This is a genomic window from Hymenobacter sp. APR13 (genome assembly GCF_000737515.1).
GTDB lineage: Bacteria > Bacteroidota > Bacteroidia > Cytophagales > Hymenobacteraceae > Hymenobacter.
The window spans coordinates 4,230,254-4,344,886 of the sequence record NZ_CP006587.1; the positions used below are offsets into that span (position 1 = coordinate 4,230,254).

General features: G+C 61.5%; 101 protein-coding genes, 1 tRNA gene and 3 pseudogenes (2 of these 105 only partly in view). 38 read left to right on the forward strand and 67 right to left on the reverse strand.

Going from position 1 to position 114,633, the window contains the following annotated elements:
- The 3 genes from gyrA to N008_RS17700 form a co-directional block, all read left to right on the forward strand.
- Nucleotides 1-2,195: the 3' portion of a DNA gyrase subunit A gene (gyrA, locus tag N008_RS17690; RefSeq protein ID WP_044017689.1), read on the forward strand. Its footprint begins 367 nt before the window's first position; 2,195 of the gene's 2,562 nt are visible here — the last part of the coding sequence; its start codon lies beyond the left edge, outside the window; it ends in the stop codon at nt 2,193-2,195.
- A 155-nt stretch (nt 2,196-2,350) separates the two neighbouring features.
- A complete protein-coding gene (locus tag N008_RS17695) occupies nt 2,351-3,493 on the forward strand; it encodes a tetratricopeptide repeat protein (RefSeq protein WP_044019045.1) in 1,143 nt (380 codons plus the stop codon).
- 1,162 nt (nt 3,494-4,655) lie between these two features.
- Complete coding sequence (locus N008_RS17700; RefSeq protein ID WP_156109384.1) at nt 4,656-5,762, forward strand: hypothetical protein; 1,107 nt, start codon at nt 4,656-4,658, stop codon at nt 5,760-5,762.
- A 170-nt stretch (nt 5,763-5,932) separates the two neighbouring features.
- On the opposite strand, the gene hisIE is transcribed toward N008_RS17700, so the two are convergent.
- The 10 genes from hisIE to hisG form a co-directional block, all read right to left on the reverse strand.
- Nucleotides 5,933-6,571 (reverse strand): bifunctional phosphoribosyl-AMP cyclohydrolase/phosphoribosyl-ATP diphosphatase HisIE, encoded by a 639-nt coding sequence (gene hisIE / locus N008_RS17705; protein WP_044017691.1) that lies wholly within the window; start codon nt 6,569-6,571, stop codon nt 5,933-5,935.
- Nucleotides 6,572-6,696: 125 nt separating this feature from the next.
- Entirely contained in the window at nt 6,697-7,455 is a 759-nt protein-coding gene (gene hisF / locus N008_RS17710) for an imidazole glycerol phosphate synthase subunit HisF (RefSeq protein WP_044017692.1), read from the reverse strand.
- A 15-nt stretch (nt 7,456-7,470) separates the two neighbouring features.
- A complete protein-coding gene (locus N008_RS23305; protein WP_156109385.1) occupies nt 7,471-7,911 on the reverse strand; it encodes a hypothetical protein in 441 nt (146 codons plus the stop codon).
- Between the two features lie 14 nt (nt 7,912-7,925).
- Entirely contained in the window at nt 7,926-8,642 is a 717-nt protein-coding gene (hisA, locus tag N008_RS17715) for a 1-(5-phosphoribosyl)-5-[(5-phosphoribosylamino)methylideneamino]imidazole-4-carboxamide isomerase (protein WP_044017693.1), read from the reverse strand.
- 118 nt (nt 8,643-8,760) lie between these two features.
- Nucleotides 8,761-9,351 (reverse strand): imidazole glycerol phosphate synthase subunit HisH, encoded by a 591-nt coding sequence (gene hisH / locus N008_RS17720; RefSeq protein WP_044017694.1) that lies wholly within the window; start codon nt 9,349-9,351, stop codon nt 8,761-8,763.
- A 222-nt stretch (nt 9,352-9,573) separates the two neighbouring features.
- On the reverse strand, nt 9,574-10,686 hold the full coding sequence (gene hisB / locus N008_RS17725) for a bifunctional histidinol-phosphatase/imidazoleglycerol-phosphate dehydratase HisB (RefSeq protein ID WP_044017695.1): 1,113 nt from the start codon (nt 10,684-10,686) through the stop codon (nt 9,574-9,576).
- Between the two features lie 75 nt (nt 10,687-10,761).
- Nucleotides 10,762-11,034: a hypothetical protein gene (locus N008_RS17730; RefSeq protein WP_044017697.1), complete on the reverse strand. Its 273-nt coding sequence runs from the start codon at nt 11,032-11,034 to the stop codon at nt 10,762-10,764.
- Nucleotides 11,035-11,108: 74 nt separating this feature from the next.
- On the reverse strand, nt 11,109-12,161 hold the full coding sequence (gene hisC, locus N008_RS17735; protein WP_044017698.1) for a histidinol-phosphate transaminase: 1,053 nt from the start codon (nt 12,159-12,161) through the stop codon (nt 11,109-11,111).
- Nucleotides 12,162-12,331: 170 nt separating this feature from the next.
- On the reverse strand, nt 12,332-13,633 hold the full coding sequence (hisD, locus tag N008_RS17740; RefSeq protein WP_044017699.1) for a histidinol dehydrogenase: 1,302 nt from the start codon (nt 13,631-13,633) through the stop codon (nt 12,332-12,334).
- An 89-nt stretch (nt 13,634-13,722) separates the two neighbouring features.
- Nucleotides 13,723-14,574: an ATP phosphoribosyltransferase gene (gene hisG / locus N008_RS17745; protein ID WP_044017700.1), complete on the reverse strand. Its 852-nt coding sequence runs from the start codon at nt 14,572-14,574 to the stop codon at nt 13,723-13,725.
- A 516-nt stretch (nt 14,575-15,090) separates the two neighbouring features.
- Between hisG and N008_RS17750 the strand changes: the two genes are divergently transcribed.
- The 5 genes from N008_RS17750 to N008_RS23645 all read left to right on the forward strand — a co-directional run bounded on the left by N008_RS17750 (nt 15,091) and on the right by N008_RS23645 (nt 19,795).
- Complete coding sequence (locus tag N008_RS17750) at nt 15,091-16,008, forward strand: DUF2911 domain-containing protein (RefSeq protein WP_081910871.1); 918 nt, start codon at nt 15,091-15,093, stop codon at nt 16,006-16,008.
- Between the two features lie 218 nt (nt 16,009-16,226).
- Complete coding sequence (locus N008_RS17755) at nt 16,227-16,790, forward strand: Crp/Fnr family transcriptional regulator (RefSeq protein ID WP_044017701.1); 564 nt, start codon at nt 16,227-16,229, stop codon at nt 16,788-16,790.
- Nucleotides 16,791-16,993: 203 nt separating this feature from the next.
- Nucleotides 16,994-17,749: a sterol desaturase family protein gene (locus N008_RS17760; protein ID WP_052381902.1), complete on the forward strand. Its 756-nt coding sequence runs from the start codon at nt 16,994-16,996 to the stop codon at nt 17,747-17,749.
- A 31-nt stretch (nt 17,750-17,780) separates the two neighbouring features.
- Nucleotides 17,781-18,692, forward strand: a complete 912-nt coding sequence (locus N008_RS17765) for a helix-turn-helix domain-containing protein (protein WP_231569738.1) — start codon at nt 17,781-17,783, stop codon at nt 18,690-18,692.
- Nucleotides 18,693-18,742: 50 nt separating this feature from the next.
- Nucleotides 18,743-19,795, forward strand: a complete 1,053-nt coding sequence (locus tag N008_RS23645) for a cupin domain-containing protein (protein WP_197062893.1) — start codon at nt 18,743-18,745, stop codon at nt 19,793-19,795.
- A 100-nt stretch (nt 19,796-19,895) separates the two neighbouring features.
- On the opposite strand, the gene N008_RS17780 is transcribed toward N008_RS23645, so the two are convergent.
- The 6 genes from N008_RS17780 to mnmA form a co-directional block, all read right to left on the reverse strand.
- Nucleotides 19,896-22,463 carry a carboxypeptidase-like regulatory domain-containing protein gene (locus tag N008_RS17780; protein WP_081910872.1) on the reverse strand — a complete coding sequence of 856 codons (2,568 nt, stop codon included), beginning with the start codon at nt 22,461-22,463 and terminating at the stop codon, nt 19,896-19,898.
- Nucleotide 22,464: 1 nt separating this feature from the next.
- Entirely contained in the window at nt 22,465-23,169 is a 705-nt protein-coding gene (gene rpe, locus N008_RS17785; protein WP_231569739.1) for a ribulose-phosphate 3-epimerase, read from the reverse strand.
- Nucleotides 23,170-23,396: 227 nt separating this feature from the next.
- Complete coding sequence (locus N008_RS17790; RefSeq protein ID WP_156109386.1) at nt 23,397-23,708, reverse strand: hypothetical protein; 312 nt, start codon at nt 23,706-23,708, stop codon at nt 23,397-23,399.
- A gap of 124 nt (nt 23,709-23,832) precedes the next feature.
- Nucleotides 23,833-25,554, reverse strand: coding sequence for a S8 family peptidase (locus tag N008_RS17795; protein WP_081910873.1), 1,722 nt, complete (start codon nt 25,552-25,554; stop codon nt 23,833-23,835).
- Nucleotides 25,555-25,715: 161 nt separating this feature from the next.
- Nucleotides 25,716-26,483 (reverse strand): hypothetical protein, encoded by a 768-nt coding sequence (locus N008_RS21900; RefSeq protein WP_156109387.1) that lies wholly within the window; start codon nt 26,481-26,483, stop codon nt 25,716-25,718.
- An 18-nt stretch (nt 26,484-26,501) separates the two neighbouring features.
- Nucleotides 26,502-27,674 carry a tRNA 2-thiouridine(34) synthase MnmA gene (mnmA, locus tag N008_RS17805; protein ID WP_071884564.1) on the reverse strand — a complete coding sequence of 391 codons (1,173 nt, stop codon included), beginning with the start codon at nt 27,672-27,674 and terminating at the stop codon, nt 26,502-26,504.
- A 194-nt stretch (nt 27,675-27,868) separates the two neighbouring features.
- On the opposite strand from mnmA, the gene N008_RS17810 reads away from it, so the two are divergent.
- A complete protein-coding gene (locus tag N008_RS17810; protein ID WP_044017705.1) occupies nt 27,869-28,498 on the forward strand; it encodes a hypothetical protein in 630 nt (209 codons plus the stop codon).
- Nucleotides 28,499-28,528: 30 nt separating this feature from the next.
- Here N008_RS17810 and N008_RS17815 read toward each other — a convergent pair whose 3' ends face one another.
- The 9 genes from N008_RS17815 to N008_RS17855 form a co-directional block, all read right to left on the reverse strand.
- Complete coding sequence (locus tag N008_RS17815; RefSeq protein WP_044017706.1) at nt 28,529-29,368, reverse strand: maleylpyruvate isomerase N-terminal domain-containing protein; 840 nt, start codon at nt 29,366-29,368, stop codon at nt 28,529-28,531.
- Between the two features lie 55 nt (nt 29,369-29,423).
- Nucleotides 29,424-30,086, reverse strand: coding sequence for a tRNA (guanosine(46)-N7)-methyltransferase TrmB (gene trmB, locus N008_RS17820; protein WP_044017707.1), 663 nt, complete (start codon nt 30,084-30,086; stop codon nt 29,424-29,426).
- A gap of 112 nt (nt 30,087-30,198) precedes the next feature.
- Complete coding sequence (locus tag N008_RS17825) at nt 30,199-31,500, reverse strand: bifunctional folylpolyglutamate synthase/dihydrofolate synthase (protein WP_044017708.1); 1,302 nt, start codon at nt 31,498-31,500, stop codon at nt 30,199-30,201.
- Between the two features lie 172 nt (nt 31,501-31,672).
- Complete coding sequence (locus N008_RS17830) at nt 31,673-32,557, reverse strand: hypothetical protein (RefSeq protein WP_044017709.1); 885 nt, start codon at nt 32,555-32,557, stop codon at nt 31,673-31,675.
- 102 nt (nt 32,558-32,659) lie between these two features.
- Nucleotides 32,660-33,070: an ExbD/TolR family protein gene (locus N008_RS17835; protein WP_044017710.1), complete on the reverse strand. Its 411-nt coding sequence runs from the start codon at nt 33,068-33,070 to the stop codon at nt 32,660-32,662.
- A 92-nt stretch (nt 33,071-33,162) separates the two neighbouring features.
- Nucleotides 33,163-33,894, reverse strand: coding sequence for a MotA/TolQ/ExbB proton channel family protein (locus N008_RS17840; protein ID WP_081910874.1), 732 nt, complete (start codon nt 33,892-33,894; stop codon nt 33,163-33,165).
- Nucleotide 33,895: 1 nt separating this feature from the next.
- Nucleotides 33,896-35,131 (reverse strand): SPOR domain-containing protein, encoded by a 1,236-nt coding sequence (locus tag N008_RS17845; RefSeq protein ID WP_044017711.1) that lies wholly within the window; start codon nt 35,129-35,131, stop codon nt 33,896-33,898.
- Between the two features lie 91 nt (nt 35,132-35,222).
- Complete coding sequence (locus N008_RS17850) at nt 35,223-36,920, reverse strand: TonB-dependent receptor (protein ID WP_156109388.1); 1,698 nt, start codon at nt 36,918-36,920, stop codon at nt 35,223-35,225.
- A 101-nt stretch (nt 36,921-37,021) separates the two neighbouring features.
- Nucleotides 37,022-40,234, reverse strand: a complete 3,213-nt coding sequence (locus tag N008_RS17855) for a tetratricopeptide repeat protein (protein WP_052381705.1) — start codon at nt 40,232-40,234, stop codon at nt 37,022-37,024.
- A gap of 181 nt (nt 40,235-40,415) precedes the next feature.
- Here N008_RS17855 and N008_RS17860 point away from each other — a divergent pair, with 181 nt between their 5' ends.
- Nucleotides 40,416-41,204, forward strand: a complete 789-nt coding sequence (locus N008_RS17860) for a hypothetical protein (protein WP_156109389.1) — start codon at nt 40,416-40,418, stop codon at nt 41,202-41,204.
- Here the strand turns inward: N008_RS17860 and N008_RS17865 are convergent, their stop codons facing one another.
- The 5 genes from N008_RS17865 to holA form a co-directional block, all read right to left on the reverse strand.
- Entirely contained in the window at nt 41,205-41,465 is a 261-nt protein-coding gene (locus N008_RS17865; protein WP_044017714.1) for a hypothetical protein, read from the reverse strand.
- A 220-nt stretch (nt 41,466-41,685) separates the two neighbouring features.
- Nucleotides 41,686-42,147, reverse strand: coding sequence for an RES family NAD+ phosphorylase (locus N008_RS17870; protein WP_044017715.1), 462 nt, complete (start codon nt 42,145-42,147; stop codon nt 41,686-41,688).
- Between the two features lie 14 nt (nt 42,148-42,161).
- A complete protein-coding gene (locus N008_RS17875) occupies nt 42,162-42,623 on the reverse strand; it encodes an antitoxin Xre/MbcA/ParS toxin-binding domain-containing protein (protein WP_231569740.1) in 462 nt (153 codons plus the stop codon).
- 404 nt (nt 42,624-43,027) lie between these two features.
- Nucleotides 43,028-43,648 (reverse strand): FMN-dependent NADH-azoreductase, encoded by a 621-nt coding sequence (locus tag N008_RS17880; RefSeq protein WP_044017716.1) that lies wholly within the window; start codon nt 43,646-43,648, stop codon nt 43,028-43,030.
- A gap of 660 nt (nt 43,649-44,308) precedes the next feature.
- Complete coding sequence (gene holA, locus N008_RS17885) at nt 44,309-45,406, reverse strand: DNA polymerase III subunit delta (RefSeq protein WP_231569741.1); 1,098 nt, start codon at nt 45,404-45,406, stop codon at nt 44,309-44,311.
- Between the two features lie 201 nt (nt 45,407-45,607).
- On the opposite strand from holA, the gene tyrS reads away from it, so the two are divergent.
- Nucleotides 45,608-46,906, forward strand: a complete 1,299-nt coding sequence (tyrS, locus tag N008_RS17890; RefSeq protein WP_044017718.1) for a tyrosine--tRNA ligase — start codon at nt 45,608-45,610, stop codon at nt 46,904-46,906.
- A 215-nt stretch (nt 46,907-47,121) separates the two neighbouring features.
- On the opposite strand, the pseudogene N008_RS24180 reads toward tyrS, so the two are convergent.
- Nucleotides 47,122-47,292, reverse strand: a pseudogene (locus N008_RS24180) (histone H1); the annotation flags it as partial.
- A gap of 240 nt (nt 47,293-47,532) precedes the next feature.
- Nucleotides 47,533-48,783, reverse strand: a complete 1,251-nt coding sequence (locus tag N008_RS17900; RefSeq protein ID WP_044017719.1) for an aminotransferase class I/II-fold pyridoxal phosphate-dependent enzyme — start codon at nt 48,781-48,783, stop codon at nt 47,533-47,535.
- A 349-nt stretch (nt 48,784-49,132) separates the two neighbouring features.
- Between N008_RS17900 and accC the strand changes: the two genes are divergently transcribed.
- Nucleotides 49,133-50,644, forward strand: a complete 1,512-nt coding sequence (accC, locus tag N008_RS17905) for an acetyl-CoA carboxylase biotin carboxylase subunit (RefSeq protein ID WP_044017720.1) — start codon at nt 49,133-49,135, stop codon at nt 50,642-50,644.
- A 106-nt stretch (nt 50,645-50,750) separates the two neighbouring features.
- Here the strand turns inward: accC and N008_RS17910 are convergent, their stop codons facing one another.
- The gene (locus N008_RS17910) at nt 50,751-51,605 is read right to left on the reverse strand and encodes a universal stress protein (RefSeq protein WP_044017721.1); all 855 of its coding nucleotides are present in this window, start codon (nt 51,603-51,605) and stop codon (nt 50,751-50,753) included.
- Between the two features lie 163 nt (nt 51,606-51,768).
- Here N008_RS17910 and N008_RS17915 point away from each other — a divergent pair, with 163 nt between their 5' ends.
- From N008_RS17915 to N008_RS17930, 4 genes are all read left to right on the forward strand, one after another.
- Complete coding sequence (locus N008_RS17915; RefSeq protein ID WP_052381707.1) at nt 51,769-52,794, forward strand: 2-hydroxyacid dehydrogenase; 1,026 nt, start codon at nt 51,769-51,771, stop codon at nt 52,792-52,794.
- Nucleotides 52,795-53,133: 339 nt separating this feature from the next.
- A complete protein-coding gene (locus tag N008_RS17920) occupies nt 53,134-53,997 on the forward strand; it encodes a universal stress protein (RefSeq protein ID WP_044017722.1) in 864 nt (287 codons plus the stop codon).
- 80 nt (nt 53,998-54,077) lie between these two features.
- Complete coding sequence (locus N008_RS17925) at nt 54,078-54,929, forward strand: universal stress protein (RefSeq protein ID WP_044017723.1); 852 nt, start codon at nt 54,078-54,080, stop codon at nt 54,927-54,929.
- Nucleotides 54,930-55,087: 158 nt separating this feature from the next.
- Entirely contained in the window at nt 55,088-57,634 is a 2,547-nt protein-coding gene (locus N008_RS17930; RefSeq protein WP_081910875.1) for a cation-translocating P-type ATPase, read from the forward strand.
- Between the two features lie 96 nt (nt 57,635-57,730).
- Here N008_RS17930 and N008_RS17935 read toward each other — a convergent pair whose 3' ends face one another.
- Complete coding sequence (locus N008_RS17935; protein ID WP_071884566.1) at nt 57,731-58,066, reverse strand: hypothetical protein; 336 nt, start codon at nt 58,064-58,066, stop codon at nt 57,731-57,733.
- A gap of 144 nt (nt 58,067-58,210) precedes the next feature.
- Between N008_RS17935 and N008_RS17940 the strand changes: the two genes are divergently transcribed.
- Together N008_RS17940 and N008_RS17945 are read left to right on the forward strand one after the other, a co-directional pair.
- Nucleotides 58,211-59,827 carry a PAS domain-containing sensor histidine kinase gene (locus tag N008_RS17940; RefSeq protein ID WP_044017724.1) on the forward strand — a complete coding sequence of 539 codons (1,617 nt, stop codon included), beginning with the start codon at nt 58,211-58,213 and terminating at the stop codon, nt 59,825-59,827.
- Nucleotides 59,805-60,860, forward strand: coding sequence for a response regulator (locus N008_RS17945; RefSeq protein WP_044017725.1), 1,056 nt, complete (start codon nt 59,805-59,807; stop codon nt 60,858-60,860). The genes N008_RS17940 and N008_RS17945 overlap by 23 nt, the downstream gene beginning before the upstream one ends.
- 21 nt (nt 60,861-60,881) lie before the next feature.
- On the opposite strand, the gene N008_RS17950 is transcribed toward N008_RS17945, so the two are convergent.
- Nucleotides 60,882-61,271, reverse strand: coding sequence for a group III truncated hemoglobin (locus tag N008_RS17950; RefSeq protein WP_044017726.1), 390 nt, complete (start codon nt 61,269-61,271; stop codon nt 60,882-60,884).
- 339 nt (nt 61,272-61,610) lie between these two features.
- Between N008_RS17950 and N008_RS17955 the strand changes: the two genes are divergently transcribed.
- Nucleotides 61,611-62,540 (forward strand): universal stress protein, encoded by a 930-nt coding sequence (locus N008_RS17955; protein WP_044017727.1) that lies wholly within the window; start codon nt 61,611-61,613, stop codon nt 62,538-62,540.
- Nucleotides 62,541-62,637: 97 nt separating this feature from the next.
- Here the strand turns inward: N008_RS17955 and bshB1 are convergent, their stop codons facing one another.
- The 8 genes from bshB1 to N008_RS17995 form a co-directional block, all read right to left on the reverse strand.
- Nucleotides 62,638-63,357 (reverse strand): bacillithiol biosynthesis deacetylase BshB1, encoded by a 720-nt coding sequence (gene bshB1 / locus N008_RS17960; protein ID WP_044017728.1) that lies wholly within the window; start codon nt 63,355-63,357, stop codon nt 62,638-62,640.
- A gap of 96 nt (nt 63,358-63,453) precedes the next feature.
- Entirely contained in the window at nt 63,454-64,590 is a 1,137-nt protein-coding gene (locus N008_RS17965; RefSeq protein ID WP_231569742.1) for a peptidoglycan DD-metalloendopeptidase family protein, read from the reverse strand.
- Nucleotides 64,591-64,730: 140 nt separating this feature from the next.
- Complete coding sequence (gene trxB, locus N008_RS17970) at nt 64,731-65,678, reverse strand: thioredoxin-disulfide reductase (protein ID WP_044019062.1); 948 nt, start codon at nt 65,676-65,678, stop codon at nt 64,731-64,733.
- Nucleotides 65,679-65,920: 242 nt separating this feature from the next.
- Nucleotides 65,921-66,784 carry an RNA polymerase sigma factor RpoD/SigA gene (locus tag N008_RS17975; RefSeq protein WP_022823752.1) on the reverse strand — a complete coding sequence of 288 codons (864 nt, stop codon included), beginning with the start codon at nt 66,782-66,784 and terminating at the stop codon, nt 65,921-65,923.
- A 133-nt stretch (nt 66,785-66,917) separates the two neighbouring features.
- The gene (gene pnp, locus N008_RS17980; protein ID WP_044017729.1) at nt 66,918-69,077 is read right to left on the reverse strand and encodes a polyribonucleotide nucleotidyltransferase; all 2,160 of its coding nucleotides are present in this window, start codon (nt 69,075-69,077) and stop codon (nt 66,918-66,920) included.
- Nucleotides 69,078-69,273: 196 nt separating this feature from the next.
- A complete protein-coding gene (rpsO, locus tag N008_RS17985; RefSeq protein WP_022823754.1) occupies nt 69,274-69,549 on the reverse strand; it encodes a 30S ribosomal protein S15 in 276 nt (91 codons plus the stop codon).
- 162 nt (nt 69,550-69,711) lie between these two features.
- Nucleotides 69,712-71,145: an LptF/LptG family permease gene (locus N008_RS17990; RefSeq protein WP_044017730.1), complete on the reverse strand. Its 1,434-nt coding sequence runs from the start codon at nt 71,143-71,145 to the stop codon at nt 69,712-69,714.
- A gap of 114 nt (nt 71,146-71,259) precedes the next feature.
- Nucleotides 71,260-71,673: an START-like domain-containing protein gene (locus N008_RS17995; protein ID WP_044017731.1), complete on the reverse strand. Its 414-nt coding sequence runs from the start codon at nt 71,671-71,673 to the stop codon at nt 71,260-71,262.
- Nucleotides 71,674-71,810: 137 nt separating this feature from the next.
- Here N008_RS17995 and N008_RS18000 point away from each other — a divergent pair.
- Nucleotides 71,811-71,884 (forward strand) — tRNA-Met (locus tag N008_RS18000).
- 434 nt (nt 71,885-72,318) lie between these two features.
- Here the strand turns inward: N008_RS18000 and N008_RS18005 are convergent.
- Nucleotides 72,319-72,696 carry a hypothetical protein gene (locus tag N008_RS18005; protein ID WP_044017732.1) on the reverse strand — a complete coding sequence of 126 codons (378 nt, stop codon included), beginning with the start codon at nt 72,694-72,696 and terminating at the stop codon, nt 72,319-72,321.
- Nucleotides 72,697-72,950: 254 nt separating this feature from the next.
- Here N008_RS18005 and N008_RS18010 point away from each other — a divergent pair, with 254 nt between their 5' ends.
- The 3 genes and pseudogenes from N008_RS18010 to N008_RS18025 all read left to right on the forward strand — a co-directional run bounded on the left by N008_RS18010 (nt 72,951) and on the right by N008_RS18025 (nt 75,243).
- On the forward strand, nt 72,951-73,379 hold the full coding sequence (locus tag N008_RS18010; RefSeq protein ID WP_156109390.1) for a hypothetical protein: 429 nt from the start codon (nt 72,951-72,953) through the stop codon (nt 73,377-73,379).
- A gap of 49 nt (nt 73,380-73,428) precedes the next feature.
- A pseudogene (locus tag N008_RS23310) lies at nt 73,429-74,536 on the forward strand (IS3 family transposase).
- 278 nt (nt 74,537-74,814) lie between these two features.
- Nucleotides 74,815-75,243, forward strand: a complete 429-nt coding sequence (locus N008_RS18025) for a hypothetical protein (RefSeq protein ID WP_044017735.1) — start codon at nt 74,815-74,817, stop codon at nt 75,241-75,243.
- Nucleotides 75,244-75,393: 150 nt separating this feature from the next.
- Here N008_RS18025 and rplT read toward each other — a convergent pair whose 3' ends face one another.
- The 8 genes and pseudogenes from rplT to N008_RS18065 all read right to left on the reverse strand — a co-directional run bounded on the left by rplT (nt 75,394) and on the right by N008_RS18065 (nt 86,479).
- Nucleotides 75,394-75,738 carry a 50S ribosomal protein L20 gene (rplT, locus tag N008_RS18030; RefSeq protein ID WP_044017736.1) on the reverse strand — a complete coding sequence of 115 codons (345 nt, stop codon included), beginning with the start codon at nt 75,736-75,738 and terminating at the stop codon, nt 75,394-75,396.
- A gap of 144 nt (nt 75,739-75,882) precedes the next feature.
- Nucleotides 75,883-76,077, reverse strand: a complete 195-nt coding sequence (rpmI, locus tag N008_RS18035; protein WP_044017737.1) for a 50S ribosomal protein L35 — start codon at nt 76,075-76,077, stop codon at nt 75,883-75,885.
- A 186-nt stretch (nt 76,078-76,263) separates the two neighbouring features.
- Nucleotides 76,264-76,821: pseudogene (gene infC / locus N008_RS18040) on the reverse strand (translation initiation factor IF-3); the annotation flags it as partial.
- Between the two features lie 266 nt (nt 76,822-77,087).
- Nucleotides 77,088-79,034 (reverse strand): threonine--tRNA ligase, encoded by a 1,947-nt coding sequence (thrS, locus tag N008_RS18045; protein WP_044017739.1) that lies wholly within the window; start codon nt 79,032-79,034, stop codon nt 77,088-77,090.
- 162 nt (nt 79,035-79,196) lie between these two features.
- Entirely contained in the window at nt 79,197-80,348 is a 1,152-nt protein-coding gene (locus N008_RS18050) for a tetratricopeptide repeat protein (protein WP_156109391.1), read from the reverse strand.
- 50 nt (nt 80,349-80,398) lie between these two features.
- Nucleotides 80,399-81,271, reverse strand: a complete 873-nt coding sequence (locus N008_RS18055) for a hypothetical protein (protein ID WP_156109392.1) — start codon at nt 81,269-81,271, stop codon at nt 80,399-80,401.
- Between the two features lie 217 nt (nt 81,272-81,488).
- Complete coding sequence (locus N008_RS18060) at nt 81,489-84,452, reverse strand: DNA gyrase/topoisomerase IV subunit A (protein WP_081910878.1); 2,964 nt, start codon at nt 84,450-84,452, stop codon at nt 81,489-81,491.
- Nucleotides 84,453-84,562: 110 nt separating this feature from the next.
- Nucleotides 84,563-86,479 (reverse strand): DNA topoisomerase IV subunit B, encoded by a 1,917-nt coding sequence (locus N008_RS18065; RefSeq protein WP_044017742.1) that lies wholly within the window; start codon nt 86,477-86,479, stop codon nt 84,563-84,565.
- Nucleotides 86,480-86,670: 191 nt separating this feature from the next.
- Between N008_RS18065 and N008_RS18070 the strand changes: the two genes are divergently transcribed.
- Complete coding sequence (locus N008_RS18070) at nt 86,671-87,852, forward strand: AI-2E family transporter (RefSeq protein ID WP_081910879.1); 1,182 nt, start codon at nt 86,671-86,673, stop codon at nt 87,850-87,852.
- 45 nt (nt 87,853-87,897) lie between these two features.
- Here the strand turns inward: N008_RS18070 and N008_RS18075 are convergent, their stop codons facing one another.
- Both N008_RS18075 and N008_RS18080 read right to left on the reverse strand, forming a co-directional pair.
- Entirely contained in the window at nt 87,898-88,878 is a 981-nt protein-coding gene (locus tag N008_RS18075; RefSeq protein ID WP_052381709.1) for a GNAT family N-acetyltransferase, read from the reverse strand.
- The gene (locus tag N008_RS18080; protein ID WP_052381710.1) at nt 88,875-89,324 is read right to left on the reverse strand and encodes a sugar 3,4-ketoisomerase; all 450 of its coding nucleotides are present in this window, start codon (nt 89,322-89,324) and stop codon (nt 88,875-88,877) included. Before N008_RS18080 ends, N008_RS18075 begins: the two co-directional genes overlap by 4 nt.
- A gap of 233 nt (nt 89,325-89,557) precedes the next feature.
- On the opposite strand from N008_RS18080, the gene N008_RS18085 reads away from it, so the two are divergent.
- The 3 genes from N008_RS18085 (at nt 89,558) to N008_RS18095 (ending at nt 92,524) form a co-directional block, all read left to right on the forward strand.
- Entirely contained in the window at nt 89,558-90,028 is a 471-nt protein-coding gene (locus N008_RS18085) for a PA2169 family four-helix-bundle protein (protein WP_052381711.1), read from the forward strand.
- 166 nt (nt 90,029-90,194) lie between these two features.
- A complete protein-coding gene (locus N008_RS18090) occupies nt 90,195-91,760 on the forward strand; it encodes an exonuclease domain-containing protein (RefSeq protein WP_044017743.1) in 1,566 nt (521 codons plus the stop codon).
- Between the two features lie 326 nt (nt 91,761-92,086).
- Nucleotides 92,087-92,524 (forward strand): hypothetical protein, encoded by a 438-nt coding sequence (locus N008_RS18095; protein WP_044017744.1) that lies wholly within the window; start codon nt 92,087-92,089, stop codon nt 92,522-92,524.
- Here N008_RS18095 and N008_RS18100 read toward each other — a convergent pair.
- Both N008_RS18100 and N008_RS18105 read right to left on the reverse strand, forming a co-directional pair.
- Nucleotides 92,521-92,958 (reverse strand): hypothetical protein, encoded by a 438-nt coding sequence (locus N008_RS18100; protein ID WP_156109393.1) that lies wholly within the window; start codon nt 92,956-92,958, stop codon nt 92,521-92,523. The two genes, N008_RS18095 and N008_RS18100, sit on opposite strands and share 4 nt — an antisense overlap.
- A gap of 87 nt (nt 92,959-93,045) precedes the next feature.
- Nucleotides 93,046-94,647 carry a hypothetical protein gene (locus tag N008_RS18105; protein ID WP_044017746.1) on the reverse strand — a complete coding sequence of 534 codons (1,602 nt, stop codon included), beginning with the start codon at nt 94,645-94,647 and terminating at the stop codon, nt 93,046-93,048.
- 173 nt (nt 94,648-94,820) lie between these two features.
- Between N008_RS18105 and N008_RS18110 the strand changes: the two genes are divergently transcribed.
- On the forward strand, nt 94,821-96,410 hold the full coding sequence (locus tag N008_RS18110; protein ID WP_156109394.1) for a hypothetical protein: 1,590 nt from the start codon (nt 94,821-94,823) through the stop codon (nt 96,408-96,410).
- A gap of 85 nt (nt 96,411-96,495) precedes the next feature.
- Here the strand turns inward: N008_RS18110 and N008_RS18115 are convergent, their stop codons facing one another.
- On the reverse strand, nt 96,496-97,611 hold the full coding sequence (locus tag N008_RS18115; protein WP_044017747.1) for a DNA topoisomerase IB: 1,116 nt from the start codon (nt 97,609-97,611) through the stop codon (nt 96,496-96,498).
- Between the two features lie 319 nt (nt 97,612-97,930).
- Here N008_RS18115 and N008_RS18120 point away from each other — a divergent pair, with 319 nt between their 5' ends.
- Both N008_RS18120 and N008_RS18125 read left to right on the forward strand, forming a co-directional pair.
- Nucleotides 97,931-98,704, forward strand: coding sequence for a M48 family metalloprotease (locus N008_RS18120; protein WP_231569743.1), 774 nt, complete (start codon nt 97,931-97,933; stop codon nt 98,702-98,704).
- A 126-nt stretch (nt 98,705-98,830) separates the two neighbouring features.
- On the forward strand, nt 98,831-100,009 hold the full coding sequence (locus N008_RS18125) for an App1 family protein (RefSeq protein ID WP_044017749.1): 1,179 nt from the start codon (nt 98,831-98,833) through the stop codon (nt 100,007-100,009).
- Between the two features lie 184 nt (nt 100,010-100,193).
- On the opposite strand, the gene N008_RS18130 is transcribed toward N008_RS18125, so the two are convergent.
- Both N008_RS18130 and mtgA read right to left on the reverse strand, forming a co-directional pair.
- Nucleotides 100,194-100,652 (reverse strand): YybH family protein, encoded by a 459-nt coding sequence (locus N008_RS18130; RefSeq protein WP_044017750.1) that lies wholly within the window; start codon nt 100,650-100,652, stop codon nt 100,194-100,196.
- A gap of 80 nt (nt 100,653-100,732) precedes the next feature.
- Entirely contained in the window at nt 100,733-101,476 is a 744-nt protein-coding gene (gene mtgA / locus N008_RS18135) for a monofunctional biosynthetic peptidoglycan transglycosylase (RefSeq protein ID WP_052381713.1), read from the reverse strand.
- Between the two features lie 140 nt (nt 101,477-101,616).
- On the opposite strand from mtgA, the gene N008_RS18140 reads away from it, so the two are divergent.
- Nucleotides 101,617-102,252 (forward strand): LON peptidase substrate-binding domain-containing protein, encoded by a 636-nt coding sequence (locus tag N008_RS18140; protein WP_044017751.1) that lies wholly within the window; start codon nt 101,617-101,619, stop codon nt 102,250-102,252.
- Between the two features lie 84 nt (nt 102,253-102,336).
- The gene (locus N008_RS18145) at nt 102,337-103,581 is read left to right on the forward strand and encodes a metallophosphoesterase (protein ID WP_231569744.1); all 1,245 of its coding nucleotides are present in this window, start codon (nt 102,337-102,339) and stop codon (nt 103,579-103,581) included.
- On the opposite strand, the gene N008_RS18150 is transcribed toward N008_RS18145, so the two are convergent.
- Both N008_RS18150 and N008_RS18155 read right to left on the reverse strand, forming a co-directional pair.
- Nucleotides 103,576-104,487, reverse strand: coding sequence for a diacylglycerol/lipid kinase family protein (locus N008_RS18150; RefSeq protein WP_044017752.1), 912 nt, complete (start codon nt 104,485-104,487; stop codon nt 103,576-103,578). The two genes, N008_RS18145 and N008_RS18150, sit on opposite strands and share 6 nt — an antisense overlap.
- 113 nt (nt 104,488-104,600) lie before the next feature.
- Nucleotides 104,601-105,410 (reverse strand): M48 family metallopeptidase, encoded by an 810-nt coding sequence (locus tag N008_RS18155; RefSeq protein WP_044017753.1) that lies wholly within the window; start codon nt 105,408-105,410, stop codon nt 104,601-104,603.
- Between the two features lie 191 nt (nt 105,411-105,601).
- Here N008_RS18155 and N008_RS18160 point away from each other — a divergent pair, with 191 nt between their 5' ends.
- Nucleotides 105,602-105,796 (forward strand): hypothetical protein, encoded by a 195-nt coding sequence (locus tag N008_RS18160; protein ID WP_044017754.1) that lies wholly within the window; start codon nt 105,602-105,604, stop codon nt 105,794-105,796.
- Between the two features lie 81 nt (nt 105,797-105,877).
- Here the strand turns inward: N008_RS18160 and N008_RS18165 are convergent, their stop codons facing one another.
- Nucleotides 105,878-106,666 (reverse strand): murein L,D-transpeptidase catalytic domain family protein, encoded by a 789-nt coding sequence (locus tag N008_RS18165; protein WP_052381715.1) that lies wholly within the window; start codon nt 106,664-106,666, stop codon nt 105,878-105,880.
- Between the two features lie 142 nt (nt 106,667-106,808).
- Here N008_RS18165 and N008_RS21905 point away from each other — a divergent pair, with 142 nt between their 5' ends.
- Nucleotides 106,809-107,201 carry a hypothetical protein gene (locus N008_RS21905; protein ID WP_052381716.1) on the forward strand — a complete coding sequence of 131 codons (393 nt, stop codon included), beginning with the start codon at nt 106,809-106,811 and terminating at the stop codon, nt 107,199-107,201.
- A 150-nt stretch (nt 107,202-107,351) separates the two neighbouring features.
- Here the strand turns inward: N008_RS21905 and N008_RS18175 are convergent, their stop codons facing one another.
- Both N008_RS18175 and N008_RS18180 read right to left on the reverse strand, forming a co-directional pair.
- Nucleotides 107,352-107,798 carry a hypothetical protein gene (locus tag N008_RS18175; RefSeq protein ID WP_044017755.1) on the reverse strand — a complete coding sequence of 149 codons (447 nt, stop codon included), beginning with the start codon at nt 107,796-107,798 and terminating at the stop codon, nt 107,352-107,354.
- A gap of 233 nt (nt 107,799-108,031) precedes the next feature.
- Entirely contained in the window at nt 108,032-108,436 is a 405-nt protein-coding gene (locus N008_RS18180) for a hypothetical protein (protein WP_044017756.1), read from the reverse strand.
- Between the two features lie 358 nt (nt 108,437-108,794).
- On the opposite strand from N008_RS18180, the gene N008_RS18185 reads away from it, so the two are divergent.
- Nucleotides 108,795-110,417 (forward strand): ABC-F family ATP-binding cassette domain-containing protein, encoded by a 1,623-nt coding sequence (locus N008_RS18185; protein ID WP_044017757.1) that lies wholly within the window; start codon nt 108,795-108,797, stop codon nt 110,415-110,417.
- A 17-nt stretch (nt 110,418-110,434) separates the two neighbouring features.
- The gene (locus N008_RS18190; protein WP_044017758.1) at nt 110,435-111,268 is read left to right on the forward strand and encodes a hypothetical protein; all 834 of its coding nucleotides are present in this window, start codon (nt 110,435-110,437) and stop codon (nt 111,266-111,268) included.
- Nucleotides 111,269-111,381: 113 nt separating this feature from the next.
- Here the strand turns inward: N008_RS18190 and N008_RS23315 are convergent, their stop codons facing one another.
- Complete coding sequence (locus tag N008_RS23315) at nt 111,382-111,552, reverse strand: lmo0937 family membrane protein (RefSeq protein ID WP_156109395.1); 171 nt, start codon at nt 111,550-111,552, stop codon at nt 111,382-111,384.
- A gap of 355 nt (nt 111,553-111,907) precedes the next feature.
- On the opposite strand from N008_RS23315, the gene N008_RS18195 reads away from it, so the two are divergent.
- Together N008_RS18195 and msrA are read left to right on the forward strand one after the other, a co-directional pair.
- Entirely contained in the window at nt 111,908-112,798 is an 891-nt protein-coding gene (locus N008_RS18195; protein WP_044017759.1) for a 3-hydroxyacyl-CoA dehydrogenase family protein, read from the forward strand.
- A gap of 239 nt (nt 112,799-113,037) precedes the next feature.
- Entirely contained in the window at nt 113,038-113,580 is a 543-nt protein-coding gene (gene msrA, locus N008_RS18200; RefSeq protein ID WP_044017760.1) for a peptide-methionine (S)-S-oxide reductase MsrA, read from the forward strand.
- Nucleotides 113,581-113,673: 93 nt separating this feature from the next.
- On the opposite strand, the gene N008_RS18205 is transcribed toward msrA, so the two are convergent.
- Both N008_RS18205 and N008_RS18210 read right to left on the reverse strand, forming a co-directional pair.
- Nucleotides 113,674-114,465: a hypothetical protein gene (locus N008_RS18205; RefSeq protein WP_044017761.1), complete on the reverse strand. Its 792-nt coding sequence runs from the start codon at nt 114,463-114,465 to the stop codon at nt 113,674-113,676.
- A 139-nt stretch (nt 114,466-114,604) separates the two neighbouring features.
- On the reverse strand, nt 114,605-114,633 hold the 3' portion of the coding sequence (locus tag N008_RS18210; RefSeq protein WP_044017762.1) for a 2,3,4,5-tetrahydropyridine-2,6-dicarboxylate N-succinyltransferase. Its footprint extends 796 nt past the window's final position; 29 of the gene's 825 nt are visible here — the last part of the coding sequence; its start codon lies off the right edge, out of view; the stop codon is at nt 114,605-114,607.

Genomic DNA, 114,633 nt, shown 5'->3' on the forward strand with positions numbered 1-114,633 from the left:
AGGCCCGCCTCAAGCGCCTCGCCGACGAGCTGCTGGGCGACCTGGACAAGGAAACTGTTGACTTCCAGCCCAACTTCGACGACTCGCTGGAAGAGCCGAGCGTGATGCCGGCCAAGTTTCCGAACCTGCTGGTGAATGGCACTACCGGCATTGCCGTGGGTATGGCCACCAACATGGCCCCGCACAACCTCACCGAAGTGGTGAGTGGCATCATTGCCTACCTCGACAACACGGATATCACCGTGGCCGAGCTCATGGAGCACGTACTGGCGCCCGACTTCCCGACCGGTGGCACCATCTACGGCTACGAAGGCGTGAAGCAGGCCTTTGAAACCGGCCGTGGCCGCATTGTGGTGCGGGCCAAGGCGCACTTCGAAACCCTGCCCAGCGGCAAGGAGCAGATCATCATCACCGAAATTCCCTACATGGTGAACAAGGCGTCGATGATCGAGAAGACGGCGGCCCTCATCAACGAGAAGAAGATCGAAGGCATCGCCGACCTGCGCGACGAGTCCGACCGCGACGGGATGCGCATTGTCTACGATCTGAAGCGCGACGCCATGCCCAACGTGGTGCTCAACCAACTCTACCGCTACACGCAGCTGCAGTCGTCGTTCGGCGTCAACAACGTGTGCCTGGTGAAAGGGCGCCCGATGACGCTCAACCTCAAGGAGCTGATCCACTACTTCGTGGAGCACCGCGCCGACGTGGTGGTGCGCCGCACGCGCTACGAGCTGGCCGAAGCCCAGAAGCGCGCCCACATCTTGGAAGGTCTACTCATCGCCCTCGACCACCTCGACGAGGTGATTGCCCTGATCCGGGGCTCCCGCGACGGCGAAGTGGCCCGCGGCCAGCTGATTGAGCGCTTCTCGCTGAGCGAGGTGCAGGCCCGCGCCATCCTCGATATGCGCCTGCAGCGCCTCACCGGCCTGGAGCGCGACAAGATTGTGCAGGAGTACGACGAGCTGATGAAGCTGGTCGATTACCTGAAGTCGGTGCTGGCCTCCGAGGAGCTGCAGCGCCAGATTATCAAGGACGAGCTGATCGATATTCGGGAGCGGTACGGCGACAAGCGCCGCACGGCCATCGAGTACGCCGGCGGCGATTTCTCGATGGAAGACATGATTGCCGACGAGAGCATGGTGATTACCATCTCCAACGACGGCTACATCAAGCGCACCCCGCTGGCCGAGTACCGGGCGCAGGGCCGCGGTGGGATAGGTGCCCGGGGCGCCGGCTCCAAGCAGGACGACTTCACCGAGCACCTATTCGTAGCCACCACCCACGAGTACCTGCTGTTCTTCACGGAGCTGGGCCGGGTGTTCTGGCTGAAGGTGTACGAAGTGCCGGAAGGCGGCAAAGGCGCCAAAGGCCGCCCTATCCAGAACCTGATTGAGATTCCACGCGAAGACTCAGTACGCTCCGTGCTGAACGTGCGCGGCCTCCGCGACCCGGACTACCTGGAAAACACTTACCTGATGTTCTGCACCGAGCAGGGCACGGTGAAGAAGACTCCCCTGGAAGCCTATTCTCGTCCGCGGACGGCCGGTATCAACGCCATTACCATCAACGAGGGCGACCGGCTGCTCGACGTGCGCCTGACCAACGGCAACTCCGAAATTGTGGTGGCGCTGCGTTCCGGTCGCGCTGTTCGTTTCCCCGAAGGCAAAGTGCGCTCCATGGGCCGCACGGCTGCCGGTGTTCGTGGCATCACGCTGGCTTCGGATACCGACCGGGTAGTAGGCATGGTCTGCGTTTCGGACCCCACGCAGGAGCTGCTGGTGGTGTCGGAAAACGGCTACGGCAAACGCTCGGAGCTGGAAGAGTACCGCATCACCAACCGCGGTGGTAAAGGGGTGCAGGCCATGAAAATCACCGAGAAAACCGGTGCGCTGGTCGCCATCAAGGACGTCAACGACACCGATGACCTGATGATTATCAACAAATCGGGGCTCACCATCCGCCTGCGGGTGGCTGATCTGCGCATCATCGGCCGGGCCACCCAGGGCGTCCGGCTGCTGAAAATCAACGAGGGTGATGAAATTTCTTCGGTGGCGAAAGTCGCGGCCGAGGAAGAAAAAGAAGCTGAGCTGGATGCACTTACCGGTGAAGGCCTGACGTCGGCGGTAGAAGTAGCCGATGTGACGGCCGAGCCGGAAGCTGCCGACGATGCAGATTCGGTGCCGACCGAATAGCTTTGCGCAAGAGGAGGGAAGAGGCTGGTTTCACGACCAGCCTCTTGCTTTCCAACCCGGCACGGGGCAGCACTGAACTTCGGGCGCTGTTTCCCCGTTTCCCCTGAAATTTTCTTTCCTTTTTCCTTTTGACCATTCTTCAGAAAAACCTCCCTATGAAGAAGATCCTTCTGACGCTTGTCGCTGCGGCGGCACTGACTTCCGCTTCGGCTCAGACTTCGGCCGTTACCAACGCCATTCTGAACCAGCGCCAGGGCCTGCTCGACAAAGCCCGCACCGATATCGACAAAGCAGTTCTCAACGAGAAGACCTCCACCAAAGCCAAAACCTGGTACACGCGGGGTGAAATCTACGAAGCTATGGCGGCCAGCCCCATCTACGGGAAGTCGCTGGGTGCCGGTGAAGGTACGCGCACGGCATTTGAGTCGTACAAGAAAACCATCGAGCTTGAAGGTAAAGACGGTGAGTACGGTAAGCAGGCCACCGCTAAACTCGATAACCTGTATGGCATGGCGCTGAACGCCGGCGTGGAAAGCTACAATGGCAAAGACTACGACGGAGCCATCAAGTCGTACCAGATGGCCCAGCAGATCCGTCCGCAGGATACCACGGCGTATTTGTACTCTGCCTATGCGGCGGAAGCCAAGAATGATTTTGCCACCGCAAAGTCTACGTATGGCCAGCTGATTGCCATGAACTACAAGTCGCCGCAGATGTACGGCCGCATGTTGCAGATTGCCCGTCAGGAAAAGAACGAAGCTGAGGCAGCTAAAGTGATTCAGCAGGCGCTGCAGGCGTATCCCAACAACAAGGGCTTCATGCTGGAAGACCTGAACGCCGATCTGAGCGCCGGCCGTGGCAAGGAAGCGCTGGCCAAAATCGACAAAGCCATTGCGGCCGACCCGAAGAACGCCAACCTGTACGCTGTTAAAGGTTCTTTGCTGGACCAGGCCAAGCAGCCCGAAGAAGCCCTGAAAGCGTATCGCCAAGCCGTAGAAGCAGAGCCAACCAACTTCGACGCCAACTTTAACTTAGGCGTATACAACTATAACAAGGCGGCTGACCTGTACACCAAAGCCAGCAAGATGGATCTTGCCACGTACAATAAGAGTGGTAAGAAGTTTGAAGCTGATGGCAAGAAGTATTTCGCTGAAGCGCTGCCTTACTTCGAAAAAGCGCTGGCTGCTCAGCCGGAAGATCGGGCTACCATTTCGTCTCTGGGCAAGGTATATACCAAGCTCGGCCGCAACGCCGATGCCGAGCGTATGAACGCCAAGCTTGACGCGCTGAAGAAATAGCTTCACCTGCAGCAGTAGGGAAGCCCCCGAAATCATCCCGGCATGCAGTCGGGATGATTTTTGAAAATATTACTTAACATAATATAAATTATAAGACAATTAGATTTAGTTCTTTCGATGCCGGTTTATAGCGGCCTTTGATTGTCATGTCCTTAGTAGGTAGAATAACGGCGGGCTTAGCACGCATGATGATTACGGGCAAGACAACATGAACCTGATTGTTTGTGTACTGCGGAAGCTGTTAGTAATGTAGAGACACAGCCGAAGCCTTTCTTCCATATAAGTGGCCTCGCCGTTGTCACCACCTATTGTGGCTCTAATCGTTCACGGATCTAGTGGCCCAGCATCTGCTGAGTCTCTGGAGTATCCGTCCACAAGCCTCAGCGTACGCCTGTCGCCACATTAGAACTCAGTTACTGGAGAGTTACAACGTTGGCATCCAGCGGTAATTAGCTGCAGTTGAGCCCGCGGCTGCGGCCGTGTCATAGCGGACGATAAAAATGAAACTGTCAGAGCGAAGATGATTCACGATGTGATATGCTCTTAGCTGTGCCCGCCCTGCACGCTGGTCAGCGCGGCAATTACGACTGGCTGTAACTGTTGGCCTGGACTTAGCGAGTTCCTTAGTCGGACTGCGTGTTGCCGATTATGTGTGTGGCACCCAACGATATGTCGCCGAATTGCTCCTGGCTCCAGTTGCTGTAGAAGCTAAGTAGCATTTGAGGATTCGTTGGGTAAGCTTGGTATCCCTTATAGTGAACATGGTTCATTGATAAAGAAAATGAGCCTCTACCCTACCCAGGTGATTTTTTCTAGGACTTCTCTCCTATTCAGTGTGTGTAAACTATCCTGTTTGTTCAGGCATTTGCTCGACCATGTCGTGCTTAGGCATATTAGCACTTATCTAGGCCTCAGTTCAGCGATAGGCGAAATTGTCACGGGTTAGGAACGAACTCTATGAGTGCTCTATTAAGGATCGATATGAAGTCCTAATGCAGGATCTCGCAAGGCCCCGCCCCGCCTTGCATTAGTGTAGTATATAAATTATAGGGATATGGACCATTGTTTATATTAAGGAAATATTCAGATTGAGGGAAATCATAAGGTGTAAAAACCATAAAGTAAATAAAAGTACAAATAAGCATTACTTTTATTGACCTTTATGTGCTTTTTACTACTTGTATCTCACTTTTATGCCTTATATTTACGTACTGTTTCACCACTTCAACTCACCTGTTATATGCCAAAAACTATAGACTATCCTAGAACTTCCTATGCTGGTGCCTGGGAAGTAGCAGAAGTAGTTGATGATACAGGTGGCAAGTGTTCTATCGAAGCTTGCGCCCGTAAGCTCAATCGTAAGGTTAGTGGCTCCTTTAAAGCTATCTTGGGTTCAGCGGTAAAGTTTGGTCTGCTTACCAGCAAACGGGAGCTACTCACCACCACAAATCTGTTTCGCCGCATCAAGCATGCGTACGATAAGCAGGAGGAATTACTTTACCACCGCGAAGCTTTCCTGCATCCGCCGCTGTTCTCCCAGATAAGCCGCAAATTCAGAAACAAAGAGCTCCCCGTGCAGATGTTTGACATCATGCTGATCCGGGAGTTTGGAGTAGAAGAGATTAATGCGCAGAATGTAGCCAAGGCATTCGTAGATGGCGCCCGCATGGCCGGGATTCTGGATGAGCGCAACGTAATGGCCGACATCGACCAGCTGGCTGCACAACAGGGCCCGCGCCGCGAGCTTGCCAGTGGCGAGATGCCGCTGAATCTGTTCAAGGCTTCAGACGCTCCCGGCGCATCTTCCTCCTCCCCTGCCATAGCATATTCTCAGGACTTCCGTTTAGACCCTGCAGAGCGCTACGCTACAGACAGCACATTCCCTGAGACGGGTCTTGTACCGTCTGCGCCCTCTGAGTCGCTTACAGACGCTGCAATGGACTCGGATCCGGTGTCGGCCCTGTTTGGTTTAAACCGGACAACTCCCGCTCCGGCCACACAGTATTCCGCGGAAGCAGCGGTTGTACCTCCTGTTATACTTCCGGCCGCTTCCACCCCGCCTGAGCCCCTATCCGCGCCGACGCCCCGGCCGGCCCCGCCGGCTTCTCCCCGAGTATCCGAACCGACGGTGGCCCCGCCCACTGAGGGCTACCTGATTCACATTGCCGGGCCGGGCCTGGACACCCAACTGAGCATTCAGGACGTTGACGACCTGGAGATTGTCCGGATCCTACTGGAAAAAATCAGGAAGAATCTGGCTAACAGGTAGATAACCTCCATTAATCAAAAAAGCCCCTTACCGACTTGTAGTTGGTAAGGGGCTTTTTTGATTTAAAGGGTTTGGCTAACCCAAGTTGCGAACGATGCGGCGGCCGTTTGGAAGGGGGGCAGGTGCGGAGAGAACCGCCAAACCGGAGTTACTTCCGCAACTTTCGTCGCCTACTCCCGGCGCACCCCGCCGGAAATGGTAGTGTGGCGCTGCTTGAGCACGTCTACCACGTCTTCCATGGAAAGTCCGGAGGCCGTCAGCAGTACCAACAAATGGTAAAGCAGGTCGGCGGCCTCGCCTTTCAGGCCCTCCACGTTTCCGCCCACGGCGTCGATGACGGTTTCCACGGCCTCCTCTCCCACTTTCTGGGCGATTTTGGGCATGCCCTTGCGGAACAGGGAAGCGGTGTACGACTTGGGGTCTTCGTCGGGGTGCTGGTGGCGGCGCTGCACCAGGCGCTCCAGCTCTGCCACGAAGCTCACGGCCGGAGCCGGGTAGCGCGTCTGCTGGGGCTGCTCGAAGCAGCTGGTGGTGCCCCGGTGACAGGTGGGGCCGTCGGGGCGGGCCAGGATGAGCAGGGCGTCCTGGTCGCAGTCCTCGTGCTCACTCACCACGGTGAGGTAGTTGCCGGAGGTTTCGCCCTTAGTCCAGAGGCGCTGCTTGGAGCGGGAGAAGAACGTCACGCGGCCCGTCTGGCGGGTCACACGCTGCGCTTCCTCGTTCTGGTAGCCCAGCATCAGCACCTGCCCCGTGTGGGCATCCTGCACAATCACCGGAATCAGCCCATCGGGCATTTTGGCAAAATTCATATTCTAAGTGATGAGGTGATGAGGTGATGAGGTAAGGCGTCAGAATTCCGACATTGATGTAGAAGTAAAACAGATTGACGAGCTACCTCATCACTGTTCACCCCCATCACCTCATCACTCAAAAATTACAGCCGCACGGCAATGCCGTCCTGGCGCAGGTGTTCTTTCAGCTCGCGGATGCCGATTTCGCCGAAGTGGAAGATGCTGGCGGCGAGGCCGGCGTCGGCGTGGGCCTGCTGGAACACGTTGGTGAAGTCCTGCTTGGAGCCCGCGCCGCCGCTGGCAATGACCGGGATGGTCACGGCCCGGCTCACGGCCCCGGTGATGTCCAGCGCGAAGCCGTCCTTGGTGCCGTCGTTGCTCATGGAGGTCAGCAGGATTTCGCCCGCGCCCCGCTCGGCAGCTTCCCGGCACCACTGCACTGCGTCGCGGCCGGTGTTGTGGGTGCCGGCCCGGGTGTAGATCTGCCAGCCATCGGCGTCGTTATAGCGGGCATCGGCGGCAACCACGATGCACTGGGAGCCGAAGCGGGCCGCCAACTCGTCAATCAGCTCGGGGCGCGCCAACGCGGCCGAGTTGATGCTTACTTTATCGGCCCCGTTCATCAGCAGTGCCTCCACATCGGACACGGTGCCGATGCCGCCGCCCACGGTGAACGGAATGTCCAGCTCCCGGGCCACGTCGCGCACCAGGGTCACCAGCGTGGCGCGCTTCTGGTTGGTGGCGGTGATATCGAGGAACACCAGCTCGTCGGCGCCTTCGCGGGCATAGCGGGCGGCCAGGGCCACCGGGTCGCCGGCGTCGCGCAGGCCCTCGAAGCGCACCCCTTTCACGGTGCGCCCGTCCTTCACGTCGAGGCAGGGTATGATTCGTTTGGTTAGCATGGTTGATTGACTGGATTAGTCTTCTGTCTGATTTGAACTGGGCCAGTTGATAACCGGCTTTTCACGTGGGTTCCAACCGCTGAGTAGAGCCCCTAGCCTATTCAGCTCTGCTGGCATCGTCAGTATATAAAACTTACAATCACAGCTATAAGGTGCTTCTAAATGATTCTTGATATCCACTAGAATTGCGGATGCACCATTTGGCTGATAGCAAAAGACTTCCAGCAGCATATAATACGACCATTCGGAGGAGTTTTCTCCTATTTGTAGCCTGACACTGCTTTTGCCAGTCAGCGGAAAATTCTTGAGTTGCTCTCCAAAATCTTCGAACTGGTCATCGTATCCATAGAAGTCGAGGGCAGCTGCTGAATCACCATTAGACAAGGCAATTTCATAATGCAAAAAACCGTCACCATCATCCAGACTTTGCCTTTTTATCTTAAGAAGCTGCTTCATAACAGTATTACTGCTTACAGCCAGGGCTGTAGCTGCTGCAGCGTGATAGTGCCTTCGTAGATGGCTTTGCCGATGATGGCCCCGTGCATGCCCACGGCGGCCAGGGCCTCCACGTCGGCAATGGTGGTCACGCCGCCGCTGGCAATGAGGCGGGCGGCAGGCAGCTGCTCGCGCAACTCCGTGTACGTAGCCAGCGACGGGCCCTGGAGCTTGCCGTCCTTGCTCACGTCGGTGCAGATAAAGGTGGTGGCGCCGCTGGCCAGGTAGCCCTCCACGAACTCGCGCAGGGTCCGCTCGCTCTGCTCGGCCCAGGCGTTGATGGAAATGTGGTTGTCGCGGTAGTCGGCCCCGATGATGATACGGTCGGCCCCGAAGGCATGGAGCCAGCCATTCACGGTTTCGGGCTCGCGCACGGCAATGCTGCCGGCGGTAATCTGCTGGGCTCCGGCGTCGAAGGCCTGGCGCACGGCTTCCTCACTCTGCAGCCCGCCCCCGAAGTCGATGTGCAGGCTGGTGTGGCGGGCAATGCGCTCCAGTACGGGCAGGTTCACGGGGCGCTTGGCACGGGCTCCGTCGAGGTCCACCAGGTGCAGGCGCTTCACGCCGGCGGCCTCGAAGCGTTGGGCCACGGCCAGCGGGTCGGCGTCGTAGGTGGTCTGCTGGGCAAAGTCGCCCTCCGTCAGGCGCACGCACTGGCCGCCTATGAGGTCAATAGCGGGAATAATTTCCATGTTGGGGTCTAAGAACAGTCACCTGTCATCCTGAGCGGAGCGAAAGATCTTTTCACGCGTGAACGATTAGTTCTGGTGTGATAGGGTCCTTCGCTCCGCTCAGGATGACAGACAGGGATTACAGCTTGAGAAAGTTTTCCAGGATGCGGGTGCCGACGGGGCCGCTCTTTTCGGTGTGGAACTGCACGGCGTAGAAGTTCTCGTGCTGCACGGCGGCGCTGAACGGCGCGGGGTACGCGGCCTCGGCAATGGTATACCCGCCTACCGGGGCGTAGTAGCTGTGCACGAAGTACACGTAGTCCTCGGCACTGAGGCCTTCGAACAGCGGGCCGCGCAACGCCTGCAGGTTGTTCCAGCCCATGTGTGGCACTTTATACTCCGCGGTGGCCGGGAACCGAACCACGTCGAACGGGAGAATCCCGAGCAGTTCGGTACCGCCGCCCTCCTGGGTGTGGCGGCCCAGCAACTGCATGCCCAGGCAGATGCCCAGGAACGGCTGCGTGAGCGTGGGCAGCAGTTCGTGCAACCCTTGGGCCCGCAGCTCCCGCATGGCGGAGGCAGCCTCGCCCTCACCCGGGAACAGCACCTTATCGGCGCGGCGAATCACGTCGTGATCGGCCGTGAGCGTGGCCTGCACGCCCAGCCGTTCCAGCGCAAACAGCACCGACTGCACGTTGCCGCCTTTGTAATCTACTATGGCTATTTCCATTTGAACATATAGAGTGAAGGATGTCGTTTACTCTTTTGTTTAAACAAATGTTTAAAGAGTTTTTTACTTATAAACCGTCATCCTGCCTGGAACCGAGAGCCTTGTTACAGTAGCACGAATCGGTGCAAGATGTAAGGCTCTTCGCTTCAGTCAGGATGACGATTATGCATGCAAATCACGCGCACTCAACTATTTATCCATTTTTTTAAACAAATGGATAAACTACAAAATGCCTTTCGTGCTGGGAATTTCCATGCGGCCGGCGTCGCGCACCAGAGCCATTTTGATGGACTTGGCTACGGCCTTGAAAATGGCTTCGATCTTGTGGTGCTCGTTCTGGCCCTCGGATTTGATGTTGAGGTTGCAGCGGGCGGCATCGGAGAAGCTCTTGAAGAAATGGTAAAACATTTCGCAGGGCATATCCCCTACTTTCTCACGCTTAAACTCGGCATCCCACACAATCCAGGGGCGGCCCGAGAAGTCGATGGCGGCCTGAGCCAACACGTCGTCCATGGGCAGCAGGAAGCCGTAGCGGGCCAGGCCGCGCTTATCGCCGAGAGCCTGGGTGAAGGCCTCGCCCAAGGCAATGGCCGTATCCTCGATGGTGTGGTGCTCGTCGATGTGCAGGTCGCCCTGCACCGTGATTTTCATATCCACGCCCGAATGCTTGCTGAGCTGGTCGAGCATGTGGTCGAAGAAGCCCAGACCGGTATGCATCTCGGGGCGGCCGTTGCCGTCGAGGTTCAGCTCGATACTGATTTTAGTTTCGTTGGTGTCGCGTTGTACCACGGCGGTGCGGGCGGGCAGCCGCAGGAACTGGTATATTTTCTCCCAACTCATGGTGGTCAGCGCGGCGCGGTCGTCGCCCTCCCCTTCCGGCTTCAGCAGGATGGACTGGCAGCCCAGGTTCTGGGCCAGCTCCACGTCGGTTAGCCGGTCGCCGATGACGAAGGAATTTTTGAGGTCGTAGCCGCTGCCCTCGCCCAAGTACTGGGTGAGCATGCCGGTGCCGGGCTTGCGGGTGGGCAGGTTCTCGTGGGGAAAGCTCCGGTCGATGTGCTCCCGCACGAACTCCACTCCTTCCGAGCGCAGTACGTCGAGCATCATATTGTGCGCTGGCCAGAAGGTATCCTCCGGGTAGCTAGCGGTGCCGAGGCCGTCCTGGTTGCTCACCAGCACCAGCTCGTAATCCAGCTCGCGGGCAATGCGCGAGAGGCCGGTGATGGCACCGGGTACAAACTGAAATTTTTCCCGCGTCAGCGCGTCCACCTGGAAATCCGTCGGCGGCTCGATGAGGATGGTCCCGTCGCGGTCAATGAAGAGTACTTTTTTCATGTTTGATTTAGATTCGTGTCATGCTGAGCGAAATCGAGGCGTCTCTACCATATTCACTCCATACTCAGAGGATGGTCAGGTAATCGGAAGCGTGTTGATCAATTCCTCAACCTTCACTTGGTCACGCCCAGCTTCTGTTATGACGAATTTGAGCCTCGGGTCATCAACCTGCCTAATGAAACCATGAGCTTCAAAAGTCTGTAGAGCTTCCCGAACATCAGTCCGTGGGCAGCCCACACACTTGCAGGCTTCACTGATTGCAATGGCGGGGTTCTCAATGACTTCCTTTCCGTTGTCAGAAAAGAACATCAACTGCTTGTATAGGGCGATGAGAACTTCTGACTTCATGTCAAACGGTTCAAAAAAACAGCAGAGGTGCCTGAACTTTGCTTCGGACTAACAGGCTTTACTCCTTATATATACTACCCCGCAAACTCCCGCAGGGCTTGGAGCAGCAGCTCGTTCTCGGCGGGGGTGCCTACGGTGAGGCGGAGAGTGCCGGCGCAGCCGGGCTGAGTAGTGCGGTTGCGCACGATGATGCCCCGGGCTACCAGGAAATCGTACACGGCCGTGGCGTCGGGGTGAAAACGGACCAGCAGGAAGTTGGCATCCGAGGGGAACACCTCCGCCACGATGGGCAGCGCGGGCAGGCGCTCGGCCAGCCAGTCGCGGCCTACCAGCAGCTGCTGGCGTAACGCTTCGAACCGGTCGGCGTCGCACAGGGCTTGCAGGGCGAAACGCTGCGTGGCTTCCGACACGTTGTAGGGCGGCTTGATTTTGTTGAGGTAGCCGATGATTTCCGGCGAGGCGAAGGCCATGCCCAGGCGCAGACCGGCCAGACCCCAGGCCTTCGAGAAGGTTTGCAGCACCACCAGGTTGGGGAATTCGGCCAGGCGGGTAGTCCAGCTGGGGGCAGCGGCGAAATCGGCGTAAGCCTCATCTACCACTACCAGCCCGCGGAAACCTCGCAGGATTTCCTCGATGGCTTCGGCATGGAGCAGGTTGCCGGTGGGGTTGTTGGGCGAGCAAAGCCACACGATTTTGGCGTCGGAAGCCAGGACACCGGCCACGATTTCGGGCGAGAGCTGGAAGTCGGGCGTCAGCTGCAGGCGCTCCACGCGCACGTCGTTCAGGTTAGCGGCCACCTCGTACATGCCGTAGGTGGGCGGCAGGATCAGTAGACTGTCGTGGCCGGGCACGCAGGTGAGGCGCACCAGCAGGTCGATGGCTTCATCGGAGCCGTTGCCGAGGAAAATCTGCTCGGGACGTACGGCTTTGAGCTGGGCCAGCTCGGCCTTTACGGCGCGCTGCAGCGGGTCGGGGTAGCGGTTGAACTGGTCGGGACCGGCGCTGCCGAGGCTGTTCTCATTGGCGTCGAGCATGACCTGGGCCTCGCCCTGGAATTCGTCGCGGGCCGACGAGTAGGGCTTCATATCCCGAAGGTTGGGGCGTACGAGGCTATCGAGGTTGAACATGAATCACGGATTTAAACGGATTATTCGTATTTCACGGATTTTGTAGAACGGCCGGCGGCGGTTCAGTAGCCCAGGGTTTAAACCCTAGGCTATTGAGCGGTTGTCGTTTTGATACCAGCAAACGAGATTCCTCGCGGGGCTCGGAATGACGTTCTACTGTTATCCTATATTTATTCCTCCCCGCCGGCCAGGGCCTCCAGGCGGAGGGTCACGGCGCGGGCGTGGGCGCGGAGGCCTTCGGCTTCGGCCATGGTTTCTACCACGGGGCCCACATTCAGCAGGCCTTCGGGGGTGAGGCGCTGGAAGGTGATTTTCTTCAGGAACGAATCCAGCGACACGCCGCTGTAGTTGCGGGCGTAGCCGTTGGTGGGCAGCGTATGGTTGGTGCCCGAGGCGTAGTCGCCCACGGCTTCCGGGGTAAGGTGGCCCAGGAACACGGAGCCGGCGTTGGTCACGCCTTCGGCCAGCTGTTCCGGATTTTTCACGGCCAGAATCAGGTGCTCGGGGGCGTACTGGTTCGAGAAGTACAGCATTTCCTCCGGCGTGCGCAGCAGAATGGCGCGGCTTTCGGTGAGGGCCTGAGCGGCTACTTCGGCCCGGGGCAACTCACGCAGCTGGCGTTCCACCTCGGCTTTGGTCTGCTCCAGCATCGACAGCGAGTCCGACAACAGAATCACCTGCGAGTCGGGGCCGTGCTCGGCCTGGCTGAGCAGGTCGGCGGCCACGAAGGCCGGCGTGGCAGATTCGTCGGCAATAACCAGCACTTCTGAAGGACCGGCCGGCATGTCGATGGCCACGCCGTAGCGGGTGGCCAGCTGCTTGGCGGCCGTCACGTAGCGGTTGCCGGGGCCGAAAATCTTATCCACGGCCGGCACCGAGTCGGTACCACCGCTCAGCGCGGCCACGGCCTGGGCCCCGCCGGCTTTCACGATGGTGCTGATGCCCAGCAGCTGGGCTGTAAACAGGATGATGGGGTTTACCGAGCCGTCCTTTTGCGGCGGGGTGCACAGCACGATTTCAGGGCAGCCGGCCAGCTTGGCCGGTACGCCCAGCATCAGCAAGGTGCTGAACAGCGGAGCCGAGCCGCCCGGAATGTAGAGGCCCACGCGCTGCACGGGCACCGCCCGCCGCCAGCACGTAACACCCGGCATGGTTTCTACGCGCTCCTCCTGCGGGATTTGTGCTTTATGAAACCGCAAAATATTGGCGTGCGCCTGCCGGATGGCCGTTTGCAGTTCGGCCGGGACCTGGGCCGCGGCAGCCGCCAGCTCCTCGGGGCCCACGCGCAGGCCGCCCGAGAGGTCGGCCCCGTCGAACTGCCGGGCGTAATCGAGCAGGGCCACGTCGCCGCGCTGGCGCACGTCCTCGAAAATCTGCTGCACGCGCTGCTCCACGTCCTGAGCCTGCTGCTGGGCCGCCCGCTGCTGCAGCGCCGCCCACTCCGGCTGGGATGGATATTGGAAGATGTTCATCTGGAATAGTGCTTGGTGCTTAGTTGTTAGTGCTTGGTATGTTCTAAAGGCTGCTTACTAAGCACCAAGCACTAACAACTAAGCACTAATCAGGAAATCATTTTCTCAATCGGCAGCACCAGGATGCCTTCGGCGCCGACGGCTTTGAGCTGGCTGGTGATGTGCCAGAAGTCGTCCTCGTTTACCACCGACTGCACCGACACCCAGCCTTCCTCGGCCAGCGGGGTCACGGTGGGCGACTTGATACCGGGCAGCAGCTGCTTCACTGCATCCAGGGCCGCCACGGGGGCGTTGAGGATGATGTACTTGTTGCGGCGGGCGCGGCGCACGGCCTGCATCCGGAACTGCAACTGCTCCAGTAGCTCCTTTTTCTCGGCGCTCAGGCTCTGGTTGGCAATGAGCACGGCTTCGGAACGGAATACGGTTTCTACCTCGCGCAGGCCGTTGCCCAGCAGCGTGGAGCCGCTGCTCACAATATCACAGATGGCTTCGGCCAGCCCGATGCTGGGGGCAATTTCCACCGAGCCGCTGATGGTGTGCAGGTTAGCCTTCACGCCGCGCTCCGTGAGGTAGTCGCCCAGGATACGCGGGTACGAGGTGGCAATGTTCACGCCCTGCAAATCCTCAATGGAGTCGTAGGTGGCAGCGCGGGGTACGGCCAAGCTCAGGCGGCACTTGCTGAAGCCTAGGCCTTCCACTTCCAGGTTAGGGAAACCGGCTTCCACCAGCACGTTCTGGCCCACAATGCCCAGGTCGGCCACGCCGTCCTGCACGTAGCCGGGAATATCGTCGTCGCGCAGGTAGAGGATTTCGAGGGGGAAGTTGGTGGCTTCGGTTTTGAGCTTGCTGGAAGCCGCAAGGAAGCTGATGCCGCACTCCCGAATCAGGTTCTGGGAGTCTTCGCTTAAGCGGCCCGATTTCTGGATGGCCAGACGGAGCATATGTCTTTCAATTAGTAATTAAGAATTAGCAAGTAAGAATTGACCGGGGTGGCCAAGGCTTAACTGTAATTCGGGAAGAGTGACTGGGGGAAGCTGCGGAAGGGCTGGCAGGCGGCAATAGGGTGCCGGGGCCACCACTTCCGGGGGCCGGGGAACCTGAGGCGGTTCGCCCAACGGGACAATATGCGTGTATCATTCCTCTAAAAAGAGGAATGGTGGCCGTGCAGATGATGATGCGCCGCGCGCAGCCCAACCAGGGCGCCGCTCGTAGCGGACGCGGCCCCGGGGCTGATGGTGCAGAAGAAAAGCGCGGCAGATGCAGGCATAGAAGCAGAGTTGCGGGGCAAAAGTACACGGGAATCGGTCAGAACGAAATTAAATCCGGCAAAAATTCTGTAGAACCCGGACCTTTGCCCTCCCGTTTGCCTTAAACTGATTATTGGCATCATTGTTTCTGCTGCTCCTACATCAGCCTGATTCCCGGCCCGCTTCCCTCCTGCCATCTGTTGCTATCCTATGCGTCGTTCCTTCGTTCAACTTGTTGTTCCCGGTATCTGCGGCCTGCTGCTGAGTGTGGGGGCTGTTTCCGGCGCCCTGGCCCAGACCGGCCCCGCCCCGGCTATGCCGCCGGCTTCGCTGCTGCCGCTACCGCAGGCCAGCCCCCATGTGCTGCTCTCACACACCGTCGGCCTGTCGGAAGTGAATCTGGACTACCACGCCCCCAGCGTCCGTAACCGCGTTATCTGGGAAGGCCTGGTGCCCTACGGCCAGATCTGGCGGGCGGGCGCCAACGAAAACACGGTCATCACCTTCGCCGATACCGTGCGGGTGAACGGCAAAACCCTGCCGGCCGGCAAGTACTCGTTCTACGTCTTCCCCCGCTCCGACCAAGACTGGGACATGGTGTTCAACCGCGTGACCACGCACTGGGGCGCCGAGGGCTACGACCAAAAGGACGACGTGCTGCGCGTGCCGGTGGTGCCAGAAGTATCGGCCTTCCACGAAACGCTGCTTTACTGGTTTTCCGACGTGAAGCCCGGCTCGGCCCACCTCAACCTGAGCTGGGAAAAGAAAACCGTCAGCCTCTACATTGACACCAACGTGCAGGCCAAGGTGGTGGCCGGCATCGAAAAGGCCGTGGCCCAGCGCCCCGGCGACTGGCAGCTGCTGGCCCAGGCCGCCGACTATCTGGTGCAAAACAACCTGCAGGCCGAGCGGGCCCTGTATTTCATCAATGAGTCCATCCGGCTGCGCGACGTGTACACCAACAACTGGATCAAGGCGCGCCTGCTGGCTTCCAAGCTCGATTACGACACGGCCATCGTCTACGGCCGCAAGGCCATCAAGATGGGCGACAAAGACGATGTAGCCTTCAAATCCCAACTCCCCACCATGCGCACCGCCCTCATTGAGTGGCAGGGCAAAGCGTATTAGGTGATGAGGTGATGAGGTGATGAGGTGATGAGGTGATGAGGTGATGAGGTGATGAGGTGATGAGGTGACAGGTGACAGGTGACAGGTGACAGGTGACAGGTGAATTTAGAAGAAAGCAGGCCGCGAGCCTGCTTTCTTCGTTTCTTGGCGGCCTGAACCTACTGTAGTTTCAGCACTTTCATTCTTAGCATTCCATTCACGTCTTCACCAGGCTGCACATGGGCCCTTTTCTGCAGGTGTGCCAGACCATCTGTCCACTTTCCGACGGCCTGCAACTGGCCCTGACGCAGCTGGTACGGCGCGAGGAGCTGCCGCGGCGGCATCAGCTGCTGCAGCCGGGCCAGGTGGCGGGGCGGCTGTATTTTGTGGAACGCGGTGTGGTGCGCGGCTACTCGCTGCACGAGGGCAAGGACGTATCGGCGTGGTTTATGCGCGACGGCGACTTTGTGGTGTCCATCCTGAGCTTCTTTTCGCGGCAACCGTCGCACGAGTACGTAGAGCTGCTCACCGACTGCGTGCTGTGGTCGTTGTCGTGGGAACAGCTGCAGCAACTGTACCGGCAGTTTCCGGAGTTCAACTTTGTGGGGCGCGTGCTGACGGAGCGCTATTATGTACTCAGCGAACAGCGGGCCTTGCGCCTGCGGATGCTGCCCGCTGCCGAGCGCTATCAGCTGCTGCTGCGCGACTTCCCGGCAATCTTCCAGCACGTGCCACTCAAGCACATTGCCTCCCACCTCGGCCTCACCCCCGAAACCCTCAGCCGCCTGCGCGCCCGGGCGTAGGGCGTGGTTCGTTGTGTGTAGTTCGTGATTCGTGTATTAGCTAGGAAGCACGCACAACGAACTTGATATAGATCAAGAGAAAGCACTGCCAGCCCGGGCAACTTTGAGCATGTTTTCACCAAGCTCAGACTTTTATGTGTAGTACGATGCTGCTGTCCGTTAGCGACAGTTCTTCCCTCCTGCCTCAGCTGGATTTTCCGCCCATGCTCGGCTCTATTCTGCTGGCGTTTGCCGGCTGCTTCTTGCTGGAACGCCTGATTCCGGGCTGGCCGCTGCCCCGGATTTCGTCGTGGCCGCTACGCGTGCTGGCCATCAACGCGGCCCAACTGGGCGTGGTGCTGCTGGCGGGCGTGAGCTGGGAAAAGTGGCTGTCGGAATACTCGGTGTTTCACCTCTCGCGGCACGTGGGGCCGGTGGCGGGCGGCGTGCTGGCCTATGTGGTGGCCACATTCGTGTTCTACTGGTGGCACCGCTGGCGGCATACCGTCGATTTCCTGTGGCGGCACTTTCACCAGATCCATCACAGCCCCCGGCGCATCGAGGTAATTACCTCCTTCTACAAGCACCCGCTGGAAATGACAGTCAACTCCATTCTGGGCGGTTTGCTGGTATTCACGCTGCTGGGCCTGAGCCCGGCCGCCGGGGCCGTGTACACGCTTTGCACCGCGCTGGGCGAGTTCTTCTACCACACCAACGTGCGCACGCCCCAGTGGATCGGCTACGTGTTTCAGCGGCCCGAAATGCACCGCATCCACCACGAATACCAGAAGCATAGCCACAACTACGGCGACCTGCCGCTCTGGGACTGGCTGTTCGGCACCTACCACAACCCGCGCGAGTTCCAGGCCACCTGCGGCTTCGACGCCGACAAAGAAGAACGCCTGCTGCCCATGCTGCTCTTCCGCGACGTGCACGAGGAGCCCACCCAGGTACCCGCACCCGGCACGCCGGCCACATAAGCATGTGACAGCCGCGCAACGCACCGGAGGTTTGCGTATCTTCTGCCTGTTCCCCACGCTTACGTTCCGGCCTGCCTCCGCCATGATGACGCCCGTGTTCGACTACCGACTGCCCAGCCCCGGCCTGCGCGACTACGTGCGGCAGCTGCAGATAGTAGGCTGCCACTTTCCGGCGGAGATGACGCAACTGCCGGTGAAAGCCTACTGGCCACGGGCCGAAAACTGCCTGAGCTTTTTCCCGCGCGACCCGGAGCAGGTGGCACAGGGCCTCAGCGGACCGTTGCAGACCAGCCCCGCGTGCCGGCTGGCCGGGCAGCCCACGCTCCTGACCAGCCGACACGTGGGGCGCGACTTCCTGGTGTTGCAGGTGGTGTTTCAGCCCGGGGCCCTGCACCGCCTCACGGGCCTGCCGCTGGCCGAGCTCAACGACACCTTGCTGGACGCCGAAACTGTGTTTGCCGGCGAAATCCGGCAGGTGAGCGAACAGCTGCGCAACACCCGCCACTATCCCGACATGATTCCGGTAGTAGAAGCGTTTCTGGCCCGGCTGATCCGCCGGGCCCGGCCCGATTACCGGCCGGCGTTTCATAAGGCCACCGAGTACCTGCTGTGCCACCCCGGCCAGACCTCCCTCGACTGGCTGGCCGGGCAGGCCTGCATGAGCGGACGGCAGTTTCACCGGCAGTTTGTGGAGCGGCAGGGCATCAGCCCCAAGCTGTTTGCGCGCATAGCCCGCTTCGGCCAGGCCATGCGTCTGAAAAACGCCCAGCCGCTGACGGATTGGCTGAGCGTTGCCCTGGCCGTGGGCTACCACGACTACCAGCACCTGGCCCGCGACTTCCGCCAGTTCACGGGCCTTTCGCCCAACGCCTTTCTGTTGCACGAGGGCCAGGCACCGGAGCGCGTGTTTGGGCAGGCAGAAACGTCCGATTCTTACCACTAACTCCCTGGCCTGCGCCTCTACCTTTCGCATACTCACCAACCCTCAGAGCTATGCAACGGCGCGATTTTCTGGTTTCGGCCCTCCCCTCTTTGTGTGCCTTTCCCCTGCTGGGCGAGGCCTGGCCGGTGGCGGCCCAAACTGCTCCGTCCCCGGCCGGCCTGGTGGTGCGGGCGGGCCAGAGCCGCTTCGGCGTCCCGACTCCCTTCCACGGCATCAATCCCAACGACCTCAAGCTTTCCGCCCGCGACACTGGCGGCGCCCTGGCGTTCTTCGACTACACGGGGCTTGAACCAGCCGGCCCGTCGCTGCACCGCCACCTGGCGCAGGATGAAATATTCTACGTGGTGGAGGGCGAGTACCTGTTTCAGCTGGGCGAGCGGAAGCTGCTGCTGCAAGCCGGCGACACGGTGTTTTTGCCGCGCCAGCTGCCGCACACCTGGGTGCAACGCTCCGCCCGGGGCCAGCTGCTGTACTGGCTGCTGCCCGCGGGCCGGCTGGAAGAGTTTTTTGTGTACATGAGCCGACAGAAGGCGCCCCTTTCCCCGGACGCGCTGGCCCGCGTCAATGCCGAGCATGGCCTGCAGAACGTGGGGCCGGGCTTGTCGCCGACCGAACACTATGAGCTGAGCGCGGAGTTTGCGGCCGGCTTCGTGGTGCGGGCCGGCACCGCGCGGCCACCCCACGGCCAGACGCAGCTGGGACCCAGCACCAACAGTCTTAAGGTGGCCGCCCAGGATACCGGCGGCGCGTTCAGCTTGTTTGAGTACCGCGGGGCGGAGCGCGGCGGCCCGCCCCTGCACGTGCACCCCCGCCAAGACGAAACCTTCTACGTGCTGAGCGGCACCTACCGGTTCCGGGTCGGCGAGGCCGAGCACACGCTGTCAGCCGGCGACTTTATCTTCCTGCCCCGCAACGTGCCGCATACCTTCGCCCAGCTCTCCGACACGGGACGGCTACTCTACGGCTTTCAGCCTGCCGGCCGCATGGAAGACTTTTTCCGGGCCGCGGCCGCCTTCCAAGTCCCACCTACACCTGGCCAGGCCGCTGCCCTCTTTGCCCGCCACGACATGCGCGTGGTAGGGCCGCCGCTGGCGTTTCGTTAGCCGACCCACTGCTGCCATAAGGCAAAAACAGACGGGCCCGGCAGCTAGCAGCTACCGGGCCCGGGGCCTGAAAATTCTATCCTGACGCGGAGCGCGCGGCTTAGAAGCGGGCAATGACGCGCAGGTTCACGAGACGCTGCGAGAGGTAGTTGGGCACGGCGTAGGTGCGGCCGTTCAGGTCCTGCACGTAGCTGTAGCCGGCCACGTTGTTGCGGGCCAGCACGTTCAGCACTTCCAGGCCCAGCCACAGGCTTTCCAGGCGGCCCAGGCGCCGGTCGGGCTCGGTGTTCAGGGTCAGCACCTTGGAAAAGCCCAGATCCACGCGCCAGTAGGCCCGGGTGAGCTTGGTGGTGCCGCGTTCCTGCTCGTTGTTGGGCGGGCTGAACGGCAGGCCGGTGCCAAACACCGAATTCACATAGCCCCGCACCGACGGGTTGTTGGGCAGATGGTCCTGGAAGAAGATGCCGAAGTTGAGGCGCTGATCCTGGGGGCGGCGGATGTAGCCCTTGGCTTCCCGGCCCACTAAGCTGTCGGCCCCGACACTGTTGGGCTCAAACAGATTGAGCGAGTCGCCCTGCAGGTTTTCGCGGGTGGTGAGCACGCCCAGCGTAAACCACGATTCGGCCCCGTTCACGAACTCGCCGCCCACCCGGAAGTCGGCGCCGGCGGCGTAGGCCGTGGCCAGGTTTTTGGCGAAGTAGCGCAGGCGCACGTTGTCGACGTCGTAGGGCACCACGTCGGTCATGTACTTGAAATAGGCCTCGCCCGTGAACCGGAACGGCCGGCCGTACTGCTGAAACCGGATTTCATTGCCCACGATGAAGTGCATGGAGCGCTGGGCCCGCAGCTCGGGGTTGAGGCGCGCTTCCACCACCAGCGGGCTGCCCGGCGTGGGGCGGCTGCCCTGCTGGTCGCGCAGCTCGCGGTAAAACGGCGGCTGGTAGTACACCCCGGCCGCTACCTTATAGGAGTGGTTGGGCCGGCTGCGCGGAATAAACGAGTACTGCACCCGCGGGCTCACCACCAGCTGCTGGTTGACGGACCACCAATGCGCCCGCACGCCGTACGTAAGCGTACGCAGCGAATCCAGCTCGATGGTGTGCTGAGCGTAGCCCTGGGTGCGGGTGCTTTGCAGGTCGAGGTCGGCTACCAGGCGCGTGCGGCGCGCATCGGGCACGAAGTCGGCCGAGTCGGCGAAGCTGTACTCGTTGAGCACGTCCTCGATTCGCTCGCGGCCGGTTTTCACCCCGAAGCGCACGGTGTTGCGGCTGCCGGGCGTCCAGCGGGCGCGGGCTTCGGCCGTGGCAATGGCCGCCTGCAGCGTGTTGCGCGAGTGGTCGAAGCGCTTGCCCACGGCCCGCTGGCGCACGGCCTGCCCGAAATCGCGCGAGGTCGGGTCGCGGTTGATGTCGGCCAGACTGTAGCTGGCTTCCACGTCGCGGTATTCCAGCTCGCGCGAGTACACCAGCCCGCCCAGCACCTCGCCCTGCAGGCGCGGTGAGAAGTTGTGCTTCAAGCTCAGGCCGCCCTGGGCCATGTCGTACTGCATCCGCTCCCGGCCCTGATATACGATAAACAAGCGCGTGGCCTGGTTGGTGGCGGTGCTGAACGTAGCCTGCCCGGACTCGGGCGTGAAGCGGTAGTCGTTGTGGGCGAAGGTGGCCAGCACGCCCAGCGAGGTGCGGTCTTCGTTGCCCTTGGGCCCCAGGTTGGCGTTGAGGTAGGCCTGCCCGTCGTAGAACGTGGGATTGTAGCCGCCCTGCGCCTGGTTCAGCGAGCTGAGCACGTAGGTGGCATTCTTGTAGCGGATGCCGGCCAGGTAGCTCAGGCGCTTGCCCGGCGAGGTAGCCTCCACGTGCAGGGCCCCGCCCACCAGGCTGCCAGTGGCCGAAGCCGCGAATTTGGTGGGCTGCTTGTAGTCGATGCTCAGCACCGAGGCCAGCTTGTCGCCGTACTTGGGCTGCCAGCCGCCGGTCGAGAATTCCACCTTGTTCACCAGGTCCGGATTCACGAAGCTCAGGCCTTCCTGCTGCGCCGTGGTCACCAGAAACGGCCGGTAAATCTCAATGCCGTTGACGTAGACCAGGTTTTCGTCGTAGTTGCCGCCCCGCACCGAGTACGTGCTCGTCAGCTCGTTGGTGGACTGCACGCCGGGCAGGGTTTTGAGGATGGCGTTGAAGTCGCCGAACGGCGAGGGCAGCACCTTGGCCGTGCGCGGGTCGAGCCGGATCATGCTCACCTGCTCGCGGGTGTCGGCCTCGTCGGTGCGGGCGCGCACGGTCACGTTGCCCAGCGTGCGGGAATCTGTCTGCAGCGTCAGGCTTAGCTCGGCGCGGTCTTCGCTCAGCACCACGGGCAGGCGCTGGGCGCGGTAGCGCAGGCTGCGCGCCACCAGCACCGCCGGCCGGCCCGTGCGCGGCACCTGCAGCGAGAAGCGGCCTTTCGAGTCCGTCACGGTGCCGCCGGGCTGGCCTTCCACGCCCACGCCCACCTGCTCCAGCGGCTGGCCGGCGGCGTCGCGCACGGTGCCGCTGAGCGTGATGCGCTCCGTGGTCTGGGCCCATACGGCCGAGGCCGGCAGCAGTGCCAGCGGCGCCGGGCTCAGCAGCAGCAGCGCCACGCGCAAAGCCCGCGGCAGACCGGGCAAGCCAGAGGAACGGTGCGGCATACTAGCGGCGGGCTTCTTCGGCACCGACCGTAGCGGCCAGCTGGGCGCGCAGCTCGGCCAGGGTGGCCACCGGATCGGGGGCGTTGAACACAAACGAGCCGGCCACCAGCACGTCGGCGCCGGCTTCCACCAGGGCCGAAGCGTTTTCGCTGGTTACGCCGCCATCAATCTCAATCAGCGCCGACGAGCCGCAGTCCACCAGCAGCTCTTTCAGGGCGGCTACTTTTCGCAGCGTGTTCGGGATGAAGGCCTGCCCGCCAAAGCCGGGGTTCACCGACATAATGCACACCAAATCCAGGTCGGCGGCCACGTCTTCGAGCACGCCCACGGGCGTGTGCGGGTTCAGGGCCACGCCGGCATTGCAGCCCAGCTGCTTGATCTGCTGGATAACGCGGTGCAGGTGCGTGCAGGCCTCGTAGTGTACCGTGAGGTTGTGGGCGCCGGCGTCGCGGAAGGCGCTCAGGTAGTGCTGGGGCTCCTCAATCATCAAATGCACGTCGAGCGGCTGCTTGGCGTGGCGGTGGATGGCCTGCAGCACCGGAATGCCAAAGGAGATGTTGGGCACGAAGCGGCCGTCCATCACGTCGCAGTGCAGCCAGTCGGCGGCGCTGCCGGCGAGGCGCTCAGTTTCGGCCTGGAGGTTGCCGAAGTCGGCAGCAAGCAAAGAAGGAGCCAGCAACGGCATCGGGCGGCGGTTTTGAGTCATACCGCGAAGGTAGAAAGAGTAAGGAGTAACTGAGTAGTGGAGTAGCTGAGTATACAATAAAAGTTAGCCGCTGGCATGCCAGGCATTTCAGGCTGCTCACCCAAACGACCAACTGCCCCCATCTGGTATTCTGCCGCCGGCCGGCCTCCACAAAAAAAAAGCGCCGGACGTTGCCGCCGGCGCCTCTCCTATTTGCAGAGCATTGAAGTACTCAGTTTCTGCTCTACTTAGTTACCCTTCTCGTAGGCGCGCCAGTCAAGCTTGCCTTCTTCGTTTTTGCGCAGAAAATACGTCTGGTCGTCTTCCTGGCGCTTGCCGAACGTGACGTCGGCGCGGCAGTCCAGGCAGCGGAGCGAGGTGTATTTGAACTTATCCTGGGCCACGCGGGCGGTCAGGTCGAGGTTGTCGGAGCCGCAGATGCCGCACTTGGCCACATCCGGAAAGCTGAGCCGCTCATACTCGGTTACGACTTCGTGCAGATTGGCTCCCTGCACGGTGAAGTGGAACTGGCGACGCCCCAGACGCTTCGAAATCATCATTTGCAACATGGTATTGCGGCTTGTGGGAGGTTTTCCCCTGAAAAAAAGAAAGGAATCCGGTTCGTCCGAATTCCTTTCCAAGGTACTAAAATTATTCGCTTACGCTACTAACCTGGCTGGCTTTTTATTGCTTCACAAACCGCACCGTGCGCCGGGTAGTGCTGCCCGCCGTCACGTCGCAGGTGTAGATGCCGCGGGCCAGCGGGCCGGGCTGCAGCCGCAGCACGGCAGCCGTGGTAGCCGGCAGCTGCTGCTCGGCTACCAGCGCGCCCCGGGCGTCGTAGAAGCGCACGTGCAGCGGCTTGCCGCGCAGCGCCTCACTCACTTCCAGGTTCAGCTCCTGCCCCTGCACCGGGTTGGGGTAGAGCACCAGCTGCCCCCCCACGGCCCGGGGCTGGCCGGCCGACAGCGGCGTGCCGGGGTTGGCCAGCGCGTAAGCGGCCACCCCGTTGGGTAGGCCGTAGCCGAGCAGGTTGTTGGGCGCGGCGGCCTGCGAGGCCGAGCGCTGCAGGAAGCTGATTACTTCCTGGGCCGTGAGCCGGGGGTTGGCCTGCCAGAAACAGGCCACCAGTCCGGCCAGCACCGGGCAGGCATACGACGTGCCGCTGCCCCGCGTGGGCTGGCCGGCCGTGTTCACAATGGCGGTCTGCGAGCCCATGGCGGCCAGATTGGGCTTGATGCGGCCATCGGCGCTGGGCCCGATGGAGCTGAAGCCCACCCGCCGGCCAAACGAGTCGACGGCGGCCACGGCCAGGATGGAGTCGGCGTCGGCGGGAGCCAGAATACGCTGCCAGGCGCTGTTGCCCTCGTTGCCGGCCGAGTTCACCACCACCATGCCGGCGCGGGCGGCCAGCGTGGCGGCACGGGTGCTGATGGCGGTGCGCCCGTTCAGGTCGGCGTAGGTGTAGTTGCCGTAGGGCGTGTCGAAGGTGCTATAGCCGAGCGAGGAGCTGATAACGTCCACCCCGGCCGAGTCGGCGCGCTCGGCGGCCAGCAGCCAGTTCACTTCCTCAATGGGGTTTTCGCCGATGATGTTCTCGGTGATGTAGAGCCGGAACGTGGCCTTGGGCGCAGTGCCCACGAAAGCACCCGTCTGGCTAGCGGCCATGGTGGACAGGCAGTGCGTGCCGTGGCTGTCGCGCCCGTACACGGCCGCGTTGCGCTCCACAAAGTTGTAGACGTCGGCCAGGCGGTTTTCCGTGCGCATGGCGGCAAACGGCGCGGTCTGGTTGACGCCCGGAAAACCGGAGTCGAACACGGCAATCTGCATACCCTCGCCCCGGAAGCCGGCGTTGTGCAGCGAAACGGCCCCGATCATCTGAGCCTGCTTGTAGGCAATGCCATACACAGGGTTGGCCTGGGTGCGGTCCAGAGTGGGGTCAGCAGCATCCTCGAAGCTGCGGGGCCGCACTGGGGCCGGGCCAGCGACGGCCGTGCGAGTAAGGGTGGTGGCGCTACGCACAAACGGCAACGCCTGCAGGTTGCGTAGCGTGGCCGAGTCGCAGGAAACCACGGCGGCGTTGAACCAGCGCGAGGTGTACCACACGGTGGCGCCCGGCACGGCCTTCAGCTGGGTTACGTAGGCGGGCGTTACGGGTAGGTCGCGGGGCTGCACGGCAATGTTCTGGCGGGTGCGCCGCTGCACCGCCCGCGCCGACAGGTAGGCCTGCGGCTGGATCACGGTGAAGGGTGTGCCGGCTTTGTCGCGGAAATACACCAGATGCTTGCGCACGGTGTTGGCCTGGCCGGAAGCCGGTATGGCCTGGGCCTGAGTGGCAGTGGGCAGCGCGGCACCGGCGGCCGCCAGGACTAAACCCGCCAGCAAGGCGGAATACGAGTGTTGCATGGAAAACTCAGCTGGTAGACGTGCCGGAAGATACGAATTTGGCTTCGTACTCCGACAACGCCAGCTCCTGCCAACCGGGCCTACAACAGAACAGCCGCCGCCCGTAATAACGGGGCGGCGGCTGCACAGTCAGCATCCAATACGAAGGGCAACCGGCCCGGCTAGCGGCCAGACTCTATCAGCACTTCCGTGCGGGTGGAACCGGTGAAGGGCCGCGTGGGGTCGGGCACGCAGTTGCCGGGCGGGCAGTAGATGAAGCGGCGGCGGCTCCGGTACACCGGCCCTACTCCAGCAGCATACACCTGACGGTTGCGGAAGTAGTAGAAAGCGTTGATGTACTCGCCCCCGTCTTCGGCATCGGTTTCGCGCAGCCCGGTCGTAACCGTCTTAGGATAGGTGGTGGCCTGGCCGGCGGCGCTGGTAGTCGTGAACGGGGCTTCCACCTGCTTGTAGTGGAAATCGGCCTTGTCGACCGGGTTCTGCTCGTTGAAGGCGTTGCCGTTCCAATAGTAGCCGGTGCGCACCGGATACACCAGCTCCACGGTGCGGCGGTTGTTGCGGGTCACCAGCACGTTGGTGGCCGAGGGGCTCACGACTAGCACGCTGTCGTCGCGCCAGGCGTCGGTGGGCGAGTTACGGCGGGCGCGCACCACGCGGTAGGCCGTACGGCCGCTGGCGTCGGTGAACTTCTCCTCCACCCGCTCCCGGAACTGAAACCGGGGCTGTGGCTGGCGCACGTAGTTGTTCCAGAGCGTGTCCGAAACCTCATAAATCCGGAACTGGCCGACTTCCGGCTGGTAGTAGCTGGTGTCGGTGGGCTCCAGGGTTTCGGTTTCGTTCTGGCAGCCGGCCACGGCCAGCGTCAGCAGGGCCGGCACAAGCCAGCGGCGGGCCCGCAGCCCGGAAATAACAACGGATTTCGCGCTCATAAACATAGGTTGTGCGGCCTAACAGGCGGCCGCGGCTTCCGAAGATACGGGAGTTTCGCCGATGGTGTGGCGCTCAATCCAGCCGCCGCCAATCACGTCGTCGCCGTCGTAGAACACGGCAGCCTGGCCGGGCGTCACGGCGTGCACGGGCTCCTCGAAGTAGACGTGAATTTTGTCGCCGATCTGCTCCAGGAACGCGGCCGCGCCGCCGTTGTGGTTGTAGCGCACTTTGGTGCGGCTCGGCACCAGCCCGCGGCCTTCCAGCGAAGCAAACTTGCCCATGTTCAGCTTGCCCACCGTGGTGCGCGTGCTGGCCAGGTCATCGAAATTGCCCAGCACCACCTCGTTGGTATCGGGCCGGATTTCGGTGACGTAGGCCGGGTAGCCCAGCGCCACGCCCAGCCCTTTGCGCTGCCCGATGGTGTAGAACGGGTAGCCTTCGTGGGTGCCGAGCACGGTGCCGTCGCGCAGCACAAACTTGCCGCCCGCCACGCGCTCCTCCAGGCCCGGCACGCGGCGGCGCAGGAAGCCCCGGTAGTCGTTGTCGGGAATGAAGCAGATTTCGTAGCTCTCGGGCTTGTTCACCAGCTCGGTGAAGCCGCGGCGGCGCGCCTCGTCGTAGATTTCGGTTTTGCGCATCTTGCCCAGCGGAAACAGCGTGCGGGCCAGGCTTTCCTGGCTGACGCCCCACAGCGCGTAGCTCTGGTCTTTGTTTTCGTCGAGGCCTTTGCTGATAACGTAGCGGCCGTCTTCGTGGCGCACCTGGGCGTAGTGGCCGGTGGCAATGAACTCGCAGCCGAGCTGGTCGGCGCGGCGCAGCAGGGCATCCCACTTGATGTGGGTGTTGCAGAGCACGCAGGGGTTGGGCGTGCGGCCGGCCAGGTATTCCTCGGTGAAGTTGGAAATCACGAAGTCGCCGAACTCATCCCGGATATCGATGATGTAGTGCGGAAAGCCGAGGTCCACGGCAATCTGGCGGGCGTCGTTGATGCTGTCGAGGGAGCAGCAGCCGGTTTCCTTTTTGGAGCCGCCGGCCGAGGCGTAGTCCCAGGTTTTCATGGTCATCCCCACCACTTCGTAGCCCTGCTCGTGCAGAAGCACAGCCGCTACCGAGGAATCAATGCCGCCGCTCATGGCGACGAGGACGCGGCCGCGCGGAGCAGCAGGCGTCGAGGGTGCAAATTGCGTCATAGAAAGAGGCGCCCGCGGGGTCAAGGCCCGTGGCCGCAGTGGCAAAGATAACAACCGCGGCGGGCTCGTGGTTTCTTCCCGGCCGAAACCCGCCCGCAGAAACGCGCCGGGCCGGCCGGAATCTGTACTTTCGCGCTCCGTTCGTTGCGGCCAGCCGCTTTTAAGCCGCTGGCCCGTCTAATTCTGTTTTTGCTATGGCCTTGCTTACGTCCGTGCTGGTGCGCGGTATCAACAACCTCTCCGATGCCCGCTACTGCGCCGGCATGGGCGCCGACCGCCTTTCCTTCCTGCTCGACCCGGCCCTGCCCGGCTACCTCACGCCCGAGGCCGTGCAGGAAATCAGCGGCTGGGTGGCCGGCGTGGAGCTGGTCGGCGAGTTCGAGAAGCTGCCTGCTGAAGACATCAACGAGCTGGGCCAGCGCTGCAACCTGCACGGGCTGCTGCTGCACCGGCGCCGCACGCCCGCCGACGTAGCCCAGCTGCTACTGCCGGCCCAGAAGCTAGTTTCCTGGATTCCGGATATGCTGCCCGAAGACGTGGACACCCGTTTCCGCGACCAGCAACACCATCTGGCCGGCTTCGTGCTGGCTACGCCGCCTGCCCAGCCGCTTTCGGCCACCCAGCTGACCCACCTCATCCAGCAGGCCCGTATGTTCCCGCTGTGGCTGGGGGCCGGCTTTGCGGCCAGCACCGGCGGCTCCGTGCGGAAACTGGTGGAAACGGTGCGCCCCGCCGGCATCGTGCTGGAAGGCGGCGACGAAATCAAGCCCGGCCTGCGCGACTTCACCGAGCTGGAAGCCGTGTTCGAGGAGCTGGAGGCGTAGGCCTACCAGCGTCGGGCCGCGAGCGGGCCGTCAGGCCATCACGGTTATCAGACCAAGCAGCGGGTCGGCCAGCGCCCTGTCGCCTTCCACTTGCATGTGCTGCACTGCCAGCTCGCGCGGCAGGCTTTTCGTGAACAGTCGCCACGCCACGCTTCCGTCCAGTATAATTTGGGTAGCTACCGGCCCGGTATATCCGGTGCCCAGCTCCCAGCTGGTTGCGGCCCGCCGCAGATACCAGCTGCCGCCCCCCGCGCCCGTAATGGCCAGCGCCACCACCGCGCCCGCCGGGGCCGACACCTTACGGTAGTGGTGCGGCAACGCCCGCAGGCAGGTACTCAGAAACGGCTGATACAGCTCGGGCGCGAAAAGCGCCGCCTCCTGCCCTACCGCCTGCCGGATCTGCTGCTGGTGGTGCCACTTTTCGGTGTATTCGCGGGCTACGTGAAACCAGTTGAGGGACGTTTCTTCGCCGGCCCAGGCCACTGGGAAGGCGGCAACCTCAAAAGGCGGCAACGAACTGATATAGGCACTGTAGGCCGGCCCGCTCAGCTCCAGCAGCCACGTGAGGATGGCTGGGCTGAGACGCTGGCCTGCAGCTACCCACTCGTTGTTGAGGCCGTTGAGGTACTTCACCACGTCGGCGTAGGCCGGGCTGGCGGGCCCGGCGCCCCCAAAATGCCCGTCGCGCAGCATGGACAAGGTCCGCAGGTTTCCGTCGAGCAGGTGCAGGGCCACGTCGCGCACCCGCCATTGCGGGGCCAGCGTGGGTTGCTCCCAGTCGGCCGGGGCCAGAGCCCGCAGCAACGCAATCAGGTGCGCATCCACCACCGGGAACAGGTGCGCAGTATCCAGAACGGGCAGTGATTGCATACTTTCGACTATGGCGCGGAGCGTTCTATGCTGCCGGAAGGCTGTTTGTGGGAACCTAACTCAGCTGAAACTGCACGTATTTGATGGGCACGCCCTGGGCGCGGTACTTGCTCTCGAAGTTCGTGACGATGTCCTCGGCATGCGGGAGCAGCTCGGGCGTGGCGTAGAGGTCTTTGGTCTGGGCCAGAATCTGGACGCCGGACCGCTCGGCCAGCACTTCCAGGGTGTAGTCGAACAGGGCTTCGTTGTCGGTTTTGAGGTGCACGAGGCCGCCGGGCTGTAGAATCTGCCGGTACAGGTCGAGGAAGCGCGGCGAGGTCAGGCGGCGCTTGATGTCCCGGTCGCGCGGGCGCGGATCGGGGAAGGTTATCCAGATTTCGGCCAGCTCGGCGGGCGCGAAATGCTGCAGCAGATCGTGGGCCCGGGTGCGCACGAAGCCGACGTTGCGCAAACCCTGCTCCTCGGCCCGCTTGCTGCCGCGCCAGATTCTTTCGCCCTTGATGTCGAGGCCCAGAAAGCTGCGCTCCGGGTAGCGGGCGGCCAGGCCCACCGTGTATTCGCCCTTGCCGCAGCCCACTTCCAGCGTAATGGGGTGCGGCGTGCCGAAGAAGTCTTCGTGCCAGCGGCCGCGCAGCTGCTCGTAATTGGCTTTGCCGGGTTCTACAATGTCGGGCCGTTCGGCGTTTTCGGCGAAGCGTTGGAGTTTGATACGGGGCACTGGGTCGTTTTTTGTTGTTCGTCGTTCGTTTTTCGAAGCAAATGGGCCGGCAGTTTTTCATTGTTCAATGCGTCGCCGAAAAACAAACGACGAACAACAAAAAACAACCTCCCTAAAAGTCCACTTCGGCAACCACAAAGGTACTGCCCCCGATGAACACCACATCATCGGGGCCGGCGGCGGCGCGGGCGGCCTGCACGGCTACCGGCACCGGGCCGTAGACGTGGCCCTGCAGGCCTACGGCCGCGGCGCGCTCGGCCAGCTCCGCGGCCGGCATGGCTCGCGGAATGGTGGCCTGGCAGAAATAGTAGGTGGCGTGCTGAGGCAGCAGACTCAGCATCTTGCTTACGTCTTTGTCATTCACCACGCCCAGCACAAAGTGCAGCCGCTGCATCGGCAGGCGCGCCAGCTGCCCCACGATGAAGCGGATGCCCGCCTCGTTGTGGCCCGTGTCGCAGATAACCAGCGGCTGGCGGCCCAGAATGGTCCAGCGGCCCAGAAACCCGGTGAGGCGGCGCACCTCGCGCAGTCCTTCGCGCACGGCGGCCTCCGGAATCGTGAGGCCCTGGCGGCGCAGCTCGTCTACCACGGCCAGCACGCCGGGCAGGTTCAGGCGCTGGTAGTCGCCCACCAAGCCCAGCTCCAGCTCGGAGAGCAGCAGCTGGCCGTCGGGTTGGGTGATGGTGAGGAGCTGGGTGTCGTCGGCGGGGGCCGTGGGCGCGGCCAGTTCGGCCAGGTAGTGCTGGTCGGCGAAGCGCAGCGGGGCCTGTTCGGCCGCTGCTTTCTGCTCGAACACGGCCTGCACCTCGGGCTGGGTCTGGCTGATGATGGCCGGCACGCCGGGCTTGATGATGCCAGCCTTCTCGCCCGCAATCAGCGGCAGCGTGTTGCCGAGCAGGTTCTGGTGGTCGTAGCTGATGTTGGTGATGAGCGAAACGAGCGGCGTGATGATGTTGGTGGAATCCAGGCGGCCGCCCAGCCCCACTTCCACCACGGCCACGTCTACCTGCTCCTCGGCGAAGTAGGCGAAGGCCAGCGCCACGCACATCTCAAAAAACGAGGGCTGCAGCTCGGCAAACAGCGGCTGCCAGCGCGCCACCCACGCCACCAGATACTCCGGCGTCAGGTCCTGCCCGTTGATTTTGATGCGCTCCGTAAATTCCTTGAGGTGCGGTGAGGTGTAGAGGCCCACCTTGTAGCCGGCTGCCTGCAGCACCGCCGCCAGCAGGTTGGAGCTGCTGCCCTTGCCGTTGGTGCCCGCCACGTGCACGCAGCGCAGCTGCCGCTCGGGGTTGCCCATGGCCGCCGCCAGCGCCTCGGTCCGCTCCAGACCCGGCTTGTAGCCCGCCTCGCCCACCCGCTGAAACATGGGCAGCTGGCTATACAGGTAGTCAAGGGTTTCGGCGTAGGTCATGGAGGCAGGAAAGCAGTAGCGCGAACTTTGTAGTTCACGTCCCCGCGCCGTTGCAGTCATCCGAACGGCGCGAAGGCGCGAACTACAAAGTTCGCGCTACTGCCCTCAAAACAAAGCCGCCGGCCGGATTTCTCCAGCCGGCGGCCCGGTATGGTTTTAAGCGTTTGAAAGTCTAGCGGACTGTGAAGCGGAACGTGTAGAAGCCGGTGCCGCCGCCGTTGGCGGAGTTGGTGCGGCGGAACTCGGCGTTTTCCAGCGCGTCGCGGCAGGCCCGCTCCTGCGCCGCCGACACGTTGCCGGACACTTTGGTCACGGCTTCCACTTCGCCGTCGGCACTCACTTTAATCTTGAAGCGCACGAAGCCCGAGTTGTTGTCGATAGCCGGAGCCGTGGGCCGGTTCACGAAGGCCCAGCCGCTCATTTCGAGGCCACCGGAGCCGGGGCTGCTGCCGCTGCCGCCGCTACCAGGCTGCCCGTAGAGGGCCTTGGCATCCAGTGAGCCGTTCGGGTCGCCCTGGTCGCCGACGGAGCCGGGCCGGTCGCCGTTGTTGTTGCCGGTGGGCGCGTTGCTGCTGCCGTTTACGCCGTTGCCGCCACCGTTGGCGCTGCCTTTGGGCGTGTAGAGCGTGCGCGGGCGCTCCACGGGCCGGGGCGCTTCCTTCACCTCCTCACGCGGAGCCGGCGACGGTTTTTCCACGGGCGGAGCGGTTACGGGGCTTTCCTCGGCCTCACTCGTGACGGTGCGGGCCTCGGCGGCCTGCTGCGGTACGGGCGGCGCCGTCTGAGGCTGGGGCGGCGTGGGCTGCGGGTCGGGGTTGGAAGCGGGCGGGCGGCTGTCCTCGCGGTTGCGCGAGTCGTTGGCGGTGGCCAGGCTCTGGATGTCGCCGGAGCCGGCCTCGTCCACGCCGTAGTTCAGCTCCACGCCGTCGCCGCCCAGCGCGTCGAGGGGCGGGTCAGGACCTTTGAACACGGTGAAGAAGAACACGGCAGCCAGGGCCGCGTGCAGCAGCACGGTGCCAACCAAGGCTTCCTTCCGATGTTCTTCGCGGTATTCCATGGTCGTTATTCGCTGTTTGATTTTCGTTTTTCGGCTGCTTGTTCACTGAGGGTTTCAGCTGCGCTAACCAGCGACGAAAACCGAACAACGAAAATCGAAAAACTATTTCCCGGCGGCCTGCTGGGCCTGGGTGGCCATCACCATTTTAATCTTGAGGCGGTTGCCGATTTCCAGGATGTCGACCAGCTTCTGCACGTTCAGGGAGGCATCTACGCGCAGCACGGCAGTGGGGCTGTCGAGGCCCTGCACGCGGCGCTGCAGCTCTCCTTCCAGCTGGGCGGCGCTGGTGGGCTGCCGGTCTATGAAGTAGCCGCCGGCCGCGTCCACGGAAATCGTAATGGGCTGCTTCATCATCTGCTTGCTGCTTTTGGCATTGGGCAGCATCAGCTTGATGATGTTGGGGTTCACCATCGTCGACACAATCAGGAAGAACAGCATCAAAAAGAACATGATGTCGTTCATCGAGCTGGTTTCGACGTGCGAGGAAAGCTTACGGCGGCGGCTGAGGTTCATAGAGTAACTGAGTAGCGGAGTAACTGAGTGGATGTGCAGACAACTGAGCTGAAGGAAAACCTACTCAGTTACTCCGCTACTCAGCTGCTCCCTTAGTTGTCCTGCAGGATGTCCATGAACTCGATGGCCGAGTTTTCCATGCGGAACACCAGGCGCTCAACCATGATGCTGAGCCAGTGGTAGCCGATGTGGGCAATGATACCCACAATCAAGCCGGTAGCCGAGGTCACCATCTTGGTGTAAAGACCGCCCGAAATCTGGGCAATGCCAAAGTCACCGGTGGCGCTGATGGCGTAGAAAATCTTGATAACCCCGATGATGGTACCCACGAAGCCCAGCATGGGCGCAATGCCGGCAATGATGCCCAGGATGCTGATGTTCTTTTCGAGGCGCGCGATTTCCACCTTGCCCACATTTTCCACGCTGGTTTCGATGTCTTTCAGCGGCAGCCCGATGCGGCGGATGCCCTTTTCAATCATGCGGGCCAGCGGCGTGGCCGTTTGGGCGCACAGCATTTTGGCCCCCTGCAGGTCGCCTTTCACCATCAGGTTGCGGATGCCGGGCATGAACGACTCCGGCACGGCCGCGGCTTTGCGGATGGTGATGTAGCGCTCAATGATGATGTAGAGCGACACAAACGAGAGCAGAAACAGCGGAATCATGATGCCCCCGCCCTTCACAATCAAATCCACCAGCGAGAGGTCGGCGGCGGCGGCGTTGGCCACCGCGTTGGCGGCCGTGGCGGTGGAGTCGGCGGTGGCCGCGCCGGCGGCGGGCGCGCTGCCGACTTGCATCTGAAGCAGCAGGGAAAGCAATACGGTCATGCTAGTAATTGAGTACCCAGAGAGAGGAACCCATCCGCTTGCGCAGGATGGTGGCCTGCCGGTCGGCCGAGGTGCGGTCGGCGTAATCGGCAACGGAGAGCTTGAACTGCCGGCTGCCGGCCTGCGGCAGAATCACGCGGGCCGGATGGCCCAACCGAATCAGGGCCTGACGGCCTTTCTCGGCATTGGCGAGGCTGGTGTAGGAACCGGCCACCACGTAGTAACGGTTGGTGCGGCTGTTAATTGTCGCGGTGCTGGCTACCGGGGTTGCATTACCGGCCCGGGCTTTTTCCCAGCCCGGCGCTTTCACGGCAGCTTTGGCCGATTTGGCGGCCGGCCCCTGCACATCCTTGCTCACGGGCTTCACGGCTACGGCCTTGGCGGCAGCGGCCGGCGCGGCTTTCACAGCCGGCGCGGCTACCGGCGCTTTCCGCACCACGGCCGCCACCGGGGCAGCGGCGGGCTTGGTGGCTACGGCGGGCGTAGCTACGGCTACTTCAGCGGCCGGGGTAGCGGCAGCGGGCGCCGGAGCCACGTAGTTATCGGCGGGCGTGAGGGCCGCCTGCTGGCGGCTGATGGCCGGCGCAGCTACTACTGGCTGGATTTGCGGCGTGTTAGCGCTTACTTCCCGGAAAGCCGGCAGGCGCAAACTCTGGGGCAGATAGCCCTGCTGATCGGCGAACATATAGCTGGCCGAGAACATCAGGCCTACTACCACGGCGGTGAGGGCATTGTAGACCAGCCGCGAGGCGCGGCGGCGCACGGTGGCCAGCTGCGGCACGGCCGGCTGCCGCTCGCGCGAGTTCAGCGCATCGGTAGCGCGCACCGGGCGCGACACCAGCTCCGGCAGCCCAAAGCTAGCCGACAGCAGGTTGTCGGTGCCGGTGTATTCAAACTCCAGGCCGCGGCCGGCGGAGCGGCGGAACGTGCCGATACCGCTCAGCTCGGCGCGCTGGGTGGTGTCCAGCTCTTCCTGCATACGGGCCACAGCCTCGCGCACCAGCTGCCGGGCCTGTGCCGTGCTCAGGTTCAGGCGCGCGCTCAGCGCATCCACCAGCAGCCCGTCGTTGCGGGTCAGCGACTGGTTGAAGGCTACGCGCTTGGCCGGCGGGGCCAGCGTGTGCCGCACCGGATGAATACGGGCAGGCGCGTAGTCGGCAATCAGGCCGCCAAAATCGGGGATGATGACGCAGTCATGGTCCCGGAGCAGGGTGCGGATATGGTCGGAGAGCGGCATATATTTTTAGTGCGTAGTGCCTGGTGCTTGGTGCTTAGTAACTGGTCGTTGCACGACCTATGCACTAAGCACCAGGCACCAAGCACTAATTTTAGAAGTCGTAGGTGACACCGGCCAATACGTTGATTCCCTTCACTGGGTAGTTGAGGAACCGCTCATATTGACGGTTAAGCAGGTTATTGCCTTGAGCAAAGATGCTTAGATTTTCCATAATGCGGTAATCGGCGCGCAGATTCAGGTCGATGACGGAGTCGGTGGGGCGCACGAATTCGCGGGGCTGCAGGGCGTTGGCGCCGTAGCGGTAGCCCGAGCCGAAGCTGGAGCTGTAGGTATACAGCTCGGCACCCAGCAGCAGTTTTTCATACACGTTATGCGAGGCAAACAGCACCGACTGGAAGGCCGGCCGGTGGAAGGCCTCGGCCAGTGTCTTCACGTTGTAGCCGTTGTAGTCGGCCTTGAGGCCGATGCGGGTTTTCTCGGCCGCATTGTAGATGATTTCGCCGTGGATGTTGAGCAGCTGGGTGGCCTTCTTGTCGTAGACTAGGTCGAACTTGGTGGAGTCGCGGCGGGAGTTGTTGTAGAAGTACAGGTTCCGGTCGTTGCTGAGCGTCACCTTGGCATTCACCTCCAGCGCCCGGGCCGGCGCGGCCTGGAAGCCGAAATACAGCGTGGGGCCGCGGTGAGTGTCGGCTACGCGCTGGTTGGGGGCCAGCCAGGGGTTTTCGGTGGTCAGGTCGTACATGCTCACGCGCTGCAACCCGCCGCCCAAACCGGCAAACACCACAAATTTGTCTTCCGTGACGGTATAGCCCACCCGCACGGCCGGGTACACCTTGAACTGCGACACGTCGCGGATGGTGTCGCCGGTGTAGCCCAGGGTGGCGCCCACGGTCAGAGCCAGGCGGTTCAGGGTGAGGTTGTAGGCGGGCGTCACCTGCACGAAGGGCCGGCGGTAGCTCAGCGAATCCTTGAAGGAGATGAACGACAGGTCGCCGTTGACGGTCACGCGGCTGGTTTCCGTGAGAGCGTAGCTAGAGCGCAGCTCGGCGTAGATGTTGTTCTCCTTGGCCTCAAACCGGTCGTTCCAGTGCCGGAAGCCCAGGGCCACGTCGTATTGGAAGGTGGCGTCGGTGGCGCGGTTGCGGGCGTACACCTTGGCATCGGCCCGGAAGAAGGTTTGCTTGAGGCTGTCGGCCACGGGCAGTACCGGTCGGTCGCGGTTGTAGCCGTAGAAGTTGTACCGCTCCCGCCCGATGTCCACCTTGGCGCCCAGCGCGGTGCTGCCGCTGTAGGTTTCACCGTGCACGCCCAGGCTGGTGCGGCTCTGGCCGGAGTTCTGCTTGTCAATCGGGCCGCGGCTCGACGACAGGTGGTTCAGATCGAGCCCGTAGGAGGCCGAGTTGCTGCGCGTGTTGTGCAGGTGGGCGCGCCCCAGGAAGGTGCCGTAGTTGCCGATGCCGGCCTTGAGGTAGTTGCCGGTTTGCGGGGTCAGCTCCTCCTGCCGGATGGTGAGCACCCGCACCGACGGGTTCAGCAGGTCCGACGGCAGCTTGTAGTCGGGGTAGGTGTACGGCACCTGAGCCGCGGTTTTGGCGGGCGGCGCGATGGTGATTTTCTCGAAGTTGCGGGTGGCTTCGGGCAGCTGGTTGACCCGCTCTTTTACGATTTCGATTTCGGCCTCCTCAATCTTGCCGCGGGGGTTGGGGCGCGTAGTCTGGGCCTGGGCCACGGCGGGCACGGCGGCCAGCAGGCCGGCCAGCGCCAGCATTTTCGACGGATGAAGCGTCATAGGTTCGGGAGTGGATTCAGTGCAGGCTCAGGTTGAGATACACTGCAGCAAGCAATTAATATTCAGACAACTATTTCAGGCAATGCAAGCAGGCTCGGCACCTATTCCTCCTCGCCTACCGGCCCATCGGTGCGGTTGCTGATGGTGTCGGTGGGCTGGGTGGTGCTGGGCAGCAGGGAGCTGCGGCCGGCGGTTTTGCCCTTGGGCGTGGCCGGGGCTTTGCTGGTGCCGGGCTTGGTGGTGGCCGGCTTGGTCGGAGCGGGTTTGGTGCCACCGGCCGGGCTGTCGGAAGGCAGCGCGGCGAGGCGTTTCTTGGCCCCGTCAATCACCTCAGCCACCGGAAATTTGTTGTCGATGATGGAATTGAGCGTGGCGCGGGCCTGGAAGTTTTCGCCCTGCGCGGCGTAGATGTCGGAGATGAGCAGGAAGCCCCGGCCCTGCCACAGCTCGTAGTTGGAGGTGTTGGTTTTGTAGGCGGCGTCGAGGGCTTCGGGGTACTTCTTCTGCTGATACAGGGCATCGGCTACCAGGTACTGAGCCTCGGCGCCGTTCTCGTCGGCGGCAGCGGCCGTGGCGGCCGTGTTCAGCTCCGTAATGGCCTGGTCGAAGTTGCCGGCTTTGAGGCTGGCCTTGCCCAGGTAGAGCAGCGCGGCGTTGGTGGCGGTGGGCGAAGCAGCCTGCGTCTGCAGCTCCTGGGCCACGCGGCGCGTGTTTTCCAGGTCGCCGCTTTCGTAGTAGCTGCGCATCAGGCCCAGCCCGGCGTTGGCAATTTCGCGCTTGTTCTGCGAAGAGGTGCGCAGCCGCGTGTAGTAGCTGATGGCCTCGGGGTAGTTCTTGTTCTCGAACTCCAGCTCGGCCACCCGGCCCACGGCGCGGTTCACAAACTCCGACTTGCCTTCCTGCACCACGGCCTTCAGCTTGGGCAGTGCCTCGGCCTTCTTGCCGGTGCGCAGCAGCGCGTCGGCCAAGAAGTAGCGGCCGTCGGCGGCCAGGGCGTTGTCGGGGTACTGCTTCAGGTACGACTCCAGGCGCGGAATGGCCTGGGCATACTTCTCGGCCAAATACAGCGACTTGGCGGCCTCAAACTCCACGCTTTCGGTGGCTTTGCTGTCGGGGTTCTGCTGCTTGAACTGGGCCAGATATTGGTCGAACTCCTCGGTCTTGCCCTGCGCCGACAAACTTTCCTGCAGCGAGTAGATGGCGCTGCTGGCGGCCTTGGTGCGCGGATACTGGCTCAGCACTTGCTTGAAGTCGGCGGCGGCCTTGTCGTGCTGCTCCAGGTTGGCGTAGGCCACGCCGCGCTTGTGCAGCGCCTGTGGAATGAGGGCCGAGTTGGGGCGGTTGGTAATCAGGCGCGAGAAGCCATCCACGGCCTGCTGAAACGAGCCGGCCTCGAAATCCAGCTGGGCCTGCTGGTACACGGCGTCGTCGGCGTAGCGCGAGGTGGGCGAGGTGCGCAGCAGCGTGCCGAGCGTGCTGGCAGCTTCGTCGCGGCGGCCCAGCAAACCCAGCACCACGCTTTTCTGGTAGTAGGCGTAGTCCTTGTCGGCGGCGTTGGCCGCAATGACTTTATTGTAAAGCTCCAGCGCCTGGGTGTAGTTTTTGGCTACATAATAGGTGTCGGCCAGGCGCAGGCTCACGTCGTAGTAGTTAGGGTCGGCGGGCTTGGCCACCGGATCCTGCAGCCAAGCCTGGAACTGCGGCCGGGCCCGGTCGTACTGCTGGGTGTTGTAATAAGCGTAGCCGAGGCCGTAGCGGGCCTTCTGCTCGAACACCTTCTCGTCGGGCGTGACGCCGCCGGAGCGGGCGGTGCGGGCCGCCGCGGTGTAGGCCGTAATGGCAGGCTGGTACTGCTGGCCCACGCTGTAGATTTCGCCTTTCAGCACCTGGGCAGCGGCGCGCAGCGCGTCGTCCTGCGGGTATTTCAGGCTTTTGTCGAGCAGCGGCAGAGCCTCGGTGTAGCGGGCGTTGTTGTAGAGCGTAGCGGCCTGCAGGTAGGATACGCGCTGGTAAGTGGCGTCGAGCTTGGCGCTCCGGTCGTCAAGGTTGTCGAGGTAGTTGAGGGCCTGGGCGTAGTCCGAGGAGTTCAGGAAACTCTCGCTCAGGATGTCGTCGGCAGCTTCGCGGTTTTTGGAGCGCGGGTACTTTTTGCCGAAGTCCTTGAGGGCCGCAATCACCTCCGGCGTGTTGCCCAGCTCGTAGTTGATCTGCGCGTACTTGAGGGTGGCGTTTTCGGTGATGTTCCGGTCAAAGCTGGCTTTGCGGGCTGCGTCAAACGAGTTCAGAGCCAGCTGCTTCTGGCTGGTTTGCAGGTAGCTCAGCCCCAGGTGATAGGCCGCATTCTGCCCCAGCGAGTCGCGGCGGGCGGCCACACCCTTAAACGAGCCGATAGCGCCTTTGAAGTCGCCCTGCTTGTAGTTGGCGTACCCGATTTTGTACTGCACCTCGGGCTCGATCTTCTTGCGGCCGGCGGCGTACTTGTCGAAGTACTCGGCGGCCTGCTTGAAGTCCTGCTTCTGATAGTAGGCGTCGCCCACCAGCAGCTGAATCTCGTCGGCTGACTGCGGCGGCGGCGTCTGGGCCAGGGCCTTGGTGCCGTAGTCGATGAGGCCGTCGAAGTTGCCTTCCTTGTAGTAGATCTGGCTCATCACGGCCGGCACCACGGGGCGGTAGGCGTCGTTCTGCTCGGCCACGGCCAAATCCTGGCGGGCCCCGGCGTAGTCGCCGGCGCGGTAGGCCAGGTAGCCGGCGTAGTAGGAGCTGGCGTAGCGGTACTCGTGGGTGCCCTGCTTGTTGCGGTCGAACTGCAGCTTGGCCTTGTCGAACTCCTTCTGGGCGAAGTAGCTGTAGCCCAGCTTGAACTCCGACTCGGCGCGCTGCTCAGTGCTCAGGTTGTCGGCGCCCACGCGCTGCAGGTAGTCGATGGCCTTAACGTAGTCCTTCTTATCGAAGTAGAACTTGCCCAACTCGAAAAACGCCACGGCGGCCTTGGGGTGAGCCGGGTTCTGGCGCGCAAAGGCCAGAATCCGGTCCTCGGCGTCGGGGTGGAACAGGTAGAGGCCGGCCACGGCGTAGTAGTACTCGGCGTCGATGGTGCGGCCCTCGGCCAGCTCGCCGGTGCGGCGCTGGGTCAGCTCTGTGTAGCGCTGGAACGCCTGCTGGGCGGCGCCATACTTGCCACGGTCGAACAGCTCCAGGCCTTCCTGGAAGTGGCGCTCGTCGGAGGCGAACACCTGGGTTTGCTGGGCTTGGGCGGCCAGCGGCGCCGCGGCGCTGAGGGAAGCGGCCAGCGCAATCCGGGGAAATATCTTCATTGCTCGGCGTTACGGGAAGCGGCCCCACCAGGGCCGGAGTTGGCCAAAAGTAGCGAAAAACGCGCTTGGGTTGCGGCAGAATCGCCTTTTAGCTAGTGGTAACGAGGGATTAGGTGGGTTTGGTGTAGGTGAAAGGCGGCTGTTACCTTCGGAGCACTGTTTTCCCGCCAGCCTCTCCCCTATGCGCCGCCCCTGTTTGCTGCTCCCGTTCCTGCTGCTGGCCGGCTGCTCGGCCCGCGGCGATTCTGCGGGCAGCTACCCGCAAAACCCGACCATTTCCGATGCCCAAGGCCATCCGCGGGATTCTACCACGTTCTATTTCCCGGCGGATTCCTCCCGTACCCCAATCGACTCAGCAGACCCTACCCCGCCTCACTCCCTGCGATTTGCCTCGCGCAACCTGTACGCCTTCCAGGCCCCGGTTCTGGCGAATTATTACAGAGGCACCGACACCTATCGGTTTCTGTGGCTGCGGGCTTTCCACCGCCCCGTTCTGCTGACCCTGGCCCGGCAGGCAAATGGCCTAACGCTTCGCACGCAGTTTCTGAATAAACCGGCCGGCCTACCCAGGATGGTAGACATCCTGTACATACCACCGGATGCCTCGGCGGCGCAAGCCAGGAAATTGAAAGCGCAGTTTCGCCAGCGGCAGGCAGCCCCCGCCCTGCAGCGGGAATTGGCCGAAGCCAACCGGCCACCCACGCCGGTTGGTGCCGAAGAAACCACCCGCTCACTCAGCCAAGAGCAGTGGCAGCGCTTCGAGCAGCTCCTGCTGAAAAGTGAGTTTCGCCAGTTGACTTCCCGCGAAGACCTCAGCGTCATGGACGGTGCCGACTGGCTGCTGGAAGCCCACCTGGCCGACGGCTACCACTTGGTTTTCCGCCATAGCCCCGACGAGCAGGATGGCTTCCGCAAAGCCTGCGAGTATCTACTGGACCTCAGTTCGGCCCGCGGCGAGGAGCGGTATTAGCTACTGCCGCTCCAGCGTCACCTCGTCGCGGGTGAAGTCGATGGCGCGGCGGTCTACCGGGCCGCGGCACTCCAGCACGCGGGGCGGCAGCAGCTTGCCCTTGGGCCCGGTCTGGACCTGGGCCTCGCCCACAATATCGAGCACGGCCACGGTTTCGCCGTTCAGGCGCAGTGCCCACTTGCCCGGCTGCACCGGCCCCTCCAAGTGGCCGATCAGAAAGGTTTCTTTGGAGGATACGGGGATGATGTCGAGGACTTGCATTGTGTTTGAATACGGAATGAACGGACGGAAAAGCACGTCATGCAGAGGCGCAGCCGAAGCATCTCGCGTGCTGACGTTGGAGTACTGTGGCAAGGATTTCCAGTTGGCGCACCGATACGCAGTAGCGCGAACTTTGTAGTTCGCGCCTTCGCGCCGCTGAAACGAAATCATCCGAATGGCGCGGGGGCGCGAACTACAAAGTTCGCGCTACTACTTCCACTCAGCCCACATCCTGCGCCTTGATGCGCGAGTCGAACCGGAATTCCTCCCGGGCCACGATGCGGATGCGCTTGAAATCGGGGTGGCGGCTGTGCAGGATGTAGTTGAATTCCTGGGGTACGATGGACGAGGGCACGCGCAGCACGGCCGAGCTGCGGCGGCGGTACCAGGCGTCGCCGAGGGGCTGGCACACGGCGTAGCGACTGGCTTTTTCCCAGTCGGCGGGCAGCTGGGCGGGGCTGATTTCCTCAATGAGCACGTCGTCGGGCACCTCAATCACCAGCACCCGAAACTGGTCGGTGAGGCCTTCGCCGCTGCGGTGCACCACGTTTTCGAGGCAGGCCAGCGCCCGGGTGGCGGCCGTGTAAATCACGAACTGGTCCTTGAAATTCCAGCGGGCCCGGTAGCCGGAGGCAAACAGGTCGTCGGCGTACTTGGCCAGGCAGATGCGGTATACCAGCATGCAGATTTTCCCGGTTACGACAAGTCGCCGTAGGCGATGCGCGTGAGCTCCTCGGCTACCAGGTCGATGCCGCCGCTGGTTTCCAGCAGCCGCAGCGGAATCTCGCCATCGAGGCCGTGAGCAGGCTTGTCGAGCCAGCGCAGGTAGGCGGCCGCGTTGCCGAACACCTCCAGCCCCAAGTTGTAGAGGCTGATTATTTTGAGCGTTTTCTCGCTGCTGGCCGCGCTCAGGTTCTTCTTTTCCTGGGAGTAGGTGCGCAGGGTTTTGGTGGATAGCTCGTAAATGGCCTCCAGCTCCTGGGCCTGCAGCTGGTAGGCCTCGGCCACCTCAAACACCGTGGCCGCGGGCACCCCTTTGCGGGCTTCCATCACCAGGGCGTAGGCATCCTGCCCGGCCCGGCCCCAGGCGGCCCATTTTTTGCGCAAAGCCGCCGGCATGGGGGCCGTAATCTTGAGTTGATGAGCAGGTGTGGCCATGGGAAAGTTCCGGTTAGCGAGTCGAACTTAAAGAAATTTTTCTGATTAACGAGGAAAAATTTCCTTTGGTTCTCCGGGGCCGTTAGTGCGGGCGCCTTGGGCTTATCAGCGGGTATCGTAGGTCGCTACATAGACCGGGGCTTCGAACCTGGGACACCCACGCCTCTCAACCAGCCCCACGTCAAGCAGAAAAGCCCGCCCGATTTCCCCAATGGGAAGCCGGACGGGCTTTTCTGGTAATGAGAGAACCGGCTATGGATCTTCACTAGCGGGTTAAGCTGGAAGCAGCCGAGGTAGAGACGCAATATGTTGCGTCTCGTCGTTGAACGACTTGAAGCGTGAATTTTTAACAACATCAGCAACGACGAGACGCAAGATATTGCGTCTCTACGCCGTTCTGCTGGCTACGCGGTAAGTTCGGCCGACTCTGGGACGGTCACGCTGTTCAGGGCTTTTTCCAGGGCCGTGTCCTGCACGCCGGGGATGGCCACGCCTTCCACGCGCGCTACCGTAACGTCGGTCATGCCGAGGAAGCCGAGGACGGCCTGCAGGTACGGAGCCACAAAGTCGAAGCCGGCAGCCGGGCCTTCCGAGTAGATGCCGCCGCTGGACATGGCCACGTACACTCTCTTGCCGGTTACCAGGCCCTGGGGCGCGTTATCGACGTACTTGAACGTGATGCCGGCGCGGGCAATGTGGTCAATCCAAGCTTTGAGCGTGGACGGGATACCGAAGTTGTAGAGCGGTGCGCCGATAACAATGATGTCGGCTGCCTGCAGTTCGGTAATGGCGTCGTCGGAGTGGCGGGCGGCTTCTTGCTGCTCGGGCGTGCGGTTGGCGGGCGGCGTGAAGAAGGACTGCAGCTTGGCTTCTTCCAACTGCGGGAATGGATGCGTGGCCAGGTCGCGGGTGGTTACGGTGCTGCCGGGATGTGCGGCCTGCAGCTTTTCGATGATGCCGTTGGCCAGTTTGATGCTGAAGGAAGCGCCGCCGCGGGGACTGGAAATGACGTTCAGAATGTTCATGCTAGTGTAGTAGAAAGAGGTAAGAGTCTCCCCGCTGCACCACGAAATCGTGCCGGCCCCGCCCCGTAGGTAGGAGGCTGCGGCCAGTCAGGCAGTGTGCGAGTAAGACAATCAATGTTTATACATAAAATGTACATACATTGTTTCACGCAATCCTTCTTTTTGTTCCGCCGAGTTTTTCCGACCACCGGCCCCTACAACAACTCCCCACCGGCGCCTCGCAGCCTACTTGCTCACTACCACCGCCACCCGCAATACAGCCCCACTACCAGCAACAGCCCGAAGCAGCCGAGCCGGCGCGCCTTCTCGCGCAGGGCCCGCCGGCGGCCATAAGCGGCGGCAGCGGCCACCGGCAGAAAATAGCCCCGCCACGCGCCTTCCGGCTCCGACAGTATTCATACCTCCCGGCACGTCGGGCACGCAAAACACACCACCAATTCTGCTTATGGAGCCTCCTCAGCAGGCAGCATCAGCAACTTGCGGAGCAGGCGCTGCTCAAACGCCTCATAATCCCACCACTAGGGAAGCCATATATCCCGACCTGGAAGCAGTCAGGGTGCATAGTGCTTGTGTAGCGTGAAGCCTCTGCTTAGCGCATGGCAGAACGACACGCCATGAAAATCAACAACGATACGCGCAGCAAAAGCTGCGCGCTATTGGCTACTGCCCCACCACCGCGTGCAGCGGCACCGGATGGATGATGAGCCAGATCAGTTCCCGCAGGATTTCACCGTCGGTCATCGAGCCGCTGTCAATGCCTTTGCTCTGAGCGTCGGCGCGGCGAATGAGGTGCACGATGTCACGGGTGCGGTGGAAGTCGAACACCTTCAGGCCGGTCTGATAGTCTTTGCGCTGGATGGGGAAGCGCAGGCCCATTTTCAGCCAGTCGGTTTCCGAGGGGTTGGGGTTCTGGTGCAGGGCCAGCAGCCGGGAGAAGTAGTTGAACAGCAGCGTCAGGTTCGGGATGAGCGGATTGTTCTTGGGGTTGGCCTCGAAGTAGAGCAGGATGCGGTTGGCCTTGAGCACGTCGCGGCGAACCAGGGCACTCTGCAGCTCGAAGATGTTGTACTCCTTGCTAATGCCCACCATGCGCTGCACCAAATCCTCGTCGATGCTGTGGCCCGGCAGCAGATTGATGAGCATCTTGTCCACCTCGTTGGTGAGGCGGCCCAGTTCCCCGCCGATGTACTCGGCCAGCATTACGGTGGCCTGGGGCGTAATCTGCTGGTTTTTCGAGCGCACGTAGTTGCTCAGCCACGGCGCCACCTGGTTGTCGTAGAGCTTTTTGCTGGTCATGAGCACGGTGCCGGCGGGGGCGGGCTCCTTTTTGTCGCCGGCGAGCAGCTTGCCCAGCTTCTTGCGCGCATCCAGGGTTTTGTGCTTGTAGCAGAACACCAGCACGGTGCTTTGCAGCGGATTGCGCAGATACGCCTCCAGAAACGGCCACGACTTCTCGGCCTCCAGGTCGGCCACGGTTTGGGCTTCTTTCACAATGACCACCGAGCGTTCGGCCATCATGGGGAAGCGCTTGGCCTGGCCCAGGATGCCGGCCACGTCGGTGTCCTTGCCGTACATCACCACCTGGTTGAAGCCCTTCTCGTGCTCGGGCAGCACATGCTTTTCCAGCAGATCGGCAATCAGGTCGATATAGTACGGCTCCTCCCCCTGCAGAAAGTACACGGGCGCAAACTGCCGCTGCTGGAGCTGCTTCAGGATTTCGTCGGGCGAGAGAGTCAACGTGTAATTAGTAATGAGCAATTAGTAATTAAGAATTGGGGGCAGGCGCACTGATGGGCACCTTCCCAATTCTTCCTACCCAAAGGTACGGGCTGCCTCTTACCTTTGCCGAACAGCTTTGGAAGAATTGGGCAGCTGGTACCGGCTGAGGAAAGCACGTTTGCCTCTCTGGATTTCGCCGGCTCAATTCTTAATTCCTAATTCTTACTTACTACTTACACTTTGAACCTCATAGACGAACTGCGCTGGCGGGGCATGTTTCATGACATGATGCCCGGCACCGAGGAGCACCTGCTGAAGAACGCGCCCATCACTGGCTACATAGGCTTCGACCCCACCGCGCCTTCCCTGCACATCGGCAACTTGGCCACCATTATGCTGCTGGTGCACCTGCAGCGCGCCGGCCACCGGCCCCTGGCCCTCGTAGGCGGCGCTACCGGCATGATTGGCGACCCGTCGGGCAAATCGGCGGAGCGCAACCTGCTCGACGAGGAGGTCCTGCGCCGCAACCAGGCCGGTATTCAGGCCCAGTTGGAGAAGTTCCTGGTGTTCGACGACTCGCCCACCGGCGCGCGGGTGGTGAACAACTACGACTGGTTCAAGGACTTCAACTTCCTGCAGTTCCTGCGCGAAGTGGGCAAGCACCTTACCGTGAACTACATGATGGCCAAGGACTCGGTGAAGCGCCGCATCGGCGGCAACGAGGAATCCGGGGCCGACGGCATCAGCTACACCGAGTTCAGCTACCAGCTGCTGCAGGGCTACGACTTCTTCCACCTCTACAAAGAGCTGGGCACCACCTTGCAGATGGGCGCCAGTGACCAGTGGGGCAACATCACCACCGGCACCGAGCTGATCCGGCGCATGTCGGGCGGCGAGGGCAAGGCCTACGCCCTCACCGGCCAGCTCATCACCAAAGCCGACGGCACCAAGTACGGCAAGAGCGAAACCGGCACCGTGTGGCTCGATGGCGCCATGACGAGCCCGTACCAGTTCTACCAGTTCTTCCTCAACGCCGCCGACGCCGACGTGCCCCGCCTCATCCGCGTGTTCACACTGTTGAGCCAGCCGGAAATCGAAGCGCTGGAAGCCGAGCACGCCCAGGCCCCGCACCTGCGCACCCTGCAGAAGGCCCTGGCCCAGGACGTGACCATCCGCGTGCACGGCCAGGCCGCCTATGAGGCAGCCGTAGCGGCCTCGCAGGTGCTGTTTGGCGGCGGTGAGCTCAGCAGCCTCGACGAGGCCACCCTGCTCGACGTGTTTGCCGGCGTGCCCCACGTGGAGGTGCCCCGCGCCAGCCTCTCGGAGCACAACGTCATCAGCCTGCTGAGCGAGGCCACCAACGCCGTCATCTTCCCCTCCAAAGGCGAGGCCAAGAAGATGATTCAGGCCGGCGGCGTGAGCCTCAACCGGGCCAAAGCCACGCTGGAGCAGCAGGCCGCCGAGCTACCGCTGCTGCACGACAAGTACGTGGTGGCCCAGAAGGGCAAGAAGAACTACTACCTCATCAAGGTAGTATAAGCCCCGATGGCTGCAAGCCATAAAAAATGGCCTCACCGGATAGGTGAGGCCTTTTCTTTTGCATAATCCGGGCGAACAGCATCCGACTAATCCGTCGAATCTGTGTTCATCCGTGATTACTTCTTCTTGGCAGCCGGAGCAGCTTTCTTGGCTGCAGCGGGAGCAGCCTTCTTGGCGGCCGGAGCAGCTTTAGCAGCACCAGCAGCTGGAGCAGCGCTGTTTTTGGCGTTCTGAACCTCCGTGCGGATGCTCTGGGCCATGTTCTTCAGTTCCTGCATGCCTTTGCGCACGCGGGTGCCAGCGGCCGAGTTGTTCTTGTCGTAGAACTTCTCGAAGTCGCTTTCCAGGCCCATAACGAGGTCCTTGAGTTGGCTGAAATTGCTCATGTGTGAGGGGTTGTGTGGAGTGGAAAAAATAGTTTGACCGGGCCTAATATACAGGGATTTCAAATACAAGCAAGTGGCCCACTTTTTTTCTTAAACGCGTTTCACGGCTCCCAGGGCCACTTTTTCTGAAAAAAAGTTGATTCCAGGTTTTTCCCACAACCACCTCACCCACGGAATAATACTAAATACAAAAGCCAGCCCGCTCGTAGGGACTGGCTTTTGTATTTAGCGAAGCCGAACCTAGTTCTGCAGGCCGGCAGGTACTTCGGCTTTGGAATAAAGCCCTTTCGACAGCTTTTCCTGCACCACTTCAAACGCCTTGATGGTCGTATCCACGTCCTCAAGGGTATGGACCGCGGTGGGGATAATGCGCAGCATGATGACGCCCTTCGGCACTACCGGATACACCACAATAGAGCAGAAAATGCCGTGATTCTCACGTAGATCGAAGGTTACCTGGGTGGCGTCGGGAATCTGGCCCTCCAGCAGCACCGGTGTTACGGGCGAGGTGGTGGTGCCGATATTGAAGCCTTTTTCGCGCAGGCCGCTCTGCAGGGCCCGCACAATGGTCCAGAGGTTTTCCTTCAGCTCGGGGCGGGTGCGCAGCAACTCCAAACGCTTCAAAGCGCCCACTACAAGCGGCATGGGCAGGCTTTTGGCGAAAATCTGGCTGCGCATGTTGTAGCGCAAATATTCAATTACGTTCTCGGGGCCGGCTACGAAGGCACCAATGCTGGCCATGCTCTTCGCAAACGTCGAAAAATAAAGATCGATGCCGTCCTGTACGCCCTGTTCTTCGCCCGTTCCGGCGCCGGTGGTGCCCATCGTGCCGAAGCCGTGCGCATCATCCACAAACAGCCGGAACTGGAATTTCTCCTTCAGCGCAATCACGCCGCGCAGGTCGCCCTGGTTGCCCGACATGCCGAATACGCCCTCGGTAATCACGAGGATGCCGCCGCCGGTTTCGTCGGTGAGGCGCTTGGCGCGCTCCAGCTGCTTCTCCAGGCTACCCATGTCGTTGTGGGTATACACGAAACGCTTGCCGGCGTGCAGGCGTACCCCGTCGATGATGCAGGCGTGCGACTCGGCGTCGTACACAATCACGTCGTGGCGGTTCACCATGGCGTCGATGATGGACACCACGCCCTGGTAGCCGAAGTTGAGCAGCATGCAGTCGGGCTTCATCACGAATTCGGCCAGCTCATTTTCCAGCTGCTCGTGCAGGTTGGAGTTGCCGGACATCATGCGGGCGCCCATGGGCAGGGCCATGCCGAACTCGGCAGCGGCGTCGGCGTCAGCCTTGCGCACCTCGGGGTGGTTGGCCAGGCCCAGGTAGTTGTTCAGGCTCCAGGTGAGCACCTCCTTGCCGCGGAAAATCATGCGGGGCTTGATTTCGCCTTCCAGCTTAGGGAACGTGAAATAGCCGTGCGCGTAGTGCGAGTGGCTGCCCAGCGGGCCGCGGTTGGCGGCAATCTTCTCAAATAGATCCACGAGGGGACGGGTTAATGTGAAAGGAAACGAGCGGCTGTCCGCGAAGGGCTAACCGCCGGGGAATGTACAAAGTTATGGCAATCCGCAAAGGTAGCCCTCAGCAGGCAGGCTTCCAACCATCCACGAATTGGGTTGCGCGGTTTTACGGTCCGGCCGGAATGGCGTTTCTTTGGGTGTCTGAACGCCTGTTACAGCCAACAAGAACGTCATGCTGAGCCTGTCGAAGCATCTCTACCGCTTCGTTGTGATAGTACTTGATTACCCTCGGTAGAGATGCTTCGACAAGCTCAGCATGACGTTCTGTTTACATAATCCGACTCCACTCCCACCCGCCCCCACTCTCACCTCCATGAAAAAAATAACCAAGCTGCTCGTCGCCAACCGGGGCGAAATTGCCCTGCGCGTGTTGCGCTCGGCCAAGGAAATAGGCCTGCAAACCGTGGCCATCTACTCCGAGGCCGACCGAAACGCCCTGCACGTCCGCTACGCCGACGAGGCCGTGTGCGTGGGCCCGCCCGCCAGCAAAGACAGCTACCTGCGCGGCGACAAAATCCTGGAAATCTGCCGCCAGCTGGGCGTCGATGCCATTCACCCCGGCTACGGCTTCCTTTCAGAAAACGCCGAGTTTGCCCGCATGGTCACGGAGGCCGGACTGATTTTCGTGGGTCCTTCGCCCGAGGCCATGAACGTGATGGGCGACAAGCTTTCGGCCAAGCAGGCCGTGAAAGCCTATAACATTCCGCTGGTACCCGGCACCGACGAAGCCATTTCGGACGTGGAAGAGGCCAAACGCATTGCCGCTACGGTGGGTTTCCCCATCCTGATCAAGGCCTCGGCCGGCGGCGGCGGCAAGGGCATGCGCATCGTGAATTCGGCCGAAGATTTTGAGGAGCAGATGCAGCTGGCCATCAACGAGGCCACCTCGGCCTTCGGCGACGGCTCGGTGTTCATTGAGAAGTTCGTGACCGGCCCGCGCCACATCGAAATTCAGGTCCTGGGCGATGAGCACGGCAACATTGTGCACCTGTTTGAGCGGGAGTGCTCGATTCAGCGCCGTCACCAGAAGGTGATTGAGGAAGCACCTTCCTCGGTGCTCACGCCCGAGCTGCGCGCCGAAATGGGCCGCTGCGCCGTGGACGTAGCCCGGGCCTGCAACTACACCGGGGCCGGCACCGTGGAGTTTCTGCTGGATGATCAGCACAACTTCTACTTCCTGGAGATGAACACCCGCCTGCAGGTGGAGCACCCCGTCACGGAGCAAATCACCGGCCTCGACCTGGTGAAGGAGCAGATCAAAGTGGCCCAGGGCCTGCCCCTGGCCTTTAGCCAAGACGACCTGACCATCACCGGCCACGCCCTGGAGCTGCGCGTGTACGCCGAGGATCCGCAGAACAACTTCCTGCCCGACATCGGGACGCTGACCACCTACGTGCGCCCCCAGGGCCCCGGCGTGCGCGTCGACGACGGCTTCGAGCAGGGCATGGACATTCCGATTTACTACGACCCGATGATTGCCAAGCTCGTCACCTTCGGGGCCACCCGCGAGGAGGCCATTGCCCGGATGCTGCGCGCCATCGAGGAGTACCAGATTACGGGCATCGAAACCACGCTGGGCTTCGGCCGCTACGTGCTGCAGCACCCGGCCTTCGTGAGCGGCAACTTCGACACCAACTTCATCCGCGACCATTTCCCGGCCGACGCCCTGAAGCCCGCCGCCCCCGATGAAGCCACCGCCAAGCTCGCCGCCGTCCTCACCGCCATGCTCCTGACGGACAAGCAACCCGGTGCCGCCGCCGCTTCGGCTGACGCGCCAGTTGCTACCGGCTCGGCTTGGAAGCGCAACCGGCTGGGGGTGCGGTAGAGAAAGTAGGTTACTGTAAAGCAAAACGCCCGACCACTTGGCCGGGCGTTTTGCTTTGTATAAACTTATTAGAGGGCTATTACAGCTCCGTATTTCGGCGCCCATCCTATGCCGCAGGCAGCACCAGCACCGGCAGGCGGCTGTGCAACAGCACCTGGGCCGTTACGCTTCGGTGGAAGAGCTGCCCGAAGAAGCTGCGGTGCCGGGCAATTAGCACCACCAAATCATAGTCGGCAGGGTTGGCGGCGTGCAGGATGGCGGCGGCGGGAGGCGCGTGCCCGACCGTGCGGGTCTGCACCGGCGGCAAGTCGATGGTGAGGCCGGTGCGCAGCACCGAGTCCAGGGCCTGGGCTTCGGTGGCGGCCGACGAAGTGCTATCGGGGGCGACGTGCAGCACCGTGAGCTGGGCCTGCAGGGCCGTGAGCAGGTGGCGGGCGGCCCCGGCATAGTCACCGAGCGTGAACTGCTCCCCATCAACGGCCAGCAGCACCCGCCGGGGTGAGGCGGTGGTTTGCTGGCTGTGGGGCACCACCAGCATGGGGTACGGGGCCGTGCGCAGGATGTCGAGGGCGGTGGTTTGCACCAGCTCATCGGGCGTGCCGGACTGGTCGGGGCGGCCCAGGATGATGAGGGCCGGATGGTGGCGGCTGACGGCATCGGCCACGGCAAACGCCACGCGGCCGTGCGCCACTTCGGCCACCACGGGCACGGCCAGGTTGCCGGCTAGGCTGGTAAGGGCCAGGTTGATGGCTTCCTGGCTCAGGTTGGACAGCTCGCCGGTGAACATTTCGGGGTCGAGGACGGAGTCGCGGCGTACGTGTAGCAGCACCAGGCGCGCCCCCAGCGGGCCAGCCAGATTGGTGGCGTAGTCGAGGGCGCGGTTGGCGGCCTGGAAGAAGTCGGTGAGAATCAGCAGCGAAGTAGCCATGAGCAGGGGGCGTAGCGGGAAGAGAAAGTACATGGCAAAGCACCGGCACCGCCGCCGCCCGTCCTATGCCAAAGCTTAGCGGCGGGCATGACGTTCGTCATGAGAACCGGCCGGACCGGGCCGTAACCTTGTGCTGCAGCCTGCCCGGCCTGCCGGTTTTCGGTGGGTGGCCGGGTTGCGTTTCACATTGCCTACTATGCGCGCCACCCTATTCAGTGTTCAATCGTTTGAGCGCAGCTTTCTGCAGCACGCCAACACCCGCCATCACCAGCTGCAGCTGCTGGACACGCGCCTATGCGCCGACACCGCCCACTTGGCCCAGGGCGCGGCGGCCATCAGCGTGTTCAGCCCCGATGACGTGTCGGGGCCGGTGCTGGAGCAGCTAGGTGGCTACGGCGTGCGCTATGTGGCCGTGCGCGCCGCCGGCTTCGACAACGTAGACCTGGTAGCGGCCCGGCAGCTGGGCATCCGGGTGGCCAACGTGCCCGACTATTCGCCCCACGCCATTGCCGAGCACGCCGTGACGCTGATGCTGACGCTGTGCCGCCACCTGCGCCAGGCCGACCAGCAGCTGCGGGCCAACGACTTCCGGCTCGACCAGCTGATTGGGTTTGAGCTGCACGGCAAGACGGTCGGGATTCTGGGCGTGGGGCGCATTGGGGCCGTGGTGGCGCGCATTCTGCACGGCTTTGGCTGCCGGCTGCTGGGCACCGACGTGCAGCCCAACCCTGAGCTGACCGAGCGCTACGGCCTGGAATACGTGCCACTCAACCAGCTCTGCTCCCAATCGGACATCATCAGCGTGCACACGCCGCTCACGCCTCAAACCCGCCACCTGATCAATGAACGGCTACTCAAAAGCATGAAGCCCGGCGTGATGCTCATCAACACAGGCCGCGGGGGCGTGCTGGACACGGCCGCCGCGCTGCAGGCCCTCAAATCGGGCCAGCTGGGCTTTCTGGGGCTGGACGTGTACGAAGCCGAGAAGGGCCTGTTTTTTACGGACCACACCCGCGACCTGCTGCTTGACGACACGTTTGCCCGCCTGCTGACCTTCAAAAACGTGCTCATCACCGGCCACCAGGCATACCTGACCCGCGAGGCCCTCACCAACATTGCCGAGGCCACCGTGGCCAGCCTCACGGCCTGGGACCAAGGCGAAACCCCGGCGCACGAGCTTCAGCCGCTGGTGCGGGCCCTGGCCGCCGGCAGCCCTAGCTGAACCTGCTTAAGGGCATGACGAATGTCATAGCGCAAACTGATGCTAATCAGTTTATTAGCAGGATAAAACTTCGAATTTGCAGTAGATTTTCTTGTCTGATGTGGGCCAACCAGCCCCGAAATTCCAAACGCCATGGTAACTCCCACCCTCCTGCTTACAATGTTGCTGCTGGCCGCTCTGGCCCTGACTAGTGCCTACCGGCGTGGCATGCAGCAGCGACCTGCCGCCTGACGCGGCACCCGTTGCGGGCCGCCGCCGCCGACCAGAGCCGCCAGCAGTTCCGGTCTGGGTGGTTGCGGGCGGCCTGATACCGTGTTTCTATCTTCCCAGCGCTGCTGTATGCCTCCTTCCCTTCTCGTCCTGACGAATCTGGCTGCCCCTGCCGAGCAAGCCGCACGCTATGCGGCACTACTCGGCGCGCCGCTGCACGCCCGGCTGGTGCTGCTGCACCTCTACCACAATCCGGTGCTGGACCCCGAGCTGGTGACCGTGACTACGGCGCAGGCCTACCGCAGCCAGGCCGAAACCTCGGTGGCGCTGCACCAGCTGGCCGACCGCCTGAACACCCCGGCCAGCGTCGAAGTGTCAGTATGGGCGGCGCCCGAAGCCGTGGATGAAGCCGTGCGGCGGCACAAGCCATTGCTGCTGGCCATGGGCCTGAGTGCGGAGCAGGATATCCTCGACCACCTGCTGCACAACCAGGCGCTGCCCGTGCTGCGGGCCACGCACCGCCCGCTACTGCTGGTGCCGGCCGCGGCTACCGCCGGGAGCCGGCCGCGCCGCGTGGTGCTGGCCGTTGATGCCGAAGAATTCACGCCGAACGCCGCCACCCGGGCCGTTGCCCCGCTGCTGGCCTGCTGGGGCGCCGACTTCACGGTGGTGCACGTAGCGCCAACAGCCGAGCGGGAGGCCTTTGCGGGCCAGCGGGCGCTGGGGGCCGTGCGCCTGAGCGGGCTGCTGCCGGCCGCCACCGCGCCCATGCTCTACGAATCCAAGCGCATGCCTGCAGCCACCGGTATTCTGCAAGCGCTGGAAGACGTGCAGGCTGATTTGCTGGTGCTGCTGGCTCGGCCCCGGAGCTTCTTAGGGCGCCTGTTCCACCAAAGCGTGACGGCCCAGGTGCTGCGTGGCAGCCGCGTGCCGGTGCTGCTGTTGCCGGTTGAAGCGCCCGAACAGCCCGGCTGGATGCCGCCCATGTGCTAAGCGGCCCGCGGCCGGAGCACGCGCTTCGTTCCGCCAATATTCTGGCGAGATGCCTATTTGCTACTTTTTCCCGTTGCGCGATGAAACCTAACCTGGTTGTTCTCACCGATTTCTCGGCCGCCGCCGAGCGGGCCCGGGCCTACGCCGCGGCTCTGGCGGCAGCGCTGGGCGCTGAGCTGCACCTCGTGCACGCCTACTCGCCGATGCCACTCACGGCCACCGAGTTCGGGGTCATCATGCCGCCCATTGACACCCGCTACGTGCAGGAAACCCGGCAGGCGCTGGAGCAGGTGGCAGCCGGCCTCCCGGTGCCGGCCACGGCCGAGCTGCTGGAAACCGACTGGTACGGGGCAGTGGTGCACACCCTCAGCCATTACCATCCGCTGCTGCTGGTAGCCGGCCTCACGGCTACCGAGGGCCTGCTGGATGAGTGGCTCAGCAACCGTGCCCTGCCCCTGGCCCACGAAACCGGCTACCCGCTGCTGCTGGTGCCCGAGCACCTGCCCGACACGGCCCTGCACGCGCCGCGCCGCCTGGCCCTGGCCGTCGAGGACCGGGCGTTTCGGCTGGCGCCGGCCGCCACCGCCGTGGCGCCCCTGCTCGATGCGCTGGACACCGAGGTAGTGGCAGTGTGCGTGCTGCCCGCCGAACAGCGCGCCGGGGGCTGGACCGGGCTGCAGGCCCTGCAGCACTCCGGCCTGAGTGCCGCCATTAGTGGCTGCGGGCTGCACAAAGTCACCGGCGACGCACTGGGGCCAGGCATTCTGCAGGCCGCGGCAGAGTTGTCGGCGGATATGGTGGGTTTGCTCGACCAGGGCCACGGCTGGATACACAAGCTCTTCCACGGCAGCGTCATCGACCATGTGCTGCGCCACACGCCGCTGCCGGTGCTGCTACTGCCCACCGACCCGCAGCCGCTTCTGCCCGGCTAAGCCAGTTTTTCCGGCCGGCTGGCAGCATGCCACCGGTTAGCAGCATCCTTCCACTCCTGAAACCAGGCGGGGCGGGCATCAGGCACTGGCCTGGTACCCGCCCCGCTTACTGTTGCCCTGCGCACCGGGTTCCGTTTATCATATCATTAACTGCCGCCATGCACGCTGCACTCCCCGCTCCCGCCCCGCCGAAACCGGCCCCCTCGGCCGCTGCCTCCGTGGCCGGCGAAACTGCCGGCGGCCTGGGCCTCACCGATGCCGCCGTAGCCGCAGCTCGCCGGGCGCATGGCAGCAACACCCTGGCGGCATCCGCCGGGGCCGGCTGGCTAGGCACCCTGAAGGAAGTAGTGCTGGAGCCCATGTTCTTGATGCTGCTGACGGCCGGCGGCCTCTACGTGGCGCTGGGCCAGGCCCAGGAAGCCATTACGCTGCTGCTGGCCCTGCTGCTGGTAGCGGGCATTTCCCTCTACCAGAATATCCGCAGCAACCAGGCCCTGAGCGCCCTGCGCGAGCTTACCCAGCCCCAAGCCCAGGTCCGGCGCAACGGGGCGGTGGTTACGGTGCCGGTTGAGAAGTTGGTGGTAGGCGATGCTGTGCTGGTAGCCGAGGGCAGCCGCCTGCCCGCCGACGGCACCGTCACCGAGCTCAACGACTTTTCGGTGGATGAGGCCATTTTGACCGGGGAGGCCGTACCGGTAGCCAAGGCCCGCGGCGACGCCGTGTTTGGCGGCACCAGCGCCGTGACTGGCAGCGCCTGGCTGCAGCTTACGGCCGTGGGCAACAGCTCTCGGCTGGGCGTCATCGGCCACAGTATGGAAAGCATAATCACCGAAAAAACGCCCCTGCAGCGGCAGGTGCACCAGTTTGTGCTGCGCATGGCCTGGGTGGGCGCGGGTGCCTTTGCGCTGGTGTGGGGCGTGAACTATGCGCACTCCGGCAACTGGGTGACGGCGCTGCTGTTTGGGCTTACGCTGGCCATGTCCGTTCTGCCCGAGGAAATTCCGATGGCCTTCAGCAGCTTTATGGCCCTGGGCGCCGCCCGCTTGAGCCGGCTGGGCGTGCTCACCAAGCAGCCCCAGACCGTGGAAAGTCTGGGCTCGGCCACCATCATCTGCACCGACAAAACCGGCACCCTCACCCAGGACGGCATGCGCCTGGCTCAGGTGTACGCCGAAGCCACCCAGACGCTACTGCCGGTGCCGGGCGCGCTGCCCCCGCAGGCCACGCAGGTGCTGGCCTACGCCCGCTGGGCCAGCGAAACCACTCCGTTCGACCCCATGGAGCAGGCCCTGGTGGCGGCCTTCGCCACGGCTAGCCCCGCCGAGGCCCAGGCCCCCTGCCCCATGGTGCACGAGTACCCGCTGGCCGGCACGCCCCCCATGATGACCCACGTACGGCAAATCGGCGGCGCGCAGGTGGTGGCGGCCAAGGGGGCGGTAGAGCACATTCTGGCCGTATGCCGCCCGGCCCCGGCCGATGCCGCCCGGCTGCGCGAAATGGCCCGGCAGCTGTCCGTGCAGGGCTACCGGGTGCTGGGCGTGGCGCAGGGCCAGCCCGAGCATAGTGGCTTCCCGGCGGAGCAGGACGATTTCCGTTGGACGCTGCTGGGACTGGTGGCGCTGGAAAACCCACCCAAAGCCAACGCCGCCGCGGTGGTTCGGGCCTTCACGCAGGCCGGCATTCAGGTGAAGATGATTACCGGCGACTTCCCCGAAACCGCCCAGGCCATTGCCCGCCAGATTCAGCTGCCCGACGCCGATACGCTGCTCACCGGCCAGCAGGTGATGGACCTGCCCGAGCCCGAGCTGCAGCGCCAAGCCGCGGCCACTGCCGTGTTTGCCCGCATGTTTCCGGAAGCCAAGCTGCGCGTGGTGGAAGCCCTAAAAAAGAACGGCGCCGTGGTGGCCATGACCGGCGACGGCGTCAACGACGGCCCGGCCCTCAAGGCCGCCCACATCGGCGTGGCGATGGGCCGGCGCGGCACCGAGGTAGCCCGGCAAGCGGCCTCCCTGGTGCTCGTGGATGATGACCTGGGCAGCATGGTGACGGCCATTGCACAGGGCCGCCGCATCTACCAGAACTTCAAAAAGGCCGTGTTCTACGTGGTGTCCATCCACCTGCCGATTGTGCTGACGGTGGCCGTGCCGCTGCTGGCGGGCTGGCCGCTGGCTAACCTGCTCACGCCCGTGCACATCATCTTTCTGGAACTGGTGATGGGCCCTACTTGCTCCATTGCCTTCGAAAACGAGCCCGCCGAAGCCGGCCAGATGCTTCAGCCCCCACGCCCCCTCACGGCCACCTTACTGGCCGGGGCCGAGCTAAGCCGCAGCCTGGTGCAGGGCCTGGGCATTTCGGCGGCGGTGCTGGGCGTGTACTACGTGGCCATGCGGCTGGGCCAGCCCGAAGCGGCGGTACGCTCGCTGGTGTTTGCCACGCTGGTGCTCAGCAACATCTTCCTCACGCTCAGCAGCCGGTCGTTTACGCAGTCGGTGGGGCGGATGCTGCGGGTGCCCAACCCGGTGCTGTGGCTAATGCTGGGCCTTACGCTGGCGCTGCTGCTGGCCACGCTGCTGGTACCCGCGGCCCGGCAGCTGTTCGGGTTTGTGCCAGTGCCGCCGGCCGCGCTGAGCTGGTGCACGCTGGCGGCGCTGGCCGGCACGGGCTGGGTGGAAATCTACAAAGCCATACGGCGGGCCAAGGCCTGAAGAGCGACTAAGGCAAAAACCCAGTAGCAGAAACGCCACAATCCGCGTTTCTGCTACTGGATTTCGTTGATGGGCCAGCGCAATTCAACCACTTTCCTAGCTGATGCCGGCCTGCAGCAGCACTAGGTCGAGGGCGGCAACTCCGTCCGGGGTGGGCATGCCGGGCTGGCGCCACAGCTCCACGCCCTGGTGCAACAGCACGCAGGTGGGCAGCTGCTCGGGCGCAAAGCTGTGTACCACCGCCGGAAAAGCTGCCTCGTTGATTTGCATCACCTGCACGGCCGCACCCAGCCGGCGCTGCAGCGCCTCCAGATCGGAAGCCGAAAAGCCGGGCCCGGCTGCCGGAGTCGAAAACGACGAAGCGGGCAGCAGCACCAGCAGCACGGCAGCAGCCGGCAGTTCTGGCGCCGCTGGTGGAGGATAGCCTGGCATGGGCGGCGGTGAAAACGGGGAAGGACGAATCCAAAATTACCATGCAGACTCCCGCGCCCACATGACGAACGTCAGGAAGGCCACTGAGATAGGTCATCTGTGGTTTTTTGCGCAAGTTGCGCCCTTCTTCGCTTCTTGCCGCCCATGCCCACCGAGCTATACCAGAATCCACTAACCGACATTCTGTTTGAGCAGGCCAAGGATTTTGTGGGCCTTTACGACGTGACACTGGGCTGGTTTTCGCGGGTGAATGCGGCCGGCTACCAGCTGCTGGGCTACCCCTCGGCCCAGGCTCTCTATCAGGATCCGGTTCGGTCGTTGCGCGCCGCGCCGCTGCTGCCCGCCGACCAGGCCGTGCTGCGCGAAAAAATCCGGCAGGAAGGCCGCTACGAGCAGGAGCTGGAGGTGCGCCACCAGGCCGGCCACACGTTCTGGGCCCAGGTAGAGGCTTCGCCGCTGCAGCTGGAGGGGCGACCGTATCTGTTGGTGCGGCTCACCAACACCCAGCCGCTGCACCAGGCCGAGCAGCAGCTGGCGCAGAGCTTGGGCCGGTTTGAAGCCGTGTTTTCGCACGCCACCATCGGCATCATCGTCTGCAACCGCCAGGGCCATATCGAGCTGGCCAACGCCAAGGCCCAGGAGCTGTTCGGCTATACGGGCCCGCCGGGCCTCATGGGCCGCCGCATCGAGGAGTTGGTGCCCGATGCCGCCGGCCGCCGCCACGAGCAGCTGCGGGCCGGCTTCAACGCCCACCCCACGGCCCGCGTGATGGGCGCCCACCGCGGCGCGCTGGAAGCCCTGCGCCAGAATGGCAGCGTGTTTCCGGTGGAAATCAGCCTCAGCCACTTCCACCTCGACGACGAGCTGTTTGTGGTGTCCTACATCATCGACATCACCTTCAAAAAGGAAGCCGAGCGGGAGCTGATTGCCCAGCGCCAGCGTGTAGAGCGCCTCAATGCCGACCTGGAACGCAAGGTAGCCGACCGCACCCACGCTCTGATGACCACGCTGGGCCAGCTGGAGCAGCGCACCCGCGAGCTAACCCAAGCCCTGGCCGCCGAGCAGGAACTGGGCGAGTTGAAGTCGCGGTTCGTGAGCATGGCCTCGCACGAGTTCCGCACCCCCCTGACCACGGTACTCACCTCGGCCGCCCTCATCGAAAAGTACCCCGGCGCCGACCAGCAGGACAAGCGCCTGCGGCACCTGGACCGCATCCGCACCTCGGTGAAGCACCTGAGCGACATTCTGGAGGAATTTCTGTCGGTGGGCAAGATTGAGGAAGGCCGGGTGCAGGCCCGCCCCTCCCGGCTGGACCTGCCGGAGCTGCTGCAGGAAACCGTGGCCGACGTGCAGGGGCTGCTGCGGCCGGGCCAGCGCATTGTGCCGGAGCTGCTGGGCACCGAGCCCGCCTGGCTGGACACGTCGCTGCTGCGCAAAATCCTGGTCAACCTGCTCTCCAACGCTCTCAAGTACGCCGCCGAAAACACCACGGTGCAGGTGCGCGCGGCCTGCCAAGCCGGCCGCCTCACGCTGGTGGTGCAGGATGAAGGCGTGGGCATTTCGGAGGAAGACCAGCAGCACCTGTTCGAGCGGTTTTTTCGGGCCCGCAACGTCACCAATATTCCCGGCACCGGCCTGGGACTCTACATAGTTGGCAAGTACCTGGAGCTGATGGGCGGCACTATTGCCCTGCACAGCCAGCTAGGGGTCGGCACCACCGTTACCATCTCCATACCCTATGAAAACCATTCTGCTGATTGAAGACAACGCCCCGATTCGCGAAAACACTGCCGAGATTCTGGAGTTGGCTGGCTACGCCGTGCACACCGCCGAAAACGGCAAGCTGGGTGTGGAGCAGGCCCTGGCCGTACGCCCCGACCTGGTAATCTGCGACATTATGATGCCCGTGCTCGATGGCTATGGCGTGCTGCACATCTTCAACCAGAATCCCCAGCTGGCCGGCATTCCGTTTATTTTCCTGACGGCCAAAACTGAGCGCATCGACCAGCGCCGCGGCATGGAGCTGGGCGCTGACGACTACCTCACCAAGCCCTTTGACGAGGCCGAGTTGCTGAGCGCCATCACGGGCCGCCTCAACCGCTTCCGCCGCCTGCAACCCGACTACGACCTGCGCAGCGAAGCTGGCCTGCACGAGTTTCTGGACGATGCCCGCGCCGTGGGCGGCCTGCAACGTTTGTCAGTGGACCGCAAGCCCCACGCCGTGCGCAAAAAGCAAGACATCTACCGCGAAGGCGACGAGCCGGCCCGGGTGTACTTTGTGCAGAGTGGCCGGGTGAAAACCGTGAAAACCACCAGCGGCGGCAAGGAGCTGATAACGGGCCTCTACGGGCCCGGCGAGTTTTTCGGGTACCTATCGGTGCTGCAGCGCATGCCCTACGACGACTCGGCCGTGGCCGTAGACGATACGGCCCTGGTGCACATTCCGAAGAGTGATTTTCTGCAGCTGGTGATGCACAACGCCGAGGTGGGCCAGCAGTTTATCCGGCTGCTGGCGGGCCGGGTGCGAGAGCGGGAACAGCAGCTGCTCGACATGGCCTATAACTCCATCCGGCGGCGCGTGGCCGACACGCTGCTGCACATGCACGAGCAGGCCGGCAGCACTCCGGAAGCCGCCATCCAGCTCTCCCGCGACGACCTGGCCGCCATCGTGGGCACGGCGCCCGAGTCGCTGATCCGTACGCTGAGCGAGTTTCGGCAGGATGGCCTGATAGAGCTGACGCCCAAAAACATTCGGGTGCTGCAGCCGGCCAAGCTGCGCAACGGCCACTGGTAGCCGGGCAGCGCAGCGTGCCTTTTAAATCAGCGAAAGTGGGTCTCGTTTGCGCAGGCGGTACTCAAACATAGTAGCAATGTTGAGGGCCCGCACCTTGGCCTCCTCGGCTTTCGAGCCTGCAAATAGCTCGTCTACGGTACTTCCAAACAGCTCCAGCCAGCGCTGAAAGTGCGTGGCATCGATGGGTAGCGGCATATGTTTGGGGAAGGGCCGGCCGTGGTAGCGCGCACTGCCCAGCAGAATGCTGCTCCAGAAATCGTACATGATGGGCAGGTGGCGCGACCAGTCTACGCGGGCAAATTCGTTGAATACGGGGTCCAACAGTGCATCGAGGTGCACTTTCTGATAGAACGTATCGACGAGGAGCTGAATATCTGCTTCAGTTTGAATATCAGGAACTACGGCGGCCATAGAAGCAGATGGTAAGAGAAACAGAATCGGCGGCAAACGCAAAGGCCAGGCCGGGAGCCACTCCAACCCGGCCTTCCGGAACAATCCCACAAAGTTGAAAGTTTGAGGCCGGATTGCGCAATAGGCCCTGCCTGAGATGAATCAGGCACAAACCTGACATTCGTCAGGTAACGGGCGCGCCGTGCAGGAGAACTTTGGCGCTGCCATCAGCCCGTTTGCCCGCGCCTTATGGCCGACCCTGCGGCCGCTATGGTAATCAGGCCGGCCATTCCGCCTACTGTTCATTATTGCCACTAACTGCCACAAACTCTTTCCTTCCTGCTGCCTGACGTTTGCCTTATGAACACGCTTCTCGTTCCCCTCGACCACACAACTTCGGCCGAACCCCTGCTGGCCTACGCCAACAAGCTGGCCGTGCGCTGGCCAGCCGAAATCGTACTGCTCTACTGCCAGCCACCAGTTCCCGATGCCGACGGGGCTTCGGCCGTACGCACCGCCGACCTGGCCGTGGAGGAACAGCGCCTGCGCAGCCTCGTGGAGCGCCTGCGCTACCAGCAACTCACCCGCCAGGATGGCCGCCGCATTCGCTACCACTACCGCGTGCTCAGCGGCTGCCTCCACGACCACATCGCCGCCGAAGTAGCGCGCTGTGCTGCCCAGCTGGTGGTGATGAGCCTAGAACACGTAGACTGCGGCCGCCAGGAGGCGCCCGGCAACCACGCCGCCGCCATTGCCGACCTCATTGCCTGTCCCGTGCTGGTGGTGCCGCCCGGCCGCCGGTCGTTGCCGAGCCGGCTGGTATTCAGCGCCGATTTCAGTACGCTGCCACTCCACACGCTGCCGCGGCTATCGGCGCTGGCGGAGGCCTTCCCCGGCACCCTGGATCTGGTGCAGTTCTACGCCCCCACCGAGCGCAGCCGGCGCCTTGCTCTCAAGCAGGCCCAGACGCGCGCCCTGCGTCAGCTAACCTGGCCCCACGTGCACACTCACCTGCTCGAAGACGAGTCGGCGCTGGAAGGCGTGAGTGAGTTTTGCGCCCGGCAGCAGGCGCAGCTGCTCATCGTAGCTCCGGCCAGCCGCGCCGAGCTGCTGCACTACTTCGATGCCTGCTACACCACCACGCAGGCCTACCACACGCGCATACCGGTACTGGTGGTGCGGAGCGCCGGCGCCTCGGCCCACACGGTGTGCTGTGGCAAGTGCGCCGAGCGTCTGACGCGCGAGCAACTGCAAGCCAATCTTATCCTTCAATCTGCCCAGCCGGCTTAGCGGCTGTCGGCAATCAAAACGAACCGCCCTGGTCGTCGGGCAGCAGGGGCTGTCGGACGACCGGGGCGGTATCGTTTTGATGGTAGAAGGCGTTACGCTATATCAAGTCTGAAATCTCCCGCACGCCTACGGGCCGCTGCCGTGTGAAGCCTTCCCCAAACTCCACCCCAATCAGGTGCCCAAACTCGCGGGCACGGGCTTCCATAAACTTGCCAAACTCCTGGCTGGAAAGGTAGGTCTGCGGCTGGTCGAGGTTGGGGTTGAAAAACTGGGTCTGATACGCCTGAATAGACTCCCACTTCTTCGCCCAGTGCGGCGTAATATCCACCACAAAATCAGAGGGTAGTTGGCGGTCCTGGATGTAGTGATACACCACGCGCGGGCGCCAAGGCAGCTGCGGCTGGCCGTCTTCGCCCAGCGTCTCAATCATGCGCAAACCGCTCAGAAAGCAGGCATCCGAGGCCAGCTGGGCGCCGCGGCCGTGATCGGGGTGGCGGTCCGTAATGGCGTTGCAGAGCACCACGTCGGGCTGGTAGCGCCGCAGGGCCGCAATCAGGGGCAGCTGATGCTCCCGGTCGTTGCGGAAAAAGCCATCGGCCAGGCCCAGATTTTCGCGGGCGTGCAGGCCCAGGATGCGACTGGCGGCCTCGGCCTCCTGGGCGCGGGTAACGGGCGTACCGCGCGTGCCCAGCTCGCCTCGGGTAAAGTCAACAATGCCGATTTTCTTACCGGCCGCCGCCGCCGCCAGCAGCGTACCGGCCGCTGACATTTCTACATCATCGGGGTGCGCCCCGAAGGCCAGGATATCTAGTTTCATTTACTTAAATGGTTGAAAAACTGAATGGTTAAATGGCTGGCTGTTCCGACGATGCGTTGAACGACCAGCCATTTAACCATTCAGCTCTTACGCTATTTACTTGATCCGCAGCGTCCGGCCCACGCGCAATATAGCGGTGCCGCCGTTCAGACGCCGGATCTGGGCCTGCGACACGCCGTACTTGTCGGCAATTTCCGACAGCGTATCGCCGCTACGGATTTTGTGCGACACAATACGGCGGGCCTGGGTGGGCTTGGCGGCACTGCTGCTGCGACTATTGCTGCTGCTGGCCGCGCCCGGCACGCTGCCGCCCCGGTACTTCAGCGACTTGCTGTAGTACGCAAACAGGCCGGAGGTAATCTGAAAGTTGTCCTTCACCAGCCGGTAGTCGGGGAAGTCGTACATCTGCTCCGGGTCGATGGGGTTGCCTTCGTAGCGTACCTCGAAGTGCAAGTGCGAGCCGCTGCTGCGCCCAGTGCTGCCGCCCCGACCAATCAGCTGGCCGGCCTTCACAAACGTGCCCGGCGTCACGAGCGACTTCTGCATGTGGCCGTACAGCGTTTCGATGCCGTTGTAGTGGCGGATGAGCACGTAGTTGCCGTAGCCCGAGCCGTCCCACTTGACGATGCGCACCACCCCGTCGAAGGCCGCTTTCACCGAGTCGCCGGTTTCCAGGTCCAGGTCCACGCCGTAGTGCCAGCGGTAGCCCCGAAAGCCGAAGTCTGAAGTCAGCGGGGTTTTCACCAAGGGCATTTTTGCGTAGCGCTGACGCTCCGGCTCGGTCAGGCGCAGGTTCAGCGTGTCCTTGAGGCGGCGGCCATCCACCCGGTACGGGTTGATGTTATGGGTGTCCCAGATGGCATAGTAGCCGGCCACCTTAATCCAGGAAGAGTCAATTTTCACCTCCTCCGACATCTCCACAATCTCCTGCCCGCCTTCGTTGAGCGTGGTGGTGTCCTCGCTCACAATGGACAACTTTTTGGCGGGGTTAAAGAAGATGGACTTCGCAGCGTCGGAGCCCTCTTCGGGTAGCTCTTCCGTCTGGATCAGAATGGTGGTATCGGGCCGCACGTAGCGGATGGTGGGAGACTTGATGCGGAAGAAATCACTCCGCTTGCCCGCAGAGCCGGCTTTTGCCTTCGGCTCTGGCGCTTTGCGCCGCTGGGCCAGCAGCTGGCCGGGCAAGCCTAGAAACAGCCCGATCAGTAGTAGCGGCAGCAGCCAATGTTTCACAAAATGGAGCAAGGGCAAAAAGTTAATAAGTGAGGAAGTGACGTATTGAATGAGTGAATGAAGCCGTTCGCTCAACGCCCTACCAGCCTGGATAGTGTAGCGTGGGCCAACTCCTTCATTCACTCATTCTCTACTTCACTCTAATGGTCGCCCAGCGCGGCCAGGTAGCGCTCGGCGTCGAGGGCGGCCATGCAGCCGGAGCCGGCGGCCGTTACAGCCTGGCGGTAGGTATAGTCCTGCACGTCGCCGCAGGCGAATACGCCATCCACGTTGGTTTTGGCCGTACCGGGAATGGTTTTCAGGTAGCCCTGCTCATCGTGGTGCAGGTAGGGCTGGAATATCTTGGAGTTGGGCTCGTGGCCGATGGCTACGAAGAAGCCCTCAATGGCCAGGTCGCGGGTGGTGCCGTCCAGCACGTTTTTCACACGCGCCCCGTCCACGGCGTGCTCGCCCAGGATTTCGTCGGTTACCGTGTTCCAGAGCACCTCAATCTTGGGGTTGTCCATCACGCGCTTCTGCATGATTTTCGAAGCACGCATCTCGCCTTTGCGCACAATCATGTACACCTTGTTGCACAGGTTGGCCAAGTAAGTAGCCTCTTCAGCTGCCGTGTCGCCGGCGCCCACAATGGCTACGTCCTTGCCGCGGTAGAAGAACCCGTCGCACACGGCGCAGGCCGATACACCCGAGCCGTTCAGACGCTGCTCCGAGGGCAGCCCCAGCCACTTGGCCGACGCGCCAGTGGCAATGATGATGGTATCCGCCGTCAGCTCCACCTTTTCATCCACCGTCACGCGGTGCGGGTGGCCCGAGAAGTCCACCGAAGTGGCAATGCCGTAGCGGATATCGGTGCCGAAGCGGGCGGCCTGCTTCTTGAGGTCCTCCATCATTTCGGGGCCCATGATGCCGTCGGGGTAGCCGGGGAAGTTCTCGACGTCGTTGGTGATGGTCAGCTGGCCACCGGGCTGCAAACCTTGGTACATCACGGGGTTGAGGTTGGCGCGGGCCGCGTAAATAGCCGCCGTGTAGCCGGCCGGGCCGGAGCCGATAATCAGACACTTAATGTGTTCCGGGGTGGTAGTCGCCATACAAGTGAAGGTGGCGGCAGCTTGCGCCAGCGCCATGAAGGGTTAAGATTGGGATGCAAAAGTACACGCGTCCCGGGTTTTCATCCGGTGCGACTCCGTATTGCCGAAAATTGCGCCAACTCTGCACATCGGCCACTTTGTCCGAAACGCCGGGAAAGCAGGATAATACGGAGGCCGCCGACACGTATCCAACAAAAAACCCCAACCAAAGGCCAGGGTTTTCTGCTGCGGGGTAGAACTACTTACCCCAGGTACGGCTTCAGTGCCTTGCTGCGCGAGGTGTGGCGCAGGCGGCGGATGGCCTTCTCTTTGATCTGGCGCACCCGTTCGCGGGTCAGGTTGAACTTCTCCCCGATTTCTTCCAGCGTGAGCGAGTGTTCCCCATTCAGGCCGAAGTAGAGCGTGATGACGTCGGCTTCGCGCTTGGTGAGCGTGCTCAGGGCGCGCTGCACTTCCTTGCGAAGCGAGTCGTTCATCAGGCCGGTGTCGGGCGATTCTTCGTCCTCGTTTTCGAGCACGTCGAGCAGGCGGTTTTCTTCACCCTGCACAAACGGCGCATCCACCGATACGTGGCGGCCCGAAATCTTGAGCGTGTCCACCACTTCCGAGGTGGTCAGCTCCAGTACTTCGGCAATTTCCTCGGGCGAAGGCTCGCGCTCAAACTTCTGCTCCAGCTCCGAGAACGACTTGCTGATTTTGTTCAGCGAGCCAACCCGGTTCAGGGGCAGACGCACGATGCGGCTCTGCTCGGCCAAGGCCTGCAGAATCGACTGGCGAATCCACCATACGGCGTAGGAAATGAATTTGAAGCCCCGGGTTTCGTCGAAGCGCTTGGCGGCTTTAATCAGGCCGAGGTTGCCCTCGTTGATCAAATCGCCCAGGCTCAGGCCCTGGTTCTGGTACTGCTTGGCCACCGACACCACGAAGCGCAGGTTGGCCTTGGTGAGTTTTTCCAGCGCTTGCTGGTCACCTTCTTTGATGCGTTGCGCCAGCGTTACCTCCTCGTCGGGGGTTAACAGATCCACCTTGCCAATCTCCTGGAGGTATTTATCCAGCGACTGGCTTTCGCGGTTGGTGATCTGCTTGCTGATTTTTAGCTGTCTCATTGCGGGCGCGAGAGAGTTGAGTTGTTGATGCTAGTAAGGTCGTGTTGGTCCGGTATACGAGGGATACCCAAACGCGGGTACCGGGTCAGTTGAAAGCAACACCCCGGTACCCGCGAAAGTTCGGCGGCAGCGCTTACGCTGCGCCGTTGGAATCAGCAGCGCGCTCCGGCTTCGGCAGCAGCACCTTGCGCGACAAGCGGTATTTGCCCGTTTTCTTGTCGATGTCGAGCAGTTTCACGTCAATCTCCTGCCCTACTTCCAGCACGCCTTCCAGCGCGGCGAGGCGCTCGTGCGATACTTCCGAAATGTGCAGCAGGCCATCTTTGCCCGGCATAATTTCCACGAAGGCACCGTAGGGCTGGATGCTGCGCACCTTGCCTTTGTAGGTTTCGCCCACTTCCGGCGTGGCCGCAATGGCGCGGATTCGGTCGATGGCCGCCTGCATGTCTTCCTGGTTGGAAGCGTAGATGCTCACGTGGCCTTTCTCGTCCTTCTCCTCGATGATAACCGTGGCGTTGGTGTCCTTCTGGATCTGCTGGATGACTTTGCCACCGGGTCCGATAACGGCACCGATGTACTCCTTGTCGATCAGCATTTTGTGCGAGCGAGGCGTATGCGGCTTCAGCTCAGCAGCCGGCGCAGCAATGGTCTTGGCCATCTCACGCAGGATGTGCAGGCGGCCTTCGCGGGCCTGGTGCAGGGCAGCCGTCATGATTTCGGCGCTCAAGCCCTGGATTTTGATGTCCATCTGGCAAGCCACGATACCTTTCTCGGTGCCGGTTACTTTGAAGTCCATGTCGCCGAGGTGGTCCTCATCGCCCAGGATGTCCGAAAGCACAGCGTATTCGCCGGTTTCCTTGTCCTGCACGAGGCCCATGGCAATGCCCGAAACGGCAGCGCGCACCGGAATGCCCGCGTCCATCAAGGCCATCGAACCAGCGCACACCGTAGCCATCGACGAAGAGCCGTTCGACTCCAGGATGTCCGACACGATACGCACGGTGTAGGGGTTCTCGTCGTCGGAAGGCATTACCTTCTTCAGCGAGCGTTGGGCCAGGTTGCCGTGGCCGATTTCGCGGCGGCCGGGGCCGCGGTTCGGCTTCACCTCACCGGTCGAGAAGGCCGGGAAGTTGTAGTGCAGCATGAACTTGCTGTAACCCGAGGTCATGGCCGTGTCGATGATCTGCTCATCGAGCTTGGTGCCGAGGGCTACGGTGGTCAGCGACTGGGTTTCGCCGCGGGTGAACAAGGCCGAGCCGTGGGCACCGGGCAGGTAGTTCACTTCGCTCCAGATGGGGCGGATTTCCGTCAGGGCGCGGCCGTCGAGGCGGGTGCGCTCCTTGATCATCATGTCGCGGATGGCCTTCTTCTCGGCAGACGAGTAGTAACGGCCGAACATCTTCATGTCCAGCTCGGGCTGCTCTTCCAGCAGTTTCTCGGTCAGCGACTTCTTGATGGCGCCAAAACCTTCCTTGCGGCCGGCCTTGCTGGGGTTGCCCGAGTGCGCCACTTTGTAGGCGTGCTCATATACGCCTTCGTGGATGCGCTTTTTCAGGTCGTCGTTTTCCTCGTACTTGGGATACTCACGCTTCACGTGGGATTTCTCCACTTCGGCGGCCAGCTCCAGCTGCACGCGTACCTGCTCCTTGATAGCTTCGTGGGCGAAGGCAATGGCTTCCACCATTTCCTCTTCACTCACTTCGTTCATTTCGCCTTCCACCATGGCTACCGAATCAGCCGTGGCACCTACAATCAGGTCGATGTCGGCGCGGGCAATGTCGGCGGTGAGGGGGTTGATCTGCAGCTTGCCGTCGATGCGGGCCACGCGAACCTCCGAGATGGGGCCAGCGAAGGGAATATCCGAAATCGAGAGGGCAGCCGAGGCGGCCAGCGCGGCCAGCGCGTCGGGCTGCACGGTTTTATCGGCCGAAATCAGGGTAATCATCACCTGCACCTCGTAGTGATAGTCCTTGGGGAACATCGGGCGCAGGATACGGTCTACGATACGGCACACCAGGATTTCGTAATCCGAGAGGCGGCCTTCGCGGCGCTGGAACGAGCCGGGAATGTTGCCGGCACCACCGAATTTCTCCTGGTAGTCAACCGACAGGGGCAGGAAGTCCACGTCGCCGCGCGAGCTGGGCTGCGACACGACCGTTGCCAGCAGCATGGCGTCGCCGAGGCGCACCACTACGGCGCCGTCGGCGAATTTGGCCAGCTTGCCGGTTTCGATGGAAATCTGCCGCCCGTCGGGCAGCGTAATGTGTTTGGTAACCGCGGTGTAATTGGGCATCTGAGAGGGTGCTTGTGGAAAGCGTGCAGCGGGCGAGCAGCCGTAAAAACGGGGCCGGCAGCGGCCCCATTTTGCTCTAAAAAATCATATTCTGAGAAATCAACGTCCGAACCTAGCAAATGGTGCACTTGGTTTCGGACAAAAAAAGAGCAGGGAACCTTCCGGGGTGGAAGGCTCCCTGCTCCAGGCATTGGGCTTACTTACGAATGCCCAGCTCCTTGATGATAGCGCGGTAGCGGTTGATTTCGCGGTGCTGGAGGTAGTCCAGCATGCGACGACGCTTACCAACAAGCTTCAGCAGACCCAGACGGGTCGAGAAGTCTTTTTTGTTCACTTTCAGGTGCTCGGTGAGGTGCGTGATGCGGTGCGTGAACAGCGCAATCTGAGCCTCGGCCGAACCCGTGTCGGTGGCTACTTTTTGCAGGCTGTTTTTCTCGAAAATCGCCTGTTTTGCTTCGGTAGTGAGTTTCATCGGCAGATAGGTTTCCCCGTCTTGGATTTAAAAATGAAAAAAAGAAAGCCACCCCGCATTTCGGGGTGGCCGCAAAGGTAGAAAAAAATAGTGGCTTGTTGTTTGTTTTTCCCTTGCCCGATTCAGAAGTATAGCCCGTGCTGAACAACGAATAACGAGCGGTCAGACCGCTTTTTTGTAGCGCCGGACCGGCCAGCGCACCCAGGCGGGCACGAAACGCCCCAGGTCCCAGTCGAGCAGGCCGGAGTCGTTTCGGGCCTGATACAGGAAGAAAAGGCCGAAGGGCAGCAGCGCCGCCGTCGACATCCACATGCCCAGCGTAACGGGCATTACCCCTTCCCGCCCGTACTTCTCGCCCATAATGGACAAAATGTAGTAGACGATGAAGAACAGAATAGATACCAGAATCGGTACGCCCAAGCCGCCTTTTTTGATGATGGCCCCCAGCGGGGCCCCAATCAGAAACATCAGCAGAATGGCCACCGACTGCACATACTTGCGGTAGATTTCGATGCGGTAATTGCCCGACTCTTTGGCTAGGTTGGCCAGCCGCTCGCCAGTGGTGCCGGCAAAGGCCCGCACGTTGCGGGCGCGGTTGGTGGCCTGTTCCAGCACGCTCACATTGACGGCCGGCAGACGGGTTTCCGCCACCTGAATCGGCTCGGCTCGGCGGTTCTGAGCCTGGCCCGTGGTGTCGAAGCGCAAATAGGAATAATACGGCGCCAACTGGCGCGATACCTGCTCCCGTTCGGTGTGCAGCCGCCCTTGCAGCGAGTCGATGTAAGATTCCAGCTGCGGAATGTTTTTCATCATCTTGTTCTGCGAAAACAGCTCCACCTGCGTCCGGTTCAGGTCGAATGATTTCAGCGAGAACGTAATCATGTTGCGGTTGAAGGCCTGCCGAATGAACGTGGCCCCGGAGCGGCTGCGCGCATCAGGCTGCTCTACATAGCTCTGCCCGCGGAACAGCTCCAGGCCCAGATACTGCCCGCCGAAGCGCGTGAACATGCGGCCCGAATCAGCCAGAATCACGCGCATGTTGCCCGAGCCCTGGGTGTGGTCGTAAATCATAATGCCCATCAGGATTTCACCGTCTTCGCCCTGCTTGTCGTTCACCTTGATGGTATAGCCAGGGATGCCGCTGTAGAATACGCCGGGCCGAATATCGAGGGCCAGCTTCTGCTGCCGTAAGTCCCAGAGCAAGCTGTAGGCTTTCAGGTTGGCTTTGGGAACGATGGTGTTGTTGAACCAGAAGGCTCCCACCATCAGCCCCAAACTAGTCAGCAGCACTGGCCGCAGAATCCGGGTCAGCGAAATGCCCGAAGTCTTGATGGCCGTCAGTTCGTGGTGCTCGCCAAGCGTGCCGAAGGTCATTAGCGAGGAGAGCAGCACGGCCAGCGGCAACGATACCGGCACCATCAGCACCGCGAAAAAGAACAGCAGCTGCCCAATCACCTCAATCCCCAGGTCCTTGCCCACCAGGTCATCGAGGTATTTCAGCATGTATTGCGTGAGCAGAATGAACTCTACCACCGCAAACGTGAGCACAAACGGCCCCGTGAAGGCCTTCAGAATAAGCTTATCGAGTTTTTTCATGCAGGAGCAGCGACCGGGCGCGCAGGCGGAAATGGGCCACAAAAAAGAGCGGAACGGAAACGAAGATACTGTCCGTTTCGCGTCCGCTCCGCTTTTCTACTGCGTAAAACCCGCTTACCCGCCTACCAGTTCACGCAACTTCACAATCAGGCCTTCCCACATGCCTTGCAGCTCATCGTCGTCGGTTTCCTCGGAGTAGTCCAGCACCCGCAGATACACTTCCTGCGTCAGTTGCGATTCTTCCAAAGTGAAATCCAGGTAGTTAGCATCCGGTGTGTGCCGCTTGTTCTGGTCGAGAAAAACGTAGCGCACCGAACGGTTGGTGCGGTGCGAGTTCATCTCAGCAAAGTGCGGTTGGTTGTCCCAAATGAAGTTAAAGCGGTGATCTTCGTCGATGCGCACATCCTGGCAGAACCACTGCGACAGCCCGGAGGCAGACGCCAAATAGGGATACAGGATTTTGGGGGAAGCGTTTATGGGAAATTCGACGGTAAACCGATGTTTGTGACGAGTGGCAGAAAGAGGCATAAGCAGAACAGACTTAGGAAATTATTGGTCCGCAGCATTCACCAAAGACCATAGGGAAGCAATATACACGGGTTTTTTTTGCTTCAGGGCTTGTGCCGGAACAAATCTTGTTCTTACCTTTGCAGCACCAAAAACCCGGCGGGGTAGCTCAGTTGGTTAGAGCACAGGATTCATAACCCTGAGGTCACGAGTTCAACTCTCGTCCCCGCTACTTGTAAAAAGCCCCTTTCTATAGCAGGAAGGGGCTTTTTTTATTACGGTTTATCGTTTTATCACAACCTCATGTACCCGCCAGAGTATGAGCCCCGGCTGTCTGGCGCTAACGGAGGCCTGAGCAAGCGGTGGCATACAGGCTACCGAATCTGGGACAGAGACAAGCAGGACTTCGTCTGAAAGCAGTTCACGGGCATAAATAAGCACACCCCGCTGCGGGACTGGCGGCAGGTGAGCAAAGACAAGCTCCGGGAGATTCAGCTGCTGCAGGAAGGCCGCTCGTCCTTGTCGCCCGACTCCGTGTCGTGGTACTCTTTAATAGACAGTGTAGCCCAGCGGCTCGGCGAAGGCCTGCAGCAGGCTCTCGTTGTCTTGGCCCTTGTCGCGGGTGCTGACGCGCACGTGGAGGGCTGCTTTTATGTAGAGCAGCTATTAGATGGGGCAGGAAAGCAGATACGCCTGCGCCTCGGCCAGTGTCTGAAACGCATCCGACTTATTCTGCTTCCGGGCCTCCGCCTGAATCTGATGAATGGATAGCCTGGCAATGGCATCACGCGCTACCACGTAAGCCACGCACACGTGCTCGGGGCGGGCAATTTTACGGGTGTACCATTCGTCTACCAGAAACTGCTTCTCTGGCTCTGATAAGGGCTGGATCAGGTGCATGTCTACCAGAATGCGGCGCCACTGGCGGCGCAGCAGCAGCTGGCCAAGGTGCGTGAGCAGAGCCCAAAATTCCGTTAGTTCCCGGGGCGACTCCTTGTACAGTACCCAGGCATAGCCATCGGGATGTTCCAGGATCCGGCCCAAGGCATCCTCAAAGTAAATGGGATGGTGGGCAGACTACGGCATGAAGCAGATAGTAGACTCAAAGCTACAAAACCACTATCCAAAAAAGAGCAGCAAAAAGGCCCCGAAAAACCGCATTTTTGAGGCTGTGGAAGCGAGTGCTGAAAATGCCCAGAAATCGATGTTTTTTGGTTACAACACGAAGCAGATTTAGTGCTCCCGTTCGCGAATCATGCCACAGATTATAAGCGCCCTCCCCTATCTTGATGGTATGTATGAGTACCGTCCAGCTTGTGGCAAACCGAGATAAGCACCTATTTACTGACGGTTTATTGCTTCTCTTATGGAAAACACCTTACCTCCCAATTTCTTTGCCGAACCTCATCTGCTTAACTCTCAGGAAGAGTTTCGCTTTTCTCTTGGCAGCGAGCTTTGATATTGTATATAAAATGAGCGCTGACTGGCGCTTGATGTACCGCTTGGTCGGCAAGACATTTCTAACCGACACACTGGCCCCGTCCGATACGTGGCTTACGACCTATATTCCGGTTACAGAGCAGCCTCAGGTGCTGGCCTGGGTTGCCCAGGCCATCCAGACTAAAAGTGTGTTTGATCACGAACAAACCGTCCTGCAAGCTGATGGATCGGTTGGCCGGCTGTCTTCCTCCCAATTGACCTCCTCCCATAAAACCGGACCGGTGTAAAGTAGAGAAAACAGGCCCTTGTCGTATCTTAAACCAAGAGACACGTGCCATGAGGAAGACGAAGTTTACCGAGGCCCAGATCGTGTTTGCTCTGCGCCAGGCGGACACGGGCGTAGCCGTCGCGGAAGTCTGCCGGAAGATGGGCATCAGCGAGGCCACGTACTATAACTGGACGAACAAATACGGTGGCTTGGGCGTGCCCGAGCTACGCCGCCTGAAGCAGTTGGAAGAAGAGAATTTGCACCTCAAACAGCTGGTGGCCGACCTGAGCCTAGACAAGCAGATGCTGCAGGACGTGCTCAAAAAAAAGTTCTGAAGCCCGTGCAGCGTCGACACGCGGCTCACCACCTGATCGACGCCTACCGCATCTCGACCCGTCGGGCCTGCTAGGTCGTATCGCTGCAGCGCTCGAGCTGGTACTACCGACCGCACGGGCGGGACGACACGGTGCTGCGCCGGCGGTTGCGGGAGCTAGCCCAGATACGGGTGCGCTACGGCTGCCAGCGCCTGTTTACATTGCTGCGACGGGAAGGCTGGCCGGACAATCACAAGCGCGTCCACCGCCTCTACTGCCTGGAAGGGCTGCATTTACGCAGCAAACGTCCCAAGCGCAGCCAGGCCGCGGCGCACCGTCTGGAGCGGGTCGAATTGCAGCGGCCGCATCAGAGCTGGAGCATGGATTTCGTAGCGGAACAGCTCTTCGATGGGCGCAAGATTCGCGCCCTAACGATTGTCGATAACTTTAGTCGCCAGTACCTGGCCATTTATGTGGGGCAGTCGCTGAAAGGCGAAGACGTGGTGGCTGTGATGAGCAGCCTGCAGAACTGGTAGGCGTAGTACCTGAGCGCATCCAGGTCGATAACGGCAGCGAGTTTATCAGTAAAGCGCTGGATAAATGGGCCTATGAGCAGCGGGTCACGCTGGACTTCTCGCGGCCCGGCAAACCGACGGACAACCCGTATATTGAGTCGTTCAACGGTAGTTTTCGGGACGAGTGCCTGAACGTACACTGGTTCCTATCGCCGACGGACGCGCAGGAGAAAATCGAGCAGTGGCGGCAGGAGTATAACAGCTTCCGACCACACAGCTCGTTACAGAATTTAACGCCCGATCAGGTCATGGCGGTAGCCACTACTGTCGAGCTTCAGAACGCCTGATTCTCTACTGCGGGCCGGTCCAGCAATTGGGAGGAGGTCACTCGCAACTTGCAAAAAGCCCCTTATTGCAGCAAGAAAGGGCTTTGTCGTTCTGTGTTAATCAGGATGTTTGCCGGTCCTCTTTCACTGGCATTTCACTTCGGTTGGTGCCAGCCGTATATAGATGTAGCTTTGTAATTGGTAGCGAGCCTAGGGCGCCAAGTGCCACTTTGGCCCCAGCTTAGCTGCTACACTCCACATTTTCGTCAACACCTGCCCATATTCTACCCACTGAACCTATGCTCACCGAATTAACCAATGGTTTCGGCAAGGTCTACCTGACCATCGACTATGATGCCGCCAATCGGTGGGTACACAACAACTGGATTGGCTATCAGACATACACCGGGGTTCTGGCTGGGGCCGATGCGTGCTTGTTTCCGATCCGCGAAAACCATTGCGCTTATTTGCTCAACGACAACCGGCAGGTGCTGGGCCCCTGGGACCATGCCGTAGAATGGATTGCCACTAACTGGGCGCCTCGCGCCACGGAAGCCGGCCTGACCCATTTCGCTCATATCGTAAGTGCCGAGTCGTTGGCCGCTGACTCGGCTCGTTCTATGTTTTTAGGCATTGGCGGGCGCCTCCACATGCGTATGTTCAGCAATGCTGAGGAAGCGCAGGATTGGCTTCGGGCTGCACAGATGGAGGCAGGGCGCACCAAATAAAGCGCCTCTGTTGCTGCACGGACCCCGACAACCATTCGCCTACGCTTACGGGCTGCCCTGCCTGTAGCAGCAGAAACTGTAAACTAGCTGCATAAAAAAAGAGCCTGATCTATCCGATCAGGCTCTTTTAGTAAATAGGCTCCGGGGAGCTTACTTGATTTTCTCCACGATGCCTTTGAAGGCAGCCGGGTGGTTCAGGGCGAGGTCAGCCAGAACTTTACGGTTCAGGTCGATACCAGCCTTCTTCAGGCCGCCCATCAGCTGCGAGTAGGACATGCCATGCTCACGGGCACCAGCGTTGATACGCTGGATCCAGAGGGCACGGAACTCACGCTTCTTAACCTTACGGTCACGGTAAGCATAGAGCAGGCCTTTCTCAACGGCGTTTTTAGCAACGGTCCAAACGTTTTTGCGACGGCCATAATAGCCTTTTGCCAAACGCATAATCTTTTTCCGACGGTGGCGCGAGGCCGCGTGGTTGACACTTCTTGGCATAACCAGTTGTTTTTTGGCGGCCGGCGGCGGGTTAATGCCGCATCTTTTATTTCAGCCGGACGCCTGGTGGAAAAAATGAATTAATAATTGACAATCAGCAGTCAGGCATCAAAGCACGCTTAACTACTGATTCTTAATTACTAATTAAATCGTAAGCATGTCTTTTACGCGGTTCATATCAGCCGAGCTAACCAGACCAACGTGCGTGAGGGCACGCTTCTGCTTGGTGGTTTTCTTGGTCAGGATGTGGCTCTTGTAAGCGTGCTTACGCTTGATTTTGCCCGTACCCGTCAGCGAGAAACGCTTCTTGGCACCGGACTTGGTTTTCATTTTCGGCATTGTGGTGATGAAAAAAGGGTGAAAAACTGCGGCGGTCGGCTGCCTAGGGCCGGTGCGCCAGCGTACAATGGGGCCGAAGCCCCGCAAAAGCTATTCAGCGGGCTTTTCAGCTGGGGCAGCAGCAGGCTTGGCTTCTTTCGGAGCTTCCTTACCACCTTCTTTCGGGGCGGCGGGCTTGCTGGCGGGCTTGGCAGGCACGATGGCCTTTGGCGCCAGGTACAGGAACATGCGCTTGCCTTCCAGCTTGGGCAGTTGCTCTACTTTGCCAAGGTCTTCGAGGGCCTGAGCGAACTTGAGCAGCAGGATTTCACCCCGCTCCTTGAACACGATGCTCCGGCCTACGAAATGCACATACGCCTTGATCTTGGCCCCTTCGCGCAGGAATTCCTGCGCGTGCTTGAGCTTGAAAGCAAAGTCGTGGTCGTCGGTGTTGGGTCCGAAACGGATTTCCTTGATGACAACCTTGGTTTGCTTGGCCTTCAGCTCGCGGGTCTTTTTCTTCTGCTCGTACTTGAATTTCGAGTAGTCGATAACACGGCACACGGGCGGTACAGCCGTGGGCGAAATTTCCACGAGGTCGAGGTTCTGCTCCTGAGCAAAGCGCCGGGCCTGCTCAATTGGATAGATACCTTGTTCGATGTTGTCGCCAACAAGACGGACTTCGCGGGCCGTAATCTTTTGATTGATTTTGAACGGCTCCTCGACCTGGGCGCGAGGAATATAACGGCGGTTGGGGGTTGCTATGGCTGTTTCTCCTTTAGGTGAACGTCGGTTTTAGCTAGGATTGACAAGACACCGGGGGTGCCTGATGGGTTCAATCAGCGTGCGAATATCCGGCATTTTTTCTGAACGCTCAAGAAAGACTATATAAAATTGCCGGAAAAGGCTGTCTTTCTCGGGTCTACGCGCTTGCAAAACGACTGAATTGCGGGTGGCGCCGGCAGCAAACAGGCCGCTGATGCGTGCTGCATCAGCGGCCTGTTTATTCGGGGCAGAAACGTGGAACAACGCTATTTTTTGCCGTCCATCATGTCCTGGACCTGCTGCTGGAAATCAGCAATGAAGGCCGCAATGGGCATGGCGCCCACGTCGCCCTGGCCGTGGCGGCGGATGGAGACGATGCCTTCGGCCTGCTCCTTCTCGCCCACGATGAGCATGTAAGGCACTTTCGACACCTCCGCGTCGCGGATTTTGCGGCCAATTTTCTCGTCGCGGTGGTCTACTGTGCCGCGTAGCTCGGCCTGCGTGAGCTGATCGTACACCTGCTGGGCGTAGTCGTGGTATTTCTCCGAGATGGGCAGCACGGCAAACTGCTCGGGCGAGAGCCAAAGCGGGAAGTTGCCGCCGCAGTGCTCAATTAGCACGGCCACGAAGCGCTCCAGCGAGCCAAACGGGGCCCGGTGAATCATGACGGGGCGCTGGCGCGAGTTGTCGGGGGCCACGTACTCCAGCTCGAACCGCTCGGGCAGGTTGTAGTCCACCTGAATGGTACCCAGCTGCCACTTACGGCCGATGGCGTCGCGCACCATGAAGTCGAGCTTGGGGCCGTAGAAGGCCGCCTCGCCCAGCTCCGTCACCGTGCTCAGGCCTTTCTCGGCCGCGGCTTCGATAATGGCCTGCTCCGCGCGGGCCCAGTTTTCGTCGGAACCGATGTACTTGGTTTTGTTTTCGGGGTCGCGCAGCGAAATCTGAGCCGTGAAATCAGGGAAGTCGAGGGCTTTGAGGACGTAGAGCACGATGTCAATCACCTTTAGGAACTCCTCCTTCACCTGATCAGGGCGGCAGAAAATGTGGGCGTCATCCTGGGTGAAGCCGCGCACGCGGGTCAGGCCGTGTAGCTCACCGCTCTGCTCGTAGCGGTACACCGTGCCGAACTCGGCGAGTCGCACCGGCAGGTCGCGGTACGAGCGGGGCTTGCTCTTGTAGATTTCGCAGTGGTGGGGGCAGTTCATCGGCTTGAGGAAGAACTCCTCGCCGGGGTTGGGCGTCTTGATGGGCTGGAACGAGTCGGCGCCGTACTTCTCGTAGTGGCCGCTGGTCACGTAGAGCTCCTTGGAGCCGATGTGGGGCGTCACGACGGGCTGGTAGCCAGCTTTGAGCTGGGCCCGGCGCAGAAACTGCTCCAGCTTTTCGCGCAGGGCCGTGCCTTTAGGCAGCCACAGGGGCAGCCCCGCTCCTACTTTCTCCGAAAACGTGAACAGCTCCAGCTCCTTGCCCAGCTTGCGGTGGTCGCGGCGCTTGGCTTCCTCGAGGCGTTCCAGGTACTCGGTGAGCTCCTTGGCCTTGGGGAAGGTGATTCCGTAGATGCGGGTGAGCTGCTTGTTCTTCTCGTCGCCGCGCCAGTAGGCTCCGGCCACGTTGAGCAGCTTCACAGCCTTGATGGGCGAGGTATCGGGGATGTGGGGGCCGCGGCAGAGGTCGGTGAAGTCGCCCTGGGTGTAGAAGGTGATGGAACCGTCTTCCAGGCGCTCCAGCAGATCCAGCTTGTAAGGGTCCTCCTTTTCGGTGAAGTAGGCAATGGCGTCGGCCTTGCTTACTTCCTTGCGCTCAAACTGGCTTTTCTTCTTGGCCAGCTCCAGCATTTTCTTCTCGACTTCCGGCAGGTCGTCGGTGGAAATCGTGCGGCCTTCGCCGAGGTCGATGTCGTAGTAGAAGCCGTTTTCGATGCTGGGGCCGATGCCCAGCTTCACGCCGGGATACAGCGCCTCCAGGGCTTCGGCCATGAGGTGAGCCGAGGAGTGCCAGAACGAGGCTTTGCCTTCGGAGTCGTTCCAGGTCAGGATGGCAACCTGCGCATCCTGTTCAATGGGGCGGTGCAGGTCGCGCACTTCGCCGTTGACGCGCACGCCGAGGGCATTCCGGGCGAGGCCTTCGCTGATGCCGGCGGCAACGTCGTAGCCCGTGGCGCCATCTACAAACTGGCGCACCGAGCCGTCGGGGAGGGTGATGTTGAGCATAAAAAAAGAAGGGGGATTATGGCTATACAAGCAGCCGTGAGCCCGCAAGGTACGGAAATGGGGAAATCGAAAAACAGAAAAGAGGCCCAATCAGGTAGGCTGACCGCCCTGAATGGCTCAATCAACCCGCTAATCTACCTCCTTACTTAGCCCATTATCCGCCTAAAACCCCGACAGCGGCCGCTGGGTGCTGATGGGCTCCACGGCCTCCACGACCGGCCGGCTGACCGGCGTTTCGTTGACGATGATGCCGCGGGCCCGGTTGCCCACTTTCCAGGCCTTGTAGGTCCAGTGGCGGTTGCCGGGGTTTTCCTGCACCAGCAGGCGGTACTGCGCGGCGGCTTCCGGATAGCGGCTCAGGCTTTCGAAGCTCTCGGCCAGCATCTGCCGGGCCCCGGCCAGGCGCGGCGAGCGGCGCAGCGCCCGCTGCAGGTGCAGCACCACCTCGGCGTAGCGGCGGGCCTTGTAAGAAGCCAGGCCCAGCCGGTAGTCGGCGCGGTAGAAGGTGGTATCGAGCTGCACGGCGCGGGTGTAGATGCGCACGGCGCTGTCGGGCTGGTTCTGCAGCTCAAACTGCCGGCCGTAGTCGTACCAGAGCGGGCCGAAGGTGGGGGCCACTTTCAGGCCGCGGGCCGCATACACGGCGGCGTTGGCCGGCTGGCGGTAGGCATTCGACAGAAAAGCCAGCTGGTGCAGGGTTTCGGGCTGGCGTGGGTCGCGGGCCAGACTGGCGCGCAGGTAGTCCAAGGCCTGGGCCGTATCCCGCAGTCCCACGTAGGCCATGCCTTTGTAGAAGAGGGCCGCTGTGTGGTCGGGTTCCTGCTGCAGGGCCCGGTCCAGGTAATCGACGGCGGTCTGGTACTCGCGGGCGGCCAGGTGGGTTTCGCCTACCAGCAGGTTCAGCTCGGCGGAGGCGTAGCCCCGGCGCGAGGCCACATCGGCCGCAGCCAAGGCGCTTTGCAGCTTGCCCTGCAACCGCAGGGCGCGGGCCTTAATGAAGTAGAACTCGCCTTTGGTGTCGTCGAGGTTCAGGGCTTCGTTGACGTCGCGCAGAGCGGGCTCCAGCTGGCCAGCATCGAGCCGGAAGGCGGCCCGGCGGGCGTAGAGCGAGGCATTGCGGGGCTGGCGGGCAATGGCGCCCTCCAGCTCTTCGGCCTGAATGCGGGGGCCGCTCTGCACCGTGGCCAGGTTCACCATGGTTTCGGGCTGGTCGGGCACGGAGGTGCCGCAGGCCGTGGCCAGCAGCACCGCCAGCGGCAGCAGCGGCCGGGCGGCACGCGCAAGAAAGGCAGAGGCAGAAGAAAAAGCAGGCATCAGCAGCAAAGATACGCAGCCGGCACCGCCGCTCAGCCAGGGGCCCACCTCTACTCTACCGCCCGGATATGGCGCTGCACCTGCTTCACCAGCCGCCGGTTGAGCTGGGTAAGCAGATTGCGGGAGCGGCGGCTTACTTCCAGCTCCTCGGCCGTTACGGGCGTCAGGGACACGGCATCCTGCAGGGCGGCCACGGCCTGGCGCTGGTGGCCCTGGTTGAGGTGCACGCGGGCCAGGTCGTAGGCGTACTGAATCTGCTGCGGGTCGAGGGTGTGGGCGTTGGTCAGGGCTTCCAGCGCCGCGCTGGTGCTGGCGCCGGTGGGCATGCCACCCAGAAACACCCGGCTGAAAATCCGCTCCAGCAGGTTGTAGTGGTCGACGCGGTAGTGCCAGCGGCCCAGCAGCTGCCAGGCCGGCGCGAAATCGGGCCGCTGCTGCACGGCCAGAAACACGTGCGGCTTCATCACCTTGTACGACAGCAGCCGGCTGCGAGCCGTGAGCAACGTGGCCTGGTTGGCCAGGGCCAGCGCCTCGGCGTAATTACTTTCGGCGCCATCAGGCCGCACCACCAGGGCCCGACTGGAGTAGAGCCGGGCCGTGGAGAAGTAGGCGGTTTTGCGGGTTTCGTCGGTGTAGCGTGCCCCAATCCGGACGCTGAGCACGGCGGCCTGCCACAGCGCCTCGTAGGTGGCCGGGGCGAGGGCCAGCACCTGCTCGTACTTGCCCAGCGCCTCCGACTCCTTGTATTGGGCCTGCAGCGTCCGGGCTTCTGCCAGCAGCCGCAGCACCTCGGCGGGCGGCGGGACTTGGGGAGCCACCACCAGCTTGGGTTTGGGCTTGCGGAACTGCGCTGCCGCGGGCGCCACCTGCAGCCCCAGCAGCACACTCACCAGCAAAATCATCCGGCCAATCGGCATTCCCATTCCTAAGCAGCTACAATCCGAACTGTAAAGCTGAGATTTTTCAGGGCAAAGCTCCAAATACCCGCCCGCCCCGGCGGTCATTCTTGGCCCGGCCGCCGGCCGTAAACGCAAAAAAGCCTCACCAGCCGGGCCGGTGAGGCTTTACAGAAGGCAGGCAGCAGGCCCGGAGTTGTGGCCGAATCAGTTAGCGAACCGCGGATTGCTGCTGCTTTGGCGCTTAAAACAGCTTGAGCTGCGACTTGGGCGTTTTGAGAATGGCCTGGGCCTGCGCAATGTCGGCTTCCGAAATATCCACGTCGCCGGTGGGCTCGGGCAGCGGCGTTTCCGGCGGGGCGGGGCTGGCCGCCGGCCGGGGCAGTGTGGCGGGGCCGGCTTTGCGCTTTACCTCGCGGCGTTCGGGCTCGGGGCCTTCGTCGGTGAGGAGCGTGAGGCCGTGGATGCGGAAGTAGTTGAGCTTGTTGCCCATGGCCTTCCAGCCTTTCACGTCGATAAACTCGTGCAGGCTGATTTTCTCGGTTTCCTTATCGGCCTTCTTGTCGCGCTGCAGCTTCACTTCCACCTGCGGCTCGGGGTTGGCCGTTACGGCCAGCATCTTGGAGCCTTTGGTTTCGGAAATGAACGTGAAGCGCTTGGCCACCGTGCTGGTTTCAATCTTGAACCGCTTCACGTAGTGCACCTTGGTTTCACCTTCCATGTACACGGTGCTGAGCACGGTATCGGGCTCCAGCTTGCGCAGCAGCACAATGTTGGGCACGTCGAAGTGAATGGCCGGGTCGGGCGCGGTCAGCTCGTAGGAACCATCCTTGAACACCACCAGAATGGTGTTGTCGGTATCGAAGGTGCCCAGGTAACGGCCGTGGCCGGCCGTGTTGAGGCGGCCCACCACCGAGTCGAAGAACACTTCCCGGCCGCCCAGGGTGGAGTCGCCGAGGCTTTTCTGGACTATTTTCTTGATGGGCTGCTTGGTGACGATGTTGCCCATCGAGCCTTTGCCTTTGATGGCCAGCTCGGCAAAGTCGAAGTCGAACTGCTTCACGCGGGCCGGGGCCTTGTCGGACAGCTGGATGCCCACAATTTCCGACTCGGAGTTGGGGTTGGCCGTCAGGTAGAGCGTTTTGGTGCCTTTAGTGCCCTTGGTCAGGTCGTACACCTTGTCGCGGGTGATGCCCGTGACGAGGAAGCGCTTGGCAAAGCTGATGCCCGAAGCGCCGTCCTGGTACACCATGTTGTACACCAGCCGGTCGTCGTTCTTGTTGTAGACGCCCACGTGCAGAATGTCCTTGCCCACGAAAGTCTTCTCGGCGATTTTCGTGACCGTGAACGTGCCGTCGCGCCGGATGGCGATGATGTCGTCGAGGTCCGAGCAGTCGCACACGGTCACGGCCTTCTCGTCTTTCTTGAGGCCGTAGCCGATGAAGCCGTCGGCGTAGTTCACGTAGAGCTTCTGGTTGGCCACGGCCACTTTCTGAGCGGTTACCAGGTCGAAGGTGCGCAGCTGGGTTTTCCGCTCGCGGTGCTGGCCGTACTTTTTCAGCAGCCCTTCAAAGTAGTTGATGGCGTAGCGCGTGAGGTTCACGAGGTGGTCGGCCACCTCGGCCACCTCGGTTTCCAGGCGCTGGATGTACTCCTCGGCCTTGAAGCCATCGAACTTGCTGATGCGCTTGATGCGGATTTCGGTGAGGCGCGTGAGGTCGTCCTCGGTGATGGCGCGGCGCAGCACAATGCGGGTGTCGTTGGCCTTGGGCTTCTCCCCTTCAATGCGCACAAACTTCTTCAGGCCGGCATCAATGGTCTGCAGAATGTCTTCCCAGGTTTCGCACTCCTCGATTTTGCGGTAGATGCGGTTCTCGATGAAAATCTTCTCCAGCGACGCCGAATGCCACTTTTCCTGCAGCTCGTCCTGCCGGATTTCCAGCTCACGCTCCAGCAGGCGCACCGTTTTCTGGGTGCTGAGCTTGAGCATGTCCTCCACCCCCACAAAGCGCGGCTTATCCTCGATAATCACGCAGGTATTGGGCGAAATGCTGATTTCGCAGTCGGTGAAGGCGTACAGCGCGTCCATGGTGAGGTCCGGCGACACGCCCGTGGGCAGGTGCACCTGGATTTCCACCTCGGCGGCCGTATTATCAACCACCTTCCGGATTTTGATTTTGTTGGCCTCCGAGGCCTTCACGATGCTTTCCATCAGCGCCGTGGTGGTGGTGCCGTACGGAATGTCGCGAATGACCAGCATGGTCTTGTCGGCCTTCTCGATGGTGGCGCGCAGCCGGATTTTGGCCCCGCGCAAGCCGCCGTTGTAGTTGGTCACGTCGCAGAGGCCGCCGGTCGGGAAGTCCGGAAACAGCTGGATTTCCCGGCCCCGCAGCACGTCGATGCTGGCCTTGCACAGCTCGCGGAAGTTGTGGGGCATAATCTTGGTGCTCAGGCCCACGGCAATGCCTTCCACGCCCTGCGCCAGCAACAGCGGGAACTTCACGGGCAGCGTGGTCGGCTCGCGCTTGCGTCCGTCGTAGCTCATCTGCCACTCCGTGATGTCGGGGTTGAACACCACGTCCAGCGCAAACTTGCTCAGGCGGGCCTCAATGTAACGCGGAGCCGCCGCGCCGTCGCCGGTGCGGATGTCGCCCCAGTTGCCCTGGGTTTCGATGAGCAGGTCCTTCTGGCCCAGGTTCACCATGGCGTCGCCGATGCTGGCGTCGCCGTGGGGGTGGTACTGCATGGTCTGCCCGATGACGTTGGCCACTTTGTTGAAGCGGCCGTCGTCCATTTCCTTCATGGCGTGCAGAATGCGGCGCTGCACGGGCTTGAGGCCGTCCTCGATGGCCGGCACGGCGCGCTCCAGAATCACGTAGCTGGCGTAGTCCAGAAACCAGTTCTGGTACATGCCGTTCACGGTGGCCACGTCGTGGATGGTTTCGCCGGGCGCGAACTTGGGCTCCTCCTCGGCTTCCTCGGCCGGCGCAATCGGCTCCGGCTCGGTCACGGCGTGTACGTCGGCGCTGGACTCGGCCAGCAGCAGCTCGCCGGACTCGTTCACCACGGACGGCGCGGCCTCGTCGGCCGGGGTTTCCGCATCGGCCGGCGCGGCCGGCGTGGCCCCGAATTCCACCGAATCGCCGGCGCCAAACAGGTTGGGCTGCTCTTCGGAATCAGGGGTCTGGGGATTGGTTTCTTCTGACATGGGGAATTATTGCTCTTGTACCTCTCTCCGGGGCTCAGGCAAGCGCCCGAAGGTTGAATTACTTATTCTAGCGCGTCATGCTTCGGCTGCGCTCCGCATGACGTTCTGCGTTACGCCAGGTCTTCCTCGGCCACTTCGGCCAGCGGCAGCACGTCGCTGGTCACCAGGTCTTTTTCCAGGCGCAGGTTGTCGATGATGAACTCCTGGCGGGCCGGCGTATTCTTGCCCATGTAGTAGGTCAGCACCTGCTGAATCGAGCGGTCAGACTGCAGAATCACAGGCTCCAGCTTGATGTTGTCGCCGATGAACTTGCCGAACTCGTCGGGGCTGATTTCGCCGAGGCCTTTGAAGCGCGTGATTTCGGGGTTGCGACCCAGCTGGCGCATGGCGGCCTGCTTTTCCTGCTCGGTGTAGCAGTAGATGGTGGTTTTCTTGTTGCGCACCCGAAACAGCGGCGTTTCCAGGATGAACACGTGGCCGTTGCGCACGAGGTCGGGGAAGAACTGCAGGAAGAACGTGAGCAGCAGCAGCCGGATGTGCATGCCATCCACGTCGGCGTCGGTGGCAATCACCACGCGGTTATAGCGCAGCCCCTCAATGCCTTCTTCGATGTTGAGGGCGTGCTGCAGCAGGTTCAGTTCCTCGTTTTCGTAAACAATTTTCTTTTTCAGCCCGAAGCAGTTCAGCGGCTTGCCGCGCAAGCTGAATACGGCCTCGGTTTCCACGTTGCGGCTCTTGGTGATGGAGCCCGAGGCCGAGTCGCCCTCGGTGATGAAGAGCGTGGTCAGGGCTTCGGCGTCCTGCTTGCCTTCGCCGAAGTGGAAGCGGCAGTCGCGGAGCTTGCGGTTGTGCAGGTTGGCTTTTTTGGCGCGCTGGTTGGCCAGCTTCTTCACCCCAGCCATGTCCTTGCGCTCCCGCTCGTTCTGCTCGATGCGCTTTTTGAGGGCCTCCGCGGCGGCGGGATTTTTGTGCAGGTAGTTGTCGAGGTGCTCCTTGACAAAGTCGAGGATGAAGCCGCGAACCGTGGGGCCGTCAGGGCCCATGTTCATCGAGCCCAGCTTGGTTTTGGTCTGGCTCTCGAACACCGGCTCCTGCACCCGCACCGAAATGGCGGCCACGATGGAGCCGCGGATGTCGGTGGCGTCGTACTCCTTCTTGTAAAACTCGCGCAGGGTTTTCACCACGGCCTCGCGGAAGGCCGCCAGGTGCGTACCGCCCTGCGTGGTGTACTGCCCGTTCACAAACGAGTAATACTCCTCGCCGTAGTCGTTGCCGTGGGTCAGGGCCAGCTCGATGTCCTCGCCTTTGAGGTGGATGATGTCGTAGCGGCGGCTTTCCTGGTCGATTTTACGGGCCAGCAGATCCAGCAGGCCGTTTTCGGAGTAGTACTTCTGGCCGTTGAAATTGATGGTCAGGCCCGCATTCAGGTACACGTAGTTCCAGATCTGGTTTTCCAGGTATTCCGGAATGAAACGGTAGTTGCGGAAGATGGAATCGTCGGGCTGGAACGTGAAGAGCGTGCCGTTGCGCTGGCTGGTTTTCACCGGCTTAGGGTCGCTGGTGAGGATGCCCTGGGCAAACTCGGCCGACTTCATCAGCCCCTCCCGGACGCTCTGCACCAAAAAGTAATTGCTCAGCGCGTTAACCGCTTTGGTGCCGACCCCGTTTAAGCCCACAGATTTCTGAAAGACCTTGCTGTCGTACTTGCCGCCCGTATTGATTTTGCTGACCACTTCCACCACTTTGCCCAGCGGAATGCCCCGGCCATAGTCGCGCACCTGCACGCGCTGGTCGGAAATCTTGATTTCGATGGTGCGGCCGTGGCCCATCACGTGCTCGTCGATGGAGTTGTCAATCACTTCCTTCACCAGCACGTAAATCCCATCGTCGTAGGCCGAGCCGTCGCCCAGCTTGCCGATGTACATACCGGGCCGCAGCCGGATGTGCTCCCGCCAGTCCAGGGAGCGGATACTGTCTTCGGTGTAGCCGTGGTCGGGGGTGGTGGCGGGTACTAGTTCTTCAGCCATGAAATCAGGAAATCGAAATTTAAGGTAAAATAACACAGAAAACCGGCGTTTTCCGCGCGCTGTTTACGCTAGCGAAGTTAGCATTTCCTTGTCTGAAAACCCAGCGCCGGACGGGTTTGTTCCCACATATTTTGCGCATACGCGGCTTTACGGTCCCTTTCACGCTTCTCTCACTCCCATTTTTTTAGTAAATGTTCCCTCCCGCTACCCAACATCACCTGCCGCCGTCGGGCCACAAACCTACTCCGGAGGTGCGCCAGACGCCCATTGTGCAGTTTGCTTTCTTCATGCTCGGGGCCGTGCTGCTGGTCTACTCGCTGAGACTGCTCGACGACATTCTGCTGCCGCTGCTGTTTTCGGCGGTATTCACGCTGCTGCTGCTGCCCATCTGCCGGTGGCTGGAGCTGCGGGGCGTGCCGCGCATTCTGGCCATCATTGTGTGCCTGCTGCTGGTGCTGGCCATCTTCACGGGCATCATTCTCGGGTTTGGCTCGCAGCTGGCGCAGTTCAAAAACGAGATTCCCAAGCTGCAGGTGAAGATGATGGAGTTTTTCACCAGCGCGCAGCAGTGGGCCCACAACCGCTTCGGCTACGAGCCCATGAGCGTAGACGACCTGAAGGAAACGTCCATCAAGGCCCTCAAGAAATCGGGCGGCTCGTACTTGGGCACCACGCTCAACACCACCTCGGCCGTGCTCGGCAACCTGGCGCAGGTGCTTATCTACATCTTCTGTCTGCTGCTCTACCGCGACCATCTGCGGCAGTTCATGTTCCGCTTTGTGGCCCCCGACAAGCGCACGTCGGTGCTGCACACCGTGGACAACATCCAGACCGTGGTGCAGGCCTACATTTCGGGCCTGATTAAGGTGATTATCATCGTGGCCATTCTCAACGGAATCGGGCTGCTGGTGCTGGGGGTGAAGTTTGCCATCTTCTTTGCCATCTTCGCCTCGGTGCTGGCCATTATTCCCTACATCGGCATCATGATTGGGGCCATGGTTCCGGCCATCATCACGCTGGTGGAAACCGGCTCGCCGGTGCAGGCGGCCCTGGTTATCGGGGTGTTTGTGGTGGTGCAGTTCCTGGAGGGCAACTTTATTACGCCTATGATTACCGGCTCGCAGGTGAGCATCAACCCGCTGGCTGCCATCCTGGCCCTGATTCTGGGCGCGGAGCTCTGGGGCACGCCGGGCATGATTCTAAGCATTCCGCTGATGGCCGTGATTAAAGTGGTGCTCGATGCCAACAAAACCACCGAGCCCTGGGGCTTCTTGCTCGGCGACACAGCCGATGGCGAAGACTCGGCCAAGGCCGGCAGTCAGGAACCAGGCGGCTTTCGCAAACTCTGGAACCGCGTCACCAACCAAACCTGACAGCTTTAGTGAAACCGCGCAGTTAGCCAGCGGAAAGGCTTAACTCTACAAATCGAGGGTGTAGGTGTCTGTGGTTTCGGCCGCCGCACCGAAACCCTCTTTTTGGTTTAATAGCCCTGAGTTGAGGGTACCCTGCACCGTGGAAATGCCAAATGACAAACGCCGAAACGCTGCTGGCTTGCAGCGAAGGAGTTCGGCCAGCACGGCATCCACGGCCCCCACCTGCTTACCACGCGGGCTGCCCCCGATGTACTGGGTGTGCACAAAGCCCTGGTGAACATCTTGGAAAACCAGCACCCCGCCCACTACCTCAGCCCCCAAGCGTGCCACCCACAGCTCCAGATGCCCAGGGTTCTGGTCGCGCAGGCGGCAGATTTCCGGCAGACTATGTACCGGAAGGCGGCCGTGGGTCTGATGCAGGTTGGTCGTCAGCAGCTCCCAAAAGGCTGCGTAATCGGCATCGGCGGCCGTGCACGCTACCACCACGCCGTGGTGGCGGGCCTTGCGCAGGTTGCCGCGGCGCCAAGTGCCAATGCGGAAGGGTTGGGTCAGGTCGATGACAGAGTTCAACTCGCGGCCCGCCAAGTGGGCGCCCTGCTGGTGCAGCCAGAACAGAACAGCGTCGGAAGGCTGCCGGCAGAACACCCGGGGCACCGGCTTGAGCAGCAATTGCCGAAACCCAGCGGCCCGCCAAGCCTCGCGCAACGCGTCCAGCCAGGCCAGCACATTGAGCGTTTTAGCGAGTCCGACCGTAACGAGGCCGCCGTAGGCCAGGCCGGGGTGGGCTACTAGCGTAGTGGAATCAGAAGCAGTGCGGGCGCGACCAGCCACAAACACCGCCCGTAGCCGCTCGCCCTGCCACACCAGCCACGAGCAGTCCTCGAACCGGTCGTGGTGGTAATCCAGATACGAGCGGCAAAATAGGAAAGGACCGTTAACCGAGGCCGCCACTAAGGCATCCCAGGCGGCGGCGTGGCCGGGCTGGTACCTCTCTACCCAGATAGCCGCATGCAGCGCGCCACTCATATGGGCACGCCCGTTGACTGACCGGTAGCGGCCAGCGCCCGAAATGCCGCATAGTTACGGATATAGCTAGCTTCTGAATAGGGCTCTGATACCAGGCACAGCAGCACGGACTGCGCTTGGAAACGCACGGTGCGCCAGTAAAGGCCTGGCAAGTAAAGGCCCAAATCGGGCCGGTCGAGCACAAAGTGCTGCTGCTCGCCGGCAGGCGTTTCCAGCGTGATATCGAGCCGGCCGCTCACGGCGATGAGCAGCTGCTGCAGCGTATGGTGGGCATGGTGGCCGCGCTGTACCTGGCTGGGCGTGTCATAAATCCAGTAGGAGCGCGCCACGGCAAAGGGCAGCAGCCCCTCAGACGCCACGCTCACCGTGAAGCCAGTATCGGCGCTGCCAGTGCAGGGCAGCGGCAGCAGGCACGGCAGAGAAGGCACGGCAGGCGTCGGGGGCATAGGGTTGGGAAGGCAACAACTGCCGGCAATACGGCCGGATCAATCAGCCAAAAGTAGTGCTTCTGGCCTTGCCACCCAACCGCCTGCCCTGGCAGCCGGCACTAAAGCAGTTGGTGCAGAAGGCCGGAATTTTATTCCGGCCGCGCACAACTCCCGCGCGGCCACCTTAGTATACCTGCTCAGTTCCGACCTGCTTTGGTTCGGAATTTTCCTCCCACTCAAACTACCATACCATGGCTGCTATCACCGGCGAAACCGCTCGCGCATACAACGACCTCGTAGAAATCAACAAAACTGCCGCCAAAGGCTATCAGGAAGCGGCTGAAGGTGTCAGCAACGCCGAACTGAAGTCCAAGCTGAGCCAAATGAGCCAGCACCGGGCGCAGTTTGCCGCTGAACTCACCCAACACGCCCAGCAACTGGGCATCCAGGCCGAGCAGGAAGGCACGGTAGAAGGCGTAATTGCCGATGCCGCCGCCGCCGTTCACCGTGGCTGGATCAATCTGAAATCGGTCGTAACCGGCCAAGACGACTCGGCTATTCTGGGTGAGTGCGAAACTGGCGACTCGGTGGCCCTGCAGTCGTACGAAACGGCCCTGAAATCAAACGAGCTGCCAGCTGGTGCTCGTGAAGTGATCCAAAAGCAGCACGGTGCCATCTTGTCTGACAAGAACTGGGTGACCCAGCAGAAAGCCAGCCGCTAATCTTTCGGAACTGCCTGGCAGTTCCCTACTGAAAAGCCCGCCTTGTGCGGGCTTTTTTGCGTTTGGCCCCTGGCACTCTCACTAAGCCAACACGTGCAACCTTCCGGGCGTGTATCTTTGTTACCAATTAGCTTAGCATCTTTTTTTACCCGATACCGCGCCGCTTTTGTACGCCATCATCGACCTTGAGACCACCGGGGGCCAGCCCACGCAGGACCGCATCACCGAAATTGCCATTTTCATTCACGATGGCGAAAAGGTGGTCGACCAGTTCGACACCCTGTTGAACCCGGGGCGCCCGATACCCTTTTTCATCACCCAGCTCACTGGTATCAGCGACGAGATGGTAAAGGATGCGCCCAAATTTCATGAGGTGGCGCGCAAGGTGGTGGAAATGACTGAGGGCTGCGTGTTTGTGGCCCACAACGTGCGGTTCGACTACTCGTTTCTGAAAAAGGAATTTGGCGACCTAGGCTACACATATTCGCGCAAAACGCTGTGCACGGTGCGCCTGAGCCGCTCGCTGATGCCGGGCCAGCCCAGCTACAGCCTGGGCAAGCTGTGCCAGAACATTGGGATTCCGCTCAATGGCCGCCACCGCGCCGCCGGCGACGCCGCTGCTACCGCCATCCTCTTCGACCGGCTGCTCAAGATCAGCCAGCAGGAAGAGGCGCTGACTCAGCCCGGCCTCTCCCCTGCCGATACCTTGGCCGCCGTGGATGCCAACGCCCCGGCAGGACGCCGCCCCGCCGGAGCGCCTGCCCGCGCTGCCCATACGGCTCCCAGCGCCTTGCCGGCCAGCTCTTCCGCCGACGCCCCGGCAGTAGTAGCCACTAAAAAACCTTCGGCCCGCAAGGTGAAAGCCGTGCAGGATGCCATCCGGACGGCGCTGCTGCCACCTAACATTACCCCTGAAAAAGTGGCCTCGCTGCCGCACGAGGCCGGCGTCTACTACTTCCACGACGAGAAGGGCGAGGTGATTTATGTGGGCAAGAGCATCAACATCTACAAGCGGATTCAGCAGCACTTTGCCATTGACTACAAGTCGCGCAAAAGCATCGAGTTCAAGAACTCGATTTCGGACATTACCTGGGAACTGACGGGCTCGGAGTTGGTGGCACTGCTCTACGAATCGCACGAAATCAAGCGCCTCAAGCCGCTTTACAACCGCAAGCTGCGGCGCTCGGTGTTTCCGGCTGGCATCTTCCTGCGCACCGATGAGCAGGGCTATAAGCGCCTCTACTACGGCCGCGCCGACGACCACTCCAACTCACACCCGCTGATTGCACTGGGCAATCAGTTCAAGGCCAAAGGCTTTCTGTTCCATAAGGTATCGAAGTTCAACCTGTGCCAGAAGCTCTGTGACCTGTACAAAACCAATGGCTCCTGCTTTGACTATCAGGTGCACCGCTGCAAGGGCGCCTGCCTGGGCCTGGAGCCCGCCGAGGAGTACAACAAGCGGGTGGAAGAAGCCATCGAGAGCTTCACCTATGAGCACGGCTCGTTCGTGGTCATCGGGCAGGGCCGCCGCGACGACGAGAAGACCGTAGTAGTGGTGGAGCATGGCCGCTACCTCGGCTTCGGCTACGTGGATACCGAAACCTTCACGGCCCGCCGCCTCGACGATTTCAAGGAGGTCATCAACCGCTACAACGACAATAAAGACGCCCAGCAAATCATCCGGCAGTATTTGCGCACCTCGCACAAAGACAAGGTTAAGGTGTTCAAATAGCATCTGTTAGGAGCCGCTAGACTTCTTACTCCGCCCTCTCGGCGGAGTATTTTTTTGCCCTGGCATTTTATAATTACTATTATTTATTTAAATTTTACAAATAAATCAACTACCTATGAGTCCTGAAGTTGGCAGCAGCGGTGCGGGCCACCAAGGCGCGCCGCCCGCCATGCCCTGCCTGTTGGGCCACTAACCTGCTGTATTCTATGACTGAGCGTAACGAATTAATTAATAGCTATTTTTTCGCCAAATACATGGTTATCATACAATTAAGGAATGTACAATTACTCAACGCATAGGTTTTACTACTTACCAGGACTCTACCCATGAATAAGCTAGTCTACCCCTACCAGAAGTCGTTGTATTTTCATAACAGCCTAGCAAACATCATCGAGCACCCGTGCCGCTACGTGCAGGTGGAATGGCAGCCCACGCCCATGTTCAGTGCCAGCCTGCGCGAGGTGCATGAGCAGCTGCTACAGCTGCTGAAAGAGTCGCAGCTCAGCAAAGTCCTGTCCGACAACCAGATGATGCCGGCCATCATGCCCCACGACCAGGACTGGCTGGCCACCGACTGGGCCCCGCGGGCCGTGCAGGAAAGCGGCTACCGCTACTGCGCCATCATCAACCCGCACGATGTATACAACCGGCTGGCTACCACCGACCTGGTGCAGCGCGTGCGGGGCAGCGTGGCGCTGCGCGTCTCTCACTTTCAGGATTATGACTCGGCAACCCGCTGGCTGCTGAGCAATACTATGGCTTAGGCCGGGCTATGGCCGGCGGCCTGCTGGCATTCGCGCAGCCACTGCACCGCGCTGGCTTCGTCGTTGAAGCGCCGCATGTGGTAGGTCTGGGTGGGGCTGGTTTCGTTTTCCTGAAACACCGGCAGCTCCTGCGTGATCTGCTGGTAGTAGGGCGAGAGCAACTGGCTCAGGAAGGCATCCTGCCCCAGCTGGCTGCGCAGCGTGGGAAAAAACTCCTGAAATCCCCACTGCGTTGTGGCGGCATCGGCTGGCTTGCGGCGGCGGCCATCGAGCAGCCAATAGGGGCAATTGGTCTGGCGCGCGGCGGCCAAAATCTGGTAGTATCCCTCCCGCGTTTCCGGCGCCGAAACTTCCCGCAGCCAGCGGGCCACCAGCATGTTCAGGTCGGGGCGAAAGGAGACGGACAGATAATCTGAAACAGAAAGTGCGAGCATAGCAACCAGAAAGGGGCGCAAATGTACACTGGAAATGCACTTCTGCTACCTACCCGGCAGCAGTAGCTTTCGAAGCCCGGGCCGAGGCTAATACAGCCGGTGCCGCAGCAGCCAGCCGGCGGCATCAAACTCGTTGGCCGCCGGCGTATACTTCTCCACTTTCACGGTGCGGGGCAAGGTCAGTGTGTTGCCGTCGCCGCTGTCGAAAACCTTGGTGCGGGTAGAAGTGGGAGCTGCCGGCCCCAGCACCACATCCTGCCCGGCGCCATCGTAGAGGTGTAAGGTCATGCCGGACGGAGGCAGGGTACGCAACTCAAAAATATCATTACCGCCCAGGCCAAAGAGCTTCAGGGTGCTGGTTTCCCCGATCCGGAAGGTGCGCTGGCCAGCCAGGCTGTCGGGGTGGGTGGCGTGGCGCAGATACACGCGCACACGCACCTGCTGCGGCATCGGCACATCCACCACAAAACGCTCTGGCCGGTCGGTGCCCGGCAGCTCTACGTTGCGCGCCAGCAGCGAGTAAAACTTATCGGCAACGGCCGGCAGCTGGCTGCGGCGGCCATTGAGCTTCTGCTCGAACTCCTGCCCTACCAGTCCATACACCTCCTTGGGCCAGACGCTGAGCGCCTGCTGTATCACGGTTGGCGAGAGCTGCTGCTGCAGCGAATCGGCAATCTGCCGGAAATCCTCGCGCGAGAGGTACACCAGCAGCGACTTGTCCATGGGCCGCGCGGCGCGGTTAAGGCCTTCCACGTCGGCCAGCCGGATTTGCTCATCAAACGTCTGGTAGTTGGATTTCACCCAGCCGATGATATGGGTGAAAAAGCCGTCGTTAAACTTGAAAAACGCGTGGTCCCGGTCGCGCGGGATGGGCCGGTAGCGGATTCCGCCGTCGGGGGCGGCAAAACTGGCCCAGCGCCACTGGTCTTCCCGGCGGCTCCAGTCACCGAGCCACATATCAAAGAGCCGGGCCCGCAGATAGTTGCGGGCATCCACCCGAAACTGCGGGCTGGCCAGCAGGTTGGTGAATACTTTGCGGGAGCTTTCCACCCGCGTGGAGTTGCCGAAGCTGGCCACCAGGCTTTGGTCGCCCTCAGGCCGCTCCTCCAGTAGGTACAGCGCATTAGCGAAGCTCTGGCGGAACTCCCCCAGGCCCGGGTCGTCGGCGAGGTACACCAGCCGCGGGTTGGTGTGGTAGACGCCGGCAGCCTGCGCCAGCCGCGGTACAATGTACGCCCCGTAGGGGTTGATGACGCTGGTCTGGTCCTTCATTAGTCGGCCAATCGGGCCGTCCTGCAGCCCTTCCGGCAGGGCCTTGGTAGCGTCCTTATCGACGGAGCGCAGCACGTACTGCACCCCGTTGCGGTCGACGAGGCGCAGGTTTTTGGTTTGAAATGACCCTCCTTCCTGCACCGGCGTCAGCCCCCCTGGCACAGCCGTGCGCAACTGCACGATAGGCACCGTGACGGGCAGTGCCCACAGAGCCCGATAATGCCGGCCCCAGAAGAAATTATGGATGCTTGAGCGTTCGTACTGCGGCCCGGCCGCCACCTGCACCGTCGAGTCGGACAGGACCCGCGCTTGTGGCCGGGCCGGCGGCGCGGCCGGAGCCGTGCAGGCGTGGCACAACAGAGCTGTACACAGCCCCCCGGCAATCAGAATGCGGGAATTCAGTGAAAAAAACGACACGCAGCAAAACGGTAAGATGACAGCCGAACAGATGGCCCGCCCTTATAGCGTAAACCCGGCCGCAGGGGTTGGCATCGGGCACCTGCCTGCCACCCAAGCGTTGCTGCTCGGTATTACCCTAACTACTGCGGCATATCTGCGTTCAAGGACTCCAGTTGCGCATTCCGCCCCGCATGATTTCTCGCTACGCTCTGCCTTTTCTGCTGCTGACCACGGTTGGCTGCGCCCGCCAAACATTTTTTCAGCCTGATGCCCGGCCGAACACAGCCAGCCTTCGGCCAGATGCCGATAGTGCGCAGGTAACAGCCGGCCGCCACTACCGGCGGGGGGCGCTAGGCCGCGTTTTGCTGGGCCGCCACCACCGCCCGGCTTGGGTGCAGCCGGTTACGCTACCTGTACTGAACCCAGCCACTACTGTGCCGGGCGGACTGCGCGCCGGCAAGGTGGGAGGTGGCTTCCAAACCATTAGCATGACGGTGGTTGGGGCCGATGGCCGCGGCTACGCTCTGCGCTCCGTAGACAAAGACCCCTACCGCACGCTGCCCAAGGTGCTGCGCCACACGTTTGTGCTGAACCTGGTGCGCGACGCTACGGCGGCCGGCCACCCCTATGGAGCCTTTGTGGTACCGCCGCTGGCCGAAGCCGCCGGGCTGCATCATACCAACCCGCGCGCCTACTACGTGCGCAACGACGAAACCGGCCTGGGTCCGGCTTCGGAGCGCTACCGGGGCCGAGTGGTGCTGCTGGAAGAAAAGCTGGAAGGCCGGCAAAATATTGCCGGGCGCCTGCCGGGCGCCACCGAACTGGAGGAAAGCGACAATATGCTGGCTGAGCGCTACCAATCGCCAAAGCACCGCATCGACGAAGCTTCCTTTCTGCGTGCCCGCCTGCTCGACCTGTGGCTCGGCGACTGGGACCGGCACGAGGGCCAGTGGACCTGGGCGGCCTATCCGCAGGCCGACGGCCGCACCCGCTGGGAGCCAGTGCCGCAGGACCGCGACCAGGTATTTTTCAGGTTTGATGACGGGCTGATTTCCTGGCTGGCCAGCAAGGCGGTGGCCAAATTCCGCACCTTCGGCCCGCAGTACCAAAGCATCGAAGGCTACACCCGCAATTCCCGCTACATCGACGAGCACGTGCTGACTGAGCTGGACCGGGCCACCTACATGAGCACGGCCCGCGACCTGCAGCGCCGCCTTACGGATGCCGTGATTGAGCAGGCGGTACGCCAGGGTCTGCCCCGCGAGGTGTACGCACAGGAAGGCACGCAAATGATAGCCGCCCTGCGCGCCCGCCGCGACAAACTTCCGCAGGCCGCAGCCGACTACTACGCCCTGCGGGCCCAGGAGGTGCTGGTAGCCGGCACCGACGCCGACGAGCGGTTTGTGGTGGAACGCCTCACCGACTCAACCACCGTAGTATCGGTGTATGAAATTGACCCGCCGGCCAAACGGGCCGATTCGCTGCTGTACCGCCGCGTGTTCAATCCTACCGACACCCGCCAGGTGCTGCTACACGGCCTCAAAGGCGACGACGTATTTGAGCTGCGAGGTACTGTGCGGCGCAGCCCGCTGATCAGCATCTACGGCGGCCCCGATGAAGACCAGGTGCGTGACGCGTCGAGGGTGACTGGCTTGCAACGCAAAACCCGCTTCTATGACACCAGCCGCAACAACGACATCGAACCCGCCCCGGAGCTCAAGGACAAGACCTCGCACGGCGTCGAAAGCCACGCTTTCGACCGGGACGGCTCGGGAAGATGATTTCAAGTAGAAATTGAGAATTAAAAATTGGGCCGTTCAACCTCTCCCGATAGGAAGTGTTGAACGGCCCAATTTTTAATTCCCCTTATTTCCCTTCCAGCTCGGCCAACATTTCCAGCACCATGTGTTCGGTGGGGGTCAGCAGGTCGTTTTTGGCGGGGTTGGCATCGTGGCGGCGCAGGTAGTCGATGAGTTTGTCGGAGTTGAACAGCTCCATCACCTGCGGGTGGATGTAGTATTTCGAGCACACCGTGGGCGTATTGCCTAGGTCGTGAGCCACGTCCTTGAGGGCGCGCTTTAAGGTCTTGGGCTTCGGAAAATCGGGCTCCTCATCCAGCACCCGCTCCAGGCACTCCACCATCTTCACTGTGCCGCCCCAGGTGCGAAAGTCCTTGGCCGAAAGCTTGAGGCCCGTTACCTGCTGCAGGTACTCGTTCACGTCGCCGGACTCCAGTTCCTGTCGATGGCCGTCGGGGGTGTAATACTGGAACAAGTGCTGGCCCGGAATTTCCTTGCACTTCTGCACCAGTTTGGCCAGCTTCCGGTCGTGCAGCGTGAGGTCATGGGCCACGCCTTTCTTTCCCACGAAGGCAAAACGCACGTCGGCGCCGCTTACCTGCACGTGCTTGTCGCGGAGGGTAGTGAGGCCGTAGGTTTTGTTTTTCTCGGCGTACTCACGGTTGCCAACTCGGATAAACGACTTGTCCATTAGCGTGAGCACCAAGGCCATCACCTTCGGTTTGTCTAGCGCTGGGCGGGCCAGGTCTTTGTGCATCTGGGCGCGCAGGTCGGCCAGCTTCTCGCCGAAGGCCCGCAGGCGGCTGAACTTGGTGAGGCTGCGGGCTTGGTCCCAGGCGGGGTGGTAGAGGTACTGCTTGCGGCCCTTGGCGTCGCGGCCCGTCACCTGCAAGTGGGTATTGGCCGAGGGCGAAATCCAGACTTCCGTCCAGGCCGGTGGAATCACGAAGCCCTGGATGCGGGTCAGCACTTTTTCGTCGGTGATTTTGTCGCCGGCCACGGTGTGGTAGCTGAAGTTGCCGGTGCGGGTGGCTTTGCGGGTCAGGCCCGGCTTGGCATCGGTGAAGTAGCGCAGGCCGGCCAGCTCGGCCTGCCGGGCGGGGTCTTTGTAGAGCTCGTGGGCTTCCTGCAAGGGTAGCAGGTGCTTCTTTTTGGTTTTGGGGCGGGCAGTGGTAGTAGACATAAACAGGCCGATAAGTCCCGGCTAGAACAGCGCGGGTAGGGTGCATGTACGCAAAGCAGCCGGGAAAGGTGAACTGTCCGCCACCTGAGCCGCGCCACGCAGGCAGCCGGCCGGAGCAGTCTTTTTTTCCGGCTGATCTGCAGCCAGATGCCAACGGTTTCGCCGCCGTCACATCCATCCACAGAACCTTTGCGAACCGGCCTGCGTGTTTCTGGCATCGTTTTTTCTTTCGGCAGCTCACTGCTCACTCGTTTCATTTCCACTGTTCGCCTCCCTTCCAATGCTACACCTACTGCGTAAACCCTGGCTTCTTTTCTCTTTGGCTGCCACCCTCGGCGGCACGGCCGCCTGCTCTTCCGATGGCGGCGACGGCGTGGTGCTGTTTTCGGTGGAAGACGACAAAGCCCTGGGCCAACAGGTGGCCGACCAGACCGACTCCACCTACCGCGCCAAAGACCAGCTGCTGGAGCGCAGCCGCAATCCGCGCGCCTACCAGCTGCTCGATGGCGTGGTGAACAAGGTGCTGAACTCGGGTGAGGTGCGCTACCGCAACGAGTTTCCTTGGGACGTGAAAATCATCAAGGACGACGCCGTGCAAAACGCCTTTGCCACGCCCGGCGGCCACATCTACGTGTTTTCGGGCCTGATCAAGTTTCTGGATAATGAAAGCGAGCTGGCTGGCATCCTGGGCCACGAAATTGCCCACGCTGACCGCCGCCATACTTCCAAGCAGCTGCAGCAGCAATACGGCATCAGCTTGCTCTTGAGCTTGCTAGCCGGCGACAACCCCAATCAGCTAGTGCAGATTGCCACCGGCCTCGGCCAGCTCAAGTTCAGCCGCGACGATGAAAACGAGGCTGACCAGTACTCGGTCATCTACCTCAACAAAACCGAATACGCCTGCGACGGCGCGGCGGGCTTCTTCATCAAGGCCGAAAGCCGGAACCAGAACGGCAACCCGCCGGCCTTCCTGAGCACCCACCCCGCTCCGGCCACCCGCATTCAGGACATCCAAACCAAAGCCGACCAGCTGAACTGCCGCAGCCGCTCGGTGTCGAACAGCAACTTCGAGGAATTGAAGCGCATCATCTAACCTGGCCCAAAGCCCCAGGCTTAACAAAAAGGCCGGCCGCGTATGCAGCCGGCCTTTTTTATGGTTACAAGAGCCAAAAACGCGTTTTAAAGCATCAAATTAGATGATTTGCGCGTACTTGCCTGCATGTCTCTGCTCAACCACCTTGGCAATCTGGCCGAACGCGCCGATTCTCTGCTGACCCGTACCCGCGCCCGGCTGGGTTTGCTACACCCGCTGCAACTGCTGCCCTACCGCAGCTACGGCACTCCCACGCGCCTCTACGTGAAAGGCCGTCTGCTCACCGACAAAGGCATTACCGAGCCCGACGCCTCCGACTCACGCCTGCACAACCTGCTGAACATGTACCGCCGCTTCGACAGCAACGAAATCAGCGGCGCGCAGCTACTCGTGCAGCCCGCCGACGGCTCCCAGCACCCGATTGTGACCGACGAGGAAGGCTATTTCACCCTGAATCTAGAGCCCCAAAGCTTGCCCGAGCCGGTGGACTACCTCTGGTACCCGGTGGAAGTGCTGCTGCAGCAGGTGCCCCACCCCTACACCGCCACCGACCTGCGGGCCATGGCCCCGGTCCTAATTCCGCCCGCCGACGCCGAGTTCGGCATCATCTCCGACCTCGACGACACCGTTATCCAGACTTCGGCCACCAACCTGCTGCGCATGGCCCGCACGGTGCTGGTGCGCAACGCCCGCTCGCGCCTGCCTTTCAAGGGTGTGGCCGAGTTTTACCGGCAGCTGCAGCTGGGCCGCAACGGCAAGCGCAACAACCCGTTTTTCTACGTCAGTAGCTCGCCCTGGAACCTCTACGATTTGCTGGAAGACTTCCTGCAGCTCAACTACATTCCGCCCGGCCCACTGCTGCTGCGCGACGCCGCGCTGGCCGCCAAAAAGTCGGGCGAGGCCTCCTCGCACCACGGCCATAAGCTCAAGGAAATCGACAACCTGCTGCTCACCTATCCCACGCTGCCGTTCATCCTCATTGGCGACTCGGGCCAGGAAGACGCCAACATCTACCGCGAGGTGGTGCGCCGCCACCCCGGCCGCGTGCTGGCCATCTACATCCGCGACGTGAACCTGCCCGAGCGCGCCACCCTCGTGCAGCGCGTGACCGAAGAGCTGCGCGACGATAAGGTGGAGATGCTGCTGGTGCAGGACACCGTGCAGGCCGCCGAACACGCCGCCAAAGCCGGCTTTATTTTCCACGAAGCCATTCCAGCTGTAGAGCAGGAAAAACAGAAAGACGAAGCCGCCGACACCGAAGACGACCTCGACGGCGAAGGAGATGGTAAGCCGGTGATGCAGTAATTTCCTGTCATTGCGAGGACGAAGGACGAAGCAATCCTTCCTCTCTGTGAGACAAGCCACCCTAAGCAGAAAGCCCTGCGGCGTTAGTGGACTACACTATTGCCGGAGGGCTTTTCTGTAAGGAAAGTTTTTCAGCAGATAGAGGAAGGATTGCTTCGCTTCGCTCGCAATGACAAAAAGCGCCCTAACTCGAATGGTCAGCCACGATTACCCAATGGCCATTCAGGCGGCGCAGCACCAGCAGGTAGTGGCCCTGCAGGTCGCCGGCGGTGGGGCGCGTGAGGTGCCAGCGGCCGACTACCTGCGCCGTTTCCGGGGTCAGGGGTGTGATGCGCAGGCCGTCGAAGCGGAGCTGGCCCATGGCCTCGGGGCTGGGGTAGCTGCGGCGGTAGTTGTCGAGGGTGCGCTGCCAGCCGTAGGTGAGGCCACTTTTGCCGATGAACACCAGCGAATCGTTCTGCCAGTAGCCCTGCATGAACCCGGCCACGTCGCCGCGGTTCCAGGCGGCGGTTTGGGTGGTCAGTAGCTGCTCGATGGCGCGGCGCGTTTCGGCTGGCGCCTCCGGCGGGCCCGTCGGGGAAGTTGGGCGGCTAGCAGAACAAGCCAGCAGAACGCCCAGCGGCAGGATTGCAAATCGTTTCATACAGGAAGAGTAACGCAGGTACATCAGAAAGCCCTAAGGTGCAAACTACCGGTGAATTCGGCGCCGTGTTGGCGCCGGAATTAGTCCAGCAGCTCGCGCACGTAGGCCGTGCCGCCTAGGCGGCGCATGTTGCGCACCACGCGGCGCTGCTTGGCGCGGGCCTGGGGCCCTGGGTTGCCGGCCCGGAACCGCAATGGGTTGGGCAGCACCCCAGCCAGCAGCGCGGCTTCTTGGCGGTTGAGGCGGCTGGCGGGCTTGCGGAAGTAGCGCTGCGAAGCGGCCTCCACCCCAAAGGTGCAGTCGCCCATTTCGGCCACGCTCAGGTACATTTCCATGATGCGGCGCTTGTCCCAGAGCAGCTCGATGAGCACCGTAAAGTAGGCTTCGGCCGCCTTGCGGATGTAGCTGCGGCCGTGCCACAGAAACACGTTTTTGGCTACCTGCTGCGTGATGGTGCTGCCGCCGCGCAGCTGCTTGCCGCCCCCAAAGTTGTACTTGGCCGCCTTCCAGAGCGCGTTGCCGTCGAAGCCGTGATGCAGCAGGAAGCGCTGGTCTTCGGCCGCAATCAGGGCCAGCGGCACTTCCGCCGACACTTCGTCGAGGCTTTTGAAATGGTAGCTGATTGTACGGTCGTCTTCCTGAATGCCGTAGTAGCCCAGGCCAACGGGCGCGTGGGCGCGGCGGTCCAGCATCAGCCATGTGGCCGGCGGCGATACCCAGCGGTAGAGCAGCACCCAGGCAATCGAGGCCAGAAATAAGGCCACTACTACCTGCAGGGCCACCTGCCGGGCCTGCCGCCACACCTTGGTATAGTCCGTTGTCACGTCCGGAGATAAGTAAAAATCTGCGAGGATTGCAGCGGCCCAGATGGCCGTAGTACCCGTAAAAGTAGCATTTTCGGAGCCATAGGCCGACATGTTTCCGGTTTTCGCCTACCTTTTCGCTATATCGTTGTTAACAAGCCATGTCGCGTCTGCTAGCCCTGTTTCCGCTTAATTTGGTGGTTTTTCCCGGCGAAAAACTCAACCTCCACATCTTCGAGCCGCGCTACCGCCAGCTGGTGCGCGACTGCCTGAGCGAAGGCATCACCTTCGGCATTCCGCCCTACCGCAACGAGGCCGTGAGTATGCTGGGCACCGAGATGCAGCTCATCGGGGTCGAGAAAAGCTACGACAGCGGCGAGCTGGACATCCGCACCCGCGCCATCGGCGTGTTCCGCATCGAGGAGTTCTACCGGCAGGCGCCGGGCAAGCTTTACGCCGGCGGCCTCATCGAGGAAGTAGCCGACGACAACACGGCCGACGTGCTGCTGCAGGCCCGCATCACGGCGCACGTAGAGCGGCTCTACGATGTGCTGGGGCTGCGCAAGCTGATGCAGGAGCTGCCGGCCGACTACCGCGTGTATGACGTGGCGCATCATCTGGGGCTGAGCACCGAGCAGGAATTTCAGCTGCTGGAGGCTGAAACCGAAACCGAGCGCCAGGAGCTGGTACTGGAGCACCTGGAGCACATTCTGCCCGTGCTGCTCGAAACCGAGCGACTCAAGGAGCGGGTGCGCCTCAACGGCCACTTCAAAAACCTGACGCCGCCGAATTTCTGATTTAATGCAGTCAGCCGTCGGCGCTGGGCCGAACGATTGGGCCGCCCGTATACGTATGGTAAGTAGCGTTTTATTGGTGTGCCTGTGACTTCTCCTTCGACCTTGTTTTTTTATGTAGCGGCGGCGCTGGCGGCGGCGCTCACGGCCTGGCTGCTGGCGCGCTACCGCCAGGAGCGGCACTACCGGCGCCGGCCCTACGTGGCCCCCGCCCACAACGACTGGCTGCTCCACCAGCCCGACCCGCTGACGCCGCTGCAGCACCGCGTGGCCCTGCTCGGCGACCCGGGTGCCGTCGCCACCGATGGCACCGACAACCTGCTGCGGCTGCTGCAGCACTGGCAGCACGAAACCGGCCCGGCCGGCACCGTCATCATCCTCGGCGACAACGTGTACCCCACCGGCCTGCCCGCCCCAGAGCATCCCGGCCGCGCCGCCGCCGAGCAGCGCCTCAACGCCCTGCTGGACGTGCTGCGGCCCTTCCCCGGAAACGTGGTGTTTCTGAGCGGCAACCACGACTGGAACAAAGGACGCCCCGACGGCTACGAGTACCTGCTGCGCCAGGAAGCCTACATCCGCGAGCAGCTCCCGACGGCGCACTACCTGCCGGCGGGTGGCACGCCCGGCCCGGTGGCGCTGCAACTGGCCGATGGGCTGCTGCTGCTGGTGCTCAACACGCAGTGGTGGGTGCAGCAGGGCCCGCGCCCGGCCTCCGATACCAAAGAGCCTTTCCAGCAGCTGCAGCGGCTGCTCACCGAAAATCAGCACCAGCGCATTGTGGTGGCGGGCCATCATCCGCTGTACTCCAATGCCCTGCACGGCGGCAAGTTCACGGCCAAGCAGCACGTATTTCCGCTTACCACCGTGCACAAGCGGGCTTACGTGCCGCTGCCGTTTATCGGGTCTTTGCTGCCGCTGTACCGCAAGCTGGTGGGGGCCGCCGAGGACATGGCCCACCCCCGCTACCGCAAAATGCGCCGCCGCCTGCTGCGCGTGCTGCACCAGCACCCCCACCTGGTATACGCCGCCGGCCACGACCACAACCTGCAGTACTTCGAGCAGCACGGCAGCCACTACCTGGTGAGCGGCGCGGGCAGCAAAACGGCGTTTGTGCAGAAGGGCGGCCAGGCCACCTTTGTGCACGAGCACAAAGGATTCTTCAGCCTCGACTACTACGCCAACGGCGAAACGTGGCTGCGCACCCTGGAGCCCGACGCAACCGGGGCGCCGCTGCCCGAGGTGTTTCGGCAGCGCCTGTACCCGGGGCCCGTGGTAGCGGCGCCGCTCGTTCGGACGGTGGGGCTGCCGGTTACGGCGGAGCTGCCGCTATAGCGCGGCCGGCACCAGCACCCGCAGGCTGCGCGGCCGGATTGTCACTTCAATCGGTGTAGTGAGGTAGCACGGCTCGCCATCAATCTGGCACAGCACCTGCGTAGCGCCGGGCACCCTGATGCTCACCTGCCGTCCCCGTAGCCGCCGCGTGTACTCCGAGGCATCGAACCCGGCCGTGTAGAGGTTGTAGAGGATGCCGGGTGCGGCCGTGCCGGGAAAGGGCTCAATCACACAAACCTCAAACTCGCCGTCGTCGAGGTGGCTATCGGGGTTGATGATGACGTTGCTGCCGAAGGTGCGGGCGTTGGCGATGGTGAGCATAAAGGCCGGGCCCTCCCACTGCTCGTTCTCAGTTTGCACCTGGTAGGTAGCCGGCACGTAGCTCAGGTACTCCTGCGTGGCAATGCGCACGTACGCGCCCGGCCCGCGGGTATCGCCCTGGTCGAAACGCTCCACGATGAGGGCGTTGAAGCCCAGATCGGCCAGATGCGCCGCGAACCGGCCGTTGATCTGCAGCGTGTCGATGGGCCGCACCATGTGCTGCCATGTCAGCTTTAGGGCCTCCTGCGGATCCTGCGGAATGCCCAGGTCTTTCGATAAGCCATTGCCAGAACCCAGCGGCAGAATCCCGAGCGGCACCAGCCCACCGAGCAGGGCCTCGGCCACCAGGCTCACGGTGCCGTCGCCGCCGGCCGCAAACACGGCGTCGTAGGCATGCTGCTGCAGATGCCGCTGCAGGTGTTGCAGGTCATTTTTGCCGGTGGTGTGGTAGAACCGGGCCCGGCGGCCGCGCTCCGTGCAGTAGGCCGTAATGGCGCTTTCCAGCTCGGCCTTGCTGATATCACCTGACACAGGATTCAGCACAAACAATATGGTGTGAAGTGTCGGCGAGGTGGATAGAGCCATGTTGCGGGAAGGAAATACGGGTGTGACGGCGAAGATATACTTCTTGCAAACCACATGAGGCCGACCAAATGGCCGGCCTCATGCAACGGTAGAAAAAAGCAGATTCGCAGTGCTTATGGCTTCAGGCCCGCTGGGATGCCCTGCGGAAACTCCGTTGCAATGGCCCGCTCCAGCTCGCCGATGCGGTTGCCGGGGTTGGGGTGCGTGCTCAAAAACTCGGGCTGCCCGCCGCCACCGCCGGCCTGCTCCAGAATCTGCATCACCTGAATCATGGAGCGGGGGTCGTAGCCGGCCTGTGCCGTGTAGTCCACGGCCAGCCGGTCCGATTCCAGCTCGTCTTCGCGGCCGAAGCGCAGCGTGAGCAGCTTTCCTACCATGGCCGCAGCTGCAGAGCCGGCAGCCGTAGCCGGCCGGTCGGGGTCGTACATGCCAATGGCGGCGGCCCCGCTCAGCCCCTGCGTCAGCTGCGACTTGGCAATCTGCTCGGCCGAATGACGGCCTACCACGTGGCCTACCTCGTGGGCCAGCACGCCGGCCACCTGGCCTTCGCTGCGCAGGTTTTTCAGCAGACCAGCCGTGATAAACACTTGGCCGCCGGGCAGCGCAAAAGCGTTGATGGTATTTTCGTCGGCCAGCAAATGAAACTGAAATTTATAGGGGCTCTGGCCGGCTTTGGTGCTGCGCACGATATCCTGCCCGATCTGCTCGACGCGGGCGCTGGCCTGGCGGTCGGGGTGCAGACCACCGTACTGCTGGGCCATTTCGGGGGCCGCCTGGAGGCCGAGTGCAATTTCCTGCTCGGCTGTCATGTCCACGTGCTGCACTTCGCCGGTCACCTCATTCACAGAGCGTTTGCAGTAGTACGTCAGCAGGGTCACGCCAGCCATCAGCAGGGCGATAATGTAGCGGAGATTTCCTCTCATGGTTGGAGTTGGTTGAAAAGGGAGCGAAAGGGGGAATAGGCCGTTCTAACGGCTATTTGGGCTTGTAACGGGCCGGGCCCGGCAGGGTTGCCTGCCCCCTATACCCAAAAGGCCCGCTTCGCCGTATGTGTTCCCATTATGCCTAACGGCCTCTCTCCCTACTCTCCTTCCACCTCACATTTTCTTCGGCCATGAATCAGAAACGCACTTTCGGCTCCATCCTCACTATCCTAGGCATCGTCGGCATCATTTATGGCGCTTTAGGCTTCCTGCATATGGCTGGCGTCTCGCTGAGCAAGGTGAATTCTATCGTGCCTTTCGCAGTGGGCCTGATTTTCTTCTTTGCCGGTATCAACCTGGTGAAAGCCACCGGTGACCGGGCATAACTCAGACGGCACATCTGCCACGCAAAGGGCCCGCCTGTAATCAGGCGGGCCCTTTTTTTTCTCAGGTAATTGCCGGTAGATCTAAGCCCCGGGCAGGCCGCGCCACTGCGCGAAGGCCGTCAGGGCCGGATCCAGCTGCAGCCACGCCGAGGCGTAGGAGGCTCTGCTGGGTCCGTGCGCGTACACCACTGAGCCATTCCGGATGGCCCGGATAATGGTGGGTGCCTGCGCAACCGGCAGCGCCGGACAGCCCTGGCTGCGGCCCAGACGCCCGTGCTGCCGCACAAACTGCTCACTCACGTAATCGGCACCGTGCACCACTACGGCGCGGCTGGCAGCGTTGGTATTATGGCCCGCATCCTGCCCGTGCAGCTTCAGCGAAAGGCCATGCTTGCCCTGGTATGTCTGGCCGGTGACGTAGAAACCCAGGCTGCTCATCTCCGAACCTTCCACGTTGGAAAACCGCTGGGCCATATTGTCGCCGGTGTTTTTGCCGTGGGCCACCAGCGTATGAAACAACACCCGCGGCTGCTTGAGGTCAATCACCCACAGCCGTTTCTGGGTGCTGGGCAGGGAAAAGTCGATGATGGTGACCACCGGCTGGCTGGCCACGCCGCTGCGGTGCAGGCTGTAGTAGCCGAGCAGCGCCTCCCGGTAAACATTCGGGGAAAGGCCGTAGTTGGTAAGCCGGGCTTCCGCATAGCTGCTCAACGTGTATTGCTCGAAAGCCGCCAGATACTGCACGCGTAAAGCCCGGTTGCTGATATTTCCTGTGGGCTCAGTATCGGTCCGGGAGCCGGCCACTGGGGAAGCAGTGAACAGGCTGGCGGCAAGAAGTAGCGTGGCTACGGCAGTCGGTGCAAAGGTCATCGGCTGAACAGGCGAAACAGGTCGAAAAAGCAGGCGGACGTTCTGGGCCCGGGCTCAGGTTTACAAAAATAGTATTTTAGCGCATTCATTCCTGCTGTTGTCAACCCTTTTTAACAGGCACTCAGTTCCGTACCTCTCGCTTATGTTCTTCCGCCGGTTCGCATACACTGTCATTATCGTGCCATTTCTGGCGGCCTGCAGCCCAGCAACACCGGAGCTTCCCGGCTTCGACGCTGCTGTTTGGCGGCGTGATACCTACGGCTGCCAGGACTTACGGCCGAGGCAACTGAAAAGCCTTTTGCAGGCCAAAGAGCAGCTTTACGGCCTCCGCACCCCTACCATCGAAAAGCTACTGGGCCGCCCCGATGAAGAAGAACTGGCGGAGCAGACTGAGAAAATCTACAACTATTATCTAGAGTCTGGTCCGCATTGCTTGCCCACCCATCAACGCTCGGACGCCAACAAGCTGAGCATCCGCTTCGGACCACTGGGCACCGTAACCGAAGTACTGACAGCTCGTCCCAGTAGTCTTTAAATATAATTTATTTAATATTCACTTTACCTGACACTTGACCCGGCGGACACCAACTGACGTTTAACGCCGGCCCCCAACAATGAAAAGCGGCATCCCCTGTGTGGGAATGCCGCTTTTCATTGTAATAGAATGGTGGTCTCGGGCAGGCTGTTAGCCCAAGCCTCCCTCCTGCGGGTCGGGTGTGGCCGGAACGGTGTCCTGGCGCTGTTCGGAGCGGTAGATGCTCAGCTGCGAAGGCGTCAGAATGCGGCTGCATTCGTCTTCGTACTGTGCTTCCAGTTCCCCCAGCTTGGCCCTTTGCTGGGCAATATCATCTTTGTATTGCCAGCTGATTTCATCCATGCGGGCCAGTTTGATCTGGTTGACGGCGCGCAGGCGAATATATTGGGCTTCATTAAGATGCAGTGAGTTGGACATCTGACGGGTCATTTCCTCCACTCGAGCTGCGGGCGGTTCGCCGATGCCCGGCAGTTCAGCATGGCGGTCCTGTTTCTGCGCGGCAGCAGAGCTGGCCAGGCCAACAGTCAGCAACAGAGTAAAGACAGCGGATTTCATAAAAAAGGCAAAAAAACTGTAGAAGGCAGAAAGAAAGGGCACTCGAAAAGGCAGTAATAATATCGGCAGGTGATATCAGCTTTCACTATATTTAATACAAATATATGTTAGCATAATTACAACAACAATTTTTCCGGGTATTTTTTCATTTTTGTTTTTGGGACAACCAGTATCGTTTCTGGAAAGTGCCGACTTGATCAAAAAAATGTCGTGTGTGACCAAACAAAAAAGGCCGGCCCCTTCCGGAGCCGGCCTTTCTGTTGGTTTGCTGTCGCCTACTCAATACCTTCAATAGGCTTGTGATCAGGGCTTTTGAAATATTGCATAGCTACCAGCGAGATAATAACGCCTACCATAGCGCCTTGCAGCAGAATGGCCAAAAACGCAATCAGGGCCGACAACTCCAGACCAAACAAGTCGCGGGCATGAATCTGGTCCATGATATCGGGCCGCAACGCCGTAACGCCGATAAAGAAGAACCCAAACGCCAGCGAGGAAACAGCGGCCGTAATAATACCAGTGCCAAACCCCTGCAGGTACGGCATCCGGTCGTGCTTGTAGCGCTTGAAGTTGGCAATGGCCAGGCAGACTCCCACCGCCATAATGGCGAAGTTGAGGAAGCTGAATTCAATCCGGCTGGTCAGTCCGAGCAGGGAGGCTACCACAAAGTAGACCATCATGCCAACCGAAGTAAAAAGACCGTAGCGGACACCGTTGGTTTCGGGGGTTATACGTGCGTCGTTCATGTAGCAAAATGGTTAAGGTTGGAAGAGAGAACCCGGACATCTGGCGGAACCGGAACCAGAAGAGCTACTGTTTGTCAGTAGCTTGCCTCGGGCCCCGCTTCTACTTCTATACCATTTTGCGGCGGTGATGTTGCGTGGAGAACCTAAATTTGTAGTTCCTGCTGTTAGTTTCGGTTACCTCAGCTCGTTGCCGTGGCCTCCGGTGCGGAGGCGCGGGGCATTTTCTGTATTTTTGCGGGCCCGCGGACCGGTTGTCCCTGTTTTTGCCTGATTTTTCGCCCTTTCTTTTTCTATGATTAGCACCTCCAATGTCAGCCTGCGCTATGGTAAGCGCGTGCTGTTTGAAGACGTTACCATCAAATTCATGCCTGGCAACGTGTACGGCCTCATTGGCGCCAACGGCGCAGGCAAATCCACGTTTCTGAAAATCCTGGCTGGTGACATTGAGGCCAACACGGGCTCGGTGATGATGCCGGCTGGCTCGCGCCTGTCGGTGCTGCGCCAGGACCAATTTGCCTACGATACCCAGCCCGTACTCCAGACGGTGATTATGGGCCACCACCGCCTGTGGAAGGTGATGGAAGAAAAGGACGCCCTCTACGCCAAAGCCGACTTCTCGGACGCTGACGGCGAGCGGGCTGCGGCGCTGGAAGGCGAGTTTGCCGACCTCGAAGGCTGGAACGCCGAGTACGAGGCGGCCGAGCTTCTCTCCGGCCTGGGCATTGGCGAAGACAAGCACTACACCCTGATGGGCGACCTGGGCGGCTCCGACAAAGTGAGGGTGCTGCTGGCCCAGGCCCTGTTCGGCAACCCCGACGTGCTGCTGCTGGACGAACCCACCAACGGCCTCGACGCCGAAACCGTGCTGTGGCTGGAGAACTTCCTCGACTCGTTCCAGAACACGGTAATCGTGGTGAGCCACGACCGTCACTTCCTCGACGCGGTGTGTAACTACATGGCCGACCTCGACTTCTCGAAAATCACCATGTACCCCGGCAACTACTCGTTCTGGTACGAGAGCAGCCAGCTGGCTTTGCGCCAGCGCCAGGACATCAACAAGAAGACCGAGGACAAGCGCAAGGAGCTGGAAGAGTTTGTGCGCCGCTTCTCGGCCAACGCCTCCAAGAGCAAGCAGGCCACCTCGCGCCAGAAGCTGCTGCAAAAGCTGACGCTGGAAGAAATCAAGCCCAGCTCGCGCAAGTACCCCTACATTGCCTTCAAGCCCGAGCGCGAAGCCGGCAACCAGCTGCTGACCGTGGAGAACCTGAGCAAGTCGGTGGACGGGCAGGTGGTGTTCCGCAACGCCAGCTTCTCGCTGGACAAGAAGGACAAGGTGGCCATCATCAGCCGCGACGACCGTGCCCCTTCCCTGCTGTTCGACATCCTGTTCGAGCAGATCCGGCCCGATACCGGCGACTTCAAGTGGGGTACCACCATCACGCCGAGCTACTTCCCCAAGGAAAACTCCGAGTTCTTCGATACCGACCTGAACCTGGTGGACTGGCTGCGTCAGTACAGCACCGAGAAGGACGAATCGTTTATCCGGGGATTCCTGGGCCGCATGCTGTTCTCGGGCGAGGAGTCGCAGAAGAAGAGCAACGTGCTGAGCGGGGGCGAGAAAGTGCGCTGCATGCTCTCCAAGATGATGATGGAATCGGGCAACGTGCTGGTTCTCGACGACCCGACGAACCATCTGGACCTGGAAAGCATTACGGCTCTGAACAACAGCCTGCGCGACTTCCAGGGCACGCTGCTGTTCGTGTCGCACGACTTGCAGTTCATCGAAACCATTGCCAACCGTATTATCGAGCTCACGCCCGACGGCATCATCGACCGGCGCATGAACTACGAGGAATACTTGGCCGATGAGCAGATCAAGGCCCTGCGCCAGCGCAAATATCAACTCGTATCCTAACTGCGTTACCTTCCGGTATGAACGTCTCTTTCCGTTTTCTGCTTGCCGCAGCCCTCACCACGGGGGCCGGGCTGGCGCTGGCCCCCAACGCCTCCGCCCAGCGCACCGACAGCACTTCTACCGTGAAGCCGCAACTGAACACGGCCCCGCCCGGTACGGCGCCCCGCCCCGCTTCGCCGGCTCCGCGCCCGCAAGACCAGGCAGTGCCCGTACCGGCCCCGGCGCCTACCAGCGCCCCCCTGCCCGCCCAGCAGCCCTCATCGGATAGCCCGTCGGGGCTGGACTTTCCGGCGGGCAGCCGCGCCAGCGAGCAGCCTAAGCCGTTGCGTCGGTACTTTCTGTACTCCAACTTCGGCCTGGGCTACAGCAGCAACCCCTACAGCGGCGGGCAGTTCAGCGCCAGCCTAAGCCCTTCTATCGGTTACCGGGTCAATGAAAAGCTGTCGGTAGGCCCCGGTATCAGCTATGCCTACAACAACATTTCTTTTCCGCAGGACTACCAGGCGCTCGGGCTGCCCAGAAGCCTGAGCCTGCATAGCCTTGGAGTGAAGGCGTTCGTGCAATATGCGCTGTTCGACCAGTTCTTCTTCCATGCTGAGTACGAGGTAACCAAAGCCCAGAGCTACGACATCTACCAGACCGGCGCGCAGCGGTTTGAAGTCGTGAAGACCAACCGGACTATGAAAACGCCGCTGGCCGGGGCCGGCTACCGCAACCAGATCAGTGACCGGATAGCCGCTGACATCGTGCTGCTGTACAATTTCAACAACGGCTACGATACCCAGGGCTACCCTCTTTCGCCGTATGGGCAACCGGTTATCCGGTTCAGCTTTCTCTACGATCTGAAATAGTCACTGGCTTTTCAGAACCAGAGGCACCAACAAAAAAGGGCTTCCCAACTTACTGGGAAGCCCTTTTCAGGTTTTCAGACTATTTCCGCCTGCCAGCGGCAGGCGAAGCGTAGCTAGACTACGCGGCCACCGCGAATAACCCGCAGCAGGATGGCGATGATGGCGATAACCAGCAGGATGTGAATCAGGTTGTTGCCAGCCATGCCAGCACCCAGCACGCCAAAGAAGCCCAGTGCCCAGATGAGAATGAGGATTACGGCGATGATGTACAGCAAATTGCCCATGATGTTTGGATTGAGTTGGTGGAGAGAGTTTGGAAGTTTTTTCGGCTTGTAATGCAGTAGGGCCACATTAGCAAGCTGATTTGCGGATTTGTACGCGGGGGTTATCAAAAGGATATAATCTTGTTGGAAAAATCTGAACCTGCAGTTACTGAGATTATCAAAAACCTGCCTGCAATTCCGGAAAAGGCATTTTACTGGCGCAAACTTTTTATTGTTCCGGCTGTTAATGCAAGTTCCTAACTGTTCCGTCCCTTTGTTTTGATTGGAGCAGGCGCGTTTTTCAGAGTAGCTTTGTGGCCGGCCGGCCCCACGGCATGCCGCCGCTCCTTTTCCCACCTTTTCCTTCTCGTTTAGTATGATCAACGTCGCCGTTATTGGCTCGGGCACCATGGGCAATGGCATTGCCCACGTATTTGCTCAGCACGGTTTCCCGGTTGCCCTCATCGACATCAGCCAGCCCGCCCTCGACAAGGCCCTGGGCACCATCGCCAAAAACCTGGACCGCCAGGTGGCCAAGGGCAGCCTCAGCGAGGACGACAAAACCGCCACCGTGGGCCGGATCTGCACATTCACGAGCATTGCCGAAGGCGTGCGCGACGTGCAGCTGGTGGTGGAAGCCGCCACCGAAAACGTGGACCTCAAGCTCAACATCTTCCGCGAGCTGGACCAGCACGCGCCCCAGGACGCCATTCTGGCCTCCAATACCTCGTCTATCTCCATCACCAAGATTGCGGCCGTTACGCAGCGGCCCGACAAGGTGATTGGCATGCACTTCATGAACCCGGTGCCGGTGATGAAGCTGGTGGAGGTTATCCGCGGCTATGCCACGTCGGATGAGGTGACGGCCCGCATCATGGACCTGTCGCGGCAGCTCAGCAAAACGCCGACGGAAGTCAACGACTACCCCGGCTTTGTGGCCAACCGCATCCTGATGCCGATGATCAATGAGGCCATCATCAGCCTGCACGAAGGCGTGGCGGGCGTAGAGGAAATCGACACGGTGATGAAGCTGGGCATGGCCCACCCCATGGGCCCGCTGCAGCTGGCCGACTTTATTGGGCTGGACGTGTGCCTGGCTATCATGCGCGTGCTGCACGACGGCCTGGGCAACCCCAAGTACGCCCCGTGCCCGCTGCTGGTGAACATGGTAATGGCCGGCCGCCTCGGCGTGAAATCGGGCGAAGGCTTCTACAGCTGGGGCCACGGCACCAAGGACCTGGTGGTGGCCGAGCGCTTCCGCAAGTAGGCAGCCCGCTCTGCCTCAGTCTATCTGCCGGAACGGCCTCCCAACCATTGGGAGGCCGTTTTTTTGAGCAGCACCTGAGTTGCCGGCCGTCGGGCAACAAGGCAGCTGCGTACACGGTAGAAAAACAAACTTTTTCGGCCCGAATTACCTTTTAAGCGTATGCCACTTTCAGCCGCGCCGTGCTTTGTGCCGCCGGCTTACGTGCAGAATTTTCTCTCTTAACTACGACATCCCAACGAATGGAAAAGGCAACTTTCGGAGCTGGCTGCTTCTGGTGCGTCGAGGCCGTGTTTCAGGACCTCGAAGGCGTGGAAAAAGCAGTGTCCGGTTATTCCAACGGGCGCATCGCCAGCCCTACGTACCGCGAAGTATGCAGCGGCCTGACCGGCCACGCCGAAGTGATTCAGATTACCTACGACCCAGCTATCATCAGCTTCGAGCAGCTGCTGGAGATATTCTGGAAAACTCACGACCCGACCACCCTCAACCGCCAGGGCGCCGATGCTGGCACGCAGTACCGCTCGGGCGTGTACTACCACAACGAGGAGCAAAAGCGCCTGGCCGAAGAGTACAAGCAGAAGCTCAACGAGGCCAAAGCCTTCGACCAGCCTATCGTGACGGAGATTGAGCCGCTCAAGAGCTTCTACCCGGCCGAGGACTATCACCAGAACTACTACAAGCAGAACGGCCGCGAGCCTTACTGCCAGTTTGTGGTGCGGCCCAAAGTAGATAAAGTGCGGGCCGTATTCGGCGACAAGCTCAAAAAGGGCGCCCTGCTGTAGACGCCCGAAGCTTCCACTAAAAAGCCCCGACCTGCACGTGCAGGTCGGGGCTTTTGCGTGGAAGCGCCGGGCAGGGCCCACAAGTACCAGACGCTACCGCTTGATAGCAAACGGGCCGTTTTCCTGGCCCAGCAGATAGTACATGGCCACTTTGTCGAGCACGGCGCGGGTGGCCGGGGCCGCCATGTACTCCACGATGCGGCCGTTTTTCATCATGATGAAGCCGGATTGCTCGCCCGGGAACGCGCCGTCGGCACCCACCTCGGGCACCGGGGTCAGGAACTTGTGGGGCGCAATCCGGATGGTGCTTTCGTCTTCGGGCAGCACCAGAACGGTATTCTCCTGCCGCGGCTTGAAGCCGAACGTGGCCGAGTACGAGTAGTGCGGATTGTGGATCCAGTCGCCGTTGAGCACATAGTACTCGTCGGTACCGACGCGCAGGAACTCCCGCACCGAGCAGTTGATGACAAAGCGCGGGGCCCGACGGTCCTGCAGGTTTTCCAGGATCAGGCGGGTGCGCGTGGGGTCCGAGAAGTCGGTGAGGGGCTGGGTGAGGCGGGCGGCGGTGGCCATCTCGCAGCCGGCGTACAGGTTGAGCAGCTGCTGGCGCCACTCGTTGAGGCCGCCCAGCTGGCGCGTGTCGCCCACGTTCAGCTCGGGCAGGTTGTAGGTGTAGGGGCCCGTTACGGCTACGCCGTTGGCCAGGCCCGCAAACCACTCTACTAAGTAGCAGGGCTGCACCGCACCGTCCACCCAGGGCAGGTCCATATTGAAAACCACCTTGGTTTGCACCTCAGCGGCAGGCTTTTCGTATTCGGCAGCAATGTAGTTCCGGATTTCATCGCGGGCTTCCGCCGCCGATACCGGCCCAGATTTCGTGTTCATGGGGGTGGTGAAGTGATGAGGTAAACAGGGATAAAGGAACGAGGGGAAAGCCAATGATAGCGACTTGCCGGTTAACCGCAACACTTTGCGGGGCCCGATTATCCGGCATTTTCAGCCTTCCCCTCGTCCCTTCAGCACCTTACACCGCTACGTTGTGCTCGCGCAGGG

Coding starts and splice junctions, on each gene's coding strand:
- N008_RS18070 (WP_081910879.1), top strand. CDS start 86,671: ATGTTCCCTCCCGCTACCCAACATCACCTGCCGCCGTCGGGCCACAAA.
- N008_RS18080 (WP_052381710.1), bottom strand. CDS start 89,324: ATGCCCCCGACGCCTGCCGTGCCTTCTCTGCCGTGCCTGCTGCCGCTG.
- N008_RS18100 (WP_156109393.1), bottom strand. CDS start 92,958: ATGCTCGCACTTTCTGTTTCAGATTATCTGTCCGTCTCCTTTCGCCCC.
- N008_RS17695 (WP_044019045.1), top strand. CDS start 2,351: ATGAAGAAGATCCTTCTGACGCTTGTCGCTGCGGCGGCACTGACTTCC.
- N008_RS18180 (WP_044017756.1), bottom strand. CDS start 108,436: ATGATGGTCTACTTTGTGGTAGCCTCCCTGCTCGGACTGACCAGCCGG.
- N008_RS17995 (WP_044017731.1), bottom strand. CDS start 71,673: ATGCCTCTTTCTGCCACTCGTCACAAACATCGGTTTACCGTCGAATTT.
- hisD (WP_044017699.1), bottom strand. CDS start 13,633: ATGAACATCTTCCAATATCCATCCCAGCCGGAGTGGGCGGCGCTGCAG.
- N008_RS17795 (WP_081910873.1), bottom strand. CDS start 25,554: ATGCAACACTCGTATTCCGCCTTGCTGGCGGGTTTAGTCCTGGCGGCC.
- trxB (WP_044019062.1), bottom strand. CDS start 65,678: ATGGCGACTACCACCCCGGAACACATTAAGTGTCTGATTATCGGCTCC.
- hisA (WP_044017693.1), bottom strand. CDS start 8,642: ATGGAAATTATTCCCGCTATTGACCTCATAGGCGGCCAGTGCGTGCGC.
- mnmA (WP_071884564.1), bottom strand. CDS start 27,674: ATGACGCAATTTGCACCCTCGACGCCTGCTGCTCCGCGCGGCCGCGTC.
- N008_RS17730 (WP_044017697.1), bottom strand. CDS start 11,034: ATGAAGTCAGAAGTTCTCATCGCCCTATACAAGCAGTTGATGTTCTTT.
- rpsO (WP_022823754.1), bottom strand. CDS start 69,549: ATGAAACTCACTACCGAAGCAAAACAGGCGATTTTCGAGAAAAACAGC.
- rplT (WP_044017736.1), bottom strand. CDS start 75,738: ATGCCAAGAAGTGTCAACCACGCGGCCTCGCGCCACCGTCGGAAAAAG.
- N008_RS18185 (WP_044017757.1), top strand. CDS start 108,795: ATGATTAGCACCTCCAATGTCAGCCTGCGCTATGGTAAGCGCGTGCTG.
- N008_RS17760 (WP_052381902.1), top strand. CDS start 16,994: ATGCTCGGCTCTATTCTGCTGGCGTTTGCCGGCTGCTTCTTGCTGGAA.
- N008_RS18130 (WP_044017750.1), bottom strand. CDS start 100,652: ATGAAACGATTTGCAATCCTGCCGCTGGGCGTTCTGCTGGCTTGTTCT.
- hisH (WP_044017694.1), bottom strand. CDS start 9,351: ATGGAAATAGCCATAGTAGATTACAAAGGCGGCAACGTGCAGTCGGTG.
- N008_RS17910 (WP_044017721.1), bottom strand. CDS start 51,605: ATGTACTTTCTCTTCCCGCTACGCCCCCTGCTCATGGCTACTTCGCTG.
- N008_RS18010 (WP_156109390.1), top strand. CDS start 72,951: ATGAGTACCGTCCAGCTTGTGGCAAACCGAGATAAGCACCTATTTACT.
- N008_RS17935 (WP_071884566.1), bottom strand. CDS start 58,066: ATGCCAGGCTATCCTCCACCAGCGGCGCCAGAACTGCCGGCTGCTGCC.
- N008_RS17975 (WP_022823752.1), bottom strand. CDS start 66,784: ATGAGACAGCTAAAAATCAGCAAGCAGATCACCAACCGCGAAAGCCAG.
- N008_RS18205 (WP_044017761.1), bottom strand. CDS start 114,465: ATGAACACGAAATCTGGGCCGGTATCGGCGGCGGAAGCCCGCGATGAA.
- N008_RS18055 (WP_156109392.1), bottom strand. CDS start 81,271: ATGGGAATGCCGATTGGCCGGATGATTTTGCTGGTGAGTGTGCTGCTG.
- N008_RS18110 (WP_156109394.1), top strand. CDS start 94,821: ATGATTTCTCGCTACGCTCTGCCTTTTCTGCTGCTGACCACGGTTGGC.
- hisF (WP_044017692.1), bottom strand. CDS start 7,455: ATGCTAACCAAACGAATCATACCCTGCCTCGACGTGAAGGACGGGCGC.
- thrS (WP_044017739.1), bottom strand. CDS start 79,034: ATGCTCAACATCACCCTCCCCGACGGCTCGGTGCGCCAGTTTGTAGAT.
- N008_RS18195 (WP_044017759.1), top strand. CDS start 111,908: ATGATCAACGTCGCCGTTATTGGCTCGGGCACCATGGGCAATGGCATT.
- N008_RS17870 (WP_044017715.1), bottom strand. CDS start 42,147: ATGCTGGTATACCGCATCTGCCTGGCCAAGTACGCCGACGACCTGTTT.
- N008_RS17990 (WP_044017730.1), bottom strand. CDS start 71,145: ATGAAAAAACTCGATAAGCTTATTCTGAAGGCCTTCACGGGGCCGTTT.
- N008_RS23305 (WP_156109385.1), bottom strand. CDS start 7,911: ATGAAGCAGCTTCTTAAGATAAAAAGGCAAAGTCTGGATGATGGTGAC.
- N008_RS17950 (WP_044017726.1), bottom strand. CDS start 61,271: ATGGCCGCCGTAGTTCCTGATATTCAAACTGAAGCAGATATTCAGCTC.
- N008_RS17955 (WP_044017727.1), top strand. CDS start 61,611: ATGAACACGCTTCTCGTTCCCCTCGACCACACAACTTCGGCCGAACCC.
- N008_RS21900 (WP_156109387.1), bottom strand. CDS start 26,483: ATGAGCGCGAAATCCGTTGTTATTTCCGGGCTGCGGGCCCGCCGCTGG.
- accC (WP_044017720.1), top strand. CDS start 49,133: ATGAAAAAAATAACCAAGCTGCTCGTCGCCAACCGGGGCGAAATTGCC.
- bshB1 (WP_044017728.1), bottom strand. CDS start 63,357: ATGAAACTAGATATCCTGGCCTTCGGGGCGCACCCCGATGATGTAGAA.
- N008_RS17850 (WP_156109388.1), bottom strand. CDS start 36,920: ATGACGCTTCATCCGTCGAAAATGCTGGCGCTGGCCGGCCTGCTGGCC.
- N008_RS17755 (WP_044017701.1), top strand. CDS start 16,227: ATGGGCCCTTTTCTGCAGGTGTGCCAGACCATCTGTCCACTTTCCGAC.
- N008_RS17835 (WP_044017710.1), bottom strand. CDS start 33,070: ATGAACCTCAGCCGCCGCCGTAAGCTTTCCTCGCACGTCGAAACCAGC.
- N008_RS17750 (WP_081910871.1), top strand. CDS start 15,091: ATGCGTCGTTCCTTCGTTCAACTTGTTGTTCCCGGTATCTGCGGCCTG.
- pnp (WP_044017729.1), bottom strand. CDS start 69,077: ATGCCCAATTACACCGCGGTTACCAAACACATTACGCTGCCCGACGGG.
- N008_RS17865 (WP_044017714.1), bottom strand. CDS start 41,465: ATGCAAGTCCTCGACATCATCCCCGTATCCTCCAAAGAAACCTTTCTG.
- N008_RS17700 (WP_156109384.1), top strand. CDS start 4,656: ATGTGCTTTTTACTACTTGTATCTCACTTTTATGCCTTATATTTACGT.
- N008_RS18025 (WP_044017735.1), top strand. CDS start 74,815: ATGCTCACCGAATTAACCAATGGTTTCGGCAAGGTCTACCTGACCATC.
- N008_RS17825 (WP_044017708.1), bottom strand. CDS start 31,500: ATGACCTACGCCGAAACCCTTGACTACCTGTATAGCCAGCTGCCCATG.
- N008_RS17915 (WP_052381707.1), top strand. CDS start 51,769: ATGCGCGCCACCCTATTCAGTGTTCAATCGTTTGAGCGCAGCTTTCTG.
- N008_RS23645 (WP_197062893.1), top strand. CDS start 18,743: ATGCAACGGCGCGATTTTCTGGTTTCGGCCCTCCCCTCTTTGTGTGCC.
- N008_RS18150 (WP_044017752.1), bottom strand. CDS start 104,487: ATGGCTCTATCCACCTCGCCGACACTTCACACCATATTGTTTGTGCTG.
- N008_RS17790 (WP_156109386.1), bottom strand. CDS start 23,708: ATGATGATTTCGAAGCGTCTGGGGCGTCGCCAGTTCCACTTCACCGTG.
- N008_RS18050 (WP_156109391.1), bottom strand. CDS start 80,348: ATGCCTGCTTTTTCTTCTGCCTCTGCCTTTCTTGCGCGTGCCGCCCGG.
- N008_RS17840 (WP_081910874.1), bottom strand. CDS start 33,894: ATGACCGTATTGCTTTCCCTGCTGCTTCAGATGCAAGTCGGCAGCGCG.
- hisC (WP_044017698.1), bottom strand. CDS start 12,161: ATGTTCAACCTCGATAGCCTCGTACGCCCCAACCTTCGGGATATGAAG.
- N008_RS17945 (WP_044017725.1), top strand. CDS start 59,805: ATGAAAACCATTCTGCTGATTGAAGACAACGCCCCGATTCGCGAAAAC.
- N008_RS18095 (WP_044017744.1), top strand. CDS start 92,087: ATGAATAAGCTAGTCTACCCCTACCAGAAGTCGTTGTATTTTCATAAC.
- N008_RS17940 (WP_044017724.1), top strand. CDS start 58,211: ATGCCCACCGAGCTATACCAGAATCCACTAACCGACATTCTGTTTGAG.
- N008_RS23315 (WP_156109395.1), bottom strand. CDS start 111,552: ATGGGCAATTTGCTGTACATCATCGCCGTAATCCTCATTCTCATCTGG.
- N008_RS17875 (WP_231569740.1), bottom strand. CDS start 42,623: ATGGCCACACCTGCTCATCAACTCAAGATTACGGCCCCCATGCCGGCG.
- N008_RS17830 (WP_044017709.1), bottom strand. CDS start 32,557: ATGGAATACCGCGAAGAACATCGGAAGGAAGCCTTGGTTGGCACCGTG.
- N008_RS18115 (WP_044017747.1), bottom strand. CDS start 97,611: ATGTCTACTACCACTGCCCGCCCCAAAACCAAAAAGAAGCACCTGCTA.
- N008_RS17930 (WP_081910875.1), top strand. CDS start 55,088: ATGCACGCTGCACTCCCCGCTCCCGCCCCGCCGAAACCGGCCCCCTCG.
- N008_RS17810 (WP_044017705.1), top strand. CDS start 27,869: ATGGCCTTGCTTACGTCCGTGCTGGTGCGCGGTATCAACAACCTCTCC.
- N008_RS17815 (WP_044017706.1), bottom strand. CDS start 29,368: ATGCAATCACTGCCCGTTCTGGATACTGCGCACCTGTTCCCGGTGGTG.
- N008_RS17845 (WP_044017711.1), bottom strand. CDS start 35,131: ATGCCGCTCTCCGACCATATCCGCACCCTGCTCCGGGACCATGACTGC.
- N008_RS18065 (WP_044017742.1), bottom strand. CDS start 86,479: ATGGCTGAAGAACTAGTACCCGCCACCACCCCCGACCACGGCTACACC.
- N008_RS18060 (WP_081910878.1), bottom strand. CDS start 84,452: ATGTCAGAAGAAACCAATCCCCAGACCCCTGATTCCGAAGAGCAGCCC.
- N008_RS17925 (WP_044017723.1), top strand. CDS start 54,078: ATGAAACCTAACCTGGTTGTTCTCACCGATTTCTCGGCCGCCGCCGAG.
- N008_RS18190 (WP_044017758.1), top strand. CDS start 110,435: ATGAACGTCTCTTTCCGTTTTCTGCTTGCCGCAGCCCTCACCACGGGG.
- N008_RS18125 (WP_044017749.1), top strand. CDS start 98,831: ATGTCTCTGCTCAACCACCTTGGCAATCTGGCCGAACGCGCCGATTCT.
- msrA (WP_044017760.1), top strand. CDS start 113,038: ATGGAAAAGGCAACTTTCGGAGCTGGCTGCTTCTGGTGCGTCGAGGCC.
- N008_RS21905 (WP_052381716.1), top strand. CDS start 106,809: ATGTTCTTCCGCCGGTTCGCATACACTGTCATTATCGTGCCATTTCTG.
- N008_RS18155 (WP_044017753.1), bottom strand. CDS start 105,410: ATGAGAGGAAATCTCCGCTACATTATCGCCCTGCTGATGGCTGGCGTG.
- N008_RS18085 (WP_052381711.1), top strand. CDS start 89,558: ATGGCTGCTATCACCGGCGAAACCGCTCGCGCATACAACGACCTCGTA.
- hisIE (WP_044017691.1), bottom strand. CDS start 6,571: ATGAATTTTGCCAAAATGCCCGATGGGCTGATTCCGGTGATTGTGCAG.
- N008_RS18165 (WP_052381715.1), bottom strand. CDS start 106,666: ATGACCTTTGCACCGACTGCCGTAGCCACGCTACTTCTTGCCGCCAGC.
- N008_RS18075 (WP_052381709.1), bottom strand. CDS start 88,878: ATGAGTGGCGCGCTGCATGCGGCTATCTGGGTAGAGAGGTACCAGCCC.
- N008_RS17780 (WP_081910872.1), bottom strand. CDS start 22,463: ATGCCGCACCGTTCCTCTGGCTTGCCCGGTCTGCCGCGGGCTTTGCGC.
- N008_RS18160 (WP_044017754.1), top strand. CDS start 105,602: ATGAATCAGAAACGCACTTTCGGCTCCATCCTCACTATCCTAGGCATC.
- hisG (WP_044017700.1), bottom strand. CDS start 14,574: ATGCTCCGTCTGGCCATCCAGAAATCGGGCCGCTTAAGCGAAGACTCC.
- N008_RS17860 (WP_156109389.1), top strand. CDS start 40,416: ATGCGCCGCCCCTGTTTGCTGCTCCCGTTCCTGCTGCTGGCCGGCTGC.
- N008_RS17855 (WP_052381705.1), bottom strand. CDS start 40,234: ATGAAGATATTTCCCCGGATTGCGCTGGCCGCTTCCCTCAGCGCCGCG.
- N008_RS17920 (WP_044017722.1), top strand. CDS start 53,134: ATGCCTCCTTCCCTTCTCGTCCTGACGAATCTGGCTGCCCCTGCCGAG.
- N008_RS18140 (WP_044017751.1), top strand. CDS start 101,617: ATGTCGCGTCTGCTAGCCCTGTTTCCGCTTAATTTGGTGGTTTTTCCC.
- rpmI (WP_044017737.1), bottom strand. CDS start 76,077: ATGCCGAAAATGAAAACCAAGTCCGGTGCCAAGAAGCGTTTCTCGCTG.
- hisB (WP_044017695.1), bottom strand. CDS start 10,686: ATGAAAAAAGTACTCTTCATTGACCGCGACGGGACCATCCTCATCGAG.
- N008_RS17880 (WP_044017716.1), bottom strand. CDS start 43,648: ATGAACATTCTGAACGTCATTTCCAGTCCCCGCGGCGGCGCTTCCTTC.
- rpe (WP_231569739.1), bottom strand. CDS start 23,169: ATGACTCAAAACCGCCGCCCGATGCCGTTGCTGGCTCCTTCTTTGCTT.